Source organism: Pelagicoccus enzymogenes (assembly GCF_014803405.1).
GTDB classification, from domain to species: domain Bacteria; phylum Verrucomicrobiota; class Verrucomicrobiia; order Opitutales; family Opitutaceae; genus Pelagicoccus; species Pelagicoccus enzymogenes.
Genome location: NZ_JACYFG010000032.1, coordinates 173,015 through 254,265 on the forward strand (window position 1 = coordinate 173,015; position 81,251 = coordinate 254,265).

The following is an 81,251-nucleotide window of genomic DNA, read 5'->3' on the forward strand; positions in this document are numbered from 1 at the left end:
TCTACCATCTTGTATCGATTGATGAAGGACAGCTGCGGGTCTTTGATCAACAGGGTTTGGTTGAGCTGGGGCTCTAGGTCGTAACCAGTGAGGTTTTGGAATTGTTCGTCGCCGATGAGGCGGTTGGCCCATTGGTTGACGACTTCGATGCGTAGTTTATTTTCACCTACGCGGGCGGATTCGGTGATATCTATGGCGAAGGGAGGCGTCCAAAGGGCTCCGACTTGCTGGTCGTTCAAGTGCACGCGGGCGGCGACTTCGACGGTCCCGAGGTCCAAGGTGAGGTGGCGGTTTTTGGCGAAGTGACTTTCGTCTAGATGTATGGTCTTTTCGTAGATGGCGGTGCCGGAGTAGTGCTTGACGCCTTCGATGGAGTGATCGGTCCAGTCAGTGAGGGCTTCGAAGCTTAGAGTTTGCGGGCCAGCTTTCAGCTCGGGGAAGGTGACGGTCCAGGGGCCGTCGATGGGGATGTTTTCGAGGGGTCTGGGGTCTGGAGTCGCGCGTTGCTTTTTACCATCGTTGCGGAAGATGACGAAAATGGCACCTTGTGCGGCGGTGGGAACGGCGAGTTTGGTTTTCCCTTCGGCGTGAGTGACGTTTTGCGGGATGGTGGTTTCGCCGGTGACAGGGTCCCAGAGCTCTGGTAGCTTGCCGTCGACATTGAAGGTGCAGTCGAAGGTTTGGCTTTGGGCTTCGGGGTTATAGAAGAAGTAAATGTCTTCGGTTTCCGTCTTGCGGTGAGCGTAGTTGATCGATTCGCCGTTTTCAATCTTCAGGTCGATGGGGAGCTTGTAGTCGGCATAGATCTTTTCCCAGGAGCTTTCGGTGCTGGTCGTCGGGCGGCTCCAAATTTGGGATACAAGGGTTTCGAATGTTTGGATGTCTTCATCCGCAAGCGCATAGTTGCCCAGGCGTCTGGGCGGAGCGCCGAGGATGAGAGCTCCCTGTTCAGAAAGTTCGTTGAGACGTTTCAGGGTTGTGAGTGTGATTTCCCTGTTGTTCCGCAGGACGAGGGCGTGGTAGCGGGTGCCCTCGGGGAGGACGAGTTTTCCGTCTTTCACGGATATCCGGTTTATCAATACGTCGGCATTGACGCCATCGTAGTTGATGTGGTTGGGGAGATCGTCCAGGCCGGATCGGTTGGGGATGCCGTTAGGGGCTCCGTCGCCAACAAAGACGAGTAGATCGGAAACGGGCACGCCTTGGCGGAGGAGGTGTTGTCCGCGGGCGATGTATTGGAACCAGCTTTTGCCGGCGGTTTCCCACCAGGTTTGGTTGCGGTTGATTTGGGCGCCGAAGCCGTTCATGGTCATGCCGGGCTTGACCTTGGTGTTGGCTTGGTGGGCAAAGGTGTGGAAGACGAACTTGTTGACGCCGAGGGCCCAGGCACGGTCGCCGACCGATTTCCATTTTCCGGGGTGGGCTTCGAAGTTGGTTTGCGGCCCGGAGGTGAAGGCTTCAGCGGAGATGATGTTGTGGCCGTAGATGTGTCCGGCGGAGATGGCGCTATCGAGCAAGGTTCGGCTGGAGGCGTGGAATTCGCCCATGGGAATGTCGGCCTTGCGGGCGGCGTCGAGTTGATTGAAGGGGCCGTTGCCGTAGGGTTCAAGGATGCTTTTGAGCCCCTCCCGCTCGCAAAGAGCGTCGAAGGTGTCGAAGTAGTTTTCGCACATGAGATCGTTGTTGAAACGACGAATGTCCCAGAGGACACGGTCGGTGGCGTTGGCGCTTTCGACGTAGCGGCCGGCGTAGAGCGGCAGAAAGTTTGTGATATCGTAGCCGTGGCGTCTTTCGAACTCGTCCTCATAGCCTTTGGTCCAATTTTGCCCGCCGACTTCGTAGCTATCGATTTCGACGTACTGCAGGGCTCCGGGCGCGACTTCCTTGACGGCGTTGATGACGTTGCGCACGTAGCCTTCCCAGAAAACTTCGAAGGATTCGCGACTGAACTTGTCGACTTCCCAGCCGGTGCCAGCGATGGATGCCGGATCGTTGATGGCGGCGGTGGTGGTGTATCCAAAACGCATGACGGTCCATCTGCCCTTGGGCAGTTTCGTTTTGAGGCGGCCCTTGGCGTCTATTTGCGAAGTGAGATCGACAATGCTATCCTTGGCGATGATCATGCTAGGATCAACCGGATCGAGTACGGGGAATCCCGGGCTGTTGTGGCGCATGATGTTGAGGCGGCCATTGAGCTCCGTGAATTTTTGGGTGGCGCTGAGTTCGATCTCGGCAAGGTCCATCGCCTTCTCGGTGACGAAGCGAAAGTAGCGAGCAGTGAGCGGCGGGAAGCTGTGATCCATGCTGTACTCGTACTTGCCGTGGCGGAGGAGTTTGAGCTCGTGGGCGGTGGTGAACGATTTCCCATCGTTGGAGGTTTGCAGGAAGTACTTCCTGCGGGGACGTTGCTTCTCTGTATTCAGATAAAAGCTACGAGCGGTGAAGGGTTTTCCGAAGTCCCATTGGATCCAGGCGGTGCCCTCGTCGGAGACGGAGAGCTCGGTGCGTTCGTCGAGTTTGCCGTTGGTCGCGATGTGAGGGTGGAAGCCGGGGGCGGAACTGGTGACGACTGGGTGGAATTGGGTTTGTTCGATTTCGCTATCGAGGGAGGGGTAGGCGATGACGGCGATGTCGCGATAGAAGTCGCCCCGCATGGTGGGGCTGGGGAGGCGAAGGTCGATGGTGCCGCCGTCGATAAAGAGCTCGCGGTACACGACGCGCTTCATGGAGTGCTCGACGGGAACCCAGGGGCCGCCGCTGGAGGTCCAGCCGTCGCAGTTGTGGATGCCGAAGCTGAGGCCGAGGCGTTGGCATTCGGCGGCGGTGAAGGCGGTCAGCTCGATGTGCTCGGGCGAATTGAAGGTGACCGGGCCGTTGGGAACCCCGATGGTAACGTTAAAGAGGATGATGCCGCCGATGCCCGCGTCGGCCATGGCCTCGAGGTCTTCGGTGATGCCCTCACGGCTAATGTTGCCCGCCATGAAGTGATACCAAGTGTGTGGCTTGGCGGAGTGCGGCGGGGATTGAAAGGACTTGAGAAGAGGCTCCGCGTATAGAGCGGGGATAAAGGTGGAGATTAGGAGTAGGATGAGCAGGCTTCGCATTTTTAACCGCGGATATTTGATTGAGAAAGTTCGCTGGATCCGTCCGTCGCCCTTCGGGCTTCCTTCTCCGCCAAGGCTTCGGCAGGACTGGGATGGAGGACACATGGCGATCCTGGATGGGAAGCCTCTGATGCGGCTTGGGCGGGATTGGGTTGGGCGGGACGGGCAGTAAAGCCCGCCCCTACGGGGTTATTTGGCGATGATTTTGTAGGTGCCGGGGGGGACTTGGAAGTGGTGGTATTTTTGATCTTCGCCTTGGTGGGTGATCTTGGTTTTGGATTTTTTGGCTTTGCCATCTTTCCAAATGACTTGGCCGTTGGCGGTGATGGTGGTGGGAGTGACGTTTGCTTTCGGGATGCCGATGAGGGCGGTGGTGCCTTCCGGGGAGATGAGGTCGAGAGTGTAGGTTTTGTTGACGGCCTCGATCTCGACGGTGATGTCGCCTTGTACGCTAGGGACGATCTGCTTGAGGTGGGTTAGATGGGCAAGGTTGGGGCGGACGCTATAGGTCTTCCAAGCGACTTCTTCGGGGACGATGCCGGCGATGTAGTGGGAGAGCACATAGTTGGGGGCGTTCCAAGCGTGGTTGTAGGTGCCGCGGGGGCGGGTGTCGTTGGCGTAGCGTTCGTAGAGGGTGGTGAGATCGGGGTCGCGCACTTGGTCTTCGTGGCGGGTTCTCATGCGTTCGAGGCCGGCTTCGTAGTTGCCGGTGAGCATGATGGCTTCGAGCACGATCCACTCCATGTGGGGGCTGGCATTGTATTCACTGAGCAATACGTTTTCGAGCAGGGCGTCGTATTGGTCGGGGCTAGCGAGGCCGGTAAGGACGGTGAGGGCGCTGACGCGTTCTTCCTTAGTTTTGCCCTCGGAGCCGTAGTATCCGTCACGCCAGTACACCTTGGCGTAGTTTTCTTGGATGCTTTTGATGCGTTCTTGGTAGAAGGGGATGTTGTCTTCGATGCCGAGTTCGCGGGCAATTTTGACGGCGGAGTTGAGGGCCATGTAGTACCAAGCGATGTGAGTGGGCTGGTGGTCGGGGTTGAGGCCCCAGTCGACCCAGCGGGCGTAGCCACGGCGCTCTTCGGGGAGGCCGTTTTCCTCCATCTTCCAGAGCTTGAGGTAGCGGTCGATGAAGGGGTAGGCGTAGGCGAGGGTTTCGCGGTCGCCGGTGTGGAAGTAGTAGCGCCAGATGCCTTGCTCGATGTATTGCAGGCTTTGGGCACAGAGTTCGCTGCTTTTGCCGCGGTAGTCGCCGAATCCGGGGGCGAGGCCTTGGATAATGTCGCCGGATTGGTAGGCGAAGGTGTTTTCGATGCCTTTTTTGAGGAGGAGGCGGGAGGGCTCGTTGAGGGTGTAGAAGACGGGGCCGGTTTGGTCTGCGACGTCGCCGATCCAAAGCCCACGTTCGCGGTCGGGACAGTCCATGAAGCTGTCGCGGGCGCAGATTTGCAGGGTGTTGGCAGCCATCCACCAGAGGCGGGTGAAGAAGGGGTCGTTGGACTCGAAGGTGCCGGTGATCTCGTCATAGGCGGTCCAGCGGTATTTGAGTTCTTGGACTTCGACGCCGGGTGGGATCTGGTATTCGACGAAGTGTCCGTTCATCCATGAGTAAGTCTCGAAAGATTGGATACCGTCGCGGGTGGTGTATTGGGCGTCGATGAGGTTGAAGGGGTTCTCCATGCCGATTTCGATGGTTTTGCCGGCGGGGCTGTCGACGGTCATGAAGGGCGTGATCTGCTGGTTGTGGGGAAGGCGGCCGCTGAGGGTGACGGTTTCCTCGGTGTCGTTGGTGTAGGGGAGCGTTATGAATTCGTCGCCGATTTTGAGGGAGAGGTAATCGACGTGTCCGTAGTCGGTCCACTGGGGGATGGGACGTTTGACGAGGTCGCCGTAGGGGTCGGAGTAGGCGGGGCCCTTTGGGGTGGCGGCTTGCCAGGCGGAGTCGTTGTAGCCGGGGAGGTACCAGGCGGAGTCGGTCCAGTCGCCGAGAGCGAGGCGGGCGTCGTACTTGACGTCCATGGCGTTGGGGCGGTTGTTGGAGCGGTGAAGGCCCTCGCTGGCGGGGTCGTAGGAGGGGTGGACGGTGAGCTTCCAGCTTTCGTCGGAGCGGAGCTTGGTTTTGCCGAGGTCGGCGGAAAAGAGCAGTCCGCCTTGGCCGCTGGATTCGTGGGTTTTGGCGGTTTTGCCCCAGTACCAGACAAGGATGGCGACGGTGTTTTCGCCGGGCTGGAGGTGGTTGCGGAGATTCACTTCGTCGAAGTAGCCGTCGCCGGGGGCGGGGCCGCGGGCGAGTCCGCCTTCGAAGAGGGCCAACTCGCCGTTTACCCAGAGCCAGTACTTGGTGTCGGTGGCGATGTGGGCGATCACTTGCTCGGGAACGGCATCGAGATCGAAGGTTTTGCGGAAGGCGACCCAAGTGTTGGAAGGGCCGTCTTCGGCTTGCCAGATCCATTGGGCGTCAGTCCAGTCGGCGTTTGCCCGAGCAGCTTGAGTACTGGCGAAAAGAAGAGCGATGACGGCAAAAACTATTTTCGCAGCAAATTGGGAAGCAAGGGGGGAACGGGGATTTCTTTCCATGGCAGTTTTGGGAACGCGTGAAGACTTTCTGCTTGTTGGAGGTTACGCATTCGCTGCTCTTTACGCTACTACGCGATCGCGTGGTAAATGGAGCGTGATTCAGATCAAATGATGCGGTAGCGTTTTGTAGTGAGGGCAGCTCTAATCCTCAGTTTATTGCCTTTGGCTTACTTACCCCGTCGCTTGCGATGGATTGGAGAAGGGACAGATCTACGATCCGGCCTCGGTGGGTTGACCCTGCAGGGTGGCTTGCTCGGAGAGCGATCCCTACCTTCTCGAATGCTCCTCTACTTGCGGTGGGGATCTTTATTTCTTTTCGGACTGAGTTCTCTCTCTCTTCTGGAAATGCGTGGGAAGAGCCTGAACGCTCTCGACCGGGAAATTTCCGCGATTGAGGCTCAGCTGAAGCTCTTGCCGGTGCGGGAACCCGGCGAGATGGGCGGAACGGCTGGCATTTACGTGGAACGGCAGGCTGACTCAAGCTCGTCGATTACAGTAGATTTGGGAGAGGTTTTTCCGATCGATCTTATCGCCCTGCTTCCCACGCGAATGCAGAATGTGGAGCGTGAGATGGAGCAGGTCGGTTTCCCTTCTCGTTTCGAGATTTTGGGTTCTGTCAGTGAAGATTTCAGGGAGCCGGTCGTGCTGTATTCGGGGAGAGAAAACGATTTTCCAGACCCAAGCGGGTATCCAGCATTGTTTGACGGGGAAGGTGCCGAGGCACGCTATGTGCGAATCGAGGTGCATGATTTCCCTCAAGTGCGAATGCGTCGCGCAGCCTCTTTTGCGGAGCTTTTCGTATTTTCCAATGGTCAAAATGTGGCGAGTGGCAGGCCGGTAGAAGCTAGTGATTCGATTTCTTGGGAGGGATTATTCGATGCGTCTTTCTTGGTCGATGGCCAAACGACGTTCGGCCAGCCCATTTTAAGTGGTGAAAAAATGCCACGGAGTCGCGGTTGGCACGCTGCAGTTCGGATGCGCGCCGATAAGAAGGAATTCGTGGAATTACATTTCAATACCGCACAAAAAATTCACGGTATTCACTTGTATCCAGTATATCATTCCCTCTGGCCAAACGGCACAGACTACGGCTTTCCAAGCCATTTTCGCCTTGAGGTACGCGAGCCGGACAAGGGCTGGCGCACGGTGGAGGATTGGTCGGAGCGTGTGTTCCCGCCACCGGGGAACAGTCCAGTCTATTTTTCGATTGAAAGTCTAGAGGTAGACGCGGTGCGCTTGCTAGCCCTTCGGTTGCCCGAGAGTATTCCGTCTCGCTTCATTTTCGCCTTAGCGGAGATAGAAGTTTTTTCTGATGGGAATAACATCTCTCGCGAAGCAAAGGTGGTATCTTCCAGTTTGCATACTTTTAACCTAGAGGAGTGGAACGAAGAAGCTTTGATCGACGGCTATGCTACGCGAGGCAAGATATTGCCGCTCCAGGAGTGGCTGAAGGGACTTGCCCTCAGAGGACAACTCGAAGAGCGCTTGGCTTTATTATTCGCTCGGCGCTCGGAGAAGCAGAAAGAATTTACCCAGCTCCTTAGAATCGTGGTCACTGTATTAAGTATGACACTACTGTTCGTAGCGGGACTCCTAATTCGCAACAGGTCGATACGTCAGAAACAAATGCTGGACTTGAGGAACCAAATAGCAGCTGACCTTCATGACGACGTGGGAAGCAATCTTGCTAGCATCACAATTTTGGCAGCAGGCGCTCGCGAGCAATGTTCGACGGGTACACCTCAAGCCATTGCCTTAGAGCGCTTGGTGGACATTGCAAAAGAAACTTCTGCATCCATGAGAGACATTGTCTGGATGCTTCATCCGGTCCGGAAATCTAACATAAGCCTTACGGCGCGGCTGAAGGACATTGCGAGTCGCTTGCTTGCCGAGACTGAGTTTACCTTCGAGGGATCAAAGGAAGTCGGTGCGGATGCGCTCAGCATGGAAAAATTGCATCATTTTCTGCTCTTTTATAAGGAAACGCTGCACAACCTTGCTAGACATGGGAACGCGACCCATGTGAGGATTTCACTCGGTGTATTAGATAAGAATATGCATTTGCGGATATCGGATGACGGCAATCGCCCCGAAGCGGGAAAACTTCCCGAAGGATTGAAGCTACGAGCGGAGAAATTGTCTGCAGCCTTGTCTTACAGATCTGTTGATGCGTGGAACGAACTGACCTTGATTGTCTGATGAGTACTGAAAAATTATCCGTTTGGTTGATTGAAGATCATGCGAACTACCGCGATACGGTTGCCATGGCTTTACGGGCTCGAGCGGAGATCGCGTCGTTGCTGGACTTTAGCGAGGCAGAGAGCGCGTTGAAACGCTTGAAGTCCGTTCCTTCAGCTCGACCTGATGTGATACTCATCGATCTGGGACTTCCTGGTCTTTCCGGATTGCAAGCGATTCCGAAGCTGAAAGATCTGCTGCCCACCGTTAACATCGTAGTGCTAACGGTGTTCGACGATAAACCGAAGGTTTTTGAAGCGATAGCGTCAGGAGCTTCCGGATACTTACTCAAGTCTTCTACCCCCGGCGAGATCGTTAATGCAGTCGTGCAGGTGCATCAGGGAGGCTCGCCGCTGACACCACAGGTAGCTCGTTACGTGTTGTCCGCTTTCTCCGAGGTGCGAATACAGGCTTCTGCGACAAAGCTTACTCAGAGAGAGCAGGAGATTCTGTCTTACTTAGCAGATGGTTTAATTAAGAAGCAAGTTGCTCAGAAGCTGGACATCAGTGCCCACACGGTGGATTATTACGTGCGAAAGATATACGAAAAACTACAAGTTAACACCTTGTCGGGTGCAATTTCGAAAGCGGTTCGGGAGGGGCTCGTCTAGAAGTTCAGTTGAAAAACTGTACGCTCAGTTTCCAGGATTACGGTTCCCTCTCCAGAATGTGGCCTCAACCGGGCGGGCAATTGGGAGCGTCCAGCTGTTTGTATCGAGGTCGAAAGTGGCTTCTGGATTGAGTTCGATCCAGCCTCTCAGGTCTTTTGATTCGAAAACACTTGGTGCGTATATTGCGGGATCGCTTCCTTCGCGAACGATAAGGGACCAAGTGGTGTTTCCATTTCCTTGCCTAGAGAAATTGATTTCGGAACTGGAGCTTGTATCCAAGTGTTGGAGCGCTTTAAATGACCGAATGCGAAGGGGTTCGGACTCGTGGCCTTGCTTCATAGATGTCACGGTCATGCGCAGCTTGCGGGTGTTCGCTTTACTATCGAAATAGAGTTGTAGCGCTTCCTGCTCGGAAACCTCTCCCTCCCAGGCTTTCTGCCAAGAGGAGTCATCCCAGATTTCGACTCGTAGCTTTTCGATATTCATTTCCTCAAAAGCGAGGTAGACTCCTAGGACTTCGTAGGGAGTTCCTAAGTCGGTCATTATCCATTGCCCAAGACCAGCGTGAGAAGATTCCCAGTAGACTGAGGGATTTAAGTTGTTCGCGTGAACTGGAGGGTGGTTCGAAACAAAAGAAGATGCTGAATGGTAGGCCCCGTAGCGACGCATTTGAAGTTGAGCCTCGAACAGGGATTGAGGATAGGGCTGTTGTTCGCGAAGTTCGTCCAAGCCCTCATTAGCGAAACCGACTGTTTTTCCGGGGGAGCTAAAACCGATGAAGAGCGGCCTAGCGTAGGTGTAGAGGGGCTGTTGTGTCGGGTTCCAGAAATCATAGTTTGAACGCGTTTCGCCCGCTTTTTCAAAGTTCCAGAAGGTTAGGTCGGGCCCGCTGTTTGGATAGGCGCTCTTGGCTCCTCCGTTGCGGGTGAAATTTCCCTTGGTGACGTTGTCGAGAAGATTCGCGTAAGGATGGTAGCCATGGCAGTCGACTGATTTTTCACCCAATGTACAATTTTTGAATACCGTGCTCGTCGTGCTCCATCGCATCCCGGCAGCATGCCAGTGTGACGCGGTGTTCAAGCAGTTCTCGAAGAGCGTCCCGTAACTGTAGCGAGCGTAGTATGAAGAATGGCCCGGCTTTCCTGAGAATTCCACATCTTTGACCGTAATCGCGATACTACGGTCAATAGCCAAGCCTTGGTTCCAATCACGAAATTCAGTATCACGTATCCATGAGTCCCTTACGTTCTCGAAGAGGACAGCGTTCCAAGCGTAGTCTACGACGGCATTTTTGTGGTGCGAAAAGGTATCTGGATGATTTGCCCAGTCGCTGGAGAAGCGGATGCCGATGATGCCGACTTCAGAAATATGCGGATGCGTCTCGAGGCGAGCGTAACCGGTGTCGAGCTCGATGTTGAGCTGAACTGGATTTTCAAAAACCACCTGGTTTCCGATGACGCGAGAGATAATGTGTTTTTCGAAAGAGCGGATACCTTTATTGCTCGAATTCCAGGCTGAATTGAATTCAAGTCCTGGGAAATTTGCTTCCCGGCTTTGCGAGTCGTTATAAACGAGGTCTACCGAATCGCCAGGCGTGAGCTGGCTGGCATCGTCGACTGTGACGACTCGTTCACCTTTTCGAACGCCCTCGATAAGTATAGTAATTGTCTCTGTTGTGCGATTCTCGGGACGAAAGATGAAGCGCCACGGGCCACCGTCCGTCGGCACTCCCTCATCGTTTTCTCCACCGGACCAGTCGGCGAAAATTTCCGTGCCATTGTCGTGGGCGCCGACACCCCTAAAAACGATATAGCCACGGTTTACCTCGATAGGCGACTTTGCGTTCGCTTCGTCGGCAACGAGAAATCTCCCAGCAGGGAAGTCGATCACCACCGGGCCATTAGATGACTCGGCAGCTTCTATGGCCGCACGGATCGCGGTGTCATCAAAAAGGCCATCGTCAGGTATCGCTCCATAGTCGGTAACGTCTATACTCTGCCAATCGTCCAACTGAGGCAGGGGGGCATTTGAGAAACGATACCCGGCGTAGGAAAAGTCTCGCAACGAGCTTTGCCAAGGCGTGCCAGCCTGAGCGTTTTGGTTGAATTCGACCCAAGAGGGAGCTTCGATCAGCTCTTCGGAGCGTAACATTCCAGTCGTGGCGAGCAGTAAGGGTACTAATAAAATGCGTTTCATGAATACGGAATTGAGCCTAAACGATAGCCGCCGTTGTTTTAGCAAAGCACGTCAGTAGGAGCGTCGGGTGTATTCCGCACAAAGGTTGTAAATTCATAACAGTATGAAGACGCGACTGAATCCCTATGGAGATAGTGGGCGTACTGAAGGGTCACGCGATGAGATGACGCTCCAGGGGAATCCGTTTTGTGCTGTATCACTCACCGAGGCGTTTCGGGACGCTCTTTGCAGGCGGAGATTCGTCGTCCTTTCCCGCTATGCGGTAACTTCCAGAGCTGAGTTTCAGGGTTTTCGGATAGCGTGTACCCAAAACTGAATTTTCGGTCCATGCAGTGGTTTCTCCGTCGATCGTCGCCGCTTGGATACGGTTGGGAAGAACGATGGTGGCGCTCGTATTTGGGGGGATTTCAATGGACCAAGAGAAGTCACTCTCTTCAAGCTTCCACGAGCTGCTGGCGGTGCCGTAGGGAGTCTCGATGCTGGCGGAGGCTCCAATGTGCAACCCGACGGTTTGCGGCATGAAAATTAGTTTCTTGAAACCGGGTGTCGACGGGGCGGCCTGCACTCCGCCGATCGCGTTGTAGAACCAGTGGTGAAAGCTAGATTGGAAGGGATGGCTGAGGGATTTTGAGGTGGTTTTCTTGATGGGATCCCATCGGCTCATGTTTTCCCAGATCGAGGTAGCTCCTTGGCTAAACATGTATCGGTAGCTTGGGTACGTCTCTTTCTGGAACATCTCCCAGGCCACATCGGCGTGACCGTAGTTGCTGAGGGCATGATAGAGGAACCCGGCTCCGTGGGCGCCGACGTTGAAGTGACCTCCGTTGCCGTGTACGACTTCCTCGGCGAGACGGTCGGCTACCGCTTGGCGGTTGTTGGCGTCAACCACTCCGTAGATCAAGGCTAGGGCGTTCTCAGTTTGACTGTTGAAGGTCATGGCCCGCTGGTGGAAGTAGGTCGAGTTGATGGCTTGCCGTATGCTTTCGGCCCGCTCGGCGAAGGTTTTTACCAACTCGTCGCCTTTCTCAAGCGCCTTGGCTAGCGCGGCCATCGCCTTTACCGCGAAAAAGTAGTGCATGGCTGCGGTGGTGGCTGGGTGGGAGTTGAACGGACTGCCGTCGACACGGGTGAAAGACAACTCGAGGGTGGCGGGTTGATCGCACCAGTCGCCGAGGGAACCGGTAGGAATGCCGCTCGGATACTTCTCGTGGGCAAATTCCAAGTAGTTCAACATGTGTTGCCAGTGGTGTTCAACGATGCGAAGGTCGCCCGTGTAGTGATATTTATACCACGGAAGCAGAATGGTACATATGCCCCAGTCGAAGGCTTCGAACATGCCGTTGCGGCGACCGGGAGCGATGTTGCCGGGCAGTCCACCTAGGAGGTCGGAAGAGCTGCGAATGTCTTCGATATACTTACCAAGGCTCGATCCGATGTCCCAGTTGTAATAGACCATTTCGCCCGTGTTGTAGGCATCGAGCCAACCGCACTTCTCGCGGTGCGGGCAGTCGGCGGGCAGACCGACGAAGTTGGCTTCGTAAGTCCAGAGGATGCACTCGTGCAGCTTGTTGAGGAAGGCGTCGGAGCAGGAGAAGGCTCCGGTTCGCTTGAAGTCCGTGCGTACTTGGTAGCCAACGATGTCGTCAAGTTGAGGCTTTTGGGGGAGACCTCTTATCTCGATGTATTGGAAACCGTGATACGTGAAGCGAGGTTCGTAGGTTTCCCGGCCCTGGCCGCTGGTTATGTAACGATCGTGCTGGTAGGCGCCAACGGCGCGGCGACCGATGGTGTCCCAGTCGAGTTGATTCTCAGGCGTGAGGATCTCCGTATAGCGAAGGTCGATGGCGGTGCCGCGTGGAGCTTCGAGGGAGAGTGAGATCCAACCGGCGAAGTTGATTCCCATGTCAACGATGTAGGCGCCTGGTTCCTGTTCGATGATCGAAACCGCTTCTACCCGATCTACTTTGCGAGTGGGGGGCAACAATTGGGCTTCCAGGCGTTGTGGGAGTGGTTGGTCCTCCTCTGGCCCGGAAACGCTTCCCCACGTGAGGTCGTCGTCGCCGATACGGCCGTCGCAGACCTCGCCGGTGTAGAGGTTTGCTTTGAGCAATTGGCTTGTGGCAGCTTGCCAGTGGGAGTCAGTCACGATGGTTTCGCGGGTGCCATCAGCGTATTCGATTTCCAATTGCGCGAGGGCGATCGGTTTTCCGTAGCGGAACAGTGGGTCAAAAAAGCCCATACTCTGGCCATACCAGCCCTCTGCGAGATGAATGCGAAGCTCGTGTTCCCCTCTGGAAAGTTGTTCGTCTAGAGCGTCGATAGTGTAGAGTGCTCTGACTTCGTAGTCTGTCTGAGAAGGGGAGAGAACGCGGTCTGAAATTTTCTTCCCATCGAGATAAAGCTCGGAGTAACCGAGGCAGCTAGAGTAGAGACGGGCGCGGGTGATCGCCTTTTTGATTGCAAAGGAGCGACGAAGCCAGCAGGCAGGTTCAGCTGACTTCACTATTTGAATACGCTCCGGACGCTTGGCGACAGCTACTTCGTCGAGCTTGCGTTCGCGCTCGTAGCCGCCATCGGCGATGGGTTGGTAGACGACTTTTTCGCACCACTCGAGTACCAGTGGGTCCTGGCTCGGAGCGCGTGCGGCAGCATTGATCCAATTGGCGGACCAGTCCGAGGCTTTGAGCAGTCCCATCTCCCAGAATGCGATCTCGGAAGTGGCCTCGGCTCCTTTGTTGTCCCAGACGCGAACCTGCCAATAAGCGATAATCCGTGAAGCAAGCAGCGTTCCGGCATAGGAGACGAGGTGCGACTGGTCGCTTTCTACTCGTCCGCTATCCCAAAGGTCGGCTTGACCCTCGGCAAGTTTCTCGGGGGCGCTGGCGACGCGGATTTGGTAAGCTGCTTGGAAAACCGATTTGCGATTGGATCGGATCTTCCAGCTCAGACGAGGCGTTGTTGTTTGTATGCCGATGGGTTGTTGGATGCTTTCGCAGCGAAGATCGTAAAGTGAAAATGTGGACATCTTGATTCGGTAGCCGGTTTGGAAACGGTAAGGATTGTTGCCTTGGCAAATCTGCTTAACAGACGGTGATGGCCTCGATGCCGAGGAGCTTGGCAAGCTTCTGCAGTTTGCTGGCAATGTGGCCAATGCCCACGGCACAATGGTGGGCGGGCCCGTGGCTATTCCATTGCTCCACGAAGGCGCGGGCCCCAATGGAGAAGCGGTAGCGGCTGTTCGTATTACCGATTTCGAGGATGGGGCCCGACTCGGATTCGGCCTCGGCGATGAGTAGGCGGAGCTCGCCGTCGCCAGACTGTACTAAAGACAGCAGGGTGACAGGACCGTGCTTGACGGACATTTCGACGGAGAGGCCGTCGCCCACTTTGCCGTGGTAGACGTCCAGCGGTTTGACCTTGGTTTTGCCTTGAGCGATGGCGAGATGCCCAGGGCCGTCGTGGCCGAGGAGGACGATGTCATCCTCGAAGTCGATGGCGTAGTATTCGGTGAAGGATCCGCCGACTCCGAAGAGGTCCATGATCTTCATGGCTTGGGCGTTTTTGATTTCGTACTCTCCTGCGACGGGAACGCCATTGGCAGTGAGAAGCGAGTTGCCGAGGATGACTGAACTCATTGTATCCAAATTTTCTTCATTTCCGGTGCCCATGTAGTAGTAGGCGAGGGAACCGAGGTCGTGGTTGGCGACCAGTCTGTCGAGGGCGACTGAGGTGCGGGCGGCTCGTTCGAGCTCGGCTGGGGCGCAGTCGGGCTGCACGTCGAACTCTTTCTGGAACAGAGCGACTCGTTCCGCAATTTCCGTATCCGTAACGTCGCGACGGAGAGCCGAAAGCTCGTCGACTTCTACGATTTCCATGTGGCCGCCAAAAACACCGCACTGCTGGGTAATGTCGGTGTAAATGTCCAGCATACCGTTGTAGTAGTGGCCCATGAGACCGAGGCGGTTGTGGTACATGCCGTGAGCAACGCGGGCGGCGGCAACCCAGTCTGCGATCTCGCTCCAGCAAGGGTCGGACTCCTCGAGGGTGCCGGTGATTTGCTGGAATTCGATCCCGGTACGATTGAAGACGTTGGAAATTTCGGGTACGGGGCAGGCCGAACAGTATTCGAGCCAGCGGCCGGTCATGAGGGTGCGGTTGCCGAGCTTATTGAAACTCTCGTAGTCGATCTTGGCGCTGGGAGCAATGTTCAGGAGAATAACGGGAACCTTGGCGCGTTGTACGACGGGCAGCACGGTCGAGGAGAGGGCGTAAGTCGTAACGTAGAGGAAAATGATATCAACGTCGGCTTTGCGGAAATCATGACCGGCGTCGAGCGCTTTCTCAGGGGTGTCGACGAGGCCCAGGTTGACGACTTCGGATCCGTATCCAGAAAGTCGTTGCGCCATGGTTTCCATGTTACGATCGAGGCTTTCTTTGAGTTCGGGGAATTGCGGCCAGTAGGCTTCCAGGCCGATACCGAAGAGGCCTACTTTGAAGGTGTGTTTGGATTTCATGCGCTTACGTTGCTTTCTCTTCTGAGATTTTTGGGGGTGGGGGCGGTATTTATTGGGGCTACCATCGCTTTAGACTCTCTGCCGCCCTCCCGCGCCGAGTAGCCTAGCTCCCCGGAGTCGCTCCTTTGGCCAAGGGGCAGGTCGTGGAAATTGTAATCAGTTTGCATGAGTGAGGTAAGCGGGGTGAGAAGAATCTGTATCTCTTGCCAGATGCTACAGTTAGCAATGGCCGATCCTTGCTCTGTGGAAAACGGCGATTGATTCCATACGTATCGAAAAGCTTCCGCAGATCGAATCGTGCAAGTTTTTGCGCATTTGTCAGATTGGAAGATTCACCTTGGGTGAATTTCATGCGATTCTCCAAACTTACCCCAGCATTCGCTAGCTCAGCTTACTGCAGCAATTTCATTTACCGCGACATGATAAAATACGTACTATACCTCTGTTTGTTTCTGACCCCACAATTGTTTTCACTGCCGGCAGCGAACTCGCTGAGCGTCGGGCCTCTCTTGCAAGACCCGATTGGCTATGGCGAAAGCGAACTGCAGTTTTCGTGGAAGCTGCCGCAAGGGGAGCAGACGGCTTGGGAAATCCGCTGCGCAACGAAGCGTTCGTTGCTGCCGGGAAAAGCCGATCTTTGGCAGAGTGGGCAGCGTTCGTCGTCGCAGAACTTGTTTGTCAATTACGAGGGAGCGAAGCTTGGGACCGGAGATCGATTGTACTGGATTGTTCGATACTGGGATGGGGATGGAAATTTGTCGGACTGGTCCGAGGTCGCTAGCGTCGAGTACGGACTGCTGTACTCGCATGATTGGAAAGGGAAGTGGATCCAGGATCCGGAGGATCGCTCGGGAGAGATTGATCCGGCTCCGCATTTTCGCAAAGCGTTTGAAAGCAAGCCCAAATTGGATCGAGCCCGCTTGCATTACTCGGCTGAGGGGATCGTCGACTTTTCCCTCAACGGGAAGCGAGTCTCGGACAGCTATTTCGGTCCCGGATGGCCGGACTACCGCAAGCGTCGCATCGCCCGTACAGTAGACGTTACCGAGCTTTTGAAGAAAGGCGAAAACGTCATTGGCGCGGTGCTCGCGGATGGTTGGTACAGTGGCAATATCCTATTTGCGGGCAGGGAGCGAAATGGTGGAACTCCCGCTCTCCTATGCCAGCTGGAGTTGTATTACAAGGATGGTAGCCGAGATGTGGTCGTTTCCGATAGTAGTTGGAAAGTGGTGACGGGCGCCGTGCAGTTTGCCGACTTCTACGATGGCGAGAGCTACGATGCCCGAGCCGCATTGGGGGCTTGGGATGAGGTAGGATTTGACGACTCAGGCTGGCGAGCGGCCGTTGCGCGCGACGTTGACCTTGCGATTCCAATCAGTAGCTATTCGGGACCCTCTGTAAAGGCGGTGGAAAAGATTGCCCCCTTGTCATGGAAACGAGGTGACGAAGGGACGATTATCTTTGATTTCGGAGTGAATCTGGTGGGCGTGCCCGAGTTGAAGATGCCGATGGAAAAAGGTCAAACCGTTGAGATGAGGTTTGCCGAAGCCCTCAACCCGGATGGAACACCGCACTACGAGAATCTTCGTTCGGCCAAGGTGACGGACTCTTATACCGCGGCCGAGGACGGTGTCGCAACTTGGTCACCTCGCTTCACTTTTCATGGCTATCGCTACATGGAACTCTCTGGGATTCCGGAAGGAGAGGAACCTCGGTTGGATTGGGTAAAGAGTTTAGTCCTTACGAGCGAAGTCGCTTCAACGGGCGAGTTTAGAAGCTCTGTAGAAGACTGGAACCAGTTGCAGCAGAACATCAGACGAAGCCAACTAGGAAACTTCTTGGAGGTGCCAACGGATTGTCCGCAGCGCAACGAACGCCTTGGTTGGACGGGCGATATCCAAGTCTTTGGTCCCACTGCGGCCTTCAACTTTCAGTCCTTGGCTTTTTTGGAAAAGTGGTGTCGCGACCTGAGGGATGGGCAATTCCCAACTGGAAAGATTCCTGATGTGGCTCCAGATGTCATGTGGGTGCGAAGCCGACCTCATGGAACTCCAGCTTGGGGGGACGCCATTACGATTGTACCATGGGATATGTATCAAAAGTATGGTTACAATAAGATTCTACGAGACAACTACCAGGCGATGATCAGATGGGTTTCCTACTACGATATGGAAACGTCGGCTAATGGTGGTCTGTGGATTGATTACGGATACAACGATTGGCTGCAACCGTTCCAGGAGAATACCGATAGACCCTTGCGAGGTGACACCAGTCGTTCGTTGCTCGGCACGGCTTACTACGCTCGCAGCGCGGCCATCTTGGCGGATGTCGCGGAGGCGCTAGGCTACGAGGACGACGCGAAACAATTTTCGAAGCGGGCGGAATCCGTTCGCGAGCGTTTTGCGAAAGCGTTTTTTGAAGACGGAGTGATGCTTCCTCGGGAGGACGGAAAAGAAACGCAGACGGCCTATTTGCTGGCGCTCGCTTTCGACCTGCTGCCCGAAGCGGACCGGGCGAATGCCATGCGAGAGCTAGAGCGTCTTGTGGTAGAAGAGGCTAACGGGCATTTGCGTACGGGATTTGTGGGTACGGCTTTGATTTGCAGGACTTTGAGCCGTTTCGGACGCACGGATCTGGCTTACACGGTTGCCTTGCAGGAAGAGTACCCGTCTTGGATTTATTCAATCCGAGAAGGGGCGACTTCCATTTGGGAACGTTGGAACAGCTACTCGCGGTCGGAGGGCTTCAACGGAGCAAAGATGAACTCCTTGAACCACTACGCCTACGGAGCGGTAGGGCAATGGATGTATGAAACGGTGGCAGGCTTGTCCGAACTAGAGCCTGGATACAAAAAGATTAAAGTGGCTCCAGAACCGGGCGGCGGAGTGACGCAGGCTAAGGCGTCCTTGGAAACTCCCTACGGATTGGCCGAAAGCTCATGGCAGCTTGGGGGCGGCAGGTTTGATCTCTCCGTCGTGATCCCACCGAATACATCTGCGGTTGTAGAACTTCCGAATGGTGAAACAGTAGAGGTCGGAGTTGGAAGACATACGTTTTCTCGACCCGCAGGACAATGATTCAGGTTCTAGGTAATTCAAGAGATCAACGCGTCATTTTTCGACTAGGCCGTTTCTGTGACTTTCTTCGAAACTTCCAAAACACGAAATCAGTTTACACCAATGATAAGGTTTAGCTCCACATTTTCGATTCCGGCATTAACCCTTGCCTGCTTCGCGTTGGCGGCTTGCAGCGATAAGCCCGCAAAGGTTCCTGCAGCTAATGAGAACCAAGTCGACTATTTCGCCGACGATGCATGGGGCAATCCGCTGGCGGTGGTGCAGCATCCTGCAGGCGAGCACGTCGACGGCATTACCTACCTCGCCTATCAAGGTCCCCTCGAAGATCCGTACGTGGCCTCCTACAATCACGAAACCGGTGAGTGGAAAGGACCGGTCCAAGCCGGCGTGAGCGTGATGGGAAAGGATCCGAATCGGGCCAAGAAAGTGGACAATCATGGAAAGCCGACCCTGATCGTGGACGATGCTGGCTATATTCACGTGTTTTACGGCGGACACGGAGGGACGCCGGGGGCGCACGGTGAAAACCCGCTTGGAAACCATCATTACGGAGAAAATAGGCACGCTGTGTCCAAACGCCCCTACGACATTACGGAGTGGGAGGATTTGCATACAATTCCCCCGTTTGGCACCTACAATCAAGCGGTCAAAATGGACAACGGCGACCTCTATCTCTTTTACCGGCATGGAGCGCATCGTAGCGACTGGGTGTATCACAAATCTACTGACAATGGACGCACCTTTTCGCCCGCCGTATCATTCTTAAAGCACAAGCGGCGCGACGACTTGGATGCTGTAGATAGCTGGTATGCATGGGTAGGCCGCGGGAAGGGCGACGAAATCATCGTGACCTACGATTATCATCTCTGCTGGGATATGAACGCAGGAGTAGACGGCCGCGGGCACACTACGGAACGACATGATGCTTACTATATGGTTTTCAATACTAAGACGGGCGTTTGGACAAACGTGCAGGGCGAGGAACTGCAGATGCCGATCACGCGCGAATACGCGGACGAAATGACCTTGGCCGCACGCACGGGTGACAAGTGGACCTTTAATGGTACTGTTCACCTCGATTCGGAAGGGCATCCGCATATCGCCACAAATATTGGAGAAGACCTTGGGGAAAAAACAGGCGGCCCGAAGCGGACCTCGCATTTCCGCTGGACAGGCGAGGAATGGGTTGGTGGCGAACCAGTGGCGGACATCGCTCCTGACGTCGACTCTCGGGGTGACTTTATCGTGAACTCACCGCAAGACATTCGCTTCTTGATCGCTTACAAGGAAGACGGCATCGGACAAGTCGCTTGGTGGAATAGCTTGGATGGCGGAGCGAGTTTTACCAAGGGGCGCGAAGTGCTTAGGCGCGAGAATGCAGGATGGGCGATCACTTCGATCATCCGCAATTCCACACCGGAGGCTAGGGCGATCGTTGCTGAAAAGCAACCCGGTGAGGATTGGCATCGCGTCTACCTTCTAGGGGACGATGGGCCAGTAACGCGCGCATTGAGCGAGGCTCAAAGACGCGAGAAGTAAGGTGTTTTGACAAAACAGAGATGACCCCTTGAGCGGCAGTTCAAGGGCGTGAATCGATTCGCAAGCCACAAAAGGTGGGTCGGCTTTGGGCGCTTCGCTTTGTCGGCAAGCCTCGGTACCGAAGACGACTTGGGAAAGATCAAAACTGCGAGCGTGTTCGGAGAACCCGCGCCACCTTTTCGGTTTTCTGAACGAATCCGGCTCTAGATGTTGGAGAAGCGGGCGATTGCTGTCTGGCTCACTTTGCCCTTCGCGCTTTTTTGCAGGCCCTTGATTTCCGCCTCGGCGGCTTTGACGGCTTTTTTCGTATCCAAATTTTCCACGATCAAGGACGTGCTTCTGGATTGGCCACTCGCCAAGGTGATGACGCGACCCTTTTGGCGCTCGAAGCGTCTCGGGTTCGGGTAGGCGGTGGCAGGCTCGAGTCCGGTGACGTATCCGTCTCGCTCGCCTGCCGTGTTTTTCCAGAGGGTGAAACAAGGAAAGTCCTTCAATGAAAAGCGAAGGAGGGAGGCTTGGTCGCCACCGGCGTTTTTCAGCATAGCGAGCGTCTCGCGGTTCCCGCGCTTTCCTGCCAACTCCATGAAGTAGGCCTGCTCCACGAATCCAGGCACTGCTGCGTCAAAAGTATCGAAATGATCGATACCCTCGGCCGCCCTCGGGTCGCGAGGCGCCACTTGCTTGAACGGAGCTAGGAAGCGAGCCCCTTTTTCGAGTAAGGGTTGCCCATAGTTGACGTGGTAGAGCAACTGGTGCTCGGCTGGGTTGTCGCCCATGTTGGTAACGGTGTCGTTGATAGTCAGTGTTGAGGAACCGAAACAGGTGCGAATCTCCGTATTCAAGCGAAGGGCGGGCCCGAACATCATAGTCTCGTGAACTTCACCCCGCAGAATTATCTCCTCTGCGGTAATTTCGATGCAGGCGGCGCGAGCTGGTAAATTGGCAATATTCCCGTGCAAAGGCAGGAAGGCTTCCATCTCGTTGCCATTGTTGTCCACTAGAACGTCGGCACCGGGAGCACCCATGCTGCTGAGTCCGCAGCGTACGATCCACTCGTTGAAGCCTTTCAACCACCCGAGGCCGCCGCAATCGTTGGCGTTGACCAAACTCGGGTGCACGGGGTCCTTGACGGGAGAATCCCAGCCCAAGCGGGTTTTTCCGTTTTGGCCTTTCCAAATTCCCATTCCGCGACTCAGCAATACGACGAATGAAAGCTTGCCGTTGTCGATTTCCACGACGTCGACGCCTTCCTGGGTTCCTCCGCGCAAGGTGCGAGAGCGAACCGACCATGGCTGTCTTGATGCAGTGGATACAAGCGTTTCGTCGATGCGGATCGCAGGCATCGGATCTTGGTGATCGGGGTGGAGCAAAGAGTGTCTATAGGTCATAAATTCGTTTGTGCAAATGGAGTGAAAGGGGCCTGATAGAGGCCCCTTGGTTTCGTACTACCTATCGCTCGCTTTTTCGATTTGCGCAATCATCTCCTCCTTCGTGGGAGCGGTTGCGTGGGTAACGAAGAAGGCGGTCGCTGCGTTGGCGATGACGAGGCGTTCCTTGATTGAGAGGTCTCCTAGAGACGCGCAAAGGTAGCCACCATTGAAGGTATCGCCGGCGCCGGCGGTGCGGATGACGTTTTTCTGATGGTCCTGTAGCGCGAAACCTTCCCCTTCCGCTTCGCAAGATGCGGCAGTGTAGTGGGGCGTGTGGATCACGAGTTCGTCGATTCCGATTGCTTTACGGAGTGCGGTAAGTCCCGCCGTGACCTTCTCCGGACTCTCTTCGAACTCAACCTGAAAGCGCGAGAAAAGCTCAGCTCCTTCATGCTCGTTGACGCTCATGGTCATGGGAATCTTTTCGTTCAGTCTCTTGATGATGGCCAAGCTTTCCATGAACGATTCGTTGGACTTTTTCTTGATGTCTGCGAAGTCGAAGAACATGCGGCGGGGCGCTTTTTTGCCTTCGTATTGCGAGACGAAGCCTTGCAGGAAATTGTCGAAGTCTGGAGTCAGCGACCAGTAGCCGAGGCCTAGAATGTCCACGTCGGAAAACATTTCCTGCAGTCGCTCCTCGCCGAAGAATGCGACGAAGTCCTTCCAGGTAAGATTGGCTACGGACTTGAGGGCGCTCATCAGGATTTTGCCGTCTTGGAATTCGAATACAAGCGTGACCGCTGGGTCGCCCAAGGAGATGAGATCGCAGTTTTCCTTGAACTCCTCGAAGGCCGGGTCGATTTCGTTGGCTCCGTAGAGTCCGGTCAGGATAGGTTTCAGGCCGAGAAAGGCCGCAACTCTACCGGTGTTTGGGGTAAATCCGCCGGAGCACCGACGTTTGGGGACGATTTCTAGACCAACGCCTCCGTCCGCCCTTTTGACGATGAGTTCGCCAAAGGAGCGAAGGTTATCGATCGCGGTGTATTCGGTGAGGCTTTGCCTGACGTCGACGATTTGGTAAACCTCGTCGACGAAACCGTCGCACCCGAGCAGAATCTTGCCGCTGATCGTATTAATGAAATCTACATACCTTTTCATATTCGTTCTCTTACATTTTGGGGCCCACGGAATCGTTTTCCGACGGGGACGTTAGCTGATGAGTTTCCAGGAGCTCATTGCTGAGCGCCGGTCGTCAAGCAGGCCGAACGAAAGTTGAATAAGGCGGTGCAACAATCGGAGATTGAGGGTCTTTGATAAATTGCGGGGTGAGGTTGACAGTCAGAAGTGCCGAGAGCAAGCCGTGATGCGTGAATTGGTGACAGAATTGTGTTTAATTAATATGAAATTGCCACCGACACGAAGGCGGAACCGGAAGCGGCTACGGAGTGCGCGGATGCGACGAGCTGTGAAAGAGGGGCACTGCGGTTCGCAGCAAGCTCAAAACCTACGCAGAAGGGGCGAGCGTGATGTAAGTTAAGGCCCTCACATTCATTACATTTTGTGGGAGGCGACCTCGCGTCGCGATTGGAGACCGGTTGATCGCGACGCAAGGTCGCCTCCTGAGGAAGAATAGCAGCTTAGAAAGATGCAAGGAACACAATGACAGCGCACTCGTACGTTTTGCTGGACCGTTTTTTAAATTTTTCGCTTCGTTCTTGGGTTTTGAGGGAAGGCTTAACGTGCTCGCACTTCGATTTTCTGGAATGCGAAGGAAGGGAGCTCTGTTTGTATCCATATTATGGCATTTTTTGATCCTTCGACGCTTCCGATTTGACGGGTATCCACTCTGACCATTGCAGGTCATTGAGGTGGGTGGAACGGCGTTCCCGTAGGTCGAGTTCCTGTCTTTGGCGAGGTAGTGGAGTCCGTCCGCTCGATCGACGAAGGTGATGGCGCACTGGAAGGCCCAAGGGGGATTGTCCAGCACGATCTGCTTAAGCTGTATTCCGGAATTCAATACAACATCGATCCGCCGGATGAGAGGTTCCCAGTCGTAGACAAAAGTTTCTCCGTCCCACTTGTAGCAATCGTAGTCGAGCATGCGTTCGCCTTTTTTCGACCAGCCTCCCAGCATGCGTACGCAGTTAACGTAGGAGCCCTCCATTCAAAATGCCGGCACATTGATGCTCTCGTAGGGAGGCAGGCGGTTGTGGGTGTCCCAGAAATTGTAGATTACGCCCTGCTTGTTCCCCGCCTCGGTCAAGTCGCAGGATAGGGTGACTTGCGCTTCAGCGATAGATCCTAGGCTGGCAATGACAGAGAGTAGGAAAGGTCGCAGGGCTGAGGTCATACGAAAGGGTCGATAGCGAAGGAAAGGGCCCTTTCAAGGTGAGATGCGAGCTGCGAATCATTCGCACATCTGAAAAACCAATTGCACAGCCGTTTTTAGAATCGGTGGGGGATTCGAGTTCGTTTGGTATCAAGGCTCCATGAGCCGGTGCAGCGGCGGAATTGCTCGGGCTCCTCATACTTGTATGAAACCGTAGGATTAGCGTTTTCCGCGTTTGAGCGCAGTTTGCTACTCATCGATAGCGTACCCCCACGCCGATACCCCTACACCCAAAAACCTTCCGTTGGCCGCTTGGATTTCCGAGCGCGTGACATGTATCGTCATGCCTTGGGGATGGCCTGTGCCCGGCGGAGTTAGGGGACCTAAAACCTGAAAAACTGTCTCACTATGAACAAACGTGTTTTCAGTACCGCGTGTACTGTCAGCCTCGGCCTCCTCGCGGCCAATCCTACCCTTGCTCAAGACGCCTCTTCTGCGGAAGAAGAGGTTTACGAGCTTTCTCCATTCGAGGTAGACGCCTCGCAAGACTCCGGCTATCGAGCGACGACCACGATCGCAGGCAGCCGTTTGAATACGCAACTCAAAGACGTTGCGGCATCCGTGTCCGTTTTGACGAACGAATTCCTTGATGACATCGGAGCTACCAATGTGGAAGAGGCGCTTGCTTACGTCGCAAACGCAGAGACCGGACAAACCTTCGAAGCGAGTTCCAATGCCTCTTGGGTCGACGGAGGCCAAGCGACGCAGCCTTCGCGGAATCGTGTGCGCGGTCTTACGCGGGCGGATACGACTTCCGATTTCTTCGCTACTTCCAATCCCCATATCGATTCTTACAACATCCAGCGTATTGCCGTCGTGCGCGGTCCGAACTCGATCCTTTTCGGACTGGGAAGCCCGTCAGGAATTATCAACTACGCCCGCAAGAAAGCCACCACTAACAAGGATATGGGGCAGCTTCGCGTTGCCCTCGACAATTTCGGCACGGTACGCAGCGAGATCGACTTCAACCGCGTGTTGGCGGAGGACAAGCTGGCGATTCGCTTCATGGGCGTGCTGAACGACAAGCGCTTCCAGTACGACGACGCCCACGATCGCGACAAGCGGGCGACGGTCGCGCTCACCTACAAGCCGAACGAGAGGACCGAGATCAGCTTCAACCACGAGAAGATCGAAATCGATGCCAATCGCCCCCGCTACATTCCGCCTGAGGACCATATTACGCATTGGGCCGCAGCCGGTTCGCCAACCATCGCTCCGGGCGAAAATCCATCTGGCGATATCAATGGGGTACCCGCGGCAGACTATTTCGACGAGTTGGCCCATATCGCAGCCCGGAATGGGCTCTTCTTTACCGATATGAACCAAGTCGGTCCCGACTACGCGATCAGGCTTGAAAACGTGCGGCCAGACATGAGCCGTTTTCCCACGTCGTCTCGTGTGTTCATGCGACGCAGCTCCAACCCGCAAGACGGGCTCAACTTCTATACCCCGAACCATGTCACGGACGACCGCGTCTTTCCGTTCCGGGACATCGACCTCGGCTCGCTCCCGGGCAGCTACCAGCTCCAGGAGACGGACTATACCCAGATTCTGCTGAGGCACCGTTTCAGCCAAGACTTCAACGTTGAGGTCGGTTTCCAGAAGGATGAGACCCTGCGGGAGAACAACGCAGTGATCAACCCGCGTACCTCCATGATCGCGGTGGACGTCAACGAGACGCTGACGGATGGCAGCGTCAACCCGAACTTCATGCGTCCCTTCGTGGTTGGACGCGAACAAGGTCGCCAGGACATTGACCGCAACAGCGCGTTTCGCGTGCAAGCGTCCTACGAGTTGGACCTCGACGAGAAGTTTGACAGCGGTTTCCTCGGCCGGCACCGCTTTGCGGCGCTCTACGCCAAGAGCGAGGACGAGAACTACGGCGGATCCCTCGAAAACGTGGTCGGCTCGCTGAATCACGAAGCATTCGTGGGAGAGAACGCGCTGCTGCAAAATCCGGGTCGTCGTATAGCGGCGATCTACTACGTTGGAGAAGCTCTCGCTCCGGGACAGCAGTACCCAACCTTTACCGGCTTTCCCAACAACCAGGACCTGTTTCCGAACGGAGTGCAGACAACGCTGCGCTACTATGACGACGAAGTGGACGGTTGGGTCGACTCTTCGGTTCCCATCGAGTCAGCGAGCACTCGGATAAACGGTTCTCGCGATTTGACCGAGAATGAAGGGTGGGGCGTTACCATGCAGAGCTTCTGGCTCGATGGTAAGCTAGTTACCACCTTAGGATACCGCGACGACACCATCGAGGGACAGGCGGCCGCGGCCCCTACGACCACCAATGGCGATCGCGACAACGACTTGTCCAACTGGGTCTTCTCCGGCGAGCCGGACAAGAACCAAGGCGACACTGTGACCAAGGGAGCGGTTTTCCATGCTACCGATTGGCTTTCGGTCCACTACAACGAGTCGGAAAACTTCGTGGTTTCGGGGCCTGCCGTAGACATCTTGAACCGACCTGTACCGGGTTCGAGCGGAGTCGGCGAGGACTACGGCTTTTCGCTGAACCTCCTGGAGGATAAGTTGAACCTCAAAGTGAACTGGTACGAGACCGTGCAGAAGGATTCTCGCGATGGCGGACTTGCGTTCGTCGCGGTATGGAGAATGCGCGGATTCGAGCGAGGAATCTACAGCCGCATCAATAACGGATCCTGGGAGGAGGAGCTGACTCCTGAGCAGAACACCTGGGTACGTTGGGATGGCAGCACCGAAAACCACGACCGTTTGCCTAACGTGACGGATGTTCACGACTTCCTGGCCAAGGGCGTAGAGATCGAGATGACCTACAACCCGACCAAGAACTGGCGTTTTCGCCTCGCCGGCTCAAAAGGCGAGACCATCCAAACCAATAGCGGACTGGCTACGCTCGAGTACATGGCGCTGCGCGAGCCATTCTGGGAGACCTTCTGGGACCTGCCGTGGAGCAGTTCGCGTACGGTTCGCCAGCAATTCAACGCAGCGGTGGGCGAGGCCCTCTATCCGGCCCTCGCGAACGACGGTCGGACGCGGCTGGACCTTGCCAAGTGGAACTGGAACTTCGTGACGAACTACAAGTTTACGGACGGACGGTTCAAGGGTTTCTCCGCAGGCGGCTCCGTCCGCTGGTCGGACAAGCGTTCCATCGGTTACCCATTGACCACGGATTCCGAAGGCAACCTCATCACAGACCTGCAGAACGGTTACTTCGGCCCGGAGACTTGGAACCTCGGTTTGCACGCGTCCTACGGGCGCAAGATCTTCAACGACAAGATCGATTGGAAGATCCAGTTGAACATCCAGAACCTCAACGGTGACAACGACCTGATCCCGATTCGCATCAATCCGGACGGGCAGCAAGCGGCCTTCCGCGTCAATCGCGAGAGGATCTACCGGCTTTCTAACACCTTCAGCTTCTAGCTTTCCTGCAGTGGGCACCGGGTCTTGCCGCTCGAGGCGGCAAGGCCCATCTTGCTCCAATCCATAAATATCGATAACAAAAGAGAAGCCGCGTTCGAAAATCCGTTTATGCTCCTAATCCAGATGCGATCTGAAGAAGGAGCTACGGGAGCCAAAGCGTCAGCGGACGCGACCGCCAAGCGGGTGACGGTACGCGATATCGCAGATGAACTCGGCCTCCACTTCACCACGGTTGCGGAAGCGATGCGCGACTCCTCCCGGGTCAGTCAAAAGACGCGACAGAGGGTGCATGAAACCGCCGAAAGAATGGGCTACCACGCGGACCCGATGTTAGCAGCTTTTTCAGCCTATTGCGGAAAGAATCGCCGCAGCGCCTTCCAAGGGACCTTGTCTTGGCTGAACGCCTTTCCCGACCCCGAGTTTTTCGAGAGTTGCCGCGGGTTCTACCGCGACTGCTACCTCGGGGCCAAGCGACGCGCGGAAGAATTGGGCTTTCGGCTCGAATCCTTTTGGATCGCCGAGCCGGGCATGAGCAAGCGGCGAAGCACGGAGATCCTTTTGAATCGAAACGTTGCGGGTGTGATCGTGGGCCCGCTTCCGATGGAATGGGACGGATTCGAGCTCGATTGGGAACTGTTCCGTTCCGTGCGTATCGGCAACTCCGAACTGCGTGCGCGATTGAGCACCATCAAGCCCGACCACTTCGGTAACCTGAAGTTGGTTTACGAACGTCTGCTTCGCTTGGGCTTCCAACGTATCGGCTATGCTTGCACGCAATATATGGATGACAGGTCGAACAACAACTGGTCCGGTGCCTACTGGACCATGCAGCATCGCCTGAGTCCCGGAAAGATGCTGCAGCCCTTTCTCGATCAAGACCCCACATCCTGTAAAAAGTCATTCCTCGAGTGGTATCGAAAGGAGAAACCGCAGGTCATCATGTGCGGTGGCGCTTGGCGCTATCAACGTTTCCTTAACGAAGAAGGATACGAGATTCCCAAGGATATCCAGTTGGCGAACCTTGCGGCCGACTCGCCCGACAACCGCCTCGCCGGCATCGTGCAAAACGGAAGACTCGTCGGCATGACCAGCGTGGACTACGTGAACGGCGCGATTCAGCGTTTCCGCGTCGGACTGGAGTCGCATCCGAAGGAGGTCACGCTCAGGGGGGAATGGAAGGACGGCTTCTCCTTGGATCCGTCGCTGATGAAAAGCGAGAACGGCTCGCCCCGCTCGTAGAGGGACACGAGTCCGCTGACGAAATGTATCTCTGTAGTTGTTGGTTGGATATGCTAAGGGTCCCTTCTTTGCTCCGCGTTCTGTGGTTTTCCCTGTTCGCTTTTGGGGAATCGGTTGCTTCCGGTTCCGAGCTCGTTCCGCGCAAAGTTGAGCTTGCGAATGCGGAGAGGCCTTGGGTCACGGATCTGACGGTGGCGGACGTCGACGGGGATGGGCATGTGGATGTCGTCTATTGCGAAGGGCAGGCGAACTTCGTGGGAATTTTGAGAGGAGAAGGGACGGGGCTTTTTTCGAGGCTGGACAAAGTGGAAGGCGTTGAAGGGCCCGCTCACGTGGAGGCGGTCGATATCGACAAGGATGGTGACCTGGACCTCTTGATCGCCTGCATGGGTTGGATTTTTCCCAACAACGACAAGATCGGTTCGGTGTTGGTTTTGGAGAATTTGGGCGACGGCGAATTTGCGAAACGGGTGCTGCTCGAAGGAGTGTCTCGCGTGACGGACGTACAGGCAGGGGATGTGGATGGTGATGGCCGGCTTGACTTGGCCATCGCCCAGTTCGGTTATCACGAAGGCGAAGCTCGACTGATGAGAAATCTAGGTAACTGGAATTTCTCGAGCGAGATTTTGACCAAGCAAGCAGGGGCAATTCATTCGCCGATCGCGGATATCGATGGGGACGGTGATCTAGACGTTGTGACATTGGTTTCGCAGCATTGGGAAGAAGTCCAAGTCTACGTAAATGAAGGTGGGGCGATGCAACAGAATATCATTTTCGCGTCTCCAAACGAAGACTACGGAAGCAGCGGCATTGCTATCCATGACTTGGACCAGGATGGAGATCTAGATATTCTCTACGCGAATGGTGACGGTTTTGACTACGCCATTCCCGGATCCCGCCCATGGCACGGCGTGCAGTGGCTGGAAAACTTAGGAGCAGGAAGTTTTGGATACAGAAGGATCGGCGACTTTGCTGGAGCCTACAGCCCGGTAGCACTCGATGTGGATGGAGATGGGGATTTGGATGTTGTCGCCTCGAGTTGCTTTAATGACTGGACTCAGCCTGATTCCTATTCGTTGGCTTTGTTTGAGAACGATGGTGCCCAGAACTTCAGCGCAAAACCTTTGGCTGCCACTCCTACCCATATTGTGGATGTAGAGGTTTGCGATCTGGATGGAGACGGAAGCTATGAGCTTGTCACAGGAGGTTTTCATGCGTATCCGCCTTGGGATCACGTGAGTGCGATCACCGTTTGGAAATGGGAGAACACGGGTGAAGCGTCCGAGTAAATCGCATTTAGCGTGTGTCGCGTTGGGGCTTGTTTTCTTCTCAGCCCTCGCGGTGTATTTTGCGATGTGGCTGCCGCGAGCAACTCTTAGGGATTCCTTGCTGGCAAGGTTGGAGTCGAGCGGAGCCTCGGGGCGAGTTGCCGATGAAGCGGAGCGATTGATCAGGCGCATGAATTTGTTTTCAAACCGCGACGCGTTGATTGTCGCGTTGGCTAAAACCTATCACACCAACGGATATCTGGAGGAAGCGGAAGATTTGTATTCGCTATCCAATGACAATAAGGCAAGTGCTGAGTTGCTCTACTTGCTCGCTGACGTGCGTCAGCAGAAAATGGATTTCGAGGGATATTACGCCGCGCTTTTAGAGCTCGAGAAGACAGGTGTCTCTTATCCGCCTGCGCTTCTGTCTCTTGGCGTCAGGGCGATTCGGCAAAGACGTTTTGCAGAGGCACATTTCTATTTGGAGCGAGCGCTAGCGTTGGAGCCTCAGTCGCGTCCTATCCGTGACGCACAGAGTCGACTTCTCCAGATGACAGGAAAGCCAGAGCTGGACCTCGTGGAACGAGGGAATGATTCGTTGCGAGAGAAGGTTCCGGATCCGTGGCTAGATCGAGCTTACTTGTTCAGCTTCGACCTTGGCCAACTTTTGGTGAAAGCCGATGCCTCCGCGCAGAGGGGAGATTTAGAATTGGCAGTCGAGATTCTGGATCGAGCGGTGGCGTTTGGAGAAGACGATTGGAAAGCGCATGTCATGCGAGTCAATGTATTCGCGAAACTCGGCCGCGTAAAAGATGCGGTCTCTTCCTATCAGGCCGCTATTCGTGCCGGAGCCCATGAGGGAGCAGCTTTGGGGGAATTGAGTTCGGCGCTGTTGGAGCAAGGTCAGGCTATGCGACTTCTTGAGTTGGCTGAAGCGGCGCTCGAACGCGTTCCCGATTCTGCCGATTTGCAACGGCTTAGATCTCTAGCCTTTCGCGAAATGGGAAACTTGCCACGCGCCGAGGCCAGTCTGAAGCGGGCCATGCAGCTCATGCCAGAGTCGCTGGAAATCGCTCGCGATCTGGCTGCTTTGCTCTGGGAACGGGGCAAGCGTTCCGAGGCTGCCAGTTACTTTACTCGGTTGTCGCGACAATCGCCCCTAGACGTCCAGTCGAGAACGTATTTGGCGCAGTACTACATCGAGAACGGTCAGCTGGAGCAAGCCGAGTCCTTCGTGACCGAAGCTTTGGAGATCGATTCCAGCAATGCCCGGTTAGCGGAATTAGCAAAAGGCTACTTTATCCAGTATTCCTACTTGGAAGCATCCGCCGGCGATTGGGTTGAGGTGGAGCGCTTATTGGAACTGGCAAAGGGTCTTGGGCCATTAACCCTCGATGAGCTGAAGTTGCAGGCAAGGGCGTTTCGAGGGATGGGAAAATTGGAAAAGGCGATCGCTTTGTTGCGCGAGTTAGCAGCGAATTATGGCGATAAGCCAGAGGTCTTGATGACACTTGCGGAACTCCTGGAAGAGCAGGGGCGCATCGAGGAGGCGGTTGAGCATTATCAAGCCGCCGTACTGCGCAGCGGGCAATTTTCAGCCTACGCCGCTTTGAGAAATGCGGCTCGAGCTCGTTTGGCAGCATTGTCGATGTCGAACGAATAGATTGCGATGTGGATTCGCTTGGAAGTCGCATTCTAAGGCGTCACCTCATTCTGACATCTGAAAATCCAATTTTGCAGTTTGGCCTGACGCCTTGCTGCCGCAAAGTTAAGGAGTCTTCCGTGTATGTGCAAAATTTCAAAAATACGCTCTCGTCGCTCTTGGCCTTCGCTCCGGATCGTTTTGCTGCTGGCTGGTCTGCTAACCGTTTCTGGTGTGGCAAAAGAGAAATCGAAAATGAACGTGCTGGTCTTTTTCATGGACGATCTCCGGCCGGAACTTGGTTGTTACGGCGAGACTTACATCCAGACGCCGCAGATGGACCGATTGGCCTCGGAAGGCGTGCTGTTCGAGCGTGCCTATTGTCAACAAGCGATATGCGGTCCCTCGCGCATCAGCATGTTGGCGGGAAAATATCCTGATCGACTAGGTATTCAAGATTTATGGACGCCTTTACGGAAGAGCATCCCCGATGCCATGAGCTTGCCTCGGTACTTCAAGGAAGCTGGGTACCGGACGCTCTCATTCGGCAAGGTTTACCATCATCAGGGAGACGACAAGGAATACTGGACAGAGCTGCCAGATCGTCCCGGTCAAAAGTATGCGGATCCCGAGGTGTTGGAATCGATCCGAATGCGTTCGGAAGAGGCGGATAAGCTTGGGATGTCGACCCGAGAAAAATTTTCATATACGGCCGGACCGCCCACGGAGATAGCTGAAGTTGAGGATGAAGTTTACCAGGATGGCGCCGTGGCGGAGCAGGCGATAGAAGCTTTGGGCCGATACAAGGAAGAGCCGTTTTTCATGTGCGTAGGCTTTTCTAAGCCGCACTTGCCGTTCGCCGCGCCGAAAACGTACTGGGATCTTTACGAGAGGGAGCAATTCGAGGTGCCAGAACGCACCCTTCCTGTAGACGCTCCCGACATAGCGTTTACAAACTGGGGCGAACTAAGAGCCTATCAAGGCATGCCTGGAGATGGGTTCTTGAGCGACGAGCAAACACGAGAACTTCGCCACGGTTATGCCGCCAGTGTGAGCTTCGCGGATGCTCAACTGGGAAAAGTCATGGCCGAGCTGGATCGGATTGGCCTGCGGGAAAATACCATAGTGGTCATGTGGGGAGATCATGGATACAAATTGGGAGACCATGGCCAGTGGTGCAAACACACCAATTTCGAGCTAGATACGCGGGTGCCGTTTATCGTTTCTGCCCCCGGGTTTGCCAAGGGTGAGCGATCTAGGGCCCTCGTTGAAATGATCGATATTTTTCCGACCTTAGTGGATCTGACAGGAGGAGAAGTCCCTTCTGTTCTGGACGGTCAAAGTTTAGGGCCAGTATTGCGTGATCCGAGCGCTTCGTTCCGTCCTTTTGCCATCAGCGAATACCGTCGTGGTAAAGTAATTGGCTATACCCTTCGAAACGCTCGTTGGCGCTACACGGAATGGATCAATACGGAAACGAAAAGAGTATTAGCTAAGGAGTTGTACGACCACGAGGAAACTCAGCTATCTCGTGTCAACCTTGTTGATCGAGGGGAATATGCAAAACTCGTGAGCAAACTCTCCACCCAACTCGACTCTCTAGGGCGACTCGAAGTCGTTCCTTTGCGAAAGAGGCAGTAGGCACTGCTTTATTGCGATCGAGCGACGAGGCGAGTGAACTGGCTAGCTATCGTTTGTTTCCAACGAACGCGCCCTCCTAGTCCTTGTACTTCTCGAATAGCTCAACGAATTCGTGATGGATTTGGGGGTGCTTCTGAGCGAGATCTTTGCTTTCGCTAGGATCTTCAATGATGTTGTAAAGCTCGACAGGTGAATCGAGTCCGTAGCGGACAGCTTTCCAGGGGCCACGGCGAGCTGCTTGAAAGACTTCGCCGATGATGCCGGAATTGGGGTCGCCCGCTTGCTTGCCAAACTCCCAGTAGAGGAGCCGCTCCGGCATTTCCTCTGGATCGTCCTTTAGTCGTTGGCTGATGGATACGCCGTTCACCTTGAGGCGGGGGACGACATTGATATCGACTCCTGCAAGATCGGCGAAGGTGGGGAAGACGTCGGCGAAGGCCCACGGAGTGTCGTCCACGCGCGCTTCCTTGATGGCTGCTGGCCAATGTACGATCATGGGAACGTGGATACCGCCGTCGTAGACGTCTCGCTTCATCCCTTTGTAGGGAGCAGAGGCTTGGAAATAATCCGGACTGGCTCCCCCTTCGTCGTGCGGGCCGTTGTCGGAGGAGAAGAAGATGATCGTATTCTCAGCGACGCCCTTTTCTTCGAGGGTGCGCATGATTTGTCCGATGTAATCGTCAAGGGCAGCCACCATGCCAGCGAGCGTGGCGTTGGGCTTTTCCACGGGAGCTGGATAGTAGGATCCGTACTTTTCGACTTCCTTGCCGGTAGACATCCCGAGGTAGGGCTTTTCGTCAAACTTACCGTCGTACTGCGAAACGTATTTTTCGGGAGCGGCCAGTTCGGCGTGAGGGGATGAATAGGAGAGGAAAACAAAGAAGGGGTTCTCTCGCTCTTGTTCGATGTAGTTAATCGCCTCTTTGGTGAAAAGTTCTTGGGCATAGGCTCCCTGCTTGCCCCCCTCGTTCTCCTCGAGGCGGATTTTGACACCGTCGCGCCAGAGGAAGTGAGGGTATTGGCGGTGCCCTTCTAAGATCGTATACATGCCGTACCAAGTATCGAAGCCCATGGCTAGGGGATCCGTTACGCCCATTTCCGGGCCGATGGAGTACTTGCCGAACAAGGCTGTATCGTAGCCGCCGTATTTGAGCACATGAGCGATCGTTTGGTCGTAGGCTTTGAGCTTTACGGTGTTGGAGTTGTTGTCCATCAGGCGACCGTCGCGGCCAGTGAAGAGCGACACGCGAGAGGGAGAGCAGACGGTATTCCCAGAGTAGGCGTGAGTGAAGAGCACGCCTTCAGCAGCGAGCTTATCTATGTTTGGCGTCTGGATGGGGGTGTTTCCGTAAGCTCCGATTTGGTTGAAGCCTAAGTCGTCGGTTAGGATGAAGATAATATTCGGCTTATCTGAGTGTAAGGTGCTTGCGGATACGCAAAGCGAGGCAATGAACGCGATCGCCGCGCTTGCGAGGCCTTTGCCGCTGGATCTTTTTGGGTTAGGGCTCATGTCTGGACAGCTCGATTCTGGGGTTTGGGTTTAATCTGTCTTTTTCTTCAAATGATGCAGGTAGAGGATGCTCGGAGGGAGAATGTGGTCTCGGGCTTGTCCTCGGAAAGGCGCTTGAGATTCCCAAGACAGGTAAAAGACTTCGTCCTCCGCGTCCTCGAAGGCTTGCGAGGACAGTGTCTTTAAGATCAGATCCGGACCGTAGGAGTCTTGGCCGTTTAGCAAGACCGCGTCCGAGGATGCGACCTCGGAGATCAAGGGTGGGTAGGCGTATCCAGCCTGGGTTTCGATCAGCTCTAGCGAATCCTCGTCCAGCAACAAGTCATACCATTGGTCGAGCTTTTTGACAGGGATCTTTATCTTTCCATTTGCTAATTGTTCCGGTTTACGGATACGGACGTCGAAGGAGGAAAGCGAACCCGTCCCTCCGAAGGACCAGCGAAATCCTTTCCAGTCCGTCACCTTGCGGGTAATCCAGGCTGTAGCTTCGCGACGGGAGATGTAGACCTGAGTGTTGCCGTTCTCGTCGTATTTGTGAAAAGCGATGACAGGACGGTCTTTCGAATCGAAACCGAGTTTGTTGTTGCCGTTTATGGCGCCTCCACCTGAGGGCACGGGATCGACAACGTCGCTCTTGTCGTAGGTGATGGGCAGAGAAATGGGCTTTCCGCTCGAATCTTCCCAGTTGATAAGGTCGTCGCTTCGGGCGTAGCTGATGTCGTGGTTGGTACTTGCGTCGGGAGTGTCCCGCCAAATCCAAGCCATGTGAAAACGTCCATCCGGTCCGAGGAGGGGGCCTTCCACGTAGGCGTTCATCAGCCCTTGCCCATCGATAAGGGAACCTTCGTGCATGCGGCTCCAAGCCTTTTCTTGAGGATCGTAAACGAGGTAGATTTCGCTCCCGTCTCCACTTCCGCCGCTCCGGTACTTGAGGATTAGTTGGCCATTGTCCCGCTTGAGGAAACGTGGGTAGGTGAACGCGCTTTCCAGCTTTTCGTTTTCCATGACGCGTATGCGCTCCAAGCTGCGGATGTCGTGGGCGTGACGGGTACGGAAGTACTCGAGGCGGTCGGCGTGCATATTTCCCAGCAGGTGAAGGTGTCCATCGGAGTCCAGTTCCATCGTGATATAGTTATGGCTGTCCCAAGCATACCAACTATCGACCTTGTAGTGGCGGAACGGATCCCTTTCGCCACCTCGATACATCACTGTCAGTTGGCGATTGGCGTCGTAGTAGGCGATGTATTGGTGGGATCCTCGCGTCAGAAAGTCGAAGCCCACGTAGTTGCCGGACCATACACGATCGATCGCTTGACGGTTGACGAGTTCGTAGTTGTCCGACGCTTGCAATGGGACAACGACGACCAACGCCAAGAGGAGCCCTTTGGCGGGCAGAAAGCTTAATTTCATAGGACGGGGTTTGCTTTAGCAAGGGACACAGTGGCAAAAATTTCGCCAGGAAAGCGAAACGAATCCTCAGGAATCGCTCTATACATATGAAGCGACTCGGAAAATGCCGCGCGGCCCCTGTCGGCTCTCCACCAGAGCTCGGTGAATCGGATTCGTCTGTGATTCGCTGGAAAGGCTTAAGGGATTGTCCAACGAATCGAGTTTTTCTTAAAATACAGACCGCGTGGCGCGGTGAAGCTAGGGTGCGCTGTGATCTGCAGCAAGCTGCAACCCTACTCGGAAGAGGCGAGTCGTTTCTATTATCGAGTTTCCGAGGGCTACTTGGAGGTCCAGTTGTCTTGAAAACTGGGATATAGGCTGAGTCCGCCGTCCATGAAAAGGGTTTGCCCAGTGATGTTGCGGGCTGCGTCGCTAGCGAGAAAAAGAACGCTGCGAGCCACTTCCTTTGCTTGCACGATTCGTTTCAACGGGATGTTGCGTTGCGTCTCTTTGCGTACCTTCGGATCGGAAAGCTTGGAGTTCATGTTTGTATCCACCGTACCAGGACCCACTGCGTTGACGCGGATGTTTTTGTCGGCGTACTCGAGGGCGAGGGTACGGGTCAGGTTCCTGAGTCCCCCTTTCGATACGGAATAAGGCAGAAAGCCTGGCTTGGGAACTTCCTCGTGTACGCTGCTTACGTTAACGATGGAGCCATGGGGACGCGGCTTTTTGAGGAACCGTTTCAAAGCTTCGCAGCAGCACAGGATGGGACCGGTCAAGTTGACTGCGATCTCCTTTTCCACTTGCCCGGTTTCGAGCTCGTGGGAAGGAGTCTCGCTTTGAATGCCGGCGTTGTTGACGAGAAGATCGAGGGAATCGAACCGCTTGTCGATCGCGGCGAACATCTTTTGAACCTGAGCTGGCTTGGAAACGTCGGCCTTCACCATTAAAAGGTCCGAAGAGGGGCGACCGGCTACGGTCAGCAAGGTTTCGAAATCGCGCTCGGTTTCCTCCTTCTTTTGGTCGTCGCTGCGGTAGTTCACCGCGACCTTCGCTCCTTCGGTCAAGAGAGCCTTGGCAATTTCCTTCCCGATTCCGGAAGTCGCGCCGGTCACAAGCGCTGCTTTTTCCTTCAAGTCCATAGCAATTAGAGTGGATTAGAATTTTGGTAATGCAAAGAGCGTGCCGCATATTCTGAAGGTCGCAAACAGCGCTGCGTCCCAATCGAGTGACTTCGATTTCGCTCGTCTAGCTAGTGGTTGACGCCGGTTCATCCTGCCGAGGATAGGAGGCTGTCGATTAGCTGGCGCAAGCTATGCACGCCAAGTGGTAAAGGATCGCGGAGTTCAGCAGCGACCGATGCTGTGCACACACTCGACAGGTAAGACAGGGCGCGGCGTCAGCGTGCGGAAAGCCATACCCGATCCTGCAAACTGCAAACTTGAGACATAAATGAAAGACTTAGCAGGCAAACCAATCGAAATCGTTCTCGGCAATGGAGAACGAATACAAATCGCCAGCTCTCAATTGGGTGACCCCGACAAGGCTTTGATAGTAGAACGTGCTTTGGAATTGGCAGCATTGAAGTCGAGAGCAGGCGCTCCCGAGCATCAGGATTTCGAGTTAGCGGCCCGGGAACTGAGCGTCGACGCCAAGGTATTGGAATGCGGCGATTCGACGAGAGTCGAGGGCCCGGGGAAGCATCCGATCCCCACGCAGGTTCTGAACCAGCCGGGCAACGGTGTACACTGATACGAACGAGGCGAAAGGCCTTGGAGTTAGGACGCTACCTCAGCAGCTGTGTGTTAGAGGTCTAAAGGTAAACAGTAAAAACAGGTATAATTATGAGTAACAAAACGATGGATACAGAACGCATCCGTAGACTTTCAGACTATGGCCAGAGCTTTTGGTTGGATAATTTGACGCGCGAGATGCTGCACGACGGCGAGTTGAAGGCTCGAATAAAGGAGGAAGGTTTGCGCGGGGTGACCAGCAATCCGAAGACGTTTTCCGACTCAGTCCGGTCGGGTAAACTCTACAATGAGGATATCGAGTCTCTGGTGAATCAGGGCGAAACCAACGAAGCCATTTATGAGGCGTTAATGGTCAGCGATGTTCAAAAGGCCTGCGACGCTTTTCGAGACCTTTACGAGAGTTCAGCCAAAGTAGACGGTTACGTCAGCATCGAGGTCGATCCCCGTCTTGCTCACGATCCCGACGGAACTTTGGAGGCAGCAAGAAACCTATGGGAGTCGGTGGACCGACCAAACGCTATGATTAAGATCCCGGGTACCGCGTCTTGCCTGCCGGTTATCGAGCAAGCGCTCTACGAAGGTATTAACGTAAATGTGACGCTCCTCTTTTCGGTATCTCGCTACCGTGAGGTCGCAGCTTGCTATCTTAGAGCCTTGAGAAGGCGTGTCCGAGATGGGCGAGACGTCAAAGGTCTCGCATCCGTAGCCAGCTTTTTCTTGAGCCGTATCGACAGCAAGCTGGAGAGCTACTTGGACGACGCTGCCAAGTCGCCGGACAAGAGAGAGTTAACCCAATCGTTGCGGGGCACAGTGGCGATAGCGCAAGCCCGGGCCGCGTTCGAAAGCTACAGCGAGTCCTACTCAAACACGGCTTGGAAGGAATCGCTGCAAAAGGACGGAGCGCTTCCTCAGCGATTGCTGTGGGCAAGTACGTCCGTGAAGAATAAGGCGTATCCCGAAACTTACTACGTGGATTCTTTAGTCGGAGAAGGGACCGTGAATACGATGCCGGAAAGCACGGTTCGTGCATTCGCCGAAGCTGGAAACCTAGAAAAGAATGCGATCGAGAAGGCTGGTGAAGAGCCGTCTAAGGTGTTCGACTCTCTGGAGAAGCTCGGCATCGATCTAGAGGTGGTATCCCAAGAGTTGGAAGATGAGGGCGTACAGAAGTTCGTTGATGCTTTCGAAACTGGGCTTCGTTCCGTCGTGAGGCAGGCAAAACAGCTCCGTGGAGCGGCAGTCTGATTGCTGACGTTTTCCTCTCGTAAGGCAGGGTTGCCACTATTGGTAGGTCGAGAGTAGACTAATTCTGAATACGTTGTAATTATGAATACAGAGAAAAAGAGAATTCTAGTGCTGGGTGGCGGCTTTGGAGGTTTGGCCTTTGCGAAGTCGATAGACCCATCACTGGCGGAGGTGACTTTGGTAGACAAACAAAACCACCACCTCTTCCAGCCGTTGCTCTACCAGGTTGCGACCGCAGGACTCGCGGCCCCCGATATCGCCGAGCCGTTGCGCACACTCTTCTCCGAGCAAGAGCACGTGCAGGTTCTGATGGACGAGGTCGTTGCGATCGACCTTGAACGCGAATGGGTCACGACGCCGCATCAGAGCCTATCCTACGACTATCTCGTCATAGCCCTCGGGGGGCAAACAAACTACTTCGGCAATGAGAAGTGGGAGAAACATGCCTCCGGACTGAAAACCTTGGCCGATGCTCATCGGATCCGCAACGAGGTGCTTGGGGCGTTCGAAATGGCTGAGAATTTGTCTGGCGACAGCGAGGAAAGGCGCAGGCTAATGACTACGGTGGTGATCGGAGGGGGGCCAACCGGAGTGGAGATGGCCGGCACCTTGGCCGAGTTGGCCCACCGCTGTTTCAGGAGAGATTTCCGCAAGATTGACCCGAAGCAATCGCGGGTGGTATTAGTCGACGCAGCTGACAGAGTGCTGCCGATGTATTCAGAAAAGCTTTCGCGAAAGGCTAAGAAGCAACTCGAGGAGCTCGGCGTTGAAGTTCTGACCGGGAAAAAGGTGAATGACATCAAGTCGAGGCGAGTGATTTTGGACGACCAGGTCATCGAAGCCGAGAATATCATATGGACGGCTGGAGTTGCGGCTAATCCTTTGACCGAAAAACTCGACACTCCCAAGGCCAAAGGCGGACGACTCAAAGTCGAGCCGGATTGTAGTTTGCCAAGGTTTCGAAACGCTTTTGCGGTGGGAGACATCGCGTCGCTGGAGGATGCGAAAGGCGTTCCCGTACCCGGGGTCGCTCCAGCCGCTATCCAGATGGCGAAACATGTGGCTAATGTGATTGATAAGGAAATCCGGGAAGGGCTCGTTGTCGGGGACGAAAGGGCGAGGTCGCCATTTATTTACCGGGACAAGGGGGCCATGGCGACGATTGGACGTAGCCGAGCTGTCGCCTCGATTGCAGGACGCGAGTTTTCTGGATTTTTCGCTTGGTTTGCATGGTTAGCCATCCACCTTATCACCTTGGTGGGGATGCGAAATAGACTATCCGTATTCATGAAGTGGATATACAAGTACGTCAATAATAAGCCTGGCGCGCGCATCGCCTGGCGTCCCAGTCCGAGCAAGGCAAAGCCTAGGAAAAAGAAGCAAGAGGCTTTGCGATGAGCAGATCTCGGCCAACGCAGATGCCCTAACTGGCATGGAGTTTGCGTTCAGCGCCTATGGCCGCGAAATACGAAAACGAGCCACAGAGCCTCGGTGAAGTCATTGATCGCCTAGACGAGGCGGCCCAGAGGGAGCAGGCTGTTTCCCTAGAAGTAATGATGCAAGCGGTAGGCCGGCGTTCCTTCGGCCCGATCGTGCTGCTGGTGGGCGTGATTGCGATGTCGCCTCTGAGTGGAATTCCGACCTTGCCATCGCTTTTGGGCGTACTCGTGGTGCTCGTCGCCGGACAACTCGTAATTGGGCGAAAGCGATTTTGGATACCGAGTGGGCTGCTGGAGCGCTCCATCTCATCGAAGAAGGTAGAGAAAGGCCTTAACGCAGTGCGGCCGATTGGGCGTTTTGTGGACCGCTTTCTCAAACCCCGATTGACGGTTTTTACGAAGGGGATTGGTTCGTACGTAATGGCGGTGTTTTGCGTCCTGGTTGGAGCGACAATGCCTCCTCTGGAAGTCCTTCCGTTTCTCGCCACCAGTGCCGGATTGGTGCTGACATCTTTTGGATTAGCCATTATCTCCCAAGATGGCGTGCTCGCTTTGTTTGCGATGGGCGGAACGAGTCTGATCGGCTTCCTCGCGGTCAAAGCATTGCTGTTTTAAATGTTCGCGATGGCGGGCATTTTGCTCGGTTTGGGAATCCGAACCTTGCAGATTGCAGTTGAAGGAAGCTTCTGCAGCCCTGCACCTCTGTTTTCAGAGACCGCATGAAAAAAGGCTCTTGGGGGTGCGAAAGAATTCTTAACGTGAATGATTCCGTTTTGGCATCGAAGTTGCGGCTCTCAACGCACCGTCGAGCAACCTCAACCCGTGGAATCATGATGACGAACAGCACCTTGACCCCCCGCAGAGACATGCGGAAAAGATCTTTAGCGCTTTGCGCAGCGTTGGGAACCATGGTGATTCAGGGCTGCTCGCAGAGCGCCGTGACTGAGCCAAGCGACGACGTCTCCTTCGTGCGTCGCATCGCGGAGGCTCATCTGTCGCCAACTGATGGATACGAGACTGAGGGGATTGTAACGTTTGTACAAGAGAGAGACGGGATCAGAATCATAGCAGACGTGCGAAATCTGTCTGTCAACGGGAGGCATGGCTTCCACATTCACGAGACAGGCGACTGTTCTGCCCCGGACGCAAGTTCAGCTGGTGGACATTTCAATCCGAGCGGCGAGGCCCATGCCGGGCCCATGGCTGACAAGCGTCACGTAGGTGACCTTGGCAACCTAGAGTCGTCGGAAGCGGGCGGAGCAATGTATGTAAGGGTCGACGAGCATATCCGCTTCGAAGGTGAAAACTCAATTATCGGCAAGGCTGTCGTGGTTCACGCAAAGGCTGACGACTTCAAGTCGCAGCCCTCCGGAGCGGCGGGGCCGCGCATCGCGTGCGGAGTGATCCAGTGGTCGGAACGTCCGGCTGATAGCGAAGACTAGAGATCGCAGTTTACGCCACATCTTTACCTCAGAATCCAGCGACTGGACTTGGGAGAAACGCACTCGGCCAGACTATGGAGTTTGGCCGCGGTGAACGCTGCCGTATCGCAGCAAACCGATGAATACGAAAACACGGGAATTATTATGAAGACAACTGCCGCAGATGTAATGATAGACTGTTTGATCGACTGGGGAGTCGATACGATTTTTGGAATGCCAGGCGATGGGATCAATGGTCTGATGGAGTCGCTCCGAACGCGTAGTGACAAAATTCGCTTCGTCCAAGTCAGGCATGAGGAATCAGCTGCTTTCATGGCTGTAGCGTATGCGAAATATACTGGAAGATTGGGCGTTTGCCTGGCGACTTCCGGACCTGGTGGCCTACATCTCTTGAATGGTCTTTACGACGCTAAGCTCGACGGCGCTCCCGTACTCGCAATCACTGGGCACCACTTTCACGACTTGATTGACCAGCACTCGCAGCAGGACGTGAACTTGGACCGCGTATTCATGGATGTATCTGTCTACAACACGAGAGTGATGGGGCCGAAGCACGTGGAAGGCGTTACTCACCTTGCCTGTCGAAACGCCCTCGGCAAGCGAGGCGTTGCCCACGTCAACTTCCCTGTTGATTTCCAGTCGATGCCACTGAAGGCAGGCAACGCGTCGACGCGAAACGTTGATCGCTACTACCTTGCCAAAAAAGGGAAGCCGCGAGAGCTCCCTGGGGAGGATCAAATCATGGAAGCGGCAGCGTTGTTGAACTCGGGGAAAAGGGTCGTCATCCTAGCAGGCCAAGGAGCGCTTGGCGCCACCGAAGAGCTTCTGGCCGTTGCCGAAAAACTGGGCGCGCCCATTGTCAAGGCTCTCTTGGGCAAGGCGTGCGTGCCCGACGATAACCCCATGACAACGGGAGGTATCGGATTATTGGGTACGCTGCCTTCCGAGGAAGCTATCAAGAGCTGCGACCTGCTTTTTATGGTGGGAACATCTTTTCCGTACGTCGAATTTTTACCGAAAGCGACGCAGGCGAGATGCGTACAGATCGACATCGACCCATGCAAAATCGGACTACGTTTCCCGGCAGATGTTGGTCTGGTGGGTGACAGCGCGCAAACCTTGAACGCTCTCATCCCCCATCTGCAGAGAAAAGAGGACCGATCGTTTCTAGAGAAGGCTCAGAATGGACGCAAAAAGTGGTGGAAGCTGATGCAGGCCCGCGGCGAACGCGAAGACGTGCCAATGAAACCGCAAGTCGTAGCTTGGGAACTCGGGAAACGATTGCAAAGCGACGCGGTCGTCAGCTCAGATTCCGGCACGATCACCTCTTGGTGGGCTAGGCAAATACCCGCCAAAAAGGGACAAAAGTATTCATTATCTGGAACATTGGCTTCCATGGCGAATGGCCTACCTTATACCATCGCGGCTCAACTAGCGTATCCAGAGCGTCAATGCGTGGCATTCGTTGGCGATGGGGGATTCTCGATGCTGATGGGCGAGTTTGCCACAGCGGTGCGCTACAAGCTTCCGATCAAGGTCATCGTCGTTTCGAACGAAACCTTGGGGCAGATCAAGTGGGAGCAAATGGTCTTTTTAGGTAACCCGGAGTATGGTTGCGATTTGCATCCCATCGACTTTGCGAAGTTCGCTGAAGCCTGCGGGGGGCATGGCTTTCGGATCGAGGACCCAAAAGATTGCGGAAATATCCTGGACGAGGCCCTCGCCTGCGAGGGACCGGTCGTCATCGATGCAATAGTTGACAAGCAAGAGCCGCCGCTTCCAGCGAAGATCGAGTTCGAGCAAGCGAAGAATTTCACCCTCTCCATGATGCGGGGAGAGAAGTACCGCTCTAGCGTGATCAAGACGGTCGCCAAGAATCGAGCGAAAGAAATGGTTTAGCTACAACTCAACTGTGGGGGAATGATATGAACGATACGAAATTGGGAAAGTCGCGCATGGTTTCGAACTACTTGGGGGAGCGCAGCAAGCCGAAGCAAGGTTGCTTGACCATTGCAATGCGCTGTGAAGGCGGGGGCGAAGCGCAGCCTGAGCACGCCAAGCGCTTGCGAAGCAAGCTGCGCGAGCAAAAGGAGAAATGGGAGGCGAAGGGCACCTTTCCGCAGGTGGGAGACGCAATATTGCGTCACGGGGAAGCCCTCGCGGAGGATGCTGAGAAGTGGAACGGCCTCTATGAGGGCGCGTGTATACACTTATCCGATACGGGGGCCAGTCTCGTCAAGTTGCCGAAGGCTCCGGAAGAAGGCACATGGGCGGGACATCGCTTTCGCTTTCGTCCCGCTGCAGAGGCCTTGTCGAGCCGCCGCGAGTTTCTTGCGCTCAGTCTCAACACCGAGTGTCCTCAGCTCTTTCACTACGACGGAAAGGCGGCGTTTCTCTATCGGACCTTTCAGCTTCCTAGAGGATTGCGCGACCGTTTGCGAAGCGACGGCTCTATCGATGCGAATCCGGAAGATCGCGATCGCTTGGAGGCTTGCTTTCGCGACATCGCTGTCTCTTTGAATGGCTTGGACGACGCTCATCGGTTGCCCTTGCTGCTCATCGGCAGGAAATCACTGGTATCGCGATTCGAGGAGTCCTGCCAGTATCCGCAGGGAGAGATCTTGGCGACGCACGAGAGCGATGCCCCGGCAGACGAGGAGGGCGTCGCTCGGGTTTGCGGCGCGTTCTGCCTGCGACAATACGAAGCGGCAACCCGCGACGGTCTAGACGAGCTGGAGAAGCGACGGGTGTCGGAGAACGGGGCTCTAAGCACGGACGTTGCTAAGATCGTGCAAGCTGCGGAAAGCGGGCGGGTGGCCCTTTGCGCGATTGATCGGGAAGCTGAGGTCTGGTTGAAGCGAGTAGGCTTCGACGAGTTGAGGGAAGCGGCGCCTGGCGATGGGCCGGAGGCCTTCGAGGCCCTTGACTGCATTTTTGCCGAAGGGGTACAAAAGGGGGCTACCACGCTGGTCGTCGACGCGGAAAGGGTTCCCGGTGGTGGGCCGGTTGCCGCTCTCTTGGATTGAAAGCGGCGTCAGCTGGCTTCGCCAATCAGCGTTCGCTAACAGCCGAGGTGGAAGAAGAAGCGTGATCCTTGATCGAGTGAGGATTCGATCCAAATTTCGCCGTCATGGGCCTCGACGATCTTCTTGCAAATGGATAGCCCCAGTCCTGAGCCCTTCGTCCCTTTGCTTGATGCGAGGCGTTCGAAGGGCAAAAAGATGCGGGTTGAATGGTCTTCGTCGATACCGATCCCGTTGTCCTCTACGCAAATCACGGTCAGCCCGTCCTCCTGTGAGCTGCTAATTTTGACCACCGGGGGAACACCGTCGCGGCTGTATTTCAGACCGTTTCCGATCAGGTTTTGCAGAACGTGACAAACGAGGCCGGCGTCGCCACGGATAGGGGACATGTCCATCGCTTCGACGGTACCCTTGGTTTCTTTGATTGTCTCGCGAAGCGTGGCGCAGACGTCTTCTACGAGCGAGTTTGGATCGAGCTTCTCCTTAACGATCGCTTTGCGGCCGAGGCTAGATAGCTTTTGCAGGTCACGGACGAGATTGATCGAGCGCTTGGCGCTGCTCCTGAGCAGATCGAGGCATTCCCAGGCTTCAGTGGTTATCTTACCCTTTGAAAGCTCCAACTCGATCAGTTGGGCGAAGCCTTGGATCGCGTCGAGCGGGGAGACCAAGTCGTGCGCTGCCATGCTGCCGAAGTACTGCAGGTCGGCGAGGCTGTCCTCGAGCTTGCACTTCTGCGCCCAGCGTTCCATAGCGTAGCGGATGCTGCGCAGCAAGGTGCGGGGCGTTATCTCCTCCTTGCTCAAAAAGTCCATGGCTCCTAGCTTGAGGGCTTCCTCGCCAAGGTTCAGGTCGGAGATCGCGGTCAGGACGACGATTGGAAGGGACGGGCAGTTTTGCAGAAAAAGGCTGAGCGTGTCCAATCCCACGGTTTCGGGAAGGCCGAGGTCGAGGATCGCCAAGTTGACCGGCTGCGATTTCGCGATTCGCAAGGCATCCGTCAGATTGGTTGCCCGAGTGATGTTCGCCTCGCTGAAGCTACGGGCCGAAAGCACGAAAAGCTCCGCGTGATCGTCGTTGTCCTCTACGAGCAACAATTCAATTTTGGACGCGCTTCGACGTGCTCGTGGTGCTTTGATCGTATCGGGCATGCGTTTTCGTTTGCTTCGCTGCATCCCTGTCGCATCGAGGGAAGTACGAGGCTGATAGACGAACTACGATTCGCGCAATTTGTCGTTTGGCAAGTTCAGCCTTACGTTTGTAAGTGAAATCTGAGGAACGCAGCAGGGAAATGCGCGTACCGGCTTGCGGTTGTACCCGGACCTGTTTGAGTTCCACCCGTGCCCTCCTCTTCAAATTTGCTTAAGTGGCGGTTCGAGATTCTGGTTACGCTCGCCATCGTCGCCGGTCTTTTCCTGCTAGCTTACCTGCTCCCTTCGGACTACGTGGAGCGGCTGTGCGCGGCTGACTACATGCCGCATGGCCATTGCTACTTCTGGGAGCCGGACATCCTTTGGCTGCATGTCGGCTCGGACAGCCTCGTGGCTTTGAGCTACTTCACGATTCCGCTCTGCCTCGTCCTGCTGGTGAGGAGACGCAAAGGGTTGAGGTTCCGTGGGGTCTTTTGGTTGTTTAGCCTGTTCATCCTGTTTTGCGGCCTGACTCATGTGTTCGAAATTTACAGCGTATGGTACGGTGCCTATCGCCTGACGGGCCTGGTTAAGCTGGCCACGGCTCTGGCGTCCGTCGCGACGGCGATCTATCTGGTCCGCTCCCTACCGATGCTTATAAAGCTTCCGCTGCAGCAGGAATACCGGGAGGTAGAGTCCAAGCTGAGCGAACGAGACAGCCTTTTCCGGGCAATGTTGACCGGGGGTCAGGAAGCCTTCGTGAGCGTCAATCCAGTGGAAGGCGAAAACGGGGCCGCGACATCCTTTCTCGTCGACGAATTCAATGAGCTTGCCGCTTCCGAGCTGAGGGGCGAAGGCGAGAGCTTGCAAGGTCAAGCGATCGACGAGGCGCTGTCCTTTGCTCGCCAAGTCGACTTGGGCGGGATCTTGCAAGGAGCGTTTCGAAGCGGCGAACCGCAGCGTTTCGAGTTCGAAGTGCAGGAGGAAGAAAAGGAAGCGCGTTGGATCAATCTGCGAGTCGTGCCCGCTGGCTCTCGCTTGGCCATCTTTTTCATGGACGTATCCGCGGAGCGTCTGACGGAGAAGCGCTTCCGGAAAGAGCTTGAAGAGAGGTTTACCGTTGCGTCGAAGGAGCGCGACGCGAATGCGGCTCGCGCTCAAGCTGCTATGTCAGCCGCGGCTCATGGCATCCTGGTGGTGGACGGGAAGGGGAAGATTGTGCAGTGCAATCGGGAATTGTTGGAGATTTTTGGATACACGGAAACGGAACTGGTGGGCGAACCCGTCGATACTTTGGTACCCGTGGAGGCAAGAGGTCGCCATTCGTCCCATATGGCGAGTTTTGGAGAGAAGCCTTCCCGGCGAACCATGGGGAAGGCGATTCAGAATCTTTCCGGAAGAAGAAAGGATGGAACGACCTTTCCTGTTGAGATCGGACTGAATCCTTTCGAGACCCCGGAGGGACGGTTCGTCTGCGCCTCGGTGGTAGATGTCACCGAGCGTCTGGAGGCAAGGGCGGCGCTGCGGGAAAGCGAGCTATTGCTGCAGCAGGCGACCAGCGGTGGAAACGTTGGGATTTGGCACTGGTATGACGTGACAGAGGACAAGCTCTATTGGAGTCCGAAAATGTATGAGTTGCTTGGATACGAGCCAGATGAATTCGAAGCGAGCTACGAAAAGTTCAAGGAATTGCTGCATCCAGAAGACTTCAAGCCGACCTTGGAGGCCCTGAAGAACAGCTTCGGCAACAAGTCCCATTTTGAACAAGATCATCGCCTCCTGACGAAAAAGAACGGCTACCGCTGGTTCTTCACGGCAGGCCAGCTTGTGGAAGACCAACGGACCGGAAAAACCAAGATGGTGGGGTCGATTATCGACGTGCAAAAACGCAAGGACCACGAGCGCGAGATCGAGCAAATCAACGATACGCTTGCCTCGAAAAACGTTGAAATGGAACAGATGACTTATGCCGTTTCGCATGACCTGAAGGCGCCCCTTGTATCGATACTTGGCTTGGTGAATCTGCTTGAAGTCGGAGGTTTCGACATGGGTGAGGATGCCGCAGGTTTGCTGAAGCGCGTGGAAAAGGCGGCTCGCCAAATGCAAAACCTGATCAACGACATGCTGGAGATGGGCAAGGTCGGCAAGGTCGAGGGCGCTCCGGAGGATGTGGATACCAAGGAAGTGCTGGCAGAGGTTCGAGACCTCTTCGAGGCGGATATCAATCGCCTGGGGTGCGAGGTTCGCATCGACGAGGAGATCCCTCGGATCTGGACGCAGTCCAAACTGCTGCGACAAGCAGCCCAGAACTTGATTGCCAACGCACTCAAGTATGGATGCACGGCGGAAAACCCAAAGATCGAAATATTTTCTAGACGCTCGCAGGATTGGGTCGATCTAATCGTGCAGGACAACGGGAAAGGCATACCTGAGAGCAATCGTGAGGATGTATTCAAATTGTTCAGACGCTTGGAGCAAACTGGCGATGGCAGCGGGCTTGGCTTGGCAATCGTAGCAAAGATCATGGGGTCTTTAAATGGTCGCGCATTCGTCGAGGGGCACGAGGGAGCGGGAGCGAGGTTCGTGTTGCGCTTCCCGCTGGATAAGCAGCAAGCGCCCTCGAGCCACGACGCCGTAAAGGATCAGGGGCCACGGCTGATCTTCTCTGACCAAAGCAAACTAGCTCCCAAGCCTCGCTCCATGGCGGGCCTAGGAGAGCAATTTAAGAAGTTCGTCTACGCGACCGCCCACGACTTCAACGCGCCTTTGGTCACGATCAAAGGGCACTTGGACTTCTTGTTGACTCATGGGGCGGATGAGCTCGAACCGGACTTCCGCAAGCTTGTCGAACAAAGCAACAATGCGGCGAATCACATGACCGAGTATCTCGAGGCTCTCGTGAAATACGGGGAGGCCATTTTGGACGAGAAGCAAACGGGAACCGTGAAAGCGGAGCTCCAGCCTTTGGTTGGCGAAATCGTCGACAAGTGGAGGCTCGCTGAGGATCACGAGCATGTATCCATAAAGCTGCCACAGCTGCCGGCCGTCGATTGCATCAATGTTAACCTCATGCGGAACCTCTTCGAGAACCTGCTGGAGAATGCAGTTCGTTTCGCCAGCGAAAACGAGAGGCCTGAGGTCGAACTAGGCGTAACGGAGGCGGACTCGTTTTGGGCTTTTAGCATCCAGGACAATGGTCCCGGGGTCGCCTCCCATGGCAATCTCTCGTCTCTGGCGCCGTTCGGACGATTGGGATTGCAGGACGTCGACAAAACCGGAATTGGTTTGGCTACTTGCAAGTTGATCGTTGAGTTGCATGGAGGAGAGATTTGGATGGATCCAGATTGCCAAAAGGGAGCGAAGATCCATTTCACGATTCGAAAAGTTGGGGCAAGTAAATGAGTAAAGGTTTGATCAAGTCAGTTGTTTTGGTGGACGACAATCCTGATGACCTGTTTATCAACAGTCTCGTCGTGAAAAAGTCGGACCTGAAACTGGAGGCGGTGCAATTCAGCAACCCGGTCTCTGCTCTCGGATACCTTGCAAAGGAATCGTCCCCCGACCCGCGTATCGTTTTTTTGGATATAAATATGCCCTATCTCGACGGCTTCGCCTTCCTCGAGCGTTACGAGCAAACCTGCCACCGCCAAAACCCGAATGACTTGGTGGTGATGCTAACGACTTCCATGCACAGCGAGGACCGGCAGCGAGCGGAAGCGAACGCTCTCGTCAAACGCTACCTGAGGAAGCCCTTGACGGTGCGAGATCTCAACGCGCTGGTGGATTCGCTAGAACTGCAGCTTGGCGCCTGAAGGCGTTGCCTGAATTGCCTGATGGGGGGGGCTAGGAGTCCTCCTTGGGGGCGGCCGATTTTTTGGCGATTGCCCGACGCTTCTTCTTTTTCGTGATGTTGAGGTAGGTCTTCGTCTGCAGTTGCTGCTCGTACAGCTCCATGAAGCTGACGCCGTCGCGCGGGCGAACGATGTCCTCTTTGGTCGCCTTGTCGATCTGACGCTTGAGGTTTTGGCAAAGCCCCTCCGCCGAGTACTGGACGCCTTCGAGGACGTCTTTCATGCGGTAGCCCTTGATGGTGTCCTCGATGTAGAAGCCGTCGTCCTCGTCTTCGTCGAGGAAGACGTGCACTTCGTTGACGCGGCCAAAGAGGTTATGGTTGTCCCCCATTATGTCTTGGTAGGCGCCAACTAGAAATATTCCCAGGAAGTAGGGGTCGCCCTTCTTGAGCGGATGCAAGGGCAAGTACTGCTTCTCGTCTTCCAGATCGATGAACTTGGATACCTTGCCGTCGCTGTCGCAGGTGATGTCTACCAGGATAGCGTTGACGCTTGGTCGTTCGTTCAGGCGAGCGATAGGCGTGATCGGGAAGAGCTGGTCCAAGGCCCAATGGTCCAGCAGCGACTGGAAGACTGAAAAATTGCAAACGTACTGGTCCGAGAGCAGCTCGGAAAGACCGATCAGTTCCTCTGGCTGGTATCCACGCGTCTTATACACCTTCTTCTCGAGGCGGTCGCAGATCTGCCAAAAGAGGGACTCCGCTTGGGCGCGACCGACCAAGTCCAGGTAACCGTGGGAAAAGAGAGAGTCTGCCTCCTCCTTCTTTTGCAAAGCGTCGTGGTAGATTTCAAGCGCGCCGTACTTGTTGCGACCGTAGAGCATCTCGTGCAAGTCCGATACGACCTGATCCTTTATCTCGTCCTTGCGCACCTTAAGGAGGGACTCGCGCTTCGAAATGCGCTCGAAGACCTCGGTGATCAAGATACTGTGCGGGGCGACGATCGCTCGTCCGCTCTCCGTGGTCAGGTCAGGGCAAGGCACCTTCATCTTGGCGCAGATCTGCTTGACGTTGTAAACCACGTCGCGGGCGTATTCCTCCAGAGAGTAGTTGGTAGAGCTTTCGTAGTTGGAGCGGGAGCCGTCGTAGTCGATGCCTAGGCCGCCGCCAACATCCAGGCTGCCCATGGGGAAGCCCATTTTCTTGAGCTGACAGTAGTAGCGAGTGGCTTCGACTACCGCGTTCTTCAAAGTGATGATGTTCGGAACTTGGGAACCGATGTGGAAGTGCAGCAGGCGCAAGCTCTCCTTGAGGTCCGCTTTCTCCAGCATGCGGGCTGCCTCTAGCATTTCCATGGAGGTTAGGCCAAACTTCGCGTTGTCGCCGGTCGACATCGCCCACTTGCCTTCGCCGCGAGTGCCGAGCTTGGCCCGCAGGCCGACGAGGGGCTCGACGCGTAACTCGCGTGAAACCTTGATGATGAGCTCCACCTCGCTCAACTGCTCGGCTACTAGAATGATCTCCTTGCCGATCTTTCGGTAGTTCAGGGCGAGGCGAATGTAGTCCTCGTCTTTGTAGCCGTTACAGATCAACAGGCCTTGGGAGTCTTGGTGCATGGCCATCGCGATCAAGAGCTCCGGCTTGCTGCCCGCTTCGAGGCCGTAGCCGTGCGCTTCGCCGGCGTCGCGGATCTCCTCGATTACTTCTCGCAGCTGGTTCACCTTGATCGGAAAGACGCCGCGATAGCGAGCAGGATAGTTCTCCTCCGCGATCGAGTCGGCGAAGGCCTTGTTCAGCCGCTGGACGCGATTTCTCAACAAGTCTTGGAAGCGGATAACCATGGGCGCCTTGATGCCTTTGCTGGCTGCTTCCTTGATGACGTCGTCGATTCGCACCGTACGCTCGTCGGCGTCGGGGTGGGCGCACACGAAACCTTCCTTGTCGACGGAAAAGTAGGGCGTGCCCCAACGGTTGAATCCATAAAGACGCTCTGCTTCAGAGGTGGTCCATCGCGATTTTGGGCTGGTGCTCACGGGGTTTCTAGCGTTCAGGTTATGGCTTGCATTTTGAAAAGCCGCTAGCTTGAGTACGCGCCTTTCAATTTCAAGAACCCTTTAGTGTTAAAATTCCCGCACCTGTAATGGACATCTCTTCTATAGTATTGGCCCAAGAAGCCGCGCCTCAAGGGGGCATCATGAGCTTCCTCCCATTCATCGTCATTTTCGCGGCGATGTACTTCCTCATCATCGCTCCGCAGCGCAAAAAGCAGAAGCAGCACCAGCAGATGATCACCGAGCTGAAGAGCGGGGCTGAGATTGTCACCAGCGGCGGCATCTACGGGACCATCACCAACGTCAAGGACGACCGCTTCGTGGTCAAGATCGCGGAAAATACCAAGATCGAAATCTCCAAGGCATCCGTCGCGTCGGTGGTCACACCAGCAGAATAGAGCTTTAGATTTTCGCAAAAGAGTTTCAAAACAAGAGCCACGCTCCGATGGGCGTGGCATCTCTATTATTACAAGACAGTCTCTAACCCTTAAGTAACCCGATGTCCGGAAAGTATTTTTGGAAGCTGGCACTCACTGCGATCATCGTCGCGTTCTGCCTATCGTACCTAGTCCCCATGTCCGACCAGGACTTTGCCACTCATGTGACCGAGCGCTCCGGCGTCCCCGAGTTCGCGGCCCTCGTAGAGCGGGCAAAGACACTCTCCAAGGAGAGCGAGGAAAGCGGACGTCCGCTCAGCGTCTACATGGCCCTCAAGTCCATCGTCAACGAAGAGCGCATCGATGTGAGCAAGTACTTCGCCGACCTCGAGCTGGAGGCGAACCTGCGCAACGTGGAGAAGCGCAATAACATCCTGCTTCCCGAACTGCTAGCCGACTCCAAGGCAAACCTCAAGAAGGGCCTCGATATCCAAGGCGGCATTTCCGTTACCTTCGAGGTTGACCCGGTCGCTCTGTCCGAGGTTCCGGCTTCCCAGCGCAGCGAGAAGCTGTCGGATGCCATCAACATCATCGAGCGTCGCGTCAACACCTTCGGGGTCAGCGAACCGATCGTTCGCCCCGTCGGCGAGAACCGCATCGAAGTGCAGATCGCTGGCGTTAACACCAAGGACAATCCTGACATCATTTCCACGATCCAAGCGCCCGCAAAGCTGGAATTCCGCGAAGTGCACCCCTCCGCAAATCCCTACACAGACCCGACGCCTACCGGCTACGTCGAGATGCAGGAAGTCGACGACAACGGAGAGCAGGAGGTTGTGCGCCGCTACTACGTAAAGCGCTTGCCAGCCCTCTCCGGCAAGTACGTTGCCGACGCCTTTCCTCGCACCAACCAAGTGGGCGGACTCGAAGTCATTCTGCAGTTCGACGACGAGGGAGCTAAGCTCTTTGCCGACGTGACGGAGCGCCTAGGCGCGATCACGCAGCGCGGCGAGCAAACCCGTTCTGGCGAAGTAGGGCTTTTGGCCATCGTGCTCGACGGACAGCTCCAGTCCGCGCCGCGGGTCAGCGAGCGCATCGCTGGGGGCAACGCCCAGATCACCGGCGACTACACCCGACGTGAAGCGGAGAACCTTGCCAACACCCTGAACAACCCGCTGGAGCTTCCGCTCGAAGTGGTTGAGATGTACGAAGTTGGTCCTTCCATGGCGAAGGACTCGATCGACTCTGGCGTCAAGGCATCCATCATCGGCGTTACGGCGGTTTCGGCCTTCATGATCGCCTACTTCATGATCGGCGGTGTCATCGCTCTGGTTTCGGTGCTTTTCAACGTCATCATCGTGCTCGGCGTACTCGCGAGTTTCGGGGCCACCCTTACACTTCCGGGGATCGCCGGTATCGTCCTGACGGTCGGTATGGCGGTGGACGCCAACATCCTCATCTTCGAGCGTATTCGCGAAGAATTGCGCGCTGGCAAGGCGCTAAAGTCCGCTGTCGAAGGCGGTTTCGACAAGGTGTTCTCCACCATCTTCGACGCAAACGTTACCACTTTGCTCGTTTCTTTCGTGATGTACGGCCTCGGTACCGGACCTGTTAAGGGATTCGGTCTCACCTTGGCGATCGGTGTCATGACTACCATGTTCTGCGCCCTGATCATTACGCGCGTTCTGCTCGAGCTGCTTTTCGCAACCGGAACGCTCAAGTCGTTCAAGACGCTTTCGGTCTTCGACGCTTCCAACATCGACTTCATGAAGTTCCGTAAACCCGCCTTTATCACCTCTTGGTGCGTCGTGGCGATAGGCGTCGTTTTTCTCGCCATGAAGTGGGACAGCATCTGGGGCATCGACTTCACGGGAGGTGACGAGGTAATCATGTCCTTCGAGCAACGATTGGACGAAGGGCAGATCCGTGACGCCTTGACCGCAGCGGACATCGGGGAGGTCAACCCGCTCTACCAAGCCCAGCTTGGCGGAGGAGACGAAGTGCTGCGAATCCAAACCGCTTTCGGAAAGGGCGAGCCTGCGGTAGATGCCTTAGTCGCTGCGTACCCAGAAGCTGGTTACGCGATGCTTGGAAAGAATGAAATCGGTCCTTCCGTCGGCGCTGAAATCCAGAAGAACGCGGCTCTTTCCATTGCCTTGGCTCTTGGCCTGATCCTTCTCTACATCGCCTTCCGTTTCGAGATCGGCTATGGCGTCGGCGCCGTCGTTGCGACGGTTCATGACATCCTTCTAACGATTGGCGTGTTCGTCATGATCCCAGGTCACCAGTTCACGGCTCCTATGGTCGCTGCCATCCTGCTGATCGTCGGTTACTCGCTGAACGATACCATCGTCGTTTTCGACCGTATCCGCGAGGAACTAACGCTACGTCCGACCAGCAAGCTCCGCGAAGTCATCAACATCGCCATGAACGCGGTGATCACCCGTTCCTTGCTCACCAGTATCACCACCTTGCTTGCCTCGGTGTCCCTGATGGTGTTCGGAAAGGGCGTAATCAACGATATCGCCTTTACGTTCACCATTGGTATCATCACCGGTACCTTCTCCTCGATCTTCATCGCTAGCCCGGTTTTCTACTTCTACCACAAGGGAGACCGCCGCAGCGTCGAATCGAGCCACGACATCGTGCCGGAGTACGACTGGCAAGTAAGCACCAAGGTTGCCTCCAGCGGCACGTCTAAAGACGACTAGTCATTGGCTATCTGGGAATACAGTCCACCCGCCACCGATCTATCTAAGGAGTATATAGCGTCGCTTAAGGTCGGTCCGACCGTAGCCGAGCTGCTCGCTCGGCTCGATTTTTCCGATGTCGAGGAAGCCCGACGCTTCCTCGACCCACGCTTGGGGGCCATCGATTGCCCTTTCGAAATCGCCAACCTCAAGAAGGCGGCCCAACGCGTCTCGCAGGCGATCGACAATCGCCAGAGCATCGCTATCTGCGGCGACTACGACGTCGACGGCGTCACCAGCACAGCCTTGATGGTGGCGATCTTGCAGGAGTTCGAGAACTATCCGGCCTACATTGTTCCTCTGCGCTTGGAGGAAGGATACGGCCTGTCCGAAAAGGCGGTTGAGCGGGCTCTCAACAAGGCAAACCAGCCAGACCTCTTCATCGCCTTGGATTGCGGCACCAACTCCGTCGAGGCGGTGCAGCGCATTCTGGATGCGGGCTGCGAGGTGATCATCGTGGATCACCACCAAGCAAAGGAGGAACTCCCGGAGGAAGTGACTCTTGTCAATCCGCACGTCAACGACCGTGACAGCGAGAATCATTGCCAGCTCTGCACCGTAGGATTGGTCTTCAAGCTGGCCCACGGCATCCTCAAGATCCGTCGGGAGCGCGGCGATCCGCGAGCCTTCGAGATCAAGCTACGAAACTACCTCGACCTTGTTTCTATGGGCACGGTGGCGGACATGGTGCCGCTCAATAAAGAGAACCGTACCTTTGCCCGCATCGGCTTGCAGGTGCTGAGCAAAACGGAACGCATCGGCCTCAAGAACTTGATGAAGGTTTCCGGCGTGGCCGCGCGGCACGGGGTGAATCCTATCGACGTGTCCTTTCGTCTCGGTCCTCGCATCAATGCGAGCGGACGCTTGGCGGACGCTTCCGTTGCGGTTGAATTGATCCTTAGCGACGACCCCTCCTTTTGCATGGAAACCTCGCTGCAGCTCGATTCCTTTAATCGGGAGCGCCAGGAGATCGAGCGGGCCATGACGGAAAGCGCCATGCAGCAAATCAAGTCTGAGCAGTCGGAGGCTAGCGGCTTCGTGGTTTACGGAGACGATTGGCACCCCGGCGTGGTCGGCATCGTAGCGAGCCGCGTTTCCAAGGCCTTCAACCGTCCGGCAATCGTACTCGGCCGGGAAGGGGACCTAGCCAAGGGCTCGGGTCGCAGCATCGAGGGCGTAAACCTAGTCGAGGTCCTCGCTCCGTTTTCGGACCGTTTGGAAAATTGGGGAGGGCATCCCATGGCGGTCGGCATTTCCTTGAAGAAGGAGCGGGTGCCTGAGTTCGCCGCCTTCTTCGACAAGGCCCTCGCCGAATACCTAGCGACGCATCAAGTCGAGAAGACCCTGCAGATAGCCGCTTGGCTGCGTCTCGAGGATATCAATACGAAACTGATGAAGGACCTTTCGCTGCTCGAACCCTTCGGCCAGGCAAATCCCGAGCCTGTCTTCGGAGCTCGCCGCATTCGTTTCGGCTCCAAGGTCACCGTATTCAAGGACATTCACTTTCGCTTCACCTTGCCCACCCGACACCACCAAGTGATCTCCGGGGTCGCTTGGAAAATGGCTGATCGCATTCCTCCAGCCAAGACGCCGGTGGACATCGCCTTCCGCCTCGTCTGGAACACCTTCGGCAACAAGAAAGCTCTCCAACTCGAGCTCGTCGACTGGCGGGAAAGCTGAGAAAAGCGGAGGGACGACCTCCGCGTCGTCGCACTGCAAGAGCAGTCTAAGGCGACCAATGCCACAAAAAAAAGACGACCCAATCAGTGGGCCGTCCTCGAAAAGCGAATACGCTGCAGCAACTACTTGTCCTGACCGTTTTCGACGGCTGCCTTTAACTCCGGGTCTACCTCGTTTTGCGACACGTAGCGTTTGTCTTTCCAGACGACATAGCGGAACCCATCGAGAATCGCCTTTCTCTCCGCTTCCGACTTCGCAGCTTCGAGAGCGGCTCCTGCAAGTTCGTACTTGCCATCGAAGGAGTAGTTTTCGTCGCTGCCGAGGATGATGCGCCCAATTCCCTTGAAGCACTGAGCGCGCAGCTTCTCGTCGCTGCCAGCCTTTTGGGCGATTTCCAGCAGGGCCTTGCCTCCATCCCAGTTACGCCATGAAGGCAGGACGCGTATCACCGTTTTTTGGATACTTTCGTCACCGCTCTCGTAGGCGTTCATCAAGTAGTCCACCATCTGCGGGCTTGGAGCGGAGTCGGCAACGAGGATGAGGGCTTGCCTAGCCTCGAGGTCTCCCGCATCGAGGCCTGCCTTGAAGGCCGCCCACGCAGCTTCAGCGTCCCCAGTACGCAGCGTCATGCGCTTGAGGGCCTTTTGCGCCTCGCGTCGAAGTCCGGACTTGCCTTCCTCCAGTACGATCGAAACGAGAACGGAAAGGCTGTCGTTGTTGCCCACCCGCTCCATGGAAGCAATGGCCTCTTCGCGCAAAGCCTCGTCTAGGCCGGTGTTAGCGGCGATGGCGTTGACCAGATCGGAAATGCCCTCGCTTGCCCGGAAGCTCATCGCTCGGAGGGCTTTGACTCTATCTTCGGTTGTTCCCTTTTGGGCCGCGGACATCAAGTTGCGGTCTAGGCGAGGGTCTTGGATCGAGGCCAAGGTTTCAATCGCCGCGTCGCTTAGATCCTTGGAGCGCGCATCGCTGAGGGCAAGAACCGCGTCCAAGCTCCTTGCTGAACCGACGTGTCCAAGCGCCTCTAGGGTCTGCAGCTGCAATGTTTCGTTTTCGCTTTGCAGCAAGGCTATAAGTTGGGTTTCCAGCTTGGAAGGGATCTTGCCGTCGAGCGCTCCGAGAACCACGATCTGAGTCGCTACGTCGCCAGACCCGAGCAGGTTCTGCGTCGCCTTCTCGAGGCGCCTCTTGCCTGAGGTCGCGGCCACCCGGATGTATTCAGGAAGGGGTGACTTGAGAAGGATCGCTTCTGCTTGCTTCGGGCTTTTCTCGGCGATCGCTTCAAAGATTGCCGCCTTGATCGATGGGTTTTCAGCATTGGCCAAGTCTTGCAGAAGCTGGTCGAGCTTGTCGCTGAATTGAGGAGCTTCCTCCACGTTGGGGTCGTTCGTCAGGACGCGAAGCGTCATCCTCGCCCCGTCTACGAGTTCTCGGTTTTCTGACCTGAGCAGCGCTTCCAAGGTGTCGATGGATGAATCGGAGCCGACAAGCGCGAGCTGTCGCAGGATCCAGAGTTGAGTTGTCAGCTTCGATTCCTTTTTAAGCTGTTGCAATAGTTGGGCCTCGACCTGCTTGGGCTGATCTTCGTTTCCGGGAGCGGTAGCCTCTGCTACAGCTGCCAGCAGGTCCATGCGAGCGTCGTATTGGGCATCGTAGTCGTCTCCGTCGAGACGGCTAAAGATTGAATCAAGATCCTCCGCCGGAATTTGCCCGTAGCTAAGCGGGAGCGCGAGCAGGGCGAGGGCAGCAGATAGAGGTTTAAGGGAGAGTTTTGCTGTGAAATTCATGGCGTTATTTTCCTTTGTATACGCTTCTTGGATACGATTAGGCTGGGAGTTCGTAGCCTGCGCGTCGCGGACGATCTTGCCAACGGGCGGCATAGGGGTCGTCTAGGATTTGTTCGGCCTTGGGATCCCATTTGATGGGACGGTTGAGACGCTCTGCGATTCCCGAGAGCTGGCAGACAGTACCCGTGCGATGTCCTACCGTAGCGGGGCAAATAGTGGGCTTTCGCGTATAGATGCCTTCGACCCAGTTGCCGCGGTGGTCGTCGCTCTTGTAAAGTCGCTGGTCAGACGGGCCAAGCGGAGTGCCAGCCAGCGAGGTGGGGGTGGTGTCGATGCGTCCGCCGCGACTTACCATGACTTCTCCTTCTTCGCCGACGAAGCGAATCATATGTCCCTTGCGATCGCCCCAATCGCGAATGACGCGAATGCCATCGTCGTACTCGTAATACTGATACGGCTCGTCGTAGCCTTTCGGAACGAAGAGGACAGGTCCGCTGTTGTCGCGATTGAGGGCCCACTGCGTGATGTCGTAGTGGTGAGCGCCCCAGTCGCCGTTTTTGCGAGAACCGTATTCCCAGAAACATCTCCAGCCGCCGCCGTAATTGCTTTTTACGCGCTCTTCGTGGTAGGGCTCCCAAGGGCTAGGCCCTAACCACTTCTCGTAGTCGAAGCCTTCCGGCACGGGATGTTCGGGATAAGCCGTCGGGGCAGGGAAGGAACCGAGCCCGCAGTACACTTCCTTTACTTTGCCGATCCAGCCGCTACGTACGATTTCAGCGGCCTTGCGGAAAGCTCTTTCGGAGCGCTGCTGCGATCCCACCTGCAAAATGCGATTGTAGCGTTTTTCCGCCGCCACCATGGCCTTGCCCTCCTCGATCGTCAGGGTCATCGGCTTTTCGACATAAACGTCCTTGCCGGCCTTCATGGCTGCGATGGAGAGGGCGGCGTGCCAGTGGTCGGGGGTACCGATCACGACTGCGTCGATGTCCTTGCGAGCAAGCAGTTCCTCGTAGTCTTTGTAGCCGGCGCAGGCATTGTTCTCCTTGCGGCATTCCTCAAGCGCGTCCTGCAGTCGATCGTCGTAGAGGTCGCAAACCGCTGCTACGACGGTGTTGTCGCGCCCGCGATAGTAACTGCGGTGGCCCCTCATGATGAGGCCGTTTCCGATCAGGCCGATGTTGATGCGGCTGTTTGGACCGGGCTGGCCGCGTCCAAGCGTCGCGGCGCTGAGGAACATCGGTGCGGCGAGGGTCGATGCCGCAGCGATAGCCCCTTTTTTGAGAAAGGTTCGGCGATTTTGGGGGGAAGACATATTGGGTTAATTCGGGTTCTTTTCGGGATTCGAATGCGCCTTATAGGCCCGTTTTGAGAGGCCCTTTTGGCAATCAGTTCGCGATGATGGTGGCTAACCCAATAATATCACCAAAAAAAGCACTGCACCGTTGAGACCGTCGATTGAGGTTTTGCGTGCGAAAACAGAGAAATTGCGTTCACTCTATCTGGCGTCGCTATCCTCGGTTCGCCACGAGGGGGCTGCGGCAAGTAGGGGAGAGCGGTCCGCAGGCGCAAAAAAAGCGTCTCCAGTCGTTGGAGACGCCTAGCAAATGTGATAGGTTCAGCTCAATCCTTGGCGTATTCGAGCACCGCTTCCTTGAGCTCGGGATCGACTTCGTTGTAGGTCACGTGCACCCGTTCACGCCAAGTCGAGTAGCGGAAGCCGGTTATGACCGACTGGCGCTGACGCGGATTCTTGGCCTGATCGAGCGCCGCGGCCGCCAGTTCGAATTTCACATCCATCGGATAGGTGGCGTCGCTGCCTAGGATGAGCTTACCGATTCCGGCAAAACACTGGTCCTGCAGCCCTTGAGATTCGTCGGACGCCGCCGCCAGCTCGAGCAGAGCGAACCCGCCGTCCCAGTTCCGCCAAGCCGGTAGAACGCGCAGCAGCGTCTTGCGAAAGCGAGGGTCCTCTGCGTTCCAGAGCGACTTGAGAAAGGCAATGGCCTCTGCGTTTGGCGCCGCGTCGCTGACCAGCAGCAACGCGAGTTGGGTATCGACGTCGCCCTCGCTCGCCGCAAAGCCCTGCTCGAAGGCTGCCCAAGCGGCATCGGGGTCGGCCAATCGAAGCGACATGCGTTTCAGCGTCTTCTGGGCGTCGCGCCGCAGGCCGGACTGGGCTTCGTTCAGCACGATGTCGACGAGGATGGGGAAGCTGTCGACGTCGCCCACCAGCTCCATGTTGGAAATCGCCTCTTCGCGCAGGGGGTTGTCCAGATCGCTGTCAGCAGCGTAAGCGTTCACCAACCGGTTGACGCCGGGACTCGCTCGCAGGCTCAAAGCCTTGAGGGCTAGGACGCGCTCTTCGACGGCTCCGCGTTTCAGCATCTTGCGCAAGCTGCGATCGATCTTGCTGTCTGGGATAGCTGCCAGAGCGTCAGCCGCCGCATCGCGGAGGTCGCGGGAACGGGCCTCGATGCGCGAAAGCAAGGCCTGCAGGCTGCGGGCGGTGCCGGCTCTTCCCAGAGCTTCGATCGTCTGCAGCTCCAGGGTTTCGTTTTCGCTTTCAAGCAAACGGAGCAGCGACTTCTCGACGGATTGGGGCAGCTTTTCGCTGAGAGCGCCGAGGACGGCTATCTGGTGCGACACCTTTGGGGAGTCGAGTTGGGCAAGCGCTTCTCTGCGCAGCAGCGAGCTGGAAGAATTCATCGCGATGCGGATGAACTCCGCTGCGGAAGCCTCCGCGTCGAGCATGACCGCCGCCGCAGCTTTGGCGTCCTGCTTGCTCAGCTGCATAAATGCTCGATAGCGGATCGAGCGATTGGGCGCATTGCGAGCGAGGTCAGCCAGCTCTGAGGCGGACAGGCCTTCGTAGGGAGGCGGCTCGGGCTGTGGTGGGGGAACGATGCGGTCCATCGCCATGCGAGCTCCCTTGGCAAGCTCGCCGTCTCCGGAATCGACTAGCTGGCGGAGCTGCGGGATAGCGGCTTCGGAACCAATGGATTCGATTTGCCGCAGAATCCACAGCTTGGTCGTGAGCAAGGGTTCGCTCTGCAGTCGCTCCAGCAATTGCTGCTCCACGATCGCCTGCTGAGCTTCCTTTCCGGGAGCCGTGGCCGCTGAAACCTCATCTTGCAAGTCCATGCGGGCGGCATAGCGTGCGGCGAAATCGTCGCCGTTGAGGCGATCGAAGATCGAGTCGAGCTCCGCATCGGAAATCTGGGCGAAAGAGAGGGGCATCGCTCCCAGAGCGAAGGTTGCTGCGAGCGTGCGGAGGGAAATTTTTGCTAGGAAAGTCATTTTCGTATCTGTATTCACTTTTCCTTACTTTTAAACGGGGAGCGCGTAGCCAGCGCGTCGGGGACGGTCTTGCCAAAGGGCGGCGCGAGGATCGTCTTGGATTTGCTGGGATACGGGATCCCATTTGATTGTGCGGCCAAGCCTTTCGGCGATACCTGCCAACTGGCAGATGGTAGCGGTACGGTGCCCGACGGACGCAGGACAAATGGTAGGCTTGCGGGTGTAGATGCTCTCGATCCAATTCGCGCGGTGGTCGACGCTTTTGTAGAGACGGGTATCGCTCGGTTCGAGGGGGCGGCCGGCCAGAGAGACGGGGAGGGTGTCCAATCGGTTGTCTCGGCTCACCATCACCTCCCCCTCTTCGCCAACGAAGCGGATCATGTGCCCTTTGAAGTCCCCCCAATCGCGGATGACACGTACTCCATCGTCGTACTCGTAGTACTGATACGGCTGATCCTCGCCCTTGGGAACGAAGCGTACGGGGCCGCTGTCGTCGCGATCGAGGGCCCACTGCGTGATGTCGTAGTGGTGGGCTCCCCAGTCCCCGTTCTTGCGGGAGCCGTACTCCCAAAAGTTGCGCCAGCCCCCGCTGTAGGAACTCTCGACCCGCTTGGAGTTGTAGGGCTCCCAAGGGGTGGGCCCCAGCCATTTTTCGTAGTTGAAGCCTTCGGGGATGGGCTCTTCCGGATAGTCGGTGGGTGCGTCGAAGGAACCAAGGTTGCAGTGGACTTGCTTGACCTTGCCGATCCAACCGTTGCGCACGATCTCCGCGGCTTTGCGGAAGGCGTTTTCGGAGCGTTGCTGGGAGCCGACTTGCAGGATGCGTCCGTAACGCTTTTCCGCGGCGACCACAGCCTTGCCTTCCTCGATGGTCAGGGTCATGGGCTTCTCCACGTAGACGTCCTTGCCAGCCTTCATGGCGGCGATGGCGATGGCGGCGTGCCAATGGTCGGGCGTGCCGATCACCACGGCGTCGATGTCGCTGCGCTGCAGGACCTCCTCGTAGTCCAAGTAAGCCTGGCAGGCATTGTTCTCTTGTCGGCATTCAGCCAGAGCCGACTCCATGCGGTCCCGATAGAGGTCGCAAACAGCCGCCACCACAGTGTGCTCCCGGGCTCGAAAGTAGCTGCGGTGGCCGCCCATGATCAATCCGTTGCCGATGAGGCCGATGTTGATGCGGCTGTTGGGGCCGGGTTGTCCGCGACCTAAAGTGGCGGCTCGAAGAATCATGGGCGCCGCAAAGGTCGAAGCGACTGCCATGGCTCCCTTTTTGAGAAAGGTTCTGCGATTGGGGGTTGTCGTCATTTTCAGGGTTTAGGTTTATCGATAAATCCTATCGGTTAGACAATGAAATAGCGCCCTTGGTTTCAAGTAAAGAAGGCGGCGGCTCGCCTTATAGAATCCTCGTCTTAAAGGCCCTATTAGGCAAGCGAATGGACTTTTACGACGGGTTGGAAGCCGACAGTTCTTGCTGGTCTCCGAGCAGTTCAGCCAAGCGGGTGGCTCTCAACGCCTGCCGCCCGATCCCGCCTTCCAGGCTCTTGAGATCCGCGAACAGGGTCAGCTGGCGCTTGGCGCGGCTGAAGGCGGTGTAGATCAGCTCGCGGGTCAAGTTCTGCGAAGCCTCCGGCCCAAAGAGGCAGTCAACGGATTCGAATTCCGAGCCTTGGCTCTTGTGAATCGTGAGGGCGAAGGCCGACTCGTGACGGGGCAACTCGGAGACGCGGAAACGACGGTAGCCTCCGTCCGCGCTCTCGAAGCAGGCAAATAGGAGCTCATCCTCTTGCCAGAGGAGCCCTAGGTCGCCGTTGAAGAGCTCCAGCTCGTAGTCGTTTTCCAATACGATAATGGGTTCACCCGCTAGCGGGATTGTCTCATGCCCCTCGTGTCCAAGGTCTCTGAGGATGCGGCTCCGCACCAGTCGATTGTATTCGAGCGTTCCAAACGGTCCGCTTCGCGTCGGGCTAAGCATCATGCTTTCCCCGAGACGAGCCAGGGCTGCAGCTGGCTCGCTTGCCGTAGAGAGGCGGCGATGCCGTTCGATTCCGCGTTCCACCAGGCCTTGGGGAATGCGCTTGGACTCGGGCTCGAGACGGTGAAACGAGACGTCCGGGCTTGGCGACTTCAAGAAGGAGGAGAAATGTTCCCAATTTCCCTGTTTCGCGTCATTGCAAAGCTGGTAGATGCCGCTGTCCTCGGAAAATCGATACGTCTTGCTGAGTCGCTCGACTGCGTGGCGCAGGGCTGACCTTTCTGTTTCAGCCGCCTTGAGGATGTCGCTCAGGACGGAGCCTACGTCCACGCTCGCGAGCTGGTCCTTGTCGCCGAGCAACAGAACCTGGCAAGAGTCGGGCAAGGCTTCGAACAGCCGCATCATCAAGGGCAGGTCGATCATCGAACTCTCGTCGATCACCAAGGTGTCGTAGCGAAGCGGATGCTTGCGGTTGCGGCGAAAAGAGGATCGATGCGGCAAGCTTCCCAGCAGGCGGTGAATCGTCAAGCAGGGCACAGAAAGCAGCTCGTCCTTGCGGCTGGCGCTCACGTCCATGCACTTGACTCCGTTGGCGATGGATTCCGACAAGCGGGCGGCGGCTTTTCCGGTTGGGGCGATAGCGGCGAAGCGAGCCGGGCGATCTCCCTCCCAGGCGTCGAGCAATCGATCGAGGTAGCGCAGGGCCAACGTGGTCTTGCCTGTTCCGGGGCCTCCAGTGATGACGAAAAAGGACTGGTCAGCGGCACGCTGCACGGGGTCTGGATTCGCGGAGGCTACGGAGGAATCGAGGGCGCGCTGGCGAATCCGCGCTGCCAATTTTCTTTCGTAGCTGTAGTATTTTTCTAGATACAAGCAGCTTCCGCTGCTCAGCACCAGAGGCTTGTCCTCTTCGCAGGCTTCGTGCTGCACGATGGGGCTGACCGCCAGCAGCTCGGTCCAGCGGTCGGTTCCCGGCCAAGAGCGAGGCGGGGAGACGGTGTTGAAGTTGGGATTGGCGAGGTCCAGGTAGGTATGCCCCTCCCTGACCGCTAGGTTGCAGAACGCCGCTGCCAGCAAGATCCAGTAGCCGCTCTCTCCCCAATCCTCGCGCAAGTGCCGCACCAGCATGCGGTCGCTTGCCGTAAAGGGATGCTCGTTCAGCACAGAAAATTCGTCGCGTTCCTTGATCATACGAAGCTCCCTTCGTTGGCGAGCGCCCGGTCGAGGGAATCGAGCAGGGCGGCGGACGGACAGTCATAGAAGATTCCGGTCTCTCGTCCCGGGCTAATGCCGCGGGCGTAAATGTAGAAAACGCCGCCGAACAGATCCTCAAAGGGCTGGCCGGGATAGCGCCACGCAGCGAATCGTTTAACCGCCACGCAATAAAGCAGGTATTGCAAATAGTAGTTGTGTTCCGCCATCGAACCTTGGATGGCCCGCACGTCGTAGTCGGCTGGCGTGGGGCCGAGGTAGTTGCTCTTCCAGTCGAAAACGTAGAGGCGCCCCTCGTGTTCGAGCACCAAGTCTATGAAACCGCGTAGCATGGAGGCGGGCAAGCTCGCATCCGTTCTTCCGATGCCTTGCAACCAGGTCTCGGGTATGGCGCCGAGGTCGTTCGCAGAGAGAGCATCGAGGATGCCTTGCTTGACATCACCGGATACTGGATACGCGAACTCGAGCTCGGGGACACGCTTGTGGGCGGGTATCCCTTCGAGGGAGAAGGCGCCAAAATCGCTGGTCAATTTAGCCTTGGCAATGGCGGCGATTTGTCCCGCTACGATGGGCTCGAAATCTCGTGGCTCGAATTGAAGGGCATCAAACGCTTGCTGAGTGGTCGCAGCTAAGGTTTCGGGGCGGCTAAAGTCGAAACGTTCCAGAATCAAGTGCAGCAGGTCGCCGGCATGCGTTCCTTTGGGCAATGTAAAGATGCTGATTCCTTCGGGCTCTTCCTCGAAGCTGGGCTCGGGCGCCTGCGCCGCTTCGTCGCTCATGGCCGAGTCCTGCTCGGTCTTTTCCACTGGGGCATCTTGCTCCTCGCTGTGGAGGCTCTTGTTGAGAGCCGAGAAGCTGAGCACCCGCTCCGGAAGCGGAAGTCGTCTTCGTTTCTGTAGTGGACGGGCTGATACTTTTTCGATTGATGCGCTGCTGAGCGACCGCTGCAGGGGGACGAACTCGCCAGTGTCGAGCGGCGCTGTTTGAAACGAGATGGCGCCATCGGAAGCTGAGGCGATCTGAGTGAGCTTCTCCCCGACCTCACTGCTTGAGGCCTTTAGCCCTTCATCCAAGAGGAACTGTGCAAAGCTAGAGCAGGCGGAGGACTTCACCATTTCTTCGGGGCAAAGGTACACGATGTTTTCCCGCTCGGCGCGGGTCAGGGCTACGTAGAGCAAACGGACGTCTTCCGCGAGGGCTTCGCGCTGGGCGTGGGTCGATGAGACGGATCCTGCTTCCGGAGCGTAGTCGATGATCATCTCGTTCTCAGGTCCGTGGTAGCTTGCCGATAACTCGTCGGTCTTGACCCGCCGTAATCCGAGGAAAGGCAGGTAAACGACAGGAAACTGCAGCCCCTTGCTCTTGTGTACCGTGATGATTTGCGGCTTGCCTTCGTCGCTGCTGATGCGGGTTTGCCAGTCTTCGTTTTGGGACACGTTTGCGTCCGCCTTGCGCAGCAACCAATTGAGGAGCCCGCGTGGACTCAGGGCATCCGTGTCGCGGGCGTGCGACAAGAGCTCCGCGAGTTGGCTTAGGTTCGCGTATCGACGCTCCGAATCTAGGCCGCTGGCGGCATCCCCCTCGATCAAGCGCAGGAGCCCCATGAGGGCCACGTCGAAGTTTCGTGAGAACCACTCCTTGGACCATTCGGTTATGTATTCAAAAATTGGAGTCGATAAATCCTCGTAAGCAGCCTGTGCCATATCCCTTGCTGATAGGGAATGATCAAGTGCCGCATGAGCACCCCGTTTCAAGCTGGAGCGGGTGGGCGAGGCGAGCGCAGCGAGAACTTTGGCAAGGTCCGAAGCCTCCTGAGTCTTGAAAACGCTGCGGTCCGCCCTGAGGGCGGAGGACAGTCCTCGCTTTGCGAGGGCTTGGCTAATCGTATCCGCTTCGTGCTTACTGTTAACCAAAAAGGCGGCGTCCGCGGGATCGAAGGCAGGATCGGCATTGATGCGAGCGACCAAATCGTTGGCCGCCCTCTCCGCAAGCACGTCGCGATACCAACCGCTACCGGATGGCTTCTCCATTTCGGAGAGCGCTAGCTGATGGATTTGAAATGGGCTCTGGCAAGTGGGGAAGCTGTTCGGGTCGACCCCTGAGCCGACCGCTTCGAAAGCGATGCGCTCATCCACAAAACCTGCCTGGGCGTGCTGGAAGAGCGTATTTACGGCGTGTACGAGGCGTGGCGCTGAACGAAAGTTCTTGGCAAGCGCTTGCTTGCGAATGCCTCCAGCTTCCGTGGCTTGGAAATAAGCGAATATGTCGGCTCCGCGAAAGCGGTAGATCGCTTGCTTGGGATCTCCGATGTAGAAAAGGTAATGCTCGCCTTGGCCGAAGAGGGTTTTGGCGATCTCCAGCTGCACGCGATCCGTATCTTGAAACTCGTCGATCAGGGCGGCGTCGTATTTGCCTGCGAGAAACGAGGTCACACGCTCGCCTGCTTCGCTTTTCAACGCTCGGTTCAGGTGGTGTAGCAGATCGTTGAAGCTGATAACGTTGGCTTGTAGCTTGGCTTTTTCCAATCGCTCGGAGAGCCAGGGTTTGTAGTGGTAGATCAATGACGAAAAGGCAGCGTCAATTTGTTCGAGAACGCCATCGAGCAAACTGACGAGAGGAGGGATCGGTAGGTCCTTTCCGCTCTTATTTAGGCCCTTGCCCCAAGCTTCGCTCGTGAAGTCCTCCAGCCATGCGAGATCTTGTGGAAGCAGGCTTCCTCTTTGGGCGCAGGCGAGCCAGTCCACTGAGTCTCCGCTGAGGTGTTTAGCGATCTTTCCGTTCTTTCTCAGGTGCGGCAGGTAGTCCGCTTTTCGCTCGAGCAGGCTTTGCACCGCTTGGGGAATTTCCTCGAATCTGCGTTCCAAGGCAGCCAAGTCGACGGGCTTCGGGGTGGGGCGTAGCTGAGCTTCGGGGTGGGTGGCGCTTTGCCTGCCGATGTCTTGCAGTCGCGACTCGAACGATTTTTGGGAGCTCAAGGCCAAGCTCAAGGCTATGGAGGCTTCGAGTACGTTTTGGCGGATGTATTCAGATTGCAGTTGCTCGATCAGTTGCTCCTCTATCTGGCTCAGTTCGGCATCGAAAGGCGTCTTCGTTTCGAGCGCGACTAAATCCAAGGAGCGTTTGCAGAAGCTGTGGATGGTCGAGATGGGAGCTTCGTCAAAAACCTCGAGGCTATAGCGCAAGGCGTTTTTCGCCAGCTCGGGATCGAAACCATCGAGAGCCATGCAGTCGATTAACAGCTGTTCCTTGGGCTCACCTAGCTCGAGCTCGCGCAATGTGGATTGATACAGTTTTTGGATACGGGCTGCGAGCTCCTCCGTAGCGGCCTCTGTGAAAGTGACAGCTAGGATGCGGTCGAGCGTTATCCCTTGTTGCAGCGTCAGCTGCAGTGCGATGCGGCAGAGCGTGTAGGTTTTTCCAGTACCGGCGCTCGCCTCGATTAGCGTCGTTCCCTTGAGTAAGTCGATCACGCCTTCGCTCCTTTCAAGTCAGCCAAACTCAATTTTCCCTTCGCATTCAAACAAGGTTCCCAGACGAGCAGGGCGCAATCGAGGAATTCTTTCTCGGGAGTGTAGAGTTCGCCAAAGCAAATGCGTTCGTAGTCGGACCATTCGAAGTCCCTGCGAAAAGGGCTCTCGGTGCGGCTGCTTCGCACCTCGCGTCGGGCTTTTTCCAATACGTTCTCGATGCGTTGGGCTTCGTCGTCCGCGGGCTCCTTAAGCCAGTTCTTGCAGGCGGTCTCTGAGACCGACGGAAAAAAGGGCAGGGGCGCTTGCTGGCCTTTGCGATAGAGGTCGACCAGTTCCGCAAGCCTTTGCGTGGCTGTGTCTATTTTTTCGAAGCGGAAGGGGGCTCCTTTTTCGTGTAGGCTGAGCACGATGGTCTCGCCGCTAAACGCGGGACTCAGGGCTGATGCGAAGACATGGCGTATCCATGCTGAAAGTACGCGCTTCGCTTTCAGTTCGCCGGCCTCCACAATCACTTGCAAGCCCGTCTGCGTGTGGATTGTCGCCTCTCCGCATAGCCGTATTCCATCGAGCTCTTTTTCGAGGTAGGTCGTTTCGCTCGAAAGGTCGCCCAAGCTAGCAAGCAAACGCTCGGCGCGTTCGCGTTCCGAAGCGAAGCTGGGCGCTTCGAGGAAGCCGGCTGGCAATTGCTTTTGTTGGGCAACGCTGGCGTAGCTGATTGCGTCCAGGCTGTCGCCCTCGCTGATAGCTTGCGCGAATGCGTCCCGGAGCTTGTAGCGGTTCAATCCGCTGGAGAAGAGCGGATCGATCTCCGGCAGGGAATCTTCGTCGCCGACGATCTTCAGCTTGGCGGCGGAGGTTGCGAAGGCTTTCGCCGGGTCGCTGAAAAAACGTACGAGCTCCTCGAGGTCAATGGCTTCGAGCTCGTCAAGGCGGTTGAGGGGCTCCGGGACTTCGACTGTCTCGTTTTCAGGAGGGGTGCCCGAGCCTAGGAAGCGATTGCGTAGGGCGGCTCGGTCTGGATCGTAGGTTGCCTGCTCGCCTTCGAAATAGCTCGGGTCGAAGGATTGCCGTTTTTGGCGATGCTGAATGCGATCGAAGTCCTCGGGCTGCATGGCGTTCTCGAGGTAGCTCATCAGTTCTTCAACAACCGACGACGGCTCGTTTCGCGTGTCGCTGTTTGGAGACAGTCCTTGGTAAGTGATGGCGAATCGTCCGCGGACCGATAGCAAGGTTTCGAGGAAGAACTGCCTGTCTTCGTCTCGTGTATTGCGATCTCCGATACGGGTTTCGGTTGCCATTAGGTCGAAACTGGGGCGTTTGCCACTCCGAGGAAAGTCAGAGCGGTTCATTCCCATCAGGCAGACCGTGTCGGCTGGAATCGCCCGCATGGGCTTGAGGGAACAAAAGGTGACTCCCCCACTGAGGTAGCCCCCGCCGGAAGCGCTCGACTCGAATTTCTCCGCCAGAGCTCGATAGGCTTCCGCGCCGCTTGCAAGCGTATCCTCCAGGGCGGGCAAGGTTTCGCGGACAAGGTCTCCTGCTTGCTGGAAGTCGCGTTGCCAGTCTTCCCTTTCGCAACGCAGGGCTAAGAGCAGGGAGGTCATGCGTTCCTGCCAGGTGGCAAGGGTGTGGCTTTGATGGTAGCCTTGGCGCAAGGAACGCACCAGCTCGAGGCATTCGAGCAGCTTGCCGGCAGTGTCAGCCAGATCGCTCTCGATTTCTGGATAGGCAAGGATACCTTGAGGCGTTGCCGCTTCGCGCGAGAAAAGGCTGCCGGACAAGAGGCGGATGCGCAGCTCGCGCCAAGTGTTGCGGTCGGTCGCGAAGCTGTAGTGTTGAGAGCGATGTTCCGCGTTCCAGCCCCAGGTGATGCCAAGTTCTCGTATCCAGGATTCGATACACTCCAAGTCTCGGTCAGAAAAGCTGAATACCTCTCGGAGAAGCGGCGTTTCCAGCAAGGCCATAATTTCAGCCGCGCTTGCTCGCGTGGATACGGATTGCAGTATGGCGAAGAGCCCGCTCAAGACACCGGGACGGCTGCCAGCTGCGTTGTCGGCTATGGAGTAAGGGATTTCAAGGTGAGTGCCGCGTTTCGCCTTGAAGACGGCTTCGACGTGGGAGCGGTAGTCTTGTATGTCTGGAGCCATGACAAGGATGTCGCTGGCCTTCAGCTTAGGCTGCTGGTCGAGCCGCTGCACAATGAGGTCCCAGACCGTTTCTACCTCCCGGCGACGGCTGGAACAGGAGTGAAGCTGCAGACTGCCGTCGTAGGGCGGGAAGGGGGTCGAGCCGCGTGCAAGGTCTCGGTCTTCGATGTTGAACAAGTCAGCCTGCAGGCAGTGGAGCTGGCTCTGCGACTCGTCTGGAAGCTCGAACTGGCTGTCGTCTTGCTGGGGATCCTTGTCGATCAGCAGGTCGAGGAACATTTGGCTTTGCTTGCCGAAGGCGGGCAGCAGCGGATTTCCGGTTTCGAATAACCAGTCTTCCGGTTGGCTGAGGCGATGGCCCGCCTTGCGGGCCGCCTTTTTGGTGATCTTCTGGATTTGTTTGCTGCTCTTCAAGTCTGCCCAGTACTGGTCGGAAGGCTGCAGCAGGAAGACGTGCACGGGGCGGTAGCGCGACAGCTGGTCGAGCAGGTCGAGGTAGAGCGGGGCGAGCGAGGACACTCCGAACACGAAAAGCCGTTCCGGCCAGTGCTGCGGCTGAATCCCCAGTTCGAGAATCTGGCCGCGAACGAGTTCATGGGTCAATCGAGCGATATGGCGAGGCGTCTTGCTTTTTGGATACAGGGACCTGACGAGGCGACGCCAAAGCTCCGCCTGCCAGTCGAAACGCGATTCGTAGGGCTGGTCCTCCCACTGCGTGATGACGTCGGGCCGATAGACCAAGTACTCGTCGTAAAGCTTGGCGAGCCGGCTGGCGAAGCCAAGGCGGCGGGTTCCCTCGGCTTGCTGGCAGTAGCTGCGGACTTGAGCGAAACGCGGCTGGTCCTCCAATTTTCCCAGTAGGTCAAGCAAGTGCCAGCGGGCCACGTCCTCGGGGAAGGCTCCTGTCGCTTCGAAGCTGGGTTCGAAGCCTTTCAGAACCCGGGAGAAGAGCTTGCCCGGCAGGGGAAAGTCCCAGCCGAAGGCAACCCCCGTAAGCTTGGCGATTTCGAACTGCAGCCAACGAGCGATTCCCGGATTGAGGGTCATAACCGTTTCCTGCGAAAGGGCGTTTTTTAGCGGCAAGGCTCGAGAAACGTCCACCAGTCGAGCCGCCAGTTTTTCAACCCGGTTCGAGGTGTGGAGAGTGAGCTGCTTTTCCGCCATTTGAAGCTGCGGATGAGAAACTCAGAGCCTAGCGCTTGGCAATGCCGAAACTTAATCGTAGCGGCGCTCCGAAGCGATTGATACTGTGTGCGGTATTCGCGAGGGTAGGGCTGTTTGGTCTAGCCTGAGCAAAGTCGAAGGCCCCAGACAGCCGCGTTGCAGGATCATTACACCACCCGACCAGGGCACAGCTTTAGCCGCTCCCTGCGGCTCCTACAGTTCGCGCACCCAGATGTTGCGGTAGCGCACGGGGTTGTCGTGGTCCTGCAGGACGAGGGGCAGCTTGGGCGGATGGGGAATGTAGTAGGGCTCGCCGATGAAGGCAGTGGGTCCTTGCAGCACCGCGTTGTGCTGCACGAGGACGCCGTTGTGCAGCACCGTGAGCTGCGCTGGGCTGACCAATGTGCCTTTCTCCGAAAAGCGCGGGGCCGTGAAAATCATATCGAAGCTCTGCCATTCCCCGGGAGCTCGGGAGGCGTTCGCGAGCGGGGAGTGTTGCTTGTAGATGGAAGCAGCCTGCCCGTTGGAGTAGGTCTCGTTCTGGTAGGAGTTGAGCACCTGCACTTCGTACATGCCCATGAGGAAGATCCCGCTGTTGCCGTACTCCTGTCCTCGCTTGCCTTCCAAAACCGGCACCTGCCACTCGATGTGCAACTGCATGTCGCCGAAGGCTTGGCGGGAGGCGATGGCTCCCTGCTTCTGGCCCGCCACGATTTCCCCGTTTTCCACCTGCCAAGTGGCCGCACCCCAGTCGGCTCCTTCTTCGTATTGCTTCAGGTAATACTCCGTGCGGTCCACCGCCACGCCTTCGCCGAATGGAGTCTTTTCCCAAGCGGAAAGGTCTTTGCCGTCGAAGAGCACCACCGCGTCCGAGGGGGCGCTGCCGTATTCGCCGGGCGTCACCACTGGAACTTCGAGATGAAGCTCCGTATACTCCCAGGGATTGGTCTTGCTCAGCTCTTCCCAGTCCAGTTGGGGCAAGCCGTCTGCGAAAACGGAGAGGGCGGGAAGGCCGCAGGCGATTGCGGTAAGTCTTTTCAGGGAAGCGGTCGTCATGGTTTTGGGAACTTGGGTAGCAGGGGTGTGCCATCAGCTAAAAGAGGCTGGTTCCAGAGATTGCAACCCTCAAGATGCTCTCACGATATACCGATAAATCAAAAAGGGCGATTTCCTGATGTTGCATTTGCCGAAACCGCTCGCATAGAGAGGGGCATGATCTCTCTCCGCTACGGCACAAACCCTCACCAGAAAGAAGCGTTCCTGGAATTTCCGGAGCCTTCACCCATCAAGATCGTAAATGGGGCCCCGGGCTACATCAACATGCTCGACGCCCTCACCTCATGGCAGCTGGTGCGCGAGCTCAAGGAAGCCACCGGCAAGGCTTCCGCCGCTTCCTACAAGCACGTAAGCCCCGCCGGAGCGGCCATCGCCAAGCCCATCGACGACGCTTTCAAGGAGTCCCAGTTCCTCAAGACCACCGACTTTTCGCCCGTAGCCAGCGCCTACGTGCGGGCTCGCGGCGGCGACCGCCTTTGCTCCTTCGGAGACGTGCTCGCGGTGAGCGACGTCGTAGACGTGAGCCTCGCCCAATTCCTCAAGACGGAGGTCAGCGACCTCATCATCGCCCCGGGCTACGAGCCGGAAGCCCTCGAGATCCTCAAGCAAAAGAAGAAGGGCGGATTCTGCATGCTGGAGATCGACTACGACTTCATGCCCACCGGCATCGAAAAGCGCGAAATCTTCGGCGTCACCGTAGCTCAGGACCGCAACAGCCGCCTGTTCACCAAGGACGATTTCAAGAACGTGCTCTCCGCCAACAAGGACATCTCCGAGGAAGCCCTCGACACCTTGCTGGTCGCCGCCATCTCCCTCAAGTACACCCAGTCCAACTCCATCAGCATCGCCTACGACGGCCAGATCGTGGGCATGGGCGCCGGTCAGCAGTCCCGCATTCACTGCACCCGCCTCGCTTGCGACAAGGCGGACAAGTGGTTCCTGCAACGCCACCCCAAGGTGCGCGGGCTCGACTTCAAGGATGGCCTCAAGAAGGTGGAAAAGACCAACCTGATCGACCAGTACCTGCTCTGGGACAGCCTCAGCGCCCACGAGGAAGCCAACATGCTGGAGAACTTCAATACGCGTCCCGAGCCCATCTCCCGCGAAGAGCGCGCCGAGTGGATCAAGCAGTACGACGACATCTGCCTCGGCTCCGATGCCTTCATCCCGTTCCGCGACAACATCGACCGCGCCAGCCGCTCCAACGTGAAGCACATCGTGGAGACCGGTGGCTCGCTCCGCAGCGACCTCATCATCGAGGCGGCCAACGAGTACAACATGACCCTCACCGCCACCGGCATCCGCAGCTTCCTCCACTAGTGCGGGAAGCCGCAGGTCGAGGGACCTTCGCGCAACTCTATTTAAACAGGCAGGCTGGCTCGCTATCGCGGGCCGGCCTGTTTGGGTTTCTAGGGATAGCAATCATTGGCAGGGCAGTTGCTGCGCGGCGTTTGGTGTCGTCTTCGCTGCCGAGCGTTTGTCCACCGTGCCGCATTCGCAAGCCGCATCCTGACAGACAGAAGACGCTCCGTACATTCCCCCTTGCCAAGCCAGACTCAATTCCAACACAGTTCATGCGAACAATCTTACGTGTAGGGGAAACTCAACGCATTTACCCATGAAGCAATTCGATCTCACAGGAAAAATCGCCCTCGTTACGGGCTGTAAACGCGGTATCGGCAAAGCCATGACGCTCGCTCTCGCCGAAGCCGGCGCCGACATCATCGGCGTCAGCGCCACTCTCGAAGCGGGCTGCGATGTTGACAAGGAAGTCCAAGCCCTCGGCCGATCCTTCAAGGCTTATAGCTGCGACTTCGGCGACCGCCAAGCGCTGCACGCCTTCATCGAACAAGTGAACGCCGACTACCCAAGAATCGATATTCTGGTCAACAACGCCGGTACCATCTTGCGCGCTCCCGCTGCCGAGCACAGCGACGAGTACTGGGACAAGGTTATCGAAATCAATCTCAACGCCCAGTTCGTGCTCACCCGCGAACTCGGCAAGCGCATGGTAGAACGCGGCTACGGGAAAATCGTATTCACCGCGTCACTACTGACCTTCCAAGGCGGTGTCACCGTTCCCGGCTACGCAGCCAGCAAGGGCGGAGTAGGCCAGCTGACCATGGCTTTCGCCAACGAGTGGGCCAGCAAAGGCGTCAACGTCAACGCGATCGCCCCCGGCTACATCGACACCGACAACACCGAAGCCTTGCGCAACGACCCTGTGCGCAGCCAACAGATCCTCGCTCGTATTCCGGCCGGACGCTGGGGAAGCCCCGAGGACTTCAAGGGCCCCATCGTATTCCTTTGCTCCGACGCAGCCAGCTACATGCACGGTACCACCATGCTCGTCGACGGTGGCTGGATGGGCCGCTAAGAGACCAGGAACTCTATTCCCGAAAAAAATTCAGGCGTCCCCAAAAAATGGGGACGTTTTTTTTCGCTCAGCCCAAGCGTAGGAAGCGGCCTCGCGTCGCGGTCGCTCTGGTTTTGATGCTCCCAACCGCGACGGAAGCGATGCTCGGTATTGCAAATCGCAATAGGGCCAAGCCTGCAATAAGGACTTTTGCACGCGCCTTGAATTAGTTCGCGACCCGAAAAACACAGCCCGTAAGGGGATTGCGGGCAGTTGGACGCAAAATGCAAATCGGGCATGGAATCAGCTGGATTTCGGGTGCGTATGCCAGCCGGAACCTCTGGACTGGCGATCTCATAAGCACTGAAAACCAGATACTATGATAAGTCATCTCATCCCACCCATCGCCCAGGCAAGCTCAGACGGAACTGCGATCAGCGACTCGAGCGAAGCGTCCAAGCAATTCACTGAAAGCATCGTGTCATTCGCTACTGAATACGGCATGAATGTTCTCGGAGCCATCCTCATCCTGATCGTGGGCAACGTTCTGGCGAAGTTCATCTCCAAGAAGATCTCAGGCCTGATCCTCAAGAAGCATCCCGAAGAACCGTCGCTTGCTTCCATCGCCAAGCAGGTTTTCTACGTCGCCTTGATGATCGTGGTCATCATCGTGGTGCTCGGAAAATTCGGAGTGGAAACGGCGAGCTTGATCGCGGTGCTGGGTACTGCGGGTCTGGCAATTGGATTGGCCCTGCAAGGTACCTTGAGCAACATCGCCGCAGGCGTGATGATTCTCTTCCTAAAACCGTTCCGGGCCGGCAACGCCATCAAGGTCGGAGGAGGGGACGTTTACCTCGTCGACGAAATCGGCCTTTTCGTAACCAAAGCCCACCAGCCAGACTGCCCCAAGGTCATGATTCCTAACTCAAAAATCTGGGGCAGCATCATCGTCAATTTTTCCGATACGGTCGCCTCCCAGCGCCGCTTCGATATCACCTTTGGCATTTCCTACGACGACGACATCAACAAGGCCCTGCAGATCCTGGAAGACCTCGCCGCTTCCGACGCCCGCGTGCTCAAGGATCCCGCGCCTTTCATCAAGGTCGACAGCCTTGGCGATTCCTCGGTGAACATCCTATTCCGCGTTCAAACGATGGCTTCCGACTGGTGGCCTGCCAAGCTAGAGCTGACCAAGGCCGGCAAGGAAGCCCTCGAAGCCGGTGGCTGCACCATCCCGTTCCCACAAAGGGATGTGCACATGATCAGCGGCAGTGCCGAAGCGGCGAGTTAATCGGTACAAATTTTAGCAAAGCGTCCCCAAAAAGCGGGGGACGCTTTTTTTTTCGATTACGGCTCAATATCCCGTCGCTTGCGACGTCTGCAGGTAAGGTGTGGATCGGCCGCTCCGCCGGGCGATTTAGACACCCGCGGAGCGGCTGTTCCACCTGATCAAATACTCCGTCTGCTTGCAGCAGGGATCTATGTTTGAGCTGCTGCTTTCGCTTTACCACGCGTAATCCAGACGCAGGCCAATGAGTGGCTCGGCCTCGCTCTCGTCTTCGACTTCGATGCCGCGACGGTAGTCAAACTCGGTATCGTCGCTCGAAGACGCCGCCGTTAGGTTGATGACATCGAGGAAGGTCGTGAAATCGATCGGGCCGAAGGAGCGGCGATAGTCGACGCGTACGTTCAACAAGCCGTAACCGCTATTGCGACCGACATTGCGCTCGGTGATCTCTTTCGAGAAGCGCAGCGGTTGTCCAGGCCCCAGGACGTCGGAGTGTACGATAAAGGCGTCGTAGGGCCGTCCCGAAAGGTATTTGTAGCGGGCGCCGACCTTCCAGCGGTCGCTGATTTCCCAAGTCATGCCAAGGGTCGCGACATGCTCGCGACTAAAGTCGGCGGCTACCTCGCCGCGACCGTCCTTCTGGTCGATTGTCGCATCGTTGTAGGAGTAGGTCGCCGTTGTGTATAGGCCTTCGCGGATCGTCCCGTTGACGACGATATCGAGACCGTAGGAGGTTCCGTCTCCAATATTAGAATACGTTCCGCTTACGCGATCGAGGTCGACCACCAGCTTGTCGAGGTTCTGATAGTAGGCTTCGGTCAACACGGACCAGTTTTTGTTGGGGAAGAACTGAACCCCAATACTACCATGCGTAATTTCTTCGTTCTTAAGGGTGTTTGAGGAGTCGGCGGCAAGGTCCAGGTACCGAGGCGACTGATGGAAGAGTCCTGCGGTCGCGAAGTATCGCAGCGTATTGCTGGGTCGCCAATTTACGCTGAAACGGGGCGAGGCGAAGCTTTCGTCGGCAAAGCCGTCTCGATCGAAGCGCAGGCCGGCGCGGATGTCCCAATCGCCTCTCTCGAAGACTTGGTCGATGTACGCTGCGTAGCTTGTCTCTTTCTTGTTGAACGAGGAATTGACGCTAGCGGGAGTCAGCGTGATGTAGCGCTGGTCGGGATCGGGCCTGAAGTCGTCTTTGTCGTAGACGAACCGGTTCCAATCGCCATCCAAGACCGTGTCGTAGTCGAGGTCTACCTGCGTTGCATGCAGGCCTGCGCTGAACACGCCCCATTCATTTACCGTCGTGAAGTCGCTTCGCCAACCGATCTCTTCCTCGCCTTCGCCGATGGTAATGATGTCTTCCCGTACTGGAAAACTGGATGCAGGCGATCCAGGTGGCGCGAGGTCGGGAAAGGCTTCGCCCTCCGAGCTCGTTTTGTCGCTTTTGCGGTAGTAAAGCTTGTTGGTCCAAACCGCTTCTGCGCCGATCAACGATCGCATTGTGAGCCCGTACAAATCGCTGTCCTGTTCGAAATCCAGCAGCGCCACGTCTTCGAAATTGGGCGACGCTGCGACGTGAGTCACGTCGCGGGAATAGTCTTCCTGCGTATCGATCAGCAGAAGCTCGAAGCTGTGCTGCGGGTTGATGGGGATGACTGACTTTACGATGATGTCGCTCAAGACAGGATCCCCGATGTCGAGCTCTTCGATGTCTTCGAAAAAGTCGCCGAAGTCCAAGTCTCGGGCGGAGACGAGCAAGGTTGAGCCTTCCGTGATCCCAGCAGGGCCGTCGTATCCAAATTCGTTGCCCGCAATGTCGATGCGCAGGCTCGCGGAAGGACTTGGATTGCCACCCGCCACTTCTAGCTTGAGCAGCGATGCCGCTCGGCCTCCGTACGCCGGTCCCCATCCGCCGGGCGAGAACTCGGCTCCGCTAATCACGTTCGGCGCGAAAATGGAGAAGCGCCCACCGCCGCCGACATCCTCTGCTTCACCCAAAGTCGCGTCGAAGTGCACGGCTTTGTCGAAGGGAAACTCATCGACGAATATGAGGTTATCTCTCGGGCCGCGACCGCGCACGCTGAAGTTCGCGAATTCGTTGGTGGACGCCAAGCCGGGGAGCCCGTCCAGCGAAAGCAGCGGATCGGCTCCGCCGCCAACGGAGCTGCGCAATTCCTCCCGGTTGCGATAGGCGCTGGAAGCCGAAGCAAAGGCATCGGCCTGTCGTGCCCTAACCACTACACCTTCGAGTTCCACTGCCTTGCCGAGGGCTTCGAGCAGTTCGAATTCAATCAGCACATTTTTCCGCGTTATCACGCGTACGCTTGGCTCATACGAGGAGACGAACCCGTCTTTGGCCACGTTCACCGCGTAGAGCCCGGGGTCGAGCGCTTCAATGACGATGCGCCCTTGGGCGTCGCTCGTCAGCGATTGGGCGGAATTGCTTTCCCGCTCCGTGATCGTAATGCGAGCGTTCGCAAGCGGGCGCTCGGTGATCTGGTCTCTCACGACAATCGTTATCCCGCCGGGCGCCTCGGCTGCCTGGGCAACCATGGAAAAGCCAACTAGCAGCGCTGATAAGGTGCACCGCAATGCCTGTCTCGAAATTTTGCTCATAGTGTTGCGAGAGCTTACGCGAGCGCCCGCTAACGTCCCGTGAGGCGAACGTTAAGGAAACGCAAAATCGCGCCTCTAGCAGCTCCTCAAGCCCGCGCTGCGGTACAATCAAGTTGAAATGGTGACGGGTTTCGGCCAGCAAGTTGGAAGTCGCGCGGACGACGGTACCTGTTGTCCACCTGCGCTTTTCCCGATGACCGACGCTCCCAACGCACCCGTACTCCTCGTGGAGGATAACTATGACCTAGCCGGCAATATTCAGGACTACCTCGAGCAACGCGGGTGGGGCGTCGACTACGTGCCAAATGGAGCCCTCGCGCTTCACCGGGTAAGCGAACAGACGCACGCGGCGGTGATTCTCGATCTGCGCCTACCGGTCATCGATGGCCTTGAAGTGTGCCGACGCTTGCGCAGCAGCATCGCGCCTCAAATCCCCGTGCTCATGTTGACCGCTGCAGATCTATTGGACGATCGATTGGAAGGGTTCGCGGCTGGCGCAGACGACTACATGGTAAAGCCCTTCGCGCTGCCGGAATTGCTTGCCAGGCTACGTGCTCTGGTGCGTCGCAGTTCGACCCAGTCCCCAAGCTCGGTGCTTCGGCTGCACGACCTGGAATTGAATACGTCGACTCGGGAAGTCCGCCGGGGAGAACGCCGGCTCGCCCTGACGCGCATGGATTATTCGATTCTTGAATACCTGCTTGCTCGCTCACCAGCGGTCGTTCCTCGCCAAGAACTGGAACGTCACTTGTGGGCGGACGACTTGCCCGGAAGCGACGCCTTGCGCACGCATATCGCGACCTTGCGAGCCGAAGTGGATCGGGACGAGCGCATCGCCCTGCTGCATACGCACCGTGGAGTAGGGTACCAAATCGCCGTGACCGAGCCGGAGCGCCGCCATGAGTGAAGCGAAGAAAGGCCCGCCCAGCCGCTTGGCCTCGCGGATACGCCGGCTGCTTGTGGGCTTGGCCGTGCTGCAGGCGCTCGTATTCGCTGGGCTTGGATGGATGTTGTTGCTGACAGCCGAAGAGCTTATCCGGAACAAGTACTATGCCCATCTTCTAGAGCACCTTGCTCAGGCGGGACCGGAAGCGCCGCTGCCGCCTGGAGTGATTCGCTATACGTCCAGCGAATCGATAAGCGAAGCGCTTGGTCTTGCGGATCCGCCTACGCAACGCGGATTGTATTCAGCATTCGGTGACACGGAACAGCATCGAACCGAAGTAATGTATGGCTTGCTCGATTACATGTATTGGTCTGACTGGGACAAGGAATATGCGATCTGGGTCGACTTGCAAGGGCCGGAGCAAAAGGTGACCTGGCTCGTCAGCCCGGCTTATGAATACACCGACGCGATTGTAGGCTCGCTGCAAATCGCATTTCTGGTTGTGGCGCTCGTCGTCATTTTGGTGGCTCTTTCCGCAGGTTCGCTGATCGCCCAATGGGCCTTGAAACCGATCGTCGCGCTTGCGGAGCGCGTGCAGCAACGGAATCCAGACATCAAGACCGAGGTCCTTGTACCAGGTCAACCAGCTCGCATGGAACACGACGAGGTTGGTTTTCTGGAAGGGGCCTTGGGAACCTACGAAGCGCGGCTGCACGAAACGCTGGCTCGGGAGCGCAACTTCCTGGCGGATTGCAGTCACGAGCTGCGCACTCCGATTGCGACCTTGAAAGGGGCCGTTTCCTTGCTTCAGAGCAATGCGGACGACGCGGCGCGGAAACGTTATTTCGGACGAATTGAACGCTCCGTGCATCGCATGGAACGTTTGATCGAGATCTTTTTGATGGTTGCCCGGGAAGGCCGACACCGCTTGCCGACGCAGTCCGTTGACGCCGCCGCGGTCGTCGCAGAGGTAGTGGAAGAAATTCGCGAACTCTATCCGACGCACCCGCTGAGAATAAGCTTGTTCGCCGAGCATCCCGTAACGGTCGTCTGCCATCGAGAAGTTCTGGCCGTCTTGTGCCATAATCTAATCGGCAACGCGTTCAGCCATCTGCCAGGCGGCGAGCTGTGCGTACGCGTCGATTCGATAGAGGACCAGGGGCGGCTGGCGGTCGAGGACGACGGCCCAGGATTGCCTGAATTCAAGGAATTCACCGAAACGACTACAGAGCCTGGGCATGGTTACGGACTGACGCTCGTCGAACGACTTTGCCGCGCCCATCGCTGGCACTTGAATAAGCAGCCAAGAAACCAGGGAGGCACACGCATCGAAGTGATCTTCAGCCGGCCGAGCGATAACTCGGAAAAGCAGGCTTGAGAGACCGCCGTCCCAGCAGGTTCGGAACAAAGCAGAGAACCCGACCTAGGTTCGGATTCTCGTTCAGGCAGAAGGAAGAGGGAATTCCTGGAACCAAGGCTGCCAGCGGCTAAAATCCAGATTAGACATAATATCTATTGTGCGATGTTCTTTTCTAAGTGGTTTTACCTCAGCTATTTATGAAATAGACTGAATTAGACGTTCTAGGTAAATCCCTCTACAAATC

General features: G+C 56.4%; 48 protein-coding genes (1 of these 48 cut by a window edge). 26 read left to right on the forward strand and 22 right to left on the reverse strand.

Annotation, left to right across the window (positions count from 1 at the left end; genetic code table 11):
* Together IEN85_RS11340 and IEN85_RS11345 are read right to left on the reverse strand one after the other, a co-directional pair.
* On the reverse strand, positions 1–3,104 hold the 5' portion of the coding sequence (locus IEN85_RS11340) for a glycosyl hydrolase (protein WP_191617203.1). 148 nt of this gene lie to the left of the window's left edge; the window shows 3,104 of its 3,252 coding nt (coding positions 1–3,104); the start codon lies at positions 3,102–3,104; its stop codon lies off the left edge, out of view.
* A gap of 189 nt (positions 3,105–3,293) precedes the next feature.
* Positions 3,294–5,681 carry an alpha-L-rhamnosidase-related protein gene (locus IEN85_RS11345; protein WP_191617204.1) on the reverse strand — a complete coding sequence of 796 codons (2,388 nt, stop codon included), beginning with the start codon at positions 5,679–5,681 and terminating at the stop codon, positions 3,294–3,296.
* Between the two features lie 279 nt (positions 5,682–5,960).
* Here IEN85_RS11345 and IEN85_RS11350 point away from each other — a divergent pair, with 279 nt between their 5' ends.
* Positions 5,961–7,880 carry a histidine kinase gene (locus IEN85_RS11350; protein ID WP_191617205.1) on the forward strand — a complete coding sequence of 640 codons (1,920 nt, stop codon included), beginning with the start codon at positions 5,961–5,963 and terminating at the stop codon, positions 7,878–7,880.
* Positions 7,880–8,530, forward strand: coding sequence for a response regulator (locus IEN85_RS11355; protein ID WP_191617206.1), 651 nt, complete (start codon positions 7,880–7,882; stop codon positions 8,528–8,530). The genes IEN85_RS11350 and IEN85_RS11355 overlap by 1 nt, the downstream gene beginning before the upstream one ends.
* A gap of 24 nt (positions 8,531–8,554) precedes the next feature.
* Here IEN85_RS11355 and IEN85_RS11360 read toward each other — a convergent pair whose 3' ends face one another.
* From IEN85_RS11360 to IEN85_RS11370, 3 genes are all read right to left on the reverse strand, one after another.
* Positions 8,555–10,681 (reverse strand): DUF4955 domain-containing protein, encoded by a 2,127-nt coding sequence (locus IEN85_RS11360; protein ID WP_191617207.1) that lies wholly within the window; start codon positions 10,679–10,681, stop codon positions 8,555–8,557.
* A 241-nt stretch (positions 10,682–10,922) separates the two neighbouring features.
* Positions 10,923–13,751: an alpha-L-rhamnosidase gene (locus IEN85_RS11365; protein WP_191617208.1), complete on the reverse strand. Its 2,829-nt coding sequence runs from the start codon at positions 13,749–13,751 to the stop codon at positions 10,923–10,925.
* A 55-nt stretch (positions 13,752–13,806) separates the two neighbouring features.
* Positions 13,807–15,240, reverse strand: a complete 1,434-nt coding sequence (locus IEN85_RS11370) for an arabinose isomerase (protein ID WP_191617209.1) — start codon at positions 15,238–15,240, stop codon at positions 13,807–13,809.
* A gap of 419 nt (positions 15,241–15,659) precedes the next feature.
* On the opposite strand from IEN85_RS11370, the gene IEN85_RS11375 reads away from it, so the two are divergent.
* Together IEN85_RS11375 and IEN85_RS11380 are read left to right on the forward strand one after the other, a co-directional pair.
* Positions 15,660–18,317 carry a family 78 glycoside hydrolase catalytic domain gene (locus tag IEN85_RS11375; protein ID WP_191617210.1) on the forward strand — a complete coding sequence of 886 codons (2,658 nt, stop codon included), beginning with the start codon at positions 15,660–15,662 and terminating at the stop codon, positions 18,315–18,317.
* Positions 18,318–18,419: 102 nt separating this feature from the next.
* The gene (locus tag IEN85_RS11380; RefSeq protein WP_191617211.1) at positions 18,420–19,856 is read left to right on the forward strand and encodes a BNR-4 repeat-containing protein; all 1,437 of its coding nucleotides are present in this window, start codon (positions 18,420–18,422) and stop codon (positions 19,854–19,856) included.
* A gap of 203 nt (positions 19,857–20,059) precedes the next feature.
* Here the strand turns inward: IEN85_RS11380 and IEN85_RS11385 are convergent, their stop codons facing one another.
* The 3 genes from IEN85_RS11385 to IEN85_RS11395 all read right to left on the reverse strand — a co-directional run bounded on the left by IEN85_RS11385 (position 20,060) and on the right by IEN85_RS11395 (position 23,576).
* Complete coding sequence (locus IEN85_RS11385) at positions 20,060–21,199, reverse strand: aldose 1-epimerase family protein (RefSeq protein WP_191617212.1); 1,140 nt, start codon at positions 21,197–21,199, stop codon at positions 20,060–20,062.
* Positions 21,200–21,301: 102 nt separating this feature from the next.
* Positions 21,302–22,384, reverse strand: coding sequence for a PfkB family carbohydrate kinase (locus tag IEN85_RS11390; RefSeq protein ID WP_191617213.1), 1,083 nt, complete (start codon positions 22,382–22,384; stop codon positions 21,302–21,304).
* Between the two features lie 1,006 nt (positions 22,385–23,390).
* Entirely contained in the window at positions 23,391–23,576 is a 186-nt protein-coding gene (locus IEN85_RS11395; RefSeq protein ID WP_191617214.1) for a hypothetical protein, read from the reverse strand.
* 387 nt (positions 23,577–23,963) lie between these two features.
* Here IEN85_RS11395 and IEN85_RS11400 point away from each other — a divergent pair, with 387 nt between their 5' ends.
* The 5 genes from IEN85_RS11400 to IEN85_RS11420 all read left to right on the forward strand — a co-directional run bounded on the left by IEN85_RS11400 (position 23,964) and on the right by IEN85_RS11420 (position 32,816).
* A complete protein-coding gene (locus IEN85_RS11400) occupies positions 23,964–27,026 on the forward strand; it encodes a TonB-dependent receptor plug domain-containing protein (protein ID WP_191617215.1) in 3,063 nt (1,020 codons plus the stop codon).
* Between the two features lie 123 nt (positions 27,027–27,149).
* Positions 27,150–28,265: a LacI family DNA-binding transcriptional regulator gene (locus IEN85_RS11405; protein WP_191617216.1), complete on the forward strand. Its 1,116-nt coding sequence runs from the start codon at positions 27,150–27,152 to the stop codon at positions 28,263–28,265.
* A 68-nt stretch (positions 28,266–28,333) separates the two neighbouring features.
* On the forward strand, positions 28,334–29,554 hold the full coding sequence (locus tag IEN85_RS11410) for an FG-GAP repeat domain-containing protein (protein WP_191617217.1): 1,221 nt from the start codon (positions 28,334–28,336) through the stop codon (positions 29,552–29,554).
* A 169-nt stretch (positions 29,555–29,723) separates the two neighbouring features.
* Positions 29,724–31,196, forward strand: coding sequence for a tetratricopeptide repeat protein (locus tag IEN85_RS11415; protein ID WP_191617218.1), 1,473 nt, complete (start codon positions 29,724–29,726; stop codon positions 31,194–31,196).
* Positions 31,197–31,319: 123 nt separating this feature from the next.
* Complete coding sequence (locus tag IEN85_RS11420) at positions 31,320–32,816, forward strand: sulfatase (RefSeq protein ID WP_191617219.1); 1,497 nt, start codon at positions 31,320–31,322, stop codon at positions 32,814–32,816.
* Positions 32,817–32,892: 76 nt separating this feature from the next.
* On the opposite strand, the gene IEN85_RS11425 is transcribed toward IEN85_RS11420, so the two are convergent.
* From IEN85_RS11425 to IEN85_RS11435, 3 genes are all read right to left on the reverse strand, one after another.
* Positions 32,893–34,326 carry a sulfatase-like hydrolase/transferase gene (locus tag IEN85_RS11425; RefSeq protein ID WP_191617220.1) on the reverse strand — a complete coding sequence of 478 codons (1,434 nt, stop codon included), beginning with the start codon at positions 34,324–34,326 and terminating at the stop codon, positions 32,893–32,895.
* Between the two features lie 30 nt (positions 34,327–34,356).
* On the reverse strand, positions 34,357–35,736 hold the full coding sequence (locus tag IEN85_RS11430) for a BNR repeat-containing protein (RefSeq protein WP_191617221.1): 1,380 nt from the start codon (positions 35,734–35,736) through the stop codon (positions 34,357–34,359).
* Positions 35,737–36,053: 317 nt separating this feature from the next.
* Positions 36,054–36,860: an SDR family oxidoreductase gene (locus IEN85_RS11435; protein WP_191617222.1), complete on the reverse strand. Its 807-nt coding sequence runs from the start codon at positions 36,858–36,860 to the stop codon at positions 36,054–36,056.
* A gap of 310 nt (positions 36,861–37,170) precedes the next feature.
* Here IEN85_RS11435 and IEN85_RS11440 point away from each other — a divergent pair, with 310 nt between their 5' ends.
* The 7 genes from IEN85_RS11440 (at position 37,171) to IEN85_RS11470 (ending at position 44,624) form a co-directional block, all read left to right on the forward strand.
* Entirely contained in the window at positions 37,171–37,470 is a 300-nt protein-coding gene (locus tag IEN85_RS11440) for a hypothetical protein (protein WP_191617223.1), read from the forward strand.
* A gap of 92 nt (positions 37,471–37,562) precedes the next feature.
* On the forward strand, positions 37,563–38,717 hold the full coding sequence (gene tal / locus IEN85_RS11445) for a transaldolase (protein ID WP_191617224.1): 1,155 nt from the start codon (positions 37,563–37,565) through the stop codon (positions 38,715–38,717).
* An 81-nt stretch (positions 38,718–38,798) separates the two neighbouring features.
* Positions 38,799–40,115 (forward strand): NAD(P)/FAD-dependent oxidoreductase, encoded by a 1,317-nt coding sequence (locus tag IEN85_RS11450; protein ID WP_191617225.1) that lies wholly within the window; start codon positions 38,799–38,801, stop codon positions 40,113–40,115.
* A gap of 56 nt (positions 40,116–40,171) precedes the next feature.
* Positions 40,172–40,771, forward strand: a complete 600-nt coding sequence (locus tag IEN85_RS11455; RefSeq protein WP_191617226.1) for an exopolysaccharide biosynthesis protein — start codon at positions 40,172–40,174, stop codon at positions 40,769–40,771.
* Positions 40,772–40,986: 215 nt separating this feature from the next.
* A complete protein-coding gene (locus tag IEN85_RS11460; protein ID WP_224772575.1) occupies positions 40,987–41,598 on the forward strand; it encodes a superoxide dismutase family protein in 612 nt (203 codons plus the stop codon).
* A 144-nt stretch (positions 41,599–41,742) separates the two neighbouring features.
* Positions 41,743–43,497: a thiamine pyrophosphate-dependent enzyme gene (locus tag IEN85_RS11465; protein WP_191617251.1), complete on the forward strand. Its 1,755-nt coding sequence runs from the start codon at positions 41,743–41,745 to the stop codon at positions 43,495–43,497.
* Between the two features lie 26 nt (positions 43,498–43,523).
* Positions 43,524–44,624: a baeRF3 domain-containing protein gene (locus IEN85_RS11470; protein WP_191617227.1), complete on the forward strand. Its 1,101-nt coding sequence runs from the start codon at positions 43,524–43,526 to the stop codon at positions 44,622–44,624.
* 35 nt (positions 44,625–44,659) lie between these two features.
* Here IEN85_RS11470 and IEN85_RS11475 read toward each other — a convergent pair whose 3' ends face one another.
* Complete coding sequence (locus tag IEN85_RS11475; protein ID WP_191617228.1) at positions 44,660–45,769, reverse strand: sensor histidine kinase; 1,110 nt, start codon at positions 45,767–45,769, stop codon at positions 44,660–44,662.
* Positions 45,770–45,958: 189 nt separating this feature from the next.
* On the opposite strand from IEN85_RS11475, the gene IEN85_RS11480 reads away from it, so the two are divergent.
* Both IEN85_RS11480 and IEN85_RS11485 read left to right on the forward strand, forming a co-directional pair.
* A complete protein-coding gene (locus tag IEN85_RS11480; RefSeq protein WP_191617229.1) occupies positions 45,959–49,150 on the forward strand; it encodes an ATP-binding protein in 3,192 nt (1,063 codons plus the stop codon).
* Positions 49,147–49,560 (forward strand): response regulator, encoded by a 414-nt coding sequence (locus IEN85_RS11485; RefSeq protein WP_191617230.1) that lies wholly within the window; start codon positions 49,147–49,149, stop codon positions 49,558–49,560. The genes IEN85_RS11480 and IEN85_RS11485 overlap by 4 nt, the downstream gene beginning before the upstream one ends.
* Positions 49,561–49,591: 31 nt before the next feature.
* On the opposite strand, the gene speA is transcribed toward IEN85_RS11485, so the two are convergent.
* Positions 49,592–51,571, reverse strand: a complete 1,980-nt coding sequence (gene speA, locus IEN85_RS11490) for a biosynthetic arginine decarboxylase (protein WP_191617231.1) — start codon at positions 51,569–51,571, stop codon at positions 49,592–49,594.
* A gap of 107 nt (positions 51,572–51,678) precedes the next feature.
* On the opposite strand from speA, the gene yajC reads away from it, so the two are divergent.
* From yajC to recJ, 3 genes are all read left to right on the forward strand, one after another.
* The gene (gene yajC / locus IEN85_RS11495) at positions 51,679–51,987 is read left to right on the forward strand and encodes a preprotein translocase subunit YajC (RefSeq protein WP_191617232.1); all 309 of its coding nucleotides are present in this window, start codon (positions 51,679–51,681) and stop codon (positions 51,985–51,987) included.
* Between the two features lie 101 nt (positions 51,988–52,088).
* On the forward strand, positions 52,089–54,677 hold the full coding sequence (gene secD / locus IEN85_RS11500) for a protein translocase subunit SecD (RefSeq protein ID WP_191617233.1): 2,589 nt from the start codon (positions 52,089–52,091) through the stop codon (positions 54,675–54,677).
* 3 nt (positions 54,678–54,680) lie between these two features.
* Entirely contained in the window at positions 54,681–56,396 is a 1,716-nt protein-coding gene (gene recJ / locus IEN85_RS11505) for a single-stranded-DNA-specific exonuclease RecJ (protein ID WP_191617234.1), read from the forward strand.
* Positions 56,397–56,518: 122 nt separating this feature from the next.
* Here recJ and IEN85_RS11510 read toward each other — a convergent pair whose 3' ends face one another.
* The 8 genes from IEN85_RS11510 to IEN85_RS11545 all read right to left on the reverse strand — a co-directional run bounded on the left by IEN85_RS11510 (position 56,519) and on the right by IEN85_RS11545 (position 72,501).
* Complete coding sequence (locus IEN85_RS11510) at positions 56,519–58,183, reverse strand: HEAT repeat domain-containing protein (RefSeq protein WP_191617235.1); 1,665 nt, start codon at positions 58,181–58,183, stop codon at positions 56,519–56,521.
* Positions 58,184–58,220: 37 nt separating this feature from the next.
* Positions 58,221–59,495: a Gfo/Idh/MocA family protein gene (locus IEN85_RS11515; protein WP_191617236.1), complete on the reverse strand. Its 1,275-nt coding sequence runs from the start codon at positions 59,493–59,495 to the stop codon at positions 58,221–58,223.
* Positions 59,496–59,803: 308 nt separating this feature from the next.
* A complete protein-coding gene (locus IEN85_RS11520; RefSeq protein ID WP_191617237.1) occupies positions 59,804–61,480 on the reverse strand; it encodes a HEAT repeat domain-containing protein in 1,677 nt (558 codons plus the stop codon).
* A gap of 30 nt (positions 61,481–61,510) precedes the next feature.
* Positions 61,511–62,785, reverse strand: coding sequence for a Gfo/Idh/MocA family protein (locus IEN85_RS11525; RefSeq protein ID WP_191617238.1), 1,275 nt, complete (start codon positions 62,783–62,785; stop codon positions 61,511–61,513).
* Positions 62,786–62,921: 136 nt separating this feature from the next.
* A complete protein-coding gene (recD, locus tag IEN85_RS11530) occupies positions 62,922–64,643 on the reverse strand; it encodes an exodeoxyribonuclease V subunit alpha (protein WP_191617239.1) in 1,722 nt (573 codons plus the stop codon).
* Positions 64,640–68,134 carry a UvrD-helicase domain-containing protein gene (locus tag IEN85_RS24775; RefSeq protein WP_191617240.1) on the reverse strand — a complete coding sequence of 1,165 codons (3,495 nt, stop codon included), beginning with the start codon at positions 68,132–68,134 and terminating at the stop codon, positions 64,640–64,642. The genes recD and IEN85_RS24775 overlap by 4 nt, the downstream gene beginning before the upstream one ends.
* The gene (recC, locus tag IEN85_RS11540) at positions 68,131–71,445 is read right to left on the reverse strand and encodes an exodeoxyribonuclease V subunit gamma (RefSeq protein ID WP_191617241.1); all 3,315 of its coding nucleotides are present in this window, start codon (positions 71,443–71,445) and stop codon (positions 68,131–68,133) included. The genes IEN85_RS24775 and recC overlap by 4 nt, the downstream gene beginning before the upstream one ends.
* Before the next feature lie 213 nt (positions 71,446–71,658).
* Positions 71,659–72,501 (reverse strand): 3-keto-disaccharide hydrolase, encoded by an 843-nt coding sequence (locus tag IEN85_RS11545; protein ID WP_191617242.1) that lies wholly within the window; start codon positions 72,499–72,501, stop codon positions 71,659–71,661.
* Positions 72,502–72,657: 156 nt separating this feature from the next.
* Between IEN85_RS11545 and IEN85_RS11550 the strand changes: the two genes are divergently transcribed.
* From IEN85_RS11550 to IEN85_RS11560, 3 genes are all read left to right on the forward strand, one after another.
* Positions 72,658–73,821 carry a phosphoribosylaminoimidazolecarboxamide formyltransferase gene (locus IEN85_RS11550; RefSeq protein WP_191617243.1) on the forward strand — a complete coding sequence of 388 codons (1,164 nt, stop codon included), beginning with the start codon at positions 72,658–72,660 and terminating at the stop codon, positions 73,819–73,821.
* 298 nt (positions 73,822–74,119) lie between these two features.
* A complete protein-coding gene (locus IEN85_RS11555; protein ID WP_191617244.1) occupies positions 74,120–74,878 on the forward strand; it encodes an SDR family NAD(P)-dependent oxidoreductase in 759 nt (252 codons plus the stop codon).
* A 358-nt stretch (positions 74,879–75,236) separates the two neighbouring features.
* Entirely contained in the window at positions 75,237–76,148 is a 912-nt protein-coding gene (locus tag IEN85_RS11560) for a mechanosensitive ion channel family protein (protein WP_191617245.1), read from the forward strand.
* 213 nt (positions 76,149–76,361) lie between these two features.
* On the opposite strand, the gene IEN85_RS11565 is transcribed toward IEN85_RS11560, so the two are convergent.
* Positions 76,362–78,761, reverse strand: coding sequence for a TonB-dependent receptor (locus IEN85_RS11565; RefSeq protein WP_191617246.1), 2,400 nt, complete (start codon positions 78,759–78,761; stop codon positions 76,362–76,364).
* A 193-nt stretch (positions 78,762–78,954) separates the two neighbouring features.
* On the opposite strand from IEN85_RS11565, the gene IEN85_RS11570 reads away from it, so the two are divergent.
* Together IEN85_RS11570 and IEN85_RS11575 are read left to right on the forward strand one after the other, a co-directional pair.
* Positions 78,955–79,668 (forward strand): response regulator transcription factor, encoded by a 714-nt coding sequence (locus tag IEN85_RS11570; RefSeq protein ID WP_191617247.1) that lies wholly within the window; start codon positions 78,955–78,957, stop codon positions 79,666–79,668.
* A complete protein-coding gene (locus IEN85_RS11575) occupies positions 79,661–81,025 on the forward strand; it encodes a sensor histidine kinase (RefSeq protein ID WP_191617248.1) in 1,365 nt (454 codons plus the stop codon). Before IEN85_RS11570 ends, IEN85_RS11575 begins: the two co-directional genes overlap by 8 nt.
* Positions 81,026–81,251 lie beyond the last annotated feature (226 nt).

Coding starts and splice junctions, on each gene's coding strand:
- IEN85_RS11345 (WP_191617204.1), bottom strand. CDS start 5,681: ATGGAAAGAAATCCCCGTTCCCCCCTTGCTTCCCAATTTGCTGCGAAA.
- IEN85_RS11350 (WP_191617205.1), top strand. CDS start 5,961: ATGCTCCTCTACTTGCGGTGGGGATCTTTATTTCTTTTCGGACTGAGT.
- IEN85_RS11355 (WP_191617206.1), top strand. CDS start 7,880: ATGAGTACTGAAAAATTATCCGTTTGGTTGATTGAAGATCATGCGAAC.
- IEN85_RS11360 (WP_191617207.1), bottom strand. CDS start 10,681: ATGTTACGCTCCGAAGAGCTGATCGAAGCTCCCTCTTGGGTCGAATTC.
- IEN85_RS11365 (WP_191617208.1), bottom strand. CDS start 13,751: ATGTCCACATTTTCACTTTACGATCTTCGCTGCGAAAGCATCCAACAA.
- IEN85_RS11370 (WP_191617209.1), bottom strand. CDS start 15,240: ATGAAATCCAAACACACCTTCAAAGTAGGCCTCTTCGGTATCGGCCTG.
- IEN85_RS11375 (WP_191617210.1), top strand. CDS start 15,660: ATGATAAAATACGTACTATACCTCTGTTTGTTTCTGACCCCACAATTG.
- IEN85_RS11380 (WP_191617211.1), top strand. CDS start 18,420: ATGATAAGGTTTAGCTCCACATTTTCGATTCCGGCATTAACCCTTGCC.
- IEN85_RS11385 (WP_191617212.1), bottom strand. CDS start 21,199: ATGCCTGCGATCCGCATCGACGAAACGCTTGTATCCACTGCATCAAGA.
- IEN85_RS11390 (WP_191617213.1), bottom strand. CDS start 22,384: ATGAAAAGGTATGTAGATTTCATTAATACGATCAGCGGCAAGATTCTG.
- IEN85_RS11395 (WP_191617214.1), bottom strand. CDS start 23,576: ATGACCTCAGCCCTGCGACCTTTCCTACTCTCTGTCATTGCCAGCCTA.
- IEN85_RS11400 (WP_191617215.1), top strand. CDS start 23,964: ATGAACAAACGTGTTTTCAGTACCGCGTGTACTGTCAGCCTCGGCCTC.
- IEN85_RS11405 (WP_191617216.1), top strand. CDS start 27,150: ATGCGATCTGAAGAAGGAGCTACGGGAGCCAAAGCGTCAGCGGACGCG.
- IEN85_RS11415 (WP_191617218.1), top strand. CDS start 29,724: ATGAATTTGTTTTCAAACCGCGACGCGTTGATTGTCGCGTTGGCTAAA.
- IEN85_RS11420 (WP_191617219.1), top strand. CDS start 31,320: ATGTGCAAAATTTCAAAAATACGCTCTCGTCGCTCTTGGCCTTCGCTC.
- IEN85_RS11425 (WP_191617220.1), bottom strand. CDS start 34,326: ATGAGCCCTAACCCAAAAAGATCCAGCGGCAAAGGCCTCGCAAGCGCG.
- IEN85_RS11430 (WP_191617221.1), bottom strand. CDS start 35,736: ATGAAATTAAGCTTTCTGCCCGCCAAAGGGCTCCTCTTGGCGTTGGTC.
- IEN85_RS11435 (WP_191617222.1), bottom strand. CDS start 36,860: ATGGACTTGAAGGAAAAAGCAGCGCTTGTGACCGGCGCGACTTCCGGA.
- IEN85_RS11440 (WP_191617223.1), top strand. CDS start 37,171: ATGAAAGACTTAGCAGGCAAACCAATCGAAATCGTTCTCGGCAATGGA.
- tal (WP_191617224.1), top strand. CDS start 37,563: ATGAGTAACAAAACGATGGATACAGAACGCATCCGTAGACTTTCAGAC.
- IEN85_RS11450 (WP_191617225.1), top strand. CDS start 38,799: ATGAATACAGAGAAAAAGAGAATTCTAGTGCTGGGTGGCGGCTTTGGA.
- IEN85_RS11455 (WP_191617226.1), top strand. CDS start 40,172: ATGGCCGCGAAATACGAAAACGAGCCACAGAGCCTCGGTGAAGTCATT.
- IEN85_RS11460 (WP_224772575.1), top strand. CDS start 40,987: ATGATGACGAACAGCACCTTGACCCCCCGCAGAGACATGCGGAAAAGA.
- IEN85_RS11465 (WP_191617251.1), top strand. CDS start 41,743: ATGAAGACAACTGCCGCAGATGTAATGATAGACTGTTTGATCGACTGG.
- IEN85_RS11470 (WP_191617227.1), top strand. CDS start 43,524: ATGAACGATACGAAATTGGGAAAGTCGCGCATGGTTTCGAACTACTTG.
- IEN85_RS11475 (WP_191617228.1), bottom strand. CDS start 45,769: ATGCCCGATACGATCAAAGCACCACGAGCACGTCGAAGCGCGTCCAAA.
- IEN85_RS11485 (WP_191617230.1), top strand. CDS start 49,147: ATGAGTAAAGGTTTGATCAAGTCAGTTGTTTTGGTGGACGACAATCCT.
- yajC (WP_191617232.1), top strand. CDS start 51,679: ATGGACATCTCTTCTATAGTATTGGCCCAAGAAGCCGCGCCTCAAGGG.
- secD (WP_191617233.1), top strand. CDS start 52,089: ATGTCCGGAAAGTATTTTTGGAAGCTGGCACTCACTGCGATCATCGTC.
- IEN85_RS11510 (WP_191617235.1), bottom strand. CDS start 58,183: ATGAATTTCACAGCAAAACTCTCCCTTAAACCTCTATCTGCTGCCCTC.
- IEN85_RS11515 (WP_191617236.1), bottom strand. CDS start 59,495: ATGTCTTCCCCCCAAAATCGCCGAACCTTTCTCAAAAAAGGGGCTATC.
- IEN85_RS11520 (WP_191617237.1), bottom strand. CDS start 61,480: ATGACTTTCCTAGCAAAAATTTCCCTCCGCACGCTCGCAGCAACCTTC.
- IEN85_RS11525 (WP_191617238.1), bottom strand. CDS start 62,785: ATGACGACAACCCCCAATCGCAGAACCTTTCTCAAAAAGGGAGCCATG.
- recD (WP_191617239.1), bottom strand. CDS start 64,643: ATGATCAAGGAACGCGACGAATTTTCTGTGCTGAACGAGCATCCCTTT.
- recC (WP_191617241.1), bottom strand. CDS start 71,445: ATGGCGGAAAAGCAGCTCACTCTCCACACCTCGAACCGGGTTGAAAAA.
- IEN85_RS11545 (WP_191617242.1), bottom strand. CDS start 72,501: ATGACGACCGCTTCCCTGAAAAGACTTACCGCAATCGCCTGCGGCCTT.
- IEN85_RS11550 (WP_191617243.1), top strand. CDS start 72,658: ATGATCTCTCTCCGCTACGGCACAAACCCTCACCAGAAAGAAGCGTTC.
- IEN85_RS11555 (WP_191617244.1), top strand. CDS start 74,120: ATGAAGCAATTCGATCTCACAGGAAAAATCGCCCTCGTTACGGGCTGT.
- IEN85_RS11560 (WP_191617245.1), top strand. CDS start 75,237: ATGATAAGTCATCTCATCCCACCCATCGCCCAGGCAAGCTCAGACGGA.
- IEN85_RS11565 (WP_191617246.1), bottom strand. CDS start 78,761: ATGAGCAAAATTTCGAGACAGGCATTGCGGTGCACCTTATCAGCGCTG.
- IEN85_RS11570 (WP_191617247.1), top strand. CDS start 78,955: ATGACCGACGCTCCCAACGCACCCGTACTCCTCGTGGAGGATAACTAT.
- IEN85_RS11575 (WP_191617248.1), top strand. CDS start 79,661: ATGAGTGAAGCGAAGAAAGGCCCGCCCAGCCGCTTGGCCTCGCGGATA.